The organism is Desemzia sp. C1, from assembly GCF_020882875.1.
Classification (GTDB): Bacteria; Bacillota; Bacilli; order Lactobacillales; family Carnobacteriaceae; genus Desemzia; species Desemzia incerta.
In genome coordinates this window covers 1,243,129-1,358,471 of sequence record NZ_JAJIZP010000003.1, presented here as the reverse complement: position 1 = coordinate 1,358,471, position 115,343 = coordinate 1,243,129, and the positions used below count along the sequence as shown (strand labels likewise).

The window sequence follows — 115,343 nt, the reverse complement described above, 5'->3', positions numbered from 1 at the left end:
ACTTCACATATCAACACCTTTTTCGCGACAACTTATCAAGTAGACGCCTTCTACTTCACATCTCTGCACTTTTTTTACGCCAACTTATCAAGTAGAGGCCTCCTACTTCACATCTCAGCACCTTTTTCGCGACAACTTATCAAGTAGACACCTCCTACTTCACATCTCAACACCTTTTTCGCACATACTTGTCGAATAGACATCCACATACCCACCTGCAGGTAAGACATTTGCAGCTCAAAAGCTCGAGAAACAACAAAAAAAGCGCCGGTCCTCCACAACGGAAGACCCGGCACTTTTAAAAATGAACTAATTATTTTTTCATGTCGAACAGACGAGCATTTTTCACGTCTTCAATCGTTTGTGTACCAGCTAATTGCATAACACGTTTCAAGTCTTTTTCGAAGTAGTCTAAAACTGATTTAACACCTTTCCAACCACCTAAAGCCAATCCGTACAACACCGGACGACCCACAGCAACAATGTCCGCACCGCTTGCTAGAGCTTTGAAGATGTGCTCTCCACGACGAACGCCGCTGTCGAATACGATCGGCACGCGACCAGCGACTGCTTTAGCAATCTCTTCCAGTGTATCAAATGAACCTGGTGCTTCATCTAATTGACGACCACCATGGTTAGAAACCCAGACACCTGATGCGCCGGCACCGATTGCCAAGACAGCATCTTCTGGAGTTTGGATCCCTTTGACAAAGACAGGCAATCCTGAGTATTCCGCAATAAACTTCACATCAGCTGGATTGATTTTTTGTTTCGATTGAGCATAAATATTGTTTAGTGACATGTTTTTGCCTGAACCAGTCAAGTAGCGAGACACGATTGGCATACCGAACGGGTACACGAATTTGTTCAGCAAATCTTTTTCACGGTTTCCACTCAATGTCGCGTCAGCCGTTAGAATGATCGCAGTCGCTCCATCAGCTTTCGCTTCATCCAAGATATTTTTGTTCATGTCATCGTCTTTACTCATGTAGATTTGGAACCAACGAGGATTGCCGTTCAAGCCTTTTTCGATTTCTTCAAATGTAGCTCCAGAATAAGCACTGATCGACATGATCGTTCCGCCGAATTCAGAAATCCCTCTAGCCGTTCCCGCTTCTTTTGTTTCATGAGCTAATCCATGAGCTGCGATCGGTGCCATGATGAATGGAACTTTGATGTCATGACCTAAAATAGATGTTGAAGTATCTGGATTTTCCACATCTGCTAATACGCGAGGCAAGATTCCTTTGTTTTTCCAAGACTCATTGTTTTGTTTCAACGTGTATTCTTCTCCAGAAGCTCCAGAGATATAATCGAACCCACCTTTAGGAACTACTGCACGCGCTTGGTCTTCAAGACGGTACGTGCTGACTACTTCGATTTCTTGCTCTACTGTTGGTGCATCATATTTGATTGTTTGTTCTGCCATAATTTTTCAACCATCCTTTTTTGGGTATTGTTGTTTTATAAAGTATAACTCAATTTAGCTTAAAATAGTAAATTTGTGATCGGTACAGTCAATGGTGCTAAAACTACCACAATCAGTCCTGTAACCACGATCGATAATCCTGACATGGCGCCTTGTACTTCGCCCATTTCAATAGCCTTTGTTGTTCCCATTGCATGAGATGAACTTCCAAGAGCGACCCCTTGAGCTACCGGATCATCAATTTTGAAAATCTTGAAAACGGTCTGCCCAACAACTGCCCCGATAACGCCGGTAAATACAACGACCGCAACGGTTAGAGAAACAATGCCGCCTAAGGAATCTGAAACCCCGACCGCAATAGCTGTAGTAATCGACTTAGGAATTAACGTCGCTCCCATATTGTGGTCAAATTGGAACAGTAAAGCAAAAGCGTAAATCATGATCGTATGGAAAAAAACTCCTGAAACGATTCCTGATAAAATAGCTGCATAGTATTTTTTCAAATACACAATATTCTTTTTCAATTTGATCGCTAAAGCTACCGTAGCCGGTGTAACGAACAAGCTGAAGAATCGTCCGCCTGTGTTATAAGTATCTATGGAGATGTCTGTTGCAAGCAACAGGATAATGATCATAATGATCGCAAATACTAATGGCGTGAATAAAGGGTTTTTAGGCCACTTTTCTTTCAACCTTCCTGCCAGCAAATACAACCCGACAGTCAATGAGATCCACAACATTGGGCTGTTTAATATACTATCAAGCACGCGACCCCTCTCCTTCCTTTACCACATTATTTTTCATGACTAATTCTTTGACGCTTTGAACTACTTTTCCGACAAATATCATCATCAGTATCGTTGTCACGACCATAATGATCAACAGTTGCCACCAAGTATCCGCCAAGACACCAAAGTTCGTCATCAATCCTACACCTGCTGGAACGAAAAAGATTCCCATATTGCTCGTCAGCCATGTGCCGACTTCATCTACTTGTTCCACTTTCAATACATTCAGCTGTAACGCTAGGAATAATAAGACCAGCCCGATAACGCTCCCAGGGATTGCAATAAATGAAGCAATCAAAATAGATAGGACTTCTCCAATAAGGGAGAATAAGAAAATCAATGATAGTTGTTTGATTATTTTCAAAAGACCACACCTTCCATAAATATTTTGTAAGCGCTTCAGTACATAAACTATATCATGGTACTCTTCGGTTATGAAATACTGTATTTTTATGGTACTATAAATAATATTTATATAAACTTCACTTGTTATACGTTTTGTTTATGTTATATCTTTCACAAGTGAGCAAAGGAGCCTTCCATGAATTTACAAGATTTAGTGTATTTTAATCACTTAGCTAAAACCCTTAGTTTTACCGCAACTGCGCAGAATTTCTATGTGTCGCAGCCGTCTATCTCGATGGCGCTTAAACGCTTGGAAAAAGAGTTGGATACCGTCCTGATTGATAGAAAACGAGTTCACAAGAACTTGCATTTAACTGAGACTGGTGAAATACTTCTCAAACATTCTACACAAATTTTAAGTACGATTGATACGATTGCTGAAGAGATCCATGATTTGAAAAACGAAGTCGTTTACTTTGGCTTCTTGCCAACTATAGGCGGGCGTTTCATGACGCAATTCATGCCTCGCTTAGGAAAATTTTCTTCTTCCATGAAATTGATTGAAGAAGAAAGTTCCGATGTGATGTACGATTTGGTCCAAAAAGGACAGGTTCCTCTCGCCATTATCGGAAGCGATGTAGCCAGTTTTGAAGACAGCAACATCTTGCAGATTCCTTTGAAGCAAGAAGAAATGGCGCTCTGTGTATCTCCTGACAACCCATTGGCGCAAAAAGCTGTCGTTACTGCTGCTGATATCCAAAATGAACTGTTCGTCTCTTTGACCCAAGGGTACACTCATGAACGCATTTTTGAAGAATGGACTAAAAGCAATCACATCGAGCAGCCGCAAACTCTTTATACAAAAGAGATTCAAACAGCTTTATCAATCGCTTCATCCACTAACATGCTGGCTTTCATGAGCGATATTCTAGTAAAAGACAGACCCGGTTTGGTTAGAGTACCAATCGAAAATGCGCCGAAGTTTTACATCAGTCTGATCGTCAATAACAATCTCAACAATGCTACTTATTTCCAAAAAAAGTTTAACCAAAAAATGATTGAATTGGTGGAAGCTTATAACCACTAACTTAAAAAAAAATGAGAATAAAAAAAGATGCTTAATTACGATTTACCAGAGTAAATATTTCTTGAAACTGACTTACTGAGCATGTTTAAGAAGAAAATAATCAAAAAATAGAGTGGCTGGAAATCACTGACTCTGAATAAAAAAGCAATGAAATAATCATGAAGCTGATTATTTCATTGCTTTTTTGACTGCTTTTTATTTAAAGTCTCCCAATTTTATATTTTAGGAAAAGTAATATTTCTCCAAATTAAAAAATAAAATCAAAAAAACTACCAAACTCTTGTATTACCTTTAAAGGTTCAATTTTCCATCTTCATTAAATCTATGGATAGCTGAGACAGCTAGCTCTTTATTAATCATTAGTTCAAGAATATCAGCAGGAATGGTTACTGTGTGCGCTCCTGCATCAAAAGCCTTAATAACTTGGTTGGTATTTTTAAAACTCGCTCCCATAATGCGTGTATTCAAATTTCTTTCATCAATAAACTTCCTTGTTTGTGCGATTGCTTCATAAGGATTTAAATTATTGTTCTCCATTCGATTCACATATATTGCGAGATAGTCACAACTAGCTAGCGCTCCAATAATAGCTTGATCCGCAGAGTAAATAGCAGTCCCAAGGATTTTCTTATTCGGATGCCTTTCTTTGATGAAACGAATCATTTCTAACCCGCTAAAGTTCAAGGGGATCTTTATTTCTATCTGTCTTTTCAGGTCTCCTCCAGCAAACAGGTTATCGAAATCTTCTCTTAATTCACTAAAAGACTCTCCTACTAGTTGTACAAAAAGCATCGGTAATTCTTCGTGTAAGAGCGGATCAATTTGCTTTTCTCGTGACATTTTTTCTCTGGCTAGGATTGTCGGATTGGTCGTAATTCCTTTAATTAGGCCTGTATTTTTGTACTTTTGTATTTCTTGAATATTTGCCGTATCTAAAAACATTTGATGATTCTCCTTTACTATTAAGTATATAAAAAAGCTTTATTCTCTATTTAAAGAATAAAGCTTTTCCGTGATGACTAGAGGGCATAAGATTTCTTAGCTACTAATTCTTTCGTTCTTTCTACAATCTGTTCTGCTGACATCTCATAATCTTTTTTAAGCCATTCGGTTGTTCCTACTTGCCCAAACTTTTCATTTACCCCTAAGCGAGTTTGCAAAGTCGGTTTGTTCTCTGAAAGTACTTCAGCTACAGCACTTCCTAATCCGCCTATGATGTTGTGGTTTTCAACCGTTACGACTGCACCCGTTTCTGCAGCTGCGATAATCGCTTCTTGATTGATTGGTTTAAGGCGATAGACATCAAGGACTTTTGCATCAATCCCTTCTTTTGCCAATGCTTCTGCCGCAATCAAGGCTTCCGATACCATTATTCCTGATGCAAGGATTGAAGCATCTTTACCTTCTTTAACAACCTTAACCCCTTCATCAAATGTTTCATCTGTTTCATATAGTTTGTCTGCAGCTTTACGAATTGTCCGAATATAGGTTAACCCATCGCTTTCATAAGCCTTATACAATAATGCTCTTAACATTGAAGAATCACTGGCTTCATAGACCGTAGTGCCTGGTATGGTTCTCATTAGAGTCAAGTCTTCAAACGGCATATGAGTTCCACCATTAGCTTCAGCAGTTACACCAGCGTCAGACCCAATGATAACAGCATTTAATTGCGCATACGCAAGCGAAACAAACACCTGGTCGTATACTCTACGTGAAGCAAAGTTGGCAAATGTATGAACAAATGGTTTAAATCCAGCAACAGATAACCCTGCAGCCGCCCCTATCATTTCGGCTTCCATAACGCCTACATTGACCAGACGATCTTTAAGTTCATCTTTGATAGTATCTGTTTTCATCGAACTTGATAGATCTGCTTCCAAAGCAACTAGTTTTCCTTCTTTGTTGGCCAATTCAACTAAAGTATTTGCGTAAACAGCTCTCATTTCGATAGATTCTTTTGTAGGAGTGTACGTCATAATGCCACCTCTATTTCTTTTTCTAATTCTTCAATAGCTAGACGGACAGCTTCTTTTGTCTCTTCATCTGGGCGCAAATGATGGTTATTGTCCATCTGCTCGATAAACGGAATACCTTGTCCTTTGATCGTATCTAAGACAATAGCAACTGGTTTTTCAGTGGATTTTTTCGCCCGTTCCACCGCTGCTGAAATCTCTTCAATCGAAGCTCCGTCCACTCTTTCAGACTCAAATCCAAAAGCTTTGAACTTTTCTACAAAATCAAATGTTCGACTAATATCTGATGTAGGACCATCCAGTTGCATCTTATTGTCATCTACGAATACGATTAATTTGTTTAACTGATGGTGAGCAGCCATTTGGATAGCTTCCCAACATTGTCCTTCATTAAGTTCGCCATCTCCAACAATGCAATAAGTATAATTGTCTCGTTCTGCGAATCGATTCCCTAGTGCAATTCCGGTAGCTGCAGAGATTCCTTGTCCTAAGGATCCAGTAGTCATGTCAACCCCAGGAATCTTATTACGGTCTGGATGTGATGGCAAATTAGTACCATTTTTATTTAACGTATACAACCAATCTTCTTCGAAATAACCTTTCAAAAATAGTGTGGCATACAAACTAGGCCCAGCATGTCCCTTGGATAAGACAAAGTAATCTCTATTTGGGTCATTTTTTGTTGCTGCAGATACATTCATCTTGTCACCATAAAGTACGGCTAATGTCTCAACAATTGAAAGACTACCGCCATAGTGTCCAAATCCCATACAATACAATTCTTTCAATGTATAATAACGAATCTTTTTGGAAAACAGTTGCAAGTTATCCATTTATGAACCTCCTGATTTTATTTATTAAACAGCTTCTTTATTTTGGTTTTTGTTCTTAAACATTATTGTTAAACCAATCATAGCTCCTAGAGCAAGGATAATTCCTAAAACAACAGCTACTTGTCCACCATATTGTCCAACTAATCCTAGTATCAAACCGCTGACTGCAAAATCTCCATCAGAGAAAGTGGATCCGGCAAAACCAAGATCTCCTAATACCGGTAATAAGAATGCTGGTAAGAAACTGATCACAATCCCGTTGACAAATGAACCTAGAACCGCTCCTCTAAATCCACCTGAAGCGTTTCCAATAACTCCGGCAGTAGCTCCTACGAAGAAGTGAGGCACGACCCCCGGTAAAATGACAACTGATCCAAGTATTACCATCAAAAACATGCTGACTAATCCACCGACAAAACTTGCAAAGAATCCTATTAATACTGCATTTGGTGCATAAGGGAAGATAACCGGACAGTCTAAAGCCGGTTTTGCATTCGGAACCATTTTTTCAGAAATCCCTCTAAATGCAGGGACAATCTCTGCTAAAATCAAGCGAACACCTGCAAGAATTACAAACACTCCAGCGGCAAAAGTACCCGCTTGCTGGATAGCATACATAATGTGGTTTGTTCCATTACTAATGTTTGTTGTGATATATTCTCCTCCAGCAAAAATAGCTACAGTAACATAAATAATCCCCATTGTTAACGCAATACTTACCGTAGAGTCACGTAGGAACCCAAGTCCTTTGGGAAATTTGATGTCTTCTGTAGAACGTTCCTTGTTTCCAAACCATTTACCCACCAATCCACTCAAAGCATAAGTGACTGCGCTAAAATGCCCCAATGCCACTTCGTCTCTTCCCGTTAGTTCTCTCATAAACGGTTGTACCAAAGCCGGTGAAACCGTCATGATAATGCCTAAGGCCAGTCCACCTAATAGAACAAGAGGTACTGTCGTAAATCCAACAACTGATAAAATAACAGCAACCATACATGCCATGTATAAGGTATGGTGACCTGTTAAAAAGATGTATTTAAAGCGAGTGATACGGGCTATCAGTATATTGAACACCATCCCCAGCAACATGATCAAAGCAGTTGTTGTTCCAAATTGATTTAATGCTACAGCAACAATCGCTTCATTATTTGGAACGACTCCTGTCATACTAAATGCTTCTTGAAACATTTCCCCAAATGGTACAAGAGAATTTTCAACAGCTCCGGCACCCGTCGTTAAGACAATGAACCCGACAAATGTTTTCACTCCGCCTTTTACGATGTCCGATACAGGTTTCTTTTGCAATATCAAACCTAATACCGCAATAAGTGCCACAAGCAAAGCTGGAGTACTGGCAATATCAATAATAAGTTGTAATATATTATTCATCAAAAACTCCCCCTATGAATTAGATAAGATTATTTTCTTGTGCTACTTGAGCCACTCTTTCTTTTAGCTCATGCATATCAATAATGCTGTTTAGGATACGCACATCCCCTAAATCTCTCGCTGCATCTTCCAAATCTTTCCCTACAAACCAAACATCTGCTGCATCTTTTGTGGCAGATCCCATATCATAGTGGTTAACGTCTACTTTTGACATATCGACCCCTAAATCTTTTAACACCTTTTCGATATTCATTTCCAACATAAAACTCGATCCTAATCCACTTCCACAAGCTGTCCCAATTCTAAGCATATTTAACATCCTCCTCTTTATTTTTTATTATTTCAAATATTTCTGCTTTTGCTGATGCTGATTTCAATCGTTCTAATTTTTCTGAATCACTTAATATTTGTGTTAATTGAGATAGTGCTTTTAAATGCGTTTCATTATCGATTGCGGCTAAGGTAATAAATAAATCAATCTTATGCGCCTCATCTCCTAACAAACTGACTGGTTTAGATAACTTCAATAGACTTATCCCTAACTCCAATACTCCCTCATCCGGTCTAGCATGTGGTATAGCTACTCCTTGACCTAAATCAATGAATACTCCAAACTCAGCCAGTTTATCAAAAATAGCTTGAATATATCTTTCTTCTATAATTCCATTTTCAATCAATGGTTTACAGCTTAATTGAATACTTTCTTTCCAAGAGAGTTCATTCTCTTGATTATCATAAATTTGAATGTATTCTTCTGTTAACAATTCTTCTAACATAGGTAAATCCTTCCTTTCTTCATCGTATGCGTGTAAAGTTTTTTTAGATAATGCTTCTACCAATTTCTTCTCATTTTTCACGTCTGCATATTTATGGATAATTTTTAAAAGTTCATCTACATCTACTGTTGCATTTCTCTCTAATAGAAAGTCTTTCGATACCCTATGGATCAAATTGCTTTTTGTCTGATGGTTCATGACCGGTTTTACGATATAGAGCGGTTTGTCCGTGTGAATAAAAACAGTGGAAAACACTAAGTCGTAATCAATTTCAGACACACCGTCAAAATCATCCTTAGAATGTTTTTGTAACCAGTAAAATTCAGGAAATAATTGTTCTAATTCAGATTTTAGAATCAAGGATGAGCTGACTCCGCTTGGACAAACAATCATCGCTTTATGTTGCTCTTTTCTATTCAATTGTTTTTGTATCTGACCACCAAAATGAATCACGAAGTAAGCAACTTCATCATCCGAAATGTGAGTTCGGGTTAAATCTGATAGAGGCTGCAAAGCATTCTCAACAATTACAAACAATTCTTCATTCTCACGCTTAATTTGCTCAGCTATGGTATTACGCTCTTGCATATCAAATATTATTCGATAATATGCCGGGACTAAATGGGTATACAGAGTTTCAATCAACTTGTCTCTTCCATCAAAAACAACTAAAGCTAGCGCTTCCATTCTTTGGATCACTTGGTGAGTCACTTTCATTAAACGTTCATCTATTCTGGTGTGAATATTTCCTTCTACAAGCCCTAATAATAAAGTACTAAGGTATAACGCCTCCGAATTGATTCTGTCAGCGGATAAGAATTTTTCTACAGCTTCCAAACACATCAGATACACGTTTGACTCCTCGATTTGTTTCATCTCTTCTTCTCTTTTATAACCACACGGTGAAAAATGTTGCCTCACACGTATAAACTCAATTAAACAACTCATTTCACTTAATCGGCTATCCACAAACGACACTCCATAAATCAGAGCTAACTCTTTTATTATGCGCGTCAGTCTTTCCAAATCTATTTGTAGATTCCAGCTGGAAAATATATACGATAAAGCCCATTCACCAATTGGTTCTTGCAACAGAAGATTGATGCAGTGCAATGCAGCTTTTCTTTTATCTCCTTCTTCTCCAGCAATATAATAACCACCTAAACGACTATACTTGAATTCTAGGTTAAATTTTTCTAGGTCTACCCTTAACTTCTTGACATCTGTAAGTGCAGTGTTCTTGCTAACGTGCAGCAACTCTTGAAAGTGAAAGTTCGAAACAGATGTTTGCCGTATAAAAGTATAAAGATATAAGATATACCGCCTTTCTTCCTCGTCTAGATAAACTTGAACTTTTCGAAAGAAGTGAGCAAGCTCCTCCTTTTTTTTCAGCAGCTTTTCAGGAACACTATATCCCTCTTTTTCTAATGTCATAATGGGAAAACCAGCTTTTTCAATTGCTTCGTTGAGTTCATGCATCTCTTTTTCTGTTTCTTCTTTTGTTTTTCCAATGACCATGGCTAGCTCATAAAAAGTCATTTGTGGCATATCTACTATTTGACCTAGCAAAGCAAATAGTTGATTGTTAAACATATATGTTTTCCTCCTAACTAAAGTATATTTTGTTAGCGCTTACTATTCAACCTTTATTGGGCCCAAAGTACACAAGGTTGTTTGTTGGCTCATTGGGCTCAACTTTTATTCTTATTTTTGTGTTTAAACTTTTTGGAGCTGACAGACTTTCATTTTCTACATAAAGTTAAGGTAGTGGACTACATCTATTTTTGACATAGTTGTATGGTTGAACATCAGAAGAAAATTGAAGAAATATATTTTTTGATTCTTTTTCTTTATTCATGTTGTAGTAAAGTGTATTCCAGTTGTTTGGCTGAGGACTGAGAATATCATTTTCTAAATGCTCCCCAATGCATAAAATATCAGACCCCTTCATTCACACTTCATACTCTACATCAATATTTTTTATCTGGTTTTGCTGTTCCCAACTGCTCTGAAATAAAAAAATAATCAGAAGAAATTTTTTTGTCCAATCCAAGTGTATACAACTTACCTAATTGAGTCTTTTTTGTGCCGTTTATCAATATAAAAAATGCCATGCCAATAGAGCTAAAGTATTCGATTAATTGTTCCATCCCAAGTCTGACGTCTATCCGATCTCTGTAATAAAGATAAAGGCTATGGAAAATAACGCTGGGTCTTCTTTCATATCAAAACCTAATTGTTTATAGGTTAGTAACACCCCATCTATTTTCGACTTTAGATCACTTCTTTATTCACAGATTAAACTTTGAAATTCAATCTAGTCCAACTGCTTTTATCACATTAACCACCTATACGTATAGAAATGCAATAGGCAGAAATACAGTCTTATTGTACGACACATCGATAGTTATTCAATGGGTATGTAAAAAGAGCACCTCCATATCAAAATGTAATGTAATAATTAGTACATTTGATAGATATGCTCTTCTTTACTCTCAATTTTGTTTATTGATTTACTAATTTAAATTGGCTTCATATTGTTTCCAATCAGATAGGAATCCTTCAATACCTTTATCCGTCAATGGATGCGCCCATAATTTAGGGAATATCGAACCCGGCACTGTAGCAATATGTGCTCCAACAGCTGCAGCTGATTCTAAGTGGGTGATTCCTCGAATGCTGGCTGCAATAATCTCTGTAGGGTAACGGTACAGATCCAATAAATTTCTTAAATTAGCTACTAATTTAACTCCATCAACAGCGATGTCATCCAGACGACCTATAAAAGGGCTTATATACGTCGCGCCTGCTTTAGCCGCCATTAATCCTTGAGCGACTGAGAACACGAGAGTTACATTGGTCTTAATGCCTTCTTTAGACAATGAAGCAACCGCTTTCAACCCTTCTTCGGTCATTGGAATTTTCACTACCACATTCTCTGCCCATGAATGTAGCACATGTGCTTCCTCAATCATATCTTCAGCTTTCAAACCTATCACTTCTGCACTAACCGGACCATCGACTGTTCGACAAATCTCTTTGATCACTTCTTCAAAAGGACGACCTTCTTTAGCAATTAAAGTAGGGTTTGTCGTCACACCATCCAGTAGCCCTAATTCATTTACTCGCTTGATCTCTTCAATATTCGCAGTATCTAGAAAAAATTTCATTATCTTTTTCCTCCCTGATTTTGATCATTTGTTCTGAGAATTCTTTCACGCTTTTTAAGAACAACTTGCTCCTTCTCCACCTGGGATAACTGTATGCTCTTTTTCTTTTTCCATAATCTGTTGGACTTTACGACTAGAGTTTCCGCCTTGGAAAATGTGTTTCAAATATTCTTCAACCAACATCTTCATAATATCTATGCCAATGATTTTAGCACCGAAAGTAATGATTTGAGCATTGTTACTCAGTTCTGCTCTTTCTGCAGAGTAAGGATCATGGACTTGAGCTGCACGAATGCCTGGGATTTTATTAGCCGCAATCGCCATACCAATACCTGTTCCGCAAATGAGAATTCCGCGTTCAGCTTCACCATTATTGATGGCTTCTCCTACTTTAAAAGCAATGCCTGGATAATCTACATCATCTTCAGAATAGCATCCGTAGTCTTTCACCTCATGCCCTAGGGATTCAATGTGTTTTTTTACTACTTCTTTTGCTTGAAAAGCATTATGGTCCGCGCCAATTCCAATAATCATAATCATTCTCCTTTTTGTTTTCTATTTGTTTGTTATTATAATACATCTTCTTTCTTTTTTTGTCAATATTTATCATTTTTTTATCGAACACTTTCTTTTCAATCATTAACATGCATTTCTTTAAGTAAGAAGCGGTCTTTCTAACAGGATTCCCTCTTTTTTTACCTAAAATTTAAAAATTCAATTGTAGATTCTTTTACTAAATCTTTATTCCTATATTAATTAGCTCTATTCTATTGCTCTTGACTCTCTTCTTGTTTTGAATTGAACCTAAACGAAAAAAAAAGAAAGAAAATAACAATACAACAATTGTATATTCGCTCTTTTTCGCGTATAATATAAACTATATTCATCTTATGATGAGAAAAGAAAAACGTTATATAAACAAGCCAGAAAAGAGGTTAGAATATGTTTATTATGGAGAGACACGAAAAAATTCTTAAACTTTTAGAAGAGCACGAATCTCTTTCTGTTAAAGAACTAAGTGATGAACTGGGGTATTCCCCAGCGACTATCCGATCCGACTTAAACGACCTAAACAAACAAAATTTGCTCATTCGAACTCACGGAGGAGCAGTAGTCAAAGAGGCAGATTCTACAAATAAACAGTTAAAAGAAGATTTCGGTTACCGGACACAGCACAACCAAATTGAAAAAGTAGCGATTGCAAAGAAAGCTTTAACTTATATAGAAGACAGAATGTCTATCTTTCTTGATGCGAGTTCTTCTAGCTTCGAGTTAGCTAAATTATTGAGTCACTCTGAGATGCGGTTGACTATTTTAACTAACGGTCTCCATTCGGCTCAGTTATTGAAAGATAATTCAAATGTCACAACAATTCTTATCGGAGGGACGGTTAAAGGTAATTCCAACGCGACTGAAGGATTGATGGGAGCAGGTATCTTAAACAATCTCAATATTGATTGCGCATTCCTATCCGCACAGGCGTTTGATTTGCAAAACGGCATGACAGATTTCAGCCTTTACGAAGTAGAGCTGAAGAAAAAAGTCGTCGAAAAAGTCCACACTGTATACGGTCTTTTAGATCACAGCAAATTCGAACAGTCCTCTGTAGCGTCTTTTGCGTCAGCAGACCAAATAAGTGTACTGATTACAGATCATCGACTTGATCGCCAAACAATTGAACAATACGCTAAATACGGCTTAAATGTTGTTCAAACATCCGTTTCCTCAAAAAATAAGCAAAAAAGTTAACAGCAAAAAAGTTCTTCCGCATTTGGAAGAACTTTTTTGCTGTTAACTCAATAATCTAGTCTTTGCAATTGATACGTTAGTTCTTTAGTAGCATGATAAATCTTCCGATACAAAGTATAAACTTAATCATATTTCTTAACCGTTTCTGGATCTGGCAAGATCTTACTTTGGTAATTCACTAAGCTTTCAACACAGCTTTTCAGACTTGAAAAACATCTCGCTACCACAGCTGCAATCATTATTGCTCCCATTGCTGGGGCTTGCTCGGTTTTTAAAGTTAAGATCTCAGCGCAAATATGTCTGCTTGAATTCGCAACCAGTCTTTATTTTTGGCCCCTCAGTCTACAGAAACGATTTGTTCAAACTGCTTATTAGCATGTTTGTCCATTAAAACTTGGGAGTCTATCAAAGAGAAGCTGACGTCTTCGCCTTCCACAACTGCTTTAGCAAACTCTGTTCTAGTGTATCTACTGTCATTCCCTATGAAACTACCTCTTACTTGCCATAGCTGTCTCGACATCTAGAATATCGGTCCCTATCGCTGAAGCGGCATTATCCGGTGTATCCGAGTACTCCATCTGCTTTGTACCCTTTAAACATAAGCCTAAGTAATCTTTCGGTAATAGAAATTGATTTTACTCGCTTTTAAACATCTGGTTCATTTTCTTTAACCCATAACATTTTTTCTGGATATCGTTCCAAAGAATGCCATTTCGTAAAACCCGGTCTTTTTTATCTAATAAAACCAAGCTATGCATTTGACCTGAAAAACTGATTACCTAAATAGAATCATTCGCATCCGGAATGGCACGCACAATTTTTAAGACTCCTTTCATTCCCTCAAGCCAAAACTTTGGCTCCCGCTCACTAAATCCTGCTTTTACATTGGATAACTCTTAATTTACTTGTTATAAAGGACCTTTCTATAGGAAGTAAATCCACTACAAAAAAGACTTTTATACGCATTTAATAATCTCATAAGTACTTATTTAAATTACAAGAAAAAAGATAGAATTAATCCGCCCAGAACACCGCCTACTAACGCTGCTCCTAAGTTGATTACGGAACCACCTACTTTTCCGCCACGAGCAACAGAAGCAACATACACACCAGTACCTGCAGCAACTGCCATATCAATCCATACTCCTCCGCTTTGTGTAATCATAGGGTTTTGAACACCGTGATTAATGGTCCATACGGTACCAACTATAAAAGCCGCACACATCCAACCACCAATTGCTCCCCATTCATCTACCATTTTTCCCCACACCATTCGAATCATAAAAGGAAAAAGAAATCCACCAAATACAGTTGCTATTGCTTGTCCTATTGTCATTGTTTATTCCCTCCTATCTGTCTTTATAACCAGGTCCAGGTTCTTCATCAGCTGGTCCAAATTTGGTTGCTGCTTTTTTCTCCATATCTTTTTCAATAGCAGCAGCTACTAAACCAGCTATGGTGGCTCCTAACATAACTAAGAGCAATGTTGGAATAGTATCAATAAATTCACTCGCTCCTTTAAGGAAGATGTCTCTGAATATTCCAGTAATTCCGATACCTACCGCCATGTCAACAAATGCAAACTCGTCTGGATTGTCAATCAAACCAACATAGTGATTCAAGAACCACATTGGACCAATAATAATAAATGCTGCAAAATAGCCTCCTACTATACCGTAAGAACCGACAAATCCGTCCCAAACACTCATAACAATCATCCCAGCTATCATAAATCCTAACGTACTGCGCAGAAATTTCATTATAAATACCTCCTAATCTTTATTTTATGCTGTTAGCTGTTTTTGCATTTCTTCATAAAAAGCATTCATCAACATCCATGAAGATTCTGATCCAGGATCTCTATGCCCTATTGCTCTTTCACCTAGACGCAAAGCTCTCCCTTTTTTAGCTACTAAAGGAATAGTCTTGTCTGAACCTTCTTTCATCACATCAATAAACTGACCATATACTTCCAATTCATTCCCATCGATTGATTGCGCTTTCAAAAAATCAATTCCTGGACGTAAAGCATCTACCATCGTTTTTTCCCCAACAACTGCTTTCCCTCTTGTTTCAACAGCTACAACCCCGTTTTCGAGCATTCCTATGAATTCGTTAAATGTAACTTCTTTTTTCCCTGTTACATCAGCTCCCATCTTCATAAATAAGCTTCCATATAATGGTCCAGAAGCTCCTCCTACTTTTCCTAATAAAGACATACCGACTTTCTTCAAAAATGAATTGATGTCTTCAGCATTTTCATCAAATTCATCAAGTTTTTTGGTTACTTCTCTGAAACCTATCGTCATGTTTATTCCATGGTCGCCGTCTCCAATATCTGAATCTAATTTAGTCAGATGGTCACGTTCTTTCTCAATTAAATCAGCCATATTTACAATACTCTTTTTAAAAAAATCTCTGTCTAATGTTAGTGTCATAAGTCCATTTTCCTTTCTTTATTATCTGAATTAGTGAAACAGGAATAGGTCATTCAGCATTTCCTACCTATTCCTTTTATTCACTTTTAATGCATCTTGTTAACTGAGTTACTTGATTTTCCAATACGGTGTGTCACATGGTGCATCTAGTAATTCTTTTAATTCGTCATCTAATTTTACAACCGTAACAGACATACCAATCATATCCATTGAAGTCGCATAGTTTCCTACCATTGAACGGTGAATTTTCAACCCTTTTTCATTTAATACTTCATCCACTCTGCGGTAACAAATGTATTGGTCCATCAGCGGCAATCCACCTAGGCCATTTACAAGTATCTGCACCTCTGCTCCTTCTTCAAACTGTGCTTCATCTAAAATGTGTCCTAGCAATTCATCCACCACTTCATCAGCTGGTTTCAATTTAGTCCGCTCAATTCCGGGCTCACCGTGAATCCCCATCCCGATTTCCATTTCTCCTTCTTCCATATGGAAAATTTCTGTTCCGGTAACAGGAAGAGTTGCTGAAGATAAGGCAACGCCCATTGAATAAGTATTGCGGTTGGCTTTTTCAGCTGCTTCTTTTACAGCATCTAAATCTAGACCTTTTGCTGCCGCTGCTGCTGCTACTTTAAAGACGATAATGTCTCCAGCAACTCCACGTCTATCTTCAAAATTCTTAGATGAGTAAATATCATCTTTTACAGTTACTGTCTCTACTCGAATTCCATCTTCAGCAGCCATTTCAGCTCCCATGTCAAAGTTCATGACATCTCCAGCATAGTTTCCATATAAGTATAAGCAGCCTTTGCCGCTATCTACTGCTTTGACTGCATTGTAACAAGGTTCAGGAGAAGGAGAGGTATTCACGTTACCAGCAACAGCGGCATCGCCAAAATCTTTTCCAACGTAACCTAAGAATAAAGGTTCGTGACCCGTTCCTCCGCCTAAAATAATTCTAACGCGAGGTTCTTCACTCAGCATATTACTGACGATTACTCGACCGTCATTTGGGTCTAAATGAACGTACTCAGGATGAGCCTTTGTGTATCCTTCCAACATTTCTTCTACTGCATCATATCCATCGTTAATCAATCTTCTCATTTTAATTTCCTCCTATTAATCTTTTTTATATTTTTATAACCTTAGGAAATATTCGCCATTTCTTGTAGAATCTGCTCTTTGGTACAACTTGCAGAAGCTTGTACAGCGGCTGTAAAAGCCCCTTCTATTAATGGAGCTTCTATAAGAAATGTTTTAGATTGCAAAGCAGCGTCATCTATCAAATCCATGGCTGTCTCCGCACACAGAATAGCGCTTCCAATATCGCCGAAAATCAAAATATCAGAGGCTTCTTCCAACTGTTGAATCGCCTCAAGAATCATTAGGCTATTTGTTCCTAGCCTTCCATCACCAGTTCCGCCAGCAGAAAGCACATTCACATAAGGTGACTCTCCTACCATTTCATCAATCATTTCTTTCAAACCTTCAGTAATCTTATCGCTATGCGAAACTAAAATAATGCCAATCATACATTTCCCCTCCTTATTGATAGTTCTTTTCTTTTTTTATTGTTTCTACGATGGCTCGGTAGTTTTCAGGATTGTGACCAAATCGACCAATAAACACTCCATCTAAAGTATCGATTTTTGCCATTTCAACCACATTCTTCTTACTGACTGATCCACCATAAATTATACGTATTTTTTTAGCTACTTCTTCTCCAAAGAGACGACTCAAAATATCTCTAATTATTTCAAATGTTTGTTCTACATGTTTAGTTGTTGCAGCTTCAGCGGCTCCGATGGCCCAGACAGGTTCGTAAGCTAAAACGACTTCTTCCAGCTTTTTTAGAGGGATAGCTTTCAAATCACGTGCAATTTGCTGCTCTAAAAATTGCTCGATTTCTGAGTATGGAGAATTCTTTTTAGGTTCTCCTATGCATAAGACTGGTACTAAACCTTCTTTCAAGGTAAGTGCAACTTTCTGTTGAATCAGCTCATTTGATTCTTGGAAGATATATCTTCTTTCTGAATGACCGATTTCTACATAAGTCCCCCCCATATCTATCAGAGATTCGATAGAAAATTCTCCTGTATAAGCACCGTTTGCTTCAGGTGCGATGTTTTGAGCTCCAACCGCAATGGAACTGCCTGCTAACTTTTGCGCTACAGGAAAAAGAGTTCCTAAGCTAGGAAATAAAAATAAATCTACATCCTGCTCATCGTCCATAAAAGAACGAATACGTTCCGCAAAATCTGTTGCCTCTTGTATTGTATTTTGATAAATTTTCAAACTCATTCCGACGATAGGCTTCCGTTTTTTCATGTCAATTCCTCCAGCGATTTTTGCAATGCATGTTTTTTTCTATTAACGAGTACCTACTTAATGATGTTTGCACTACCAATGACAATATTCTCGCTCGTAATCAGGCTAGCTGCGTTACTAACTATGAAAAGAGCAATAACCGCAACTTCTTCAGGATAGCCAAAACAACCTAAAGAAATCTCTCGTTTTGCTTTTTCTCCTTTTTTCTGCACAAGCATTATTGCCCAGTTCTGTTATGATCACTGTTGGGGAAATTGCATTTGCAGTAATGTCGAATTCTGCCATTCCATCGCTAAAACTATTACCATTCCGACAATACCAGATTTAGAAGAAGCCACATAATTATCTAAAGCAATCATGGCTACTTGAGAATCCATATTGATTTTTTTCCCGCCTTTACCAGCCTTTGTCATGACTTTCCTAAATTTTTAAGCCATTTTAAAACTACCCATCAAATTGATATCGATGGTTTTTTGCCAGTAATCATGAATAAAATCCAATTCTCTTTCTCCTCAGTATTTTTTCGTCGTCGTTCGCAAGTTTACAACTAGGATAATCATTCATGATACACTCAAAATGCAACTCCACCCATAGAATCCTCAGGAGTTATCATGATAAACTGGTAAGGATAAAGTCTCATTAGCAACAATAGAGAAAAAGAAGGTTAGCCTTATTTCTTTAAGCACAGTCAGTCGACATCATATTTTTAAAAACGCTTACATAACGATCGCGAAAAAGAGCAGTAATTCTCTATCCAAGTCGATTTATATAGTTTCTGATTTCCAATAAAAACATTAATGCATAACAGGATTTCGTTTTTCTATACTTTGTTTAATCGTAGTAAAAAGGATATAAATAACTTGCTCATATAATAAACTATTGTAATTTCCATCTATATTATCTAGTTTTAAATCAAAACCAACCACTCTGTCACTTAGATCCGCCAAGTCAGACTTTCGATTAGCTGTTATAGTCAACACTTGATCGCCATCTTCTCTGTATTGTCTGGCTGCTTCAATCATTTCAACATCTTGACCATCTTTTGAAACACAAAGTAACACATTTTTGCGTCTGCTACTCCCTGTATTCTCTTGATTGTATGATTGGTGGGGAATGAAGTCTTGTAGTGTAAATGAGGAAGAATCATATAACACTGAGATTGTTTTCGCGAATAATAAATCATCTATCATGCAATCTACTTCGCGTCGAATGATACTACTAGTTGCCGATAGCAAATGTTTAATATTTAGCTGCAAGAAATCCATTATATCACTCCTTTTTGATTCTCACTACCCACTTTTTATGGGCTAGCTTCTAAATACAGTATATCGCTATTCATTTTTATTGTCCATTGTTTTTTGTTTTTTTTTATTATTTATTATCAAATGAAAATATGCGTTTCATGTAATAATGATTTTTAAGAATATTTACTATTTTTAAAGATTCGTTTCTTTTTGATTCTTCCTTATAAAAATCCTTTACTTCTTATAAATTCTTCATTTCTATGTCTAATACTCTTCAATTCTTTAAATTTAAAGGTTTGCATGAGCAATAATTTTTATAGTAAATTTCTGTACTTTGGTAATTGCTACTCTATTTTCCTTTTTATATATTCTATTTTAAAGCCTTCGTAAATTCAGCTTCAAATGGTGCTAATTTTGAAATTCTTCTGGCTGCTTCTACAAGACGTTCATCAGGTTGGGATAATCCGATTCGGACATATCCTTCTCCCAATTCGCCAAATCCATCTCCCGGCGCTACAAAAACATGTGCTTCATGAGCTAAATAGTCCCAAAAACTTTCTGATGTAAAACCAGCAGGAACTTTCATCCAAATATAAAATGATCCTTTTGGCTTGCACATTTCCAACCCTGTCCCTGCCATTTCGGCTAGGAACAAATCGCGGCGTCTTTCATAAATCGCAGTCAACTCTCTGACCGAGGCTTGATCCCCGTTCAATGCTTTCGCTGCCGCTCTTTGAATCCCGCCATAGAATCCGCATTCTGTATGGTCTTGAAGCAAATTGATTGCTCCGATCACCGACGCATTTCCAACTGCAAATCCCATTCTCCAGCCTGCCATGTTGTGGGATTTAGACAATGTAAAGAATTCTACGCCCACTTCTTTAGCGCCTGGTGTTTGTAAAAAGCTCAACGGTTTTTCCCCATCAAAACCAATCGTTCCATAAGCAAAATCATGCGCCACACAAATGTGGTTCTTTTGCGCAAATTCTACAGTATCTCTAAAGAAATCTGGCGTCGCTACAGCTGATGTAGGATTATTAGGATAGTTTAGAAACATCAACTTTGCTTGATCCAATACTTCTTTACTGAGCAAATCGTACTTTGGTAAGAAATGATTTTCCGCCAATAACGGTAATGGCTCAATCACTGCATCGGCTAAGGCAATTCCAGAAAAATAATCCGGATAACATGGATTCGGCAGCAACACTGTATCGCCAGCATTCAACAAGCATTGACTGATCTCAACGATACCTGCTTTTGACCCGTGGAGGATCGCTACTTCCGTTTGCGGATTCAATTCAACTCCATATTCACGCCAATAATAATTTACTACAGCTTCCCTCAAATAATCATACCCTCTGTCCGGTCCATATTGATCGTTCAGACTATCGTCGGCAGCTTCTTTCAATTCTTCTACAATAAATTGAGGTGTCGGCAAATCTGGGTTCCCTATCCCAAGATCGATCATATCCCATTCTTCATTTGCTAACCGTGATTTCTTTTCAGCTAAGTACGTAAAATATTGTCTAGGCAGTCTTTTTAATGTTTCAGATGGTTCAAAGTGGACCATAATATTTCCTCCAGTTCGTTCTATTTAATGGTGTGTCTGACATATGTTTCTAGTGCTGAAATCGCTTCTTGAATCGCTTGGTTGGATACTACATATGCGGATTCCAGCAAGTTTTTATCTGCAGCTACTTCAGTTGAAAAAGCGGCTATTTGCTCTATGGTCAAGTAGTTCAATCCAAGATCCATCAGTGATTTCGGCAAATGTAATTCGTCATAAAATGCTATCAACTCATCTATTTCGGTCCACTTTTCTTCAACAGCCAATTGAACTAAAATACCATAAGCTACTTTTTCACCGTGTAAAAACGAATGTGTCTCAGGAAAAACGGTAATCTTGTCATGAACAGCGTGGGCGATGGTTGTCCGAGCGTAAGAGTCTCCAAAACCGCCGACCAATCCACTGATAGAGATAATCGTTTCACAAACTTGGACGAATGCAGTGGTTAGGGTTTGGCTTTCAATAGCTTTTACAGCTTGTCTTCCGTATTGAGAAATGTTCACTTTGCAATTAAGAGCAGCTAACCTTGCCATCAATAAAAACGCATTTTCTTGATGCTCAGGCTGAGACAATATCTTGTCTGATTCGTACCATTTGGCTAACGTATCCGCTATCCCCGCAATAAAATAATTCACCGGTGAATCCAGCAGCAATGCCGGTTCAACTACCAGTAGACCTACTTGCTTCGTATGCATATCAAATCCAAGACAAACCCCATCCGCTGAATACATCACACTCAACGGAGTCCAAGGAGCACAATTACTGGCCAATGTCGGAACTAATATTGCTTCCGTCCCAGCAATTTTTGCGGCAGCATATTTCACTGCATCCATGATTTTCCCGCCACCAACACCAATGATCACATCCGCCTCGAACTGTTCAGCGATACTGGAAAGGCGTTCTACTTCTTCATATGTACATTCCCCTGCAAAATCAATCTGTTTCACTTCAATACCGCTTTCTAATAGCGGCGTTAAGTAAGGGAGGGCTTTTTGCCAAGAAACCGTTCCATGAACCAAGATGACCCGATGAATAGTTCTTGCTTTCAATCTTTCTGTTAAAGTCTTTAACACGCCTTCTCTGCACTCATACTCTTGCGGTCCAGTTCGTACAACTAATGCCATCTATTCGTCACTCCATTTCTTAAATTTGGATAAAAAAAACGCCCTGCACAATTAACAATTGTGCAAGGACGGGAAAGTTCATTTCTCTCGTGATACCACCTTGATTCGCAACAGCTTTACAGCGATTGCCTCATCCAGTGCGTTCAGACTACAAATAGCCTACTGATACTGTGACACGTTAACGGGTGTGACCGTAACCGTCTAAAGTCCTTCAACCCTCGACCGTTCCACTCCAAGACCATCTTCCACTTCAGTTCCACTGCCCTTTTCCACCAACCCAGGCTCTCTATAAGCTTCCCTTAAAATGTACTCTTCTTTTCTCAGTGTTTATTCATCTTTTTCTCATAAAAATTAATTTAATCTAATATAACAATCCGCGATTCTTTTGTCAATGAAATATTTTAGATTGCTTTCAAGGAGAAAACTAACGGCTACTGGCAGCTTTTCAATAGAAATCGTTTTGTATAAATGATTGACTATTTGGTATATTTTTATGAAGACAAAATGATTTCTTCCCATTACTTTCTACTGACAACCGCTTCAAATCAAACAGCCATGACGCATCTTTTGTAGATGCTCATGGCCGTTTCATTTATTCATTTCGTCCATGAGCTGCATTTCATGCTGACTCATGGCCAATTAAACCATTATTGTATTCCCATACAATCTATAAATCAAAATACAAAGAATGTTTCAAATACGTTTGGTCGTATTTATCGGTGAATCTTTTCAATTGTCGTTTCAGAGTAGCGAGTGTCGCCGTGTCTTCTTCGAATTTTTTCAAATTACGTTTAAAAGCTGTCACGTCTTTCAATTCTGCTTGGTCTCTAAAGTAACCCCACACATGTTGGGCAGCATTGATGGCATCACCTTTATCGATTTCTTCTTCCAAAGCTTCTTCGATCAACTGGTAGAATTTCTCTACCGGGTAACCCTCTTTGTCTTTCAAGAGACTTCTTATTTGCTGGTATATCGGCTGCGAACGTTCCAAAATCGAATATTTGTAACGCGCCCATTCTTTTTCAAGCGCACCGATTCCTCTTTCAGGCTGCGTCGCGTTAATGCATTTCACAGTAGATATATTTTTATCTTTCACTTCCAGCATAATATCGATCGTCGGGTCTTCTAATTTGCGGTAAAACTCCATAAACGTGTCTAAGTAAATCGTCTTCGTATGTGCTCCATCACGTTTTCCAGGATCTTGCTGCGAGTAGTGCATTTTTTGGCGACCATCTTCCGGCTTCCACGTTTTCGACGTTTCATGGATCCAGTAATAGTCGTCTCGAGCTTCTTCCGGCGGATTGATCGCATGGTGCAGATTATCATAGACAACCGGACTTCCAGTCTGCTGAGAAATTTTCAATACATCTTCCACCGTATACAACCGGTCATCGTTTTCGATGATCAAGCGTTTTTGAATCGGTTCATCCAACCGAGCAAAATTCTGCACAAACCGCTCCATAGCAGTCTCTTTATCACCATAAACTCCACCAACATGCAAGACCATTTTGTGGCTGTAATCCACCCCAAGGCATTCCATGATCAAATTGTGGTAACGCAGATCCTCGATCGCACGTTCCACCACCCCTTCATCCGGCGAATTCAATACCGTGTATTGACCTGGATGAAAAGACACCCGCATCCCGCTGTTGATGATTTTTTTGCCGATACGCTCAAAATCCTCTTTAAACAACTCCCACCACGGCAAGCTGTTCACCGGACTTGAACCAAACGGAATCAAGTCTGAACTGATTCGGTACAGCATAATACCTTCTTTGATATTGTAATCGACCATTTTTTCAAATGCCGCTAAATTGTGCTTGGTTACTTCCATCAATTTTTCTTCTGTCGCGTTTTTTTTAATCACGCTGCTCATGTTCGTGTCCGGAACTCCCACGACCAGACAAGCATACCCAATACTCACTGCCATCCATCCTTTTAATTACATATTTCGTTACTTTTCCATAGTCTCTCTCATTTTGCCACATTTTTCATGAGGAATACAGAAAAGTGGACCGCAATTTGGCGTTGCGTGCGGGCCTATTAGTCAAGTGACGGTTTAGGAAGAGCTCACTTGACTAATAGACAGCTTCTATTGATCAAATGAACCCCTTTTGAGTCACCACTTGATTAATAGAACATCTCAGTCTGCATATTTGCTCAAAACTACACAAAATAATCCTTGTATTTTGCCTCATTGCGTTTTATAGTGGAATTGACAAAACAAGGAAAGAGGTGATTCTTATGAAAAGTAAAGCCAAACAATTTCAAGGCGGCGAATACATTAAGAGTATGGTCTACGGCGGTTTGGACGGGATCATCACTACTTTCGCTGTCGTATCAGGAGTTGCAGGAGCTTCTTTACCCCTCAAAATCGTCATTATTTTAGGTTTTTCAAACCTATTAGCGGATGGTTTCTCAATGGCAGTTGGAGACTATTTGTCCAGCAAATCGGAAAAAGAATACCAAGAAGGCATCACCCACCAAACGAAATTAGCTATTAAAAGCAACTATCAAGAAGAAGTCCACAAAATGACACAAGCCTATGAAGTGGAAGGACTCTCAAAAGAAGACGCAGAAACTATTGCTGCGACTTTAGCTAAATACGAGACTCCATTTGTGAATCAGTTATCAAGTCAAGCATACGGAAATAACCACAAAGAAGAAGATCCGATAAAAAATGCTTTAGTAACATTCTTTTCTTTTTTTGTTTTCGGTTTGGTTCCTTTGCTGGCCTACATTCTTTCAACATTTATCCCCTTCTTGCTGGAGAATGCTTTTTTGCTGGCTTCTGTTTTGACCGGTACCACTTTATTTACTTTAGGTGCTGTGAAATCACGTATCACTCAATCCAACTGGATGCGATCCGGCATGGAAATGTTGACGGTCGGGGGTCTAGCAGCAGTTGTCGCTTATTTAGTCGGATTTGTGTTGGGCGGATAACCATAATCACCTTTAGCAACTTGAAGTATCTGCATGCAAAGAAGCTGCCAACATCTAAAAAGGTGCTGGCAGCTTCTTTACTTTTATGGATTAACCGTACTGCTTCATCATCAAACTAAACTTTTAACGTATTCATAAACTTGCTGATCACTGGAAAATTGAATAACGTCCTCGTCTTCCACCGATTCGTCATTAACGTTGTAAAATACAGCTGCCCAATCGTTCTTCATGCAACCTAGGATGTCATTTTCATAGTGGTCCCCGATGTACAAAATCTCGCTGCCTGCCAACCCAAGAGAGTCTTCTACCACATCAAAAATTTCTCTATTGGGTTTAGCCACGCCGATCTCATCTGAAATGAAATTCTTTTCAACCGGTATTTGCTTATCTACCCCTAAATACTGCAGCTTACTCGCTTGTGTTTCAGCAGCACCATTTGTTAACACAAACAACTCCATATCGATAGACTGAAGGTAATCGATCAGTTTCGCCATCCCGGGTCTCAATTCGATTTGTTTTTTATGGTAAAGATACAATTCGTTGAACTTGAGAGCTTGTTTGTATTTGAGAGGATGGCCTAATTTTTCGTAGGTAGACAATACGCGATCCACTTTGAACTCGACTTCCCCTTTTAGCCCTTTCGTAAAATTTTGAAACTCAACTTGCGATTCCTGTTGAAAGATCTCGTTGAATGCTTCAAATGAGACCCCTGTTTCAAGAACGGTCTGCTCCATAACTTCAACGGTTTTCTCATATACTTGATTCCTGTCATACAATGTATCATCTAAATCCAATCCAACTGCCTTAATCACTTTATCCCGCCTTATATCTTATTCCACTTCGTATTATAGGGAGCCTATCTACTATTGCAACCCCAGTTTTTGCTGCTAAAGGAACCGAAATCCCATTTGCGTGCTTTTTTACCAAATTTAACCCTTTAAAGGTAACGCAAATTGGATTTGCGTTACCTTTTTGAGAAAATCTCACCGATAACGGAACGCAACCGAACTTTACGTGCCCTTTCTTCAAAAAATCACCGCATAATGGAACGCAAAAAAGCGAGAACTGGTCTAGTGAACCATTTGCTCGCTTTTTCTACTCTTATACGTTCAAGATCCACATGAACCCAACGAACACAAAGAACAATGCGTACATGATTGGTGAAACTTCTTTTCCGCGTTTTGCGGCGATCATTGTGATCGGGTAGAAAATACAACCCATTGCGATACCGTCTGCGATACTATACGTCAACGGCATACCAATCAGAATCAAGAATGCTGGAATCGCGATTTCCAATTTGCTCCAATCGATTTGACTCAACGAATGTGTCATCAACACACCGACTAGAATCAAAGCGGGCGCTGTTACTTGCGGAGTCACTACAGACAACAATGGTGAAAAGAACAAGCCAAAGATAAAGAAGATACCCGTTGTCACAGCTGTCAGTCCTGAACGACCTCCAACAGCGATCCCTGCTGAAGACTCGACATACGCCCCAACAGGAGATGTCCCCAATAAAGAACCTGCCAGCATAGCTGTTGAGTCAGCCGCTAATGCTCTACCGACACGGGGCATCTTGTTGCCTTTCATAAAGCCAGCTTGATTTGCCAATCCGACCAATGTTCCAGCGGTATCAAAGAAAGTAACCAATAAAAACGTCAATACAACGACCCACAATTGGATCGAATTGATATCACCGACATGGTCCAACGCTACCAAGAACGTTGAAGAAATGCTTGGTGCTGCTGAAACCAATTGATCAGGGGCTTGAATCAAGTCTGTTGCCAATCCTAACAGAATCGTAGCGATCATCCCGATAAAAATACCACCTGGTGTCTTTCTGATCATCAAGATAGCCGTTACCACTAAACCAAAAATTGTTAGCCAAGTAGAGCCTACAGTCAATGAACCCATCCCAACAAGCGTAGATTCATTTGAAACGATCAGACCGCCTTCGCTTAATCCGATAAAGGCAATAAACAATCCGATACCGCCAGAAATCGCGTATTTCAAATCGGCCGGTATGGCTTCAATGATCCGCTCACGCAATTTGAAAAAAGTAATCAGCATAAAAATCAACGACGCCACAAATACTGCAGCTAAAGTCGTTTGCCATGGAATGCCCATTCCTACACTCACTGAATAAGAGAAGAATGCGTTGATCCCAAGCGCTGGTGCTGTGGCGATCGGGTAGCGTGCCAGAACCCCCATCAAAATACACCCTATAGCACTCGCTAAAGCTGTAGCTGTAAACACAGCCCCTTCGTCCATACCTGCTGCTCCCAACACACTCGGGTTTACAAACAAGATATACGCCATTGAAATAAAGGTCGTAAATCCGGCTAATATTTCTCGCCTAACGGTAGTATGTAACTGTTCCAATTCAAAATAAGAAGTGATTTTATTCTTCATGATGTTCCTCCAATAGTTAAGCTGTCATTAGTGCACAAAACAGCTCTTTCTCCTAAATCAACCTGAACCATCATATATCAAACCGCCCTTCAAGTAAATAAAATTGACGGATTTTATTTGATGAAAGCCCTATCTTACAGGCTTTTAATCACAGAGGACATATCATACTGGATACAGATAGGATAAGTGCTACAATAACAGCAGAAATACCCATATGAAAGGAGCTGCTCCCATGATTTATACTATTACGTTGAATCCCACCATCGATCGGTTGTTGTTTCTCGAAGGCACTCTCACCAAAGGAAAAAATAATCGTCTGCGCAAAGTGACTTACGATATTGGCGGCAAAGGACATCACGGTTCTAACGCCATGAACCAGCTGGGTGTCAAGAATCAAGCGCTCGGATTTTCAGGAACCACCAATGCCGGCAAATTGGAAAACATTCTATTGGACAAAGGCATAGACTACGATTTTGTGGAGGTATACGGCAAAGCTACTCGAGAAAGCTACGTCATTCTGGAAGAAGGAATCGGCGGCAGTATCTTGATCACTGAAAAAGGCTTCACCGTGACCGATTACGATATCGAATTGCTGTATGAAAAAGTCGAGCAGAAAGTTCAGAAAGAAGATATGGTATTAATTGCCGGCTCTACCCCTCCCGGATTTGATTTGCGTGATTTAGAAGTGTTGCTGGAGCGGTTAAAAAAAATCGGGTGTTTTATTGCGTGCGATCTTTCGGGGGAAGCTTTGAAAAAGGCTGTTGAAATAGGCGTTGATTTCATCAAACCGAATCGATTTGAAGTCCAAGAATTGGTTCCTACTGACGATAATTTTTTAGACCACATCAAAGAGCTGTCTGAAAAAATCGATTACTTGATCGTGTCTCTTGGAAAAGACGGCAGTATTTGCAGCCATGCAGGTGAAGTTTATGAGGTCAGCACTCCTCCGGTGGAACTGGTCAATGATACAGGTGCCGGCGATTGCTTTGTCGGAACATTTTTAGGCAGTCTCTCGCTCAACCAGCCGCTGACAGAATGCTTGTCTCTCGCCAGTGCGTGCGCAGCTGACCATGTACAATACAATGACAGCACAACTTTCGACATCAATAATGCTCGCGAATTACAGAAAGTCGTTACGGTCAAGAAAATCAACTAAAGGAACAAAAATTTGATCAGTAAAGCAATCAATATCCATAAAACAATGGAGATCAAAAGGCCGTTTGCAAATCCAATGAAGAATCTTCTCTTTTCCATAGCGCGCCTCCTTTACAGGTAAACCTTTGTTGCCTTAGAGAGTGTGGTTTTATTGCAGCAATGTTAAGGAATGGTTTAAACGGAGTATCCGATGGAGTAATAGAGTTGTTACTAATTGGAATCTTACTAGGTGAGTTTTACAAGTGAATGAAAGTGGATAATGCTTTTAGATGTGTTTTTAATATAGCACAAGTCTGTTTAAGAATAAAAAAGAAACTATTTTGTTCTTTATTTTTTGATTTGGTTCACGATAAAAATGGAAAAACACCAAGGTTAGTTTTCCCTTGGTGTTATTTCAGTAGTTCTGCTTATTTTGATGACACTCGCTATATTAGCCGCTGTTGCTTTCAAGTTTTCATACCCTTTTTCGAGAACCTCATCAAGAGAACTCAATTCCGTCAGAATACTAAATACCGCATCGATTCCTTCGTCATGAACACTTTCATATCCTTTTGATAACGTCCCTGCTACAGCAATCACAGGAACGCCGTGTTTCTTAGCGATTCTTGAAACAGCAACTGGCGTTTTCCCGAAAATCGTCTGGTGATTGATGCCGCCTTCTCCAGTAATCACCAAGTCAGCCTGCTTGATCTGCTCTTCCAATCCCAGCATCTCAACCAGCAAATCGCCGCCACGTTGCAATTCAGCATCCAGAAAAGCCAACAGACCTGCACCTAACCCCCCTGCTGCACCTGCTCCCGGGACTTGATCAATGTCTTTTCCAAGTGTCTTTTTGATCACTTGCGCGTAATGAGCTAAATGACTGTCTAACAATTCAATTTGCTCTGGTGTTCCACCTTTTTGCGGTCCATAAATATGAGAAGCGCCATTTTTCCCAGTCAGCGGGTTTTCGACGTCACAAGCCACTTTGATCACAACTTCTTTAAGGCGAGGATGCAATCTTGAGATATCGATGCTTTTCAATTTGCCAAGGCCCTGACCATCGGCTGAAATCGAGGCGCCAGTTTCGTCTAACAGCTTTCCGCCAAGACTCATCACCATTCCGGCACCGCCGTCATTGGTCGCACTTCCTCCGATACCCAATAAAATCTCTTCCACACCTTCTTCAAGCGCATCGCAAATGAGTTCCCCAAAACCATATGTCGTTGTCACTAAAGGATTGCGTTTTTCCATAGGTACTTTATCTAAACCAGAAGCCGCAGCCATTTCGATCACTGCTATTTTTTTATCTCCCGACAATCCATAAAAAGCTTCCACCGGCTCGTACAAAGGACCGATTACCGTTACAGTTTTGATCGAACCGCCAGTCGCATCTACAATAGACTGGACCGTCCCTTCCCCTCCGTCTGCCAGGGGGATTTTATAGTAATTTTCATGTGGCAAGACCGAAGCAAAACCTTCTTCAATAGCTCTGGCCGCTTCCATCGCCGTTAAACTTTCTTTGAATGAATCTGGTGCAATCACAATGTTCATATTAAAGCCCTCTCTATCTATTATTTATTTAAGCTATTTTCAGCAATCCAAATAAAATAACGGATACTGCTGTAATAACTAGTCCAATCAATGATTCATAAGGAACCAATTTTAAGCGTTCTTTAAAACTCAACGATACGCTTCCGGCTGTCGCATGGAAGAAACTTCCGTGCGGCAAATGATCTAAAACAGTTGCGCCGGCATGAATCATAGCCGCTCCACCTAGAGCGCTGAAACCTGACTCAATCAACACTTTACTGAATACCGAGCTGGCAACAATCGAACCAGACGTTGTTGAAGCCGTTGCAGCTGACATCACGATACCTGAAAGTGGTGCAAGCAAGTAAATCGGTAGTCCCAAGCTACTAATGCTGTCAATTAGAATATCTCCTAAGGTCGAATTTGTAATGATTCCAGCAATGGTTCCCGTCCCAATCAACAAGACAGCTACAGAAGACATTTTACTCAAGCCAAAATTCATTTGATCAACAAGGTGTTTGGCTTGCCCCATAATCAGAGAACCGATAATACCACCTAGAGGCAAAGCCACCATTGGATCGATTACGATGCCGGCTAATGGTCGAAGTGACAACAAGATAACGGCTGTAATAGGTCCTGCTATCGCTTTGATGAAGGGAGGAAGCTCTTTACTTGTATTAGCTGAATCATCTACTTCAACGGCTTCTACAAAAGACCCTTTTTTCGTCAAACGCTTAGCTAAAAAGTACGTCACAAATAAAGCCACAATACCTGGGATCACACCTGCTAGCATAACTGAAGTCAGCGAAGTCTGAAATGCCTCAGAAACCGCAATCGTGTTCGGATTGGGAGACATGATATTTCCTGCTTTTCCTCCACCAATCATAGCCAATAGAATAGCTGATTTGCTGATCCCTGTATCTTTTGCGATCACCAATGCTATTGGAGCTACCGTAATAACTGCAATATCAATAAAAACTCCTACTGTAGTGAGCAGCATGGTTGCTAGTGCCAGTGCAAATAATGCTTTCGTTTTCCCTATTTTATGTATGATCGTTTGAGCTATCGATTCTGCAGCTCCCGATTCAATCAGCACCCCAGCTAAAACTCCAGCTGCTAATATTCTTAAAATAGCAGTCATCATACCTTGTGCTCCACTCACCATCAATTCTACTGTTTCGACTAGACTAGCTCCGCCTATAAGTCCTCCAGATAAAGCCCCAACTAATAAACTATAGATTGGTGGTACTTTAATAAAAATCAATCCAATCGAGATCACTAATCCAATAATTGCTCCAAGTGCGGTAATTTGTACTTCCATTAACATTCCCTCCAAAAATAATGACGTTCATTTTCTACTTGAATATAGTATAATGCGTATTGAATCCGCTTTCTATGTTATGCAGAACTTATTACCTACGATTCAAGGCTGATTATTTGGTACATAGAACAACAAAGCAGTACTATTAAGTGTTAAGAGGTGAATCATATGATGGAATTAGCTGCTCCATTGGCTCAAGAAATCGTTACGCAAATGAAAGAAATAATCCATCAAGAAATTAATTTCATGAATAAACAAGCCATTATCATGGCTAGTACGGATCCTGATAGAATCGGAAAAATGCATGGCGGAGCTAAAGAAGTAATCAAAACGAAACGCCCACTCACTATTGCTACCGATTACTCTTACCCAGGGAGTAAAAAAGGCATCAATATCCCTATTTACTTTGAACAGGAAATCATTGGCGTTATTGGGATCACTGGTGAAAAAGAAAAAGTACAACAACATGGTGAACTCATCAAAAAAATGACAGAGATCTTGATCAAAGAAGATTACTTAAAAGACATTCTCAGCAAACAAAGAGACCGTTCCAGACACATTATCAGTGCACTTTTGCATCAGGAAATCTCTAGTAAAGCTGCTGACACGCCTGATCCTTTTAGTTACGATTATTCGATTCCTCATGTAGCCGTGATCGGAAAATGCACTTCAATTCCTTTAGATTTAAGGAATGATCTTCACAAAATTATTGAACAATCTGCTATTTTGGATCATAAGCATATTTTCACGATTTTAAGCGATCAACTGTACATCTTATTTAGAGAAGAGACTACTTCTAATGTCCAACACATCCTTCGCCAGTTAGTTGACGAAATTCACTCTAAAACAACATTACCATTTCGCTTTGGAATCGGATTACGTTCTGAATCTCAAAAAGAGGCACGACAATCTTTTATTCAAGCAGCTGACGCTTTGAAATGGACCATTCTTTCGAATCATACGGTGGAACTGTATCAAGAAATGGATAATGGAATTTTATATGCAGGGTTGTCAGAAGAAAAAGCGGCTCATTATTCTCATAAAATACTTTCTGGAATTCCTAGTGACGAAAGAGAAGAATTAAAGCTTCTCTTTTTCACTTATGGGGAAACAAATAAGAGCGTGGCAAAAAGTGCTGAAAAGTTATTTTTGCACAAGAACACCTTTCAGTACAAATTAAATAAAATTCAACACTACACGGGTTATGACCCTAAAGTGGTTAACGATTATGTTGTTCTTTATTCCGCGTTTGTTTTAGAAAGTCTTTCTAGTTCAACAATTGTTTAATCCATTAAAAAGAGTGCTCAAAACGTTGATCACCGTTTTGAGCACTCTTCATTTTATTAGTCTTTTACATACTCCTCAATCTCACTCAACCAAACCTCATAGCCTTCTTTGCTCAAATGCAATCCGTCAACGGAATACTCTTCAGCCAATTCGTTGCCAAACTGTTCTGCAACATTCAAGAAAGTCACACCTTCTAATTGAGCCAACTTTTTGTTCAATTTAGCTACAGTTTCATTGATTGGTTTGCTTTGTTTGTATTGATTGTTCTCATACAAATCTCCAGCTACAGGAAAGACACTTTGCACATAAATCTGTGTTTCCGGGTTAGCTTCCTTTATAGCAGTGATAATTTTTTTATAATTTTTCTCAATAGTCTCTACAGGAATATCTTGTTGGATATCATTGATGCCAATCAGTAAGAGCACTTTTTTAGGATTCAACTCGGTCACTTGATCGATTCGTTTCAATAAACCGCCCGATGTATCGCCGCTGATCCCTCTATTGGCGACCGTTATGCCTTCAAAATATTCGCCCCATTCGAAGTAATCCGTCTGACTGTCTCCAGCAAACACCACTTCTTTAGATTGCTTGTCCCCAAGCTCAAAATTATCTCGCTTGATTTCAACGATCGGGTCTACTTTAGGCTGATCCGCTGAGACTTTACTTGGTCCATTTGCCAAATACACCCAACCACCTTGATTTAAAAAAATAATAATTCCGGCTACAATAACCGCCACATTCAAAAATAGTGAAACTCTAAACACATTCTTCTTCGACAAACTAACTTCCTCCAATTCAAATCTTCCTTACTATAGTAACGCAGGAACGTTGATACTGCTAGGATTTAGCTTGATTAGACGTTATAGTCATCAAATTTAAGCTATCAATTTTTCTCATCGTCATACTTTAATTGTAGTAATTTTTTGCACCTTACTGCCACTAAAAACAAAAATTATTTACTAGCACGTGCCATACACGTATAATATACTAAAGATTAATGTGTTAATAGATCATTTTTATTAAGGAGATGTGATTCAAAATGATTCAGGATAAGGTATATGTCTATCCCGCTTATATAACCGTTGATGTAGAACAAGAATTCCCCTATTTTGTTGAAATACCTGATATGGAAGGCTATACGCAAGGCAAAGACTTAGCAGAAGCTATCACAATGGCTCGAGATTATATCGGCTTTGCAGGTGTTGACAAATTAGAAAATGGAGAACCACTTCCACTACCAGATCAAATTAAATACAATAAAAATGATGCTCAAATAACAACTCTAGTGGATATAAATTTCAAAAAATATAAAGCACAGTATGATAATAAAGTCGTCAAAAAAACTCTCACAATTCCTAACTACCTAAATGAACTCGGTAATGAACAAGGTATCAATTTTTCATTAACTCTTACAGAAGCGTTAAAAGAAAAATTAGGCGTTTAAGAGTAGTGATAGCTAACCTGTAAAAAAACTGTTTCCTGCATTAATGGAAACAGTTTTTTTACACCTTAATGTTAAACCATTCTGAACATTAATCTACTGTTCTCGATTTCTTCAAAATCCATATCACAGAACTCTTCATATTCCACTTTATTTATGAATTCCTCTGGATATGATTCTCCCGAATTTCTTCTGCCTAAACGCTCATTAATTTCCTCTTCGGAAAAACCAATATGTTTATGCAAATCTATTACATTACTATTTAAGTGCGCATCTTCATCATTCATAATGGTTTCAAATTTTTTAGCCATCAATCGATTTCGTTGTTCACTTAATACCTTTTCTTTTCTATACTCTTCAGTGGGAGCAGTATAGAAACAAATAACATTTGGTAGAAAGCTATAGATATTAATCATGAAACCTTTTAACTGTTTTATTACTTGCCTTTTGACACTCAAATCTACATTATCGCTCCATGATATATCTTCAATGTAAAAAATATTATTAGTTTCCCCTCCGTTTTTTTCGAGGTCATATTCTTTTAGAATAGAATAAACAAATTCTAAATCTCCAGAATAATCATCACATACACTATACGGACTGTAACCTTCTTGAACCATATCTTTACCAAAGATAAGCATTCCTGAAATTTCACAAATCTCATCTACTTGACCCGCTTCTACAAGGTTTAAAGTCTCTTGAACTTCGTCATAAGATTCGTCATCTTCTAATATTGCTCCCTGAACTCTTATTTGAACTCCTTTTAAAAACTCTATACCTTCTTCTAATCTATCTTGTTCCTCATCTTCAAGATCAATGGATACCGCTGTATCTCGAGAAAGTAAATTTGTTGCTAATAATGTTGTATATCGCATTTTATCGCTCCTTTCATTATCTAAACATTCATCGAAAATAATTTTACCAAACGGTTTCTCTGTTATTAATGTACTGCATTGATTCTTTAAAAGCAATCATTTTACGAACGTTTGTTCCCGTAATTTTAGAATAACAAGCACTCAGGACTGTTAATAAAGTTCTGAGTGCTTGTTATTTACTTCTATTCTATTACGTACTCCTCAATCTACTTCAACCAAATTAATCTGGATTAATAAAATGGCTACCCTTTCCAATTGGGAAATCCTTCTATTTTAGCTTGGATATAGCTTGAAAAGAATACTTATTAGCTTCTACATTATTTTTACTATGATTAGCAATAGATTGAATCTACCAAATATTCGGGTCGTTGTTGTGTTTCAACCCAAACATTTGATATAATATAATCAAATATTTGGGTCTATTAATAATCATTACCCAATAATTTGTAAATGAGGAGTGGTTTCATGACTGATGCATTAAAAATAGACGAATTAAAAGTTTTTTTAAAGTCAAATCAACCCGTTAATACAAAAGAACTCTTGCATTTTTATCAGCAATTTGTTCCTACACTTAAAATCAATACTTTGCGCTGGAGAATCTATGAATTAAAAAAGCTGGATATTATTTATAGTCCGCAAAGAGGTTTTTATGCCTTACAAGAAAAGAAAAAATTTATCCCTTCAGCTACTGAGTTAATAGAAACTATTTCTAAATCGGTACAAGACAGATTCCCATATGCAAAATTTAGCATTTTTTCTACTCAATGGTTGACAAACTTTTCAAATCATATGTACCAATCAAAAAACATAATCTTAGAAGTAGAAATTGATGTTATAGACGCTGTATTTCATTTTTTGAATGAAGAATTTCCTAACGTTTTTTTATTGCCTGATCAGAAAATGTATGATTACTACATTTCCCCGCAGCAAGAAAATATCATTATCACAAGATTATACGTTGATGCACCTCTATCCCAAATTGAAGGTAGTTATTATATTCCAAGACTCGAAAAATTACTTGTTGATTTAGTTATTAATACCCCTGTCATATTACCAATAAGTCAATCAGAAATTAAAACGATTATCACCAATGTACTTGAAGTATATAACATTAACTACTCTACACTGAGCCGTTACGCTAAAAAAAGAGGTATAGAAAAAAGACTAGTAGAATTTAATTTATCGAAAGGAGAAGAAAAAAATGATATCTGAAAATAGCTTAACAACTGAATGGTATGAAAATTTAACTCAAGAGTATACAAATTTAGATCGCAACCTTTTTGATAAAGTCACCCATGCTTTCTATCTACTAGAAAAACTATCCGATTCACAACTCGACTTTATCTTTAAAGGCGGCACTTGTTTACTTTTGCTTCTACAGGAAATGAGAAGATTTTCAATTGACATCGACATTATTCTCTCTGAAAGTACAGATAAGGAAAGTTTGATTAATATTTTAGATGGAATTATCCGTGATTCTATCTTTACCCATTATGAAGAACAAATTCGATATAAAACAGCAGTTCCCAAAGCACACTACAAGTTTTTTTATGAATCTCCATTTGATAAAACAGAAGTTTATGTCTTACTAGATGTACTTTTTGAAGATTCTCCTTACAATCAATTACTTGAACTACCTATAGAAAATCCATTTATTGAAACTGTTTTACCAAAGAAAACCGTAACAGTTCCTAACATAGAGAATATTCTTGGAGACAAATTAACAGCTTTTGCCCCAAATACAACAGGAATCCCTTATAATTTGGGAAAGGAAATGGAAATTATCAAACAACTTTTTGATATTGAGAGTCTTTTTGATCAAACAAATAACTTAGCAGAAGTTAAGAGTACTTTTCAAAAATGTGCTAAACAGGAATTGAGTTATCGTCAATTGTGGCACCTAGATGAGGAAGACGTTTTAGATGATATTTTAAAAACTGCTATGATTATTGGTGGAAGAGGAAGTAACGAGAAAGAAATTTTTTTAAACTTAGAAAATGGTATTCGCCGTATTAAATCACATATAATCCATCGAAATTATATAGTAGAAGAAGCAGTTGTCAGCGCTTCAAAAGCAGCCTATTTAGTAAGTCTCTTGAAAAATAATAAACAAATCATTGAAAGGTATAATCCTGGACAGCCATTACCTGAATTAATCGGAAAACCATTGTTTAATAAAATGGCTAAAATAAAAAAATTTAGTCCGGAAGCATATTATTACTTTGCTAAGACTCAGCAATTGATTCAATAAGTTTCTAACTCTTTTCTAAAGTTACTTTCAATACTCTTTATTTTTTATTGCAACTATCCATGTAAGTTCATATAGAATCCCAAACCGCTATTCTTATACCATTTAATATGACATAAGAATAGCGGCTTATTTTTTTGTGGTACACAATTCTTTTAAAAAACTTGTAATGAGTACATTAAGTTTTTAGTCAGCTTTATTGTCCATGATCAGCACTTTTTTAGCATACTCGTCCCAATAATCTTCATCACCCTCAATACTATGAAGCCAGTTGTACATTAACAAAATTTCAAGTTCTTGCTTTTTCCCTTTCATAAAAGGTTTATCAGCTATTTTTCTATATAATGAATTAATGTTAAATAAGTTGTACTGTTGTCGATAATTGTACTCATATCTTTGATAATTACTTGTGCTTTTAATTTTATGTTTCGCATCCCATGAATCTTTCGCATCTGAAAAATAATTCACATAATCTGAAGCAAACAGAGCTAAATTCACGTGATATTTATCCCATGTTTCTTTTAACCAACAACCTATTTCTTCTGAGATATAAGCCTCTAAATTATTAGTATCTGGAATACTGTTTATTCGATGGTAATCCTTAATAAACAAAAATAGGTCTTCAGTTTGCTCGGTCAAAAAAGGATACTTATTTTTTAAATCTGCGTAATATTCATAAGAAATATTAGGGAAATCTTGATCTGTATAACGCAAATAAAATAGAATGTCTTTGCTTAAATAACTCACTATCGAACGGTTTAGTTGTGCATCATAATCTTTATAAATATTCACTAGCCAACTTTGAACGCTTGGCTCAAATTTTCTAAGGCTTTTTTTATACTTTACTAGCCGTTCTTCATTCAATACCATCTTCTCATCTAACACTAGTTCATCCAAGTATTGATTAAAATATTCAAATACATAATTTATACTAGCTTGAGTATTTTGAATTTTCATTTCAAGATCAAACTCATTTAATTTGTCTTCTCTTTTTCTCTTAGAAATATATTCTTCTAACGTTAACATTCGCTCACATCCTCATTATACTGCATCAAACACTATTTCTTTTTCAACTTATATATTACCAGCTTACTCTCCTATAAACACTACTTTAAGTACGGATTATAAAGACTGTTACCTGCAAATTTGCGGTTTTCAAACTAAATTTCCGTATTTTGAACAAAGAAATACCAAAGTATTTCTATCATATCACCTTTCATGTTTTTGATTGGATGCATAAGCCATATAAATCTGGGATTTACGAACCTATATATTGAATTTCAATTTGAGTATAATAACACTGTTTCTAATTCTAGTTCTCGTATGGATATTTATAGCTTTAAATATACTATTAAAAAAGCACCATCCCATCAACATGTAATTCTCCTTCTGCATCAGAAAATTACACATCAATAAAATGATACAATCCCAATAAATAGCCCCAATATTTCCAAAATTCTTTCTTAGCGACTGCTTTTAATTCATCGCCTGCTTCATCCCACGGAACAAATTGACCATCCACAACTTGATAAGCCGCCACAAAAGTCAGCTCAAAGTCATAGTCACGATTGACGCGTTCATAAATCATTTTCGTGCGCAGCATGTGATAGTCAGAAGATGTAACAATGGCCGAATCAAATCCGTTTTCCTCCATGATTTCTAGCGTATGAACCGCATTTTCATACGTGCTGGTAGCTTCAGTCTCAGGAATGATTTGCTCAAATGCAACACCAAATTCTTCATAAATTTCTGCATTAGTGTCTACCATAGGCGAAATAATAATCTTATCAGAACGACTATAGCCTTCGTGCAGCAGCTCCGAAGCCTTATTCGCTCTGATATATTCTTGCCCCTCTGGCACAATGATCACATCTGATTGAACCGGCTTTTCATCCACAACGAGATGATTCATAATAATTGGATAACTTACACCAAGAACCAGGCAAATAAACAGAATAATACTTATAAAGATTCTCCTTTTTTTCATTCCGTTCTCCTCAAATAAGTATTTTAAGTTGAATCTTATATTAAACAAAAGGTTCACATCAAGCAACTGATAGAACAATCAAATAATAAAGGAGGAAAATCAGAGCGTATTGAAATAACTGAAATTATTGGATACATTGTAGATTGAATAACTTATAATAGAGTTATCAAATGAATTATTTGATTAATTATCTGCTGCTCATTCAAAAAAACAGCTCTATATTGATCTAGCAGGACAATCCCCTTATTCTTCTAGATAGTTGAATGATCACTAATCAATTATTTTTGATCACTGTTTAATGCTTATCAGATCCAATTATAGTTAAATTCACACAAAATTATACTTAATACACTATCTTAAGAAGGAGCACTATTTTATGAATACTTTTAAATCTTCAAAATTACTATTTTGGACACTGTGGATTTTAGCCGTTGTTCTAATTGTTTACTACGCAACTCAAATAAGCTTTGTTTTCCAACCCATATTTGTTTTGTTTTCGACATTGTTTATCCCAGTTTTAAGTGCAGGATTTTTATTTTACTTGTTGAATCCTTTAATCAATCTCATTGAAAAATTAAAAATCAAACGCAGTTACGCTATTCTCTTAGTTATGGTTTTATTTCTTAGTGGAGCTGCTATTTTTATCATCAGTATGGTTCCTCTTCTTATGAATCAGCTATCCGACCTAATTGATAATATCCCTACTATTATTTCGGATATTGAAGCTCAAACTAAAGACCTTGCCTTTTTATCTTCATTGGACAATGTTAATGTAGAAGAATCTTTGAATCAACTAAACATTTCTTTGAACGCTTTGTCCAAATCATTTTTATTTAATATCACATCCAGCATCAGTTCGATAATTGGAAAACTGGCCAACCTAACCATTGTCTTGATTACAATCCCGATTATTTTATTTTATATGTTCCATGACGGTAAAAAATTACAACTATCTATTACCCACCTATTTCCTGATAAGTATCAAAAACATGTTTTTGAATTGTTGCATCTGACAAATGATGTGATTACCGCTTATATCAGCGGAAAAGGATTAGCAAGTATTGTTGTTGCTGTATTACTCTATTTTGGCTTTTTATTCATTGGAGTTCCTTACACGTTATTATTAGCTATTATTAATGGGTTCACCAACCTTATTCCTTATGTTGGTCCTTTTATCGGTGGTGTGCCTGCAGTCATTGTGGCCTTAACGATTTCTCCGACAGCAGCTATCTTAACAACCTTACTCATACTCATTGTTCAACAATTAGACGCTAATTTACTGACACCAAAGTTTGTCGGAAAATCTTTAGCCATTCACCCCTTAACGATTATTATCATTTTATTAGTGGCAGGAAAGATGCTGGGATTTGTTGGAATCATCTTTGGAGTTCCAGCTTTTGCTGTCATTAAAACAGCCATCACTTACCTTAAAAACACTCGAAGCGCTGGAAAACAACAAACCATGTAACGTCACTAGTGTTGCATAAATATAGTCAGAATATTCTGAATTATTATTTTCTTGAAAAAAGTAAAAAAAATTGAATGCTTACGCAAAGGATGACTATTTCCAGAAAATTTTGCTTATTTAGCTGATTCCATTAGCATCCAACAACAACGTTTTATTGTAGTCAATTGGGCACTAAAAGTTCAATCCATTTTTCTGCAGGTTGAAATAGGAGGTAACGAAAAAGTCGTTTAATTTGGAAAATAGACTGTCCAGTCTTTGTTTCTAACTGAATCAAATAGGTTAGTAAACTGGCAATCAAGGCTAAAATCAATTGATTTACGACTCCCTGTTCGCTTCTTGAAAAAAACTTTTTGATTGTCATATGCTGTTTAATGTGTTTGAAGAACAGTTCTATTTGCCAACGAGCTTTATACATTTCTGCAATTTCAGCAGAGGAACAGTCAAAACGATTCGTGATGAACTGAAGAACTTTCCCTTTTTGATCTTGAATAGTCACTAAACGAAATCGGGAAGTTAGATAGTTTTGAGCACCTAATGCGACCAATTGGTCGCTGATAATAGAGTCTTCTTTGGAAGCTGCTAATGTTTCCAAAACATGAACTTTTGTATTCTTTTTGATTCTCGTCACAAAGAAATAACCATTCCAGTGCATTTTATCCATTCGTTCGAAATCTAGGTAACCACGATCGAATACATAAGTTGCCTCAGGTTGATTGACCAACACTTCCAACTGGTTTGTATCATGTTCAATCGCATTAGTTAGTGTAAAATCATCTGGATAAAGATGGTCATTATCCATAAAGCAGAGTTTTAAGTGAAGCTTAACTCCTGATTTCGTTTTACGAAAATCAGCCCATTGATAAAGATTTTGATTCAATGAAAAGGTCGAAGAGTCAATTAAATAGAGACTATTTCGCTTATCCACGGGCATTTTATTTTTAACCTGACTGAGAAGCTGGTAAAAAATAGCTAAAAGAATTTCTGAATCCATTTTGGGAAGAACTCTAGAAAGCTGAGAATAACTGATGCTTTCAATCCCAATCTCTTTTTGAAGTTCTTTGGAAACAAAAGCAGTATCCATATCTCTGAGACTTTCTTTCTCTTCATTGATCGCATGAAGAAAAAGCTGCAGAGCTCGAAAGAAACTAAGTTTCTTATGGTATTTATCAAAGGCAAAAACCTTTTCACGAATAGGAATCGGTAATTTTTCTAACTTAATTGCCGAAAACCATTTATTAAAAGCAGAATTTAGTTTATACTTATCCATAAGTTGGGTCCTTTTTATTGGTCTTGGATAAGTCATCCAAGTTCAGTATAAAGGACTTTTTTGCATATTGGAATAGGATACATAACATTGTGAAACATATTATGTTTCATGCAACACTAGTGATGTAACGTATAAGAATTTAAATTCGAAAGGAAGCCTAGTCACCACTAATAGGCTTTTTTTGATACAATATATTTGAGATTAAATACACCTTTGAATCCAATACCCCATTCACCGATTATGCTATACTAAGTAAATAAGTAAAACACCAAAGGAGTTCTAACATGAAAAGTTTAGTTTTAGCAGAGAAGCCGTCTGTGGGGCGCGATATCGCTCGTGTGCTTGGCAGTACCAAAAAAGGGAAAGGCTACTTTGAAGGAGATCAATACATTGTGACTTGGGCGCTGGGACATTTAGTGACCTTAGCTGACCCTGAGACTTATGACCAAAAGTACAAAACGTGGAATTTGAACGATTTGCCGATGTTGCCGAACGACATGAAGTTGACGGTCATCCGCAATTCCGGCAGTCAGTTCAATGCCGTCAAATCGCAATTGAAACGTAAAGACGTTTCGGAAGTCATTATTGCTACCGATGCTGGGCGTGAAGGAGAATTAGTAGCGCGCTGGATTATCGAGAAAGCCAATGTTAACAAGCCAATGAAGCGTTTATGGATCTCGTCTATCACCGACAAAGCAATCAAAGAAGGTTTCAAGAATTTGAAGCCGGCTAAAAATTACGAGAACCTTTTCCAAGCAGCTGTTGCTCGTTCCCAAGCTGACTGGTACATCGGATTGAATGCCAGCCGTGCGTTGACGACCAAATACAATGCGCAATTGAATTGCGGACGCGTACAAACGCCTGTCGTGCAAATCATTGCGCAGCGCGAGGAAGAGATCAACCAGTTCAAACCAAAGACGTTCTATGGAGCGGAAGCTACTACAGACCACTCATTGAAACTCATTTGGCAAGACGCTCAATCTAATGATACGAAAACATTTGATCAACAAAAGATCCAACAAGTCGTGAAGCATACAGAAGGCAAAAACGCTGTGGTGACCGATGTGGTGAAAAAATCGAAGAAGACTTTTTCACCTGCCTTATACGATTTGACGGAGCTGCAACGTGATGCGTATCAAGCGTTCGGGTATTCTGCGAAAGAAACCTTGAACATCATGCAGACCTTGTATGAACAATACAAAGTTTTAACGTATCCGCGGACCGATTCGCGTTATTTGACGAGCGACATCGTTCCTACGTTGAAAGACCGGATCAAAGTCAGCGCGCACGGAGAATACAAAGCGATCGCTAAAACGCTATTGAACCAGCCGATAAAAGCTCAAGGTTCATTCGTGAACGATCAAAAAGTTTCGGATCACCATGCGATCATTCCGACCGAGCAAGTCGTTCCATTGCAAAAACTATCCGCAAAAGAACGCCACATCTATAATTTGGTCGTGAAACGGTTCTTCGCTGTACTATTGCCTGCTCACGAATACGAGCAGTTTACGTTGACCGCAACGATTGGCTCCGAACGCTTTACTGCCAAAGGGAAAACAGTTACCAAAATGGGTTGGAAAGAAGCGACGATGAGAGGGGACGCTAAAGAAGACAGCTCAGGTGAATCCTTGTCTTCTATTAAAGTTGGCGACACATTGACCGTTTCTTACGTCAATGAAACCACTGGTCAGACAAAAGCACCCGCTTACTTCAACGAAGCTACTTTGCTGACCGCCATGGAAAACCCTGGTCAATACATGGATCATAAAGACAAAGCATTGACTCAAACATTGAAAGCCACAGGCGGACTTGGAACGGTTGCGACTCGAGCAGATATCATCGACAAATTGTTCAAATCGTTCTTGATCGAGAAAAAAGGCAACAACATCCACGTCACGTCAAAAGGTAAACAGCTATTAGAGTTGGTCCCAGCCGACTTAAGATCGCCAGAATTGACGGCCGAGTGGGAACAAAAACTGGAAGCTATTGCCAAAGGAAACTTGAAGAAAGAACAGTTCGTGGATGACATCAAAACATTCACCAAAGAACTGGTCACTGAGATCAAGCAAACTGACGGAAAATTCCGACACGAAAACTTGTCGACCAAGACTTGTCCTGACTGCGGCAAACCGATGCTGGAAGTCAACGGCAAAAAAGGCAAAATGCTGGTCTGCCAAGATCGCGAATGCGGCTACCGCAAAAACGTTTCTCGTCAATCCAATGCACGCTGCCCGAACTGTATGAAAAAAATGTCCCTCAGCGGCGAAGGAGATGGTCAAATCTTTACGTGTACATGCGGATACCGAGAAAAACTGTCCGCGTTCAAAAAACGCCGCGACCAATCCGGATCTGGAAAAGCCGATAAACGGACCGTTCAGAAATACTTGAAAAAACAAAAACAAGAAGAGCCTGAAGACAATGGATTGTTTGATGCATTGAAGGGTTTGAAGTTTGACTAGAATTAAAATCAATTAACAGTAAAAAGACTTCTCTAAGAAAGAGTAAATATTTTCTCTTTCCAGAGGAGTTTTTTTATCTCTATAGCATCCTTTTTTGTAGTTGAACTTAACTTTAGTCTTCTAAAATGGTACATTAACTTTGCTAAATACATAAAAGAAATCGAGGTGCTCCTATGTTAGATAAATCAATTCCTTATGCAGAAATCTGGATGTATCGTGAGCGAGAACTTCCAGTCGTTGAAAAAACTCTGCCTGAAGGGTTTCACTTTGAGCTTTACCAAGAAGGTGATGAACTGTATTGGGCAGCTATTGAAACAGCCGTGGCGGAGTTTGATAATGAGACAAAAGCGATCGCTTATTTTAATGAAAAGTTTGCGCCTTACCCAAAAGAGCTGAAACAGCGAATGTTGTTTGTCACTAATCCATCAGGAGAAAAAGTGGGGACTTGTTCCGCGTGGTGGAAAGAAACGCCTGATGGAAGCCGTTATCCGTTGGTCCATTGGGTCGCTGTAAAACCTGGTTATCAAGGAAAAGGTCTCGCAAAAGCGATGATGACTCGGACTCTTAAGCTGCTGCAAAATCTAGAAACTACTTCTCCTATTTATTTGCACACACAAACTTGGAGCCATCCAGCTATCCGTTTATACCAAACATTAGGTTTTGAAATAACGGATAAAAATATAGACGGCAGTCCAAATCCTGATTACGCCAAAGCGATGTCTATTCTGGCCACATTACGAAACTAAACAAAACCGGTCAGCTCCACTCATCACGAGTAGTCCTGACCGGTTTTATAGTCTATACTCCCATCTTTCTCTTCTGTCTTTTACTGTTGAAATAGCCCGTATACAGCCTTCTAAAACGGAGCTTCAGTTTTGATTTGTAGTAGAAAGTGTCGATGAGTTCTTTGGTGAGGTCTGCTTTTTGGATCTTGGCAAATTCTTTTTTGAAGCTTAAAAAAGTTTCGGTGCGTTCTAAGTAGTTTTGGATTTGCGGGACTTTGAGGAGCTGGTAGTAGTAATGTAAAAATTTGATGTTGCTGAAAAAAGGACGGTCATACTGTCCATTTTGCTGGTAAAACATTTCGGCATCTTCCAAACTTGTGATCACGTCCAGCATTTTTGACCCGTAAGAATGGCTGATGCTTCCGGAACGTACTCGATAGTAATAGACCGAATCTTTGATCACGATTGGATTTGCCGCAAAAAGCAGCGCTTTTAAGTAAAAATTCAAGTCCTGAGCCACTCTCACATCGGCAAATTGAATCCCGTTTTCCTTAATCATACTTGCTCGATACAGCTTATTCCCCGGAAAAGGCGGACACAACGAGAGCTGCTGCTTTGTGGCTTTCCCCTCCAAAGAAATGACCAATTCCTCAATAAAATTGCTCTCGCCTAGCCATTCTCCTGCTTCATTTATAAACTGGTACTGTCCGATCACTAAATCGCTGGCGTACTTCAAACCCTCCGACACCATTTTTTCGATAGCCGTTTCAGGCAAATAGTCATCTGAGTCCATAAAATACAGATACTCTCCAGCAGACGCTTTACAGCCAGCGTTTCGAGCTGTTGGTGCTCCTTGCTGCGTTTGGAAAATAGAGCTGATACGCGAATCTCTCTGCTTTGCTGCCTCTATGATCTCCCTTGTCCTATCCGTTGACCCATCATCGACTAAAATGATTTCCAGCTGTTTATACGTCTGCTTGAGAATCGACTGGATCCCTTGTTCCAAATATTTTTCTGCATTGTAAATAGGCATAATGATAGAAACAGTTTTATTTTCCATAAAGTTCGACTTCCTCTTATCCATAGAGTGAAAAGCTGGCGTAGCAAATGAACCGAAAAACCCTTTTACGATTTGACGTTCAGTTCATCGACGTCTTCCTCAAATACTGGCGGCACCAATAGTTGTTCTACTTCTTTCAGTTGCAATTCCAAATCAAATATCCGACTCCGTTCACGGGCTTTGCAGGCAAAGTATTCTCTGATGTGTGCTTCCACGATCATTTTTTTACTCCTCGATGCAGCTCCTCTTCATTGATATCGACCAGCATCCCGTATTCCCCATTCTTCAGCAATTCTACAGGTCCAGCGCACCGAGTACTCACTATCGCTTTTCCAAGAATCAACGCTTCTGCGACCGCTAGACTGTACCCTTCTGACAATGAAGAACAGACGAAGACTTCCGCTTTACTCACGAATTTGTAAGGATTACTTTGGAATCCCAGAAGCGCTACATCGTTGTTCAAATGATGATGTTTGATGTACTCTTCCAGACTCCTCCTTTCAATCCCCTCGCCAATGATCGACAAATGAACCTTCAGCCCATCATCTCGCAATCGCTTGAAAACTCGCAGCAACACGCCAAAACCTTTGCTTTCTTCCAATCTGCCAACAGTCACCAACTCCACTGTGTCGGTATCAGAAAGCACATCTACTGGTTCTAAGCCAGCTTGTCGTATCTTTGAGACATTCAGCAAATTATAAACGACTATCGGATCAAATTCGAGCGCGACTCCTTTTTTGAATCCTTCCACCGCATTTTCAGACACCGTCACAACATGATCGAACCGCTTATACGCCTCGATTTGTTCTTTGGCATCATTATAATCCTCCAGCGCATAAGTTAATTGGCTCATATCACAATGCACCCAAGCAATTTTTTTAGATTTCTGATTGCTGGAATTCGCGATGATTCGCGTTGCGATCCCCTCTACAAATGCCACCTCACAATCATAGTGCTCTCTTACTGCCAGGCGATAAATCAACTCTGGATGAATCAATTTGATCAACAGCTTGCTAGCGACTTTTCTGGAAAATGAGTGTTTGAACCGCAGCAGGGGTCGGTATTTCACACCTGTTGGAATAGCGTCCCTATAGACACCTTCGTCTTTAAAAGCTTGTATGGTGATGTCGTATTTGCTTTTATCCAAATTCTCCACCAAATCGATCAAAGCTTTTTCAGCTCCGCCGCCATCCAATGAATACACGAAAAACAACACTTTTATCATGTCATTCCCTCCTAAAAAATCCTAGGTAAATAAACTTTTTGCGTTAACTATCATACAGACCGATCTATGGGCGAGTTTCAAATAAGGTGTGGTACGAGTAGTGTGAAATATGCGGGTGTATCATATAAAGAAGGTAAGAATACAGTAGGAATTTCTAAAAAGTGGGGGTAATGCTAAGAGATGGAAAAATGAAGAATTTTCTTTTGTTAGAGATAAATATAGCATAGTCGAGACGAAAAAAGAAAAGAAAACTTCACGTGTATTGAATTTATTTTATGCTTTCTTTAATCGGTTTAAAAAAAGTCAGTTTGAGGATTAAATAACCGGTTGTGTTATGATAATAGTGTGATTTCCAATACAGTAAAATCCTGCTCACATCCAAAGGAGGACTTAAACCAATCATGAAAAAACTAATCATCAACGCCGACGATTTCGGATATTGTAAAGGTGTCAATTACGGGATTATCGAGGCTCATACAGATGGTGTACTGACTTCTACAACAATGATGGCTAATATGCCAGGGTTTGATCACGCAGTAGAGTTGCATCAACAGCACCCTGACCTTGGTATCGGCGTTCACTTAAACTTGACTACAGGCTCTCCTGTTTTGAACCACTTGAAAACTATCGTAGACACTGAAGGAAATTTCCGCAACCAATCTTACTACAAAGGCTCTTTCATCATCGATCAGCAAGAAGTCTATAACGAATGGAAAGCACAAATTGAAAAGATCTTAGCTGCTGGTATCCACCCTACTCATCTCGATGCGCATCATCATGCGAACCTTTTTGGCGACTTTAACGACATTTATTTCAAGCTGGCTGATGAATACAATTTGCCGGTTAGAAACAACTTTAACAATCAAGATCCAACCAGAAGAACTACAGATGGGTTCGTGTATACTATGGAAACTGCTCTCCAATCAGAAGAAAGTTTAACCCAGTTATTTGCAACACACACTACAGTCGAGATCATGTGCCACCCTGCTTTTTTAGATAAGTTTTTATTAGCCAGCTCATCTTATACTTACCCTAGAACAGAAGAACTGGATTTGCTGACTCATCCAACTACTAAAGAGCTGTTCAACCGCCAAAACAAGATTGAGTTAGCAACTTTTAAAATCATATGAAGGTGTATGACTTCAATGAATACATCTTTTCAAAAAACATCCATTTTAGGCAGCAGATTAGTAAAAATTCTCTACATAAACTACACCAAATATTAAAAAGCCTTAAATCACAGCAATTCTCTGCTATGATTTAAGGCTTTTATTCAACTTAATTCCTTAGTTAGGATACATTATTATTCTGTAGTTCATAATGATGATGATTGAAAGTTTTTATTGCATCTACAGCTAGCTCTTTATTGATCATTTGCTCAAGGATATCCGTTGGGATAGTTGCTGTATGAGCGCCAGCCATTAATGCCTTCAAAACCTGATTAGTATTTTTAAAACTTGCTCCCATAATTTTTGTTTCTAAATTCCTGTCATCAATAAACATTCTTATTTGGTGAATAGATTGAAAAGGGTCTATATTGTTATTTGACATACGATTTACATATGGGGCAACATAATCACATCCGGCTAAAGCTCCCAGAATACCTTGATCAGCGGAATAAACCGCGGTTCCTAATAGAATTTGCTCAGGATTTTCTTGCTTCACTTCTTTGATAAACATTAATCCTATAGAATTTAAAGACACTTTTATTCCGATTTTTTTGTCAGTAGAGATAGACATGATTTTTTGGTAATCTTTAGTCGCTTCTTCTACTGTCTCTCCTACAACTTGAACAAAAACTAATGGAGCTTGAGTGCTCAACATCTCTTTAATTTGCGTAAATCTTTCTCTTTTTTCTTTGAACAAAAGTGTAGGATTAGATGTCACTCCTTTAAGAATCCCTAATTTCATTTGTTTATTGATCTCATTAATATTTACTGTATCTAAAAACATTGAATTTCCTCCCAACCTAAAAGTAAAGCAGAGAAGGTTTCTTCTCTGCTCAAATCTTATTTTTCTACTATGCTGATTTTTGTTCCTTTTGACACTGGTTCAATCTCTTTGTTTTCCACATAGAGAGTGCCTGCCAGTTCTGGAACCGAACTCCCATTAAAGTTGACTGTAATATGTCCTAAGTCTTTTAAATTTTTTTCGACTTGTTCTCCAACAGCAGTAATTTCATAAGATTGATTCTCTATGGTAAGATAACTCCCTACTTTAATCGTTCCATTTAATTCGTTCATGTCGATCATGAAACAATAAGGTCTCAATTCAGGTGGAGCTTCATTTCCAAATAAAACCATCATATTTTCTTCTAAAAAATCAAGTGCATTAGGTCCAATTTCGTTTACTGTTGTTGAATAAATACTCATACATAACCACTCTTTCTAAAATTTTAATACATACCAAAACTTGCCAACCATGCTACAAATACACGAGGAACACCATTTAAGAATCTAGAATATAGAACAGATGGTACACCGACCTCAACAGTTTCTGCATCAGCTTCTTGCAATCCTAATCCAACTGGAATAAAATCAGCAGCATTTTGAGTGTTGATTGCAAATAGTGCTGGTAAAGCCAATTGAGGTGGAATATTTCCTTTTCCGATTTCCACACCAATCAAAGTACCAATTACTTGAGAAATGACAGCTCCTGGACCAAGTAAAGGAGACAAGAATGGTAAAGAACAAATGAAACCAATCAACATTAATCCCCAGATATTTCCTGCTAGAGGTCTCATTACTTCAGCAAATACGTTCCCAATACCGCTTCCTTGGATAATCCCAATCAGCATAGCTACAAATGCCATAAAAGGAATAATAGTGTTTAAGACTGTTTGTACAGCTTCACGAGCAGATTGTAGTAACACAGAGATTACTTTTCCTGCTCCCATACCAAACTTAGAAATGATGCTCCCTTTCTCAGCTCTCTGTTCAGTTAATTTTTTGTCTGTAGAGTAGCCGTTTCCAGAAGCAGCTTGTTTTTCTTCTGTGTTTTGTGAGGTTGTTGCTTTAGTTGGAGTAGAAGCTGCTTCAGTATCAGATACTAAAGAAATTTGCTTTGGTCCTACATTTGATACATAGATATCTTCTGTAATGAATTTTGCCAATGGGCCTGACTTACCAGTAGGGATAACATTTATCGTTGGAATTTCTTTTTGTGGATAGATTCCACAACGTAATGTACCACCGCAGTCAATGATAGCTAAAGCTGTTTCTTCATCCGGTATAGATGTTTTGAATCCATTTACAGCTTCCATACCTGTCATTTCAGCAATTTGATCCACGATTTCAGGCTTTTCTCCGCCGCCAACGACGTAAATAAACTTATGTTTTTTTTCAGTCGGTGTAATAGTTAGTGGTCCGCCCCATCCACCAGGACCTTTTTCTACTCTAATACTTCTGTATTCGCTCATTTTTTATATCCTCCTTATACACTTGGTACTTTGCTTAAAGTAACGCCGGTCTTTTTAGAAACATAGGCTGTAGTAAAGTCTGTTACATAAGCACCTACAGCATTCATCACTAGACCAACTAATAGATAACGGACAGCTAATGGTGTAGTACTTAATCCTAAAGCTTCTACCCCTTGAGCAATTCCTAAATAAACAAATAATTCTCCTGGGTTAATATGTGGGAAGATTCCGTTACTTGTGTGATTGTATTGGGCTAAAGCTGCATAAAAGCTTGGTTTGTAAAACTCTGGTAAAAATTTCCCTAAAGTAAAGGATGCTGGGTTACCAAGCATAAAGGCTGCAATAAAAGGTAAAACCATATTTCTCATTAAAGAGTATTTAGACGCCCAAGCGGCGAATCGGTCTACTTTATCTGCACCGATCAAATTGATCATAGCATTCATAAATACCAACAATACAAGTACCAGAGGAACAATACTTGTCATCCAACTCATAAATACGTTTGCCCCTTCTTGGAAAAGGCCGATAAATCCTTCTGCTAGTCTAATTAAAAAATCCATATTCTATGACACTCCTTTTATCATTTTGTTTTTAGCATTACTGAATAATCTATTCAACGGTGCTTGTTTTTGCGGTATTTCTTTACCATTCACAATTAATTGATAATTGTTTACAGCATCTATAATGGCTTTTCGTGTAATACTGATTTCTTTTTTTAATTTTGGATTATCAGTTGTTATTTCTTCAATATGGTCGTGATCAAAATTAGAATAATTTTTGAATCTTGCTAGAATCGTTGTTCCTTGAAGCAGACGACCATACTGGATGTTGCCTTCTTTATCTAGCGAAAACATGACTATTGTACCAGACATGATTTTTCCTGGCCGTCTTCCAATAGCTACTCTTCCATCTTTACGCATTTTTGTGTATTCATTTCCGAAATGCTTCATTTGCTGGAATCCTAAAAACGCTTGCAAAAAGAAAGCAAGAAGAGCAAATCCGCTCAGTAAAATTATAGGGCTCATAGCCATTCATCCTCCTCTAGTAGTAATGAGACATACTTATTAATAGATGTTACTTGTTGAAAATTTGAGATTTTCTTTTTGTTTGAGATTACAGTAAAGATTTTCTCGTATATTTTCGTCAAAATATTCTCTTGCCAATCATTCAGCTGTTCGGGTACCACTAAGAAGAAAACCAAATTTAATGTTTTGTTCATTGTACTAGCTTTCCCCATTGCTAAAGTAATTTTTTGCGTTCTTGTATCTACTATATGCGGAAAAGCAACTCCATTTTCATACAACATAGGACTAATTTCATTTTTCTTCAAAAATGTATTATTTATTTCCTCAGCTTCTTGAGTAGAACGATAGATTTTTCTAATCATTTTTTTTGTGTTCTCAATGTAGTTTATTGATTCATCTAAATCATAAACATAAAACTCAACTTCTTTTTCCATTTTTTCTTTATCAATAAACATATACGGTTCTATATCTCTCAGCTTTTTATCTAAATCATGTGAATTGACAAAAGGCTCAATTTCAATAATTGGGATATCAGCAGCAGTCGAAAAAGCTTCTGTGGTAAAAATAATATTAAAGTTCCTTAACGCATCAAATGAAATATCTTCCGTCGTGAAGTGTTCAATAATGACATCTGCTCCTACTGTTTCCCTAATCTGTTTTTTGATGAATTCTATTGCGCCTTGTCCTCTATTTGTCACTACAGCAATTTGCTTAACAAGGTTATCATCTATGTTTTTTTGATTGTTTTCAGATAAAACTAATGCATAGTAAATTGCTAGATAACTGATATCTGTATTGGTTGCTTTTAAATGGTAATGTTCTTCTAAATCATTCAAAGAGAGACGAGCCAGTTCATACGCTAAAGGAAAACGCGTTTTTACTTGATTAGAAGCGATTTCATTATTAGGCAAATGAAACGTAAGGCGATTGATTAAAAAGAGCAAATGATTCTTTACTTTATCAAAAAATATTTCTTCATCAATTTTGATCATCAGATTCTGTTTGACTGTCCCTAGCATTTGATGCACGATCTCTTTTACTTTTGATTCGTTATAATTGTTTTCACTCCCTATAACACGAGACGAATTCAATGTGTTGATAGGGAATGAAAGAAATTCAATATCTATCTTGCTAAACATCAACTGGTAATTTATTTCTAAAGATTCGATCAAGTTCAAAAAGCTTGTCGCATTCTCAGTATAGTTTTTATACATAGGAATGTCTTCTTGTAAATGAATCTCTTGTCTTACTCGCTCTATAGTGATAATAATCGTCTTATAGAGCAAATGCCTTGTAGCATGATCCAATTTGTAGCTTTTTCCTAATTGCTTAACAGCTGCTTGCACTTCTTTGTTTACTATATAAGTAGATCCCAATCTATCATAAAGAAAATGAATCAAAATTAGTCGTAAATTAAATTCGCTGCAACTGATACTGATTCCTCGATTAGGAACTCCTACGATTTGTGCGTTGTAAGGCTCCAATAAAATTTTTGCTCTCTTAATATCATTATTTACTGTACTGCGGCTTACAGACATCTCTTCCGACAAGTCGTTTATATTAATGTAGTCATTTCCATCAATCAGCCGATATAAAATATATGCTACACGATATTCTGGATCATTTAAATCTTGTTCTCCACTCATCCGTAAAATATTGTACAAGTATTTCTCGTTCAATACCTTAAGGGAAATACTATCTGTAGTTTGATCAATTTCTAAAACTCCTGAATAAATAGTAGCTATTTCTTTTAAGCTTTTTTCTAACTGTGCACTATTTATTCTAAATCTTTTTAGCACATCTTGTTTAGGCAATTCTTTTTCATTCAATAGTAAATTTAATAGAGAATCTAAATAAATACACTCAGACATTTAATATCATCTCGTTATTACCCCCTCGATTTTCCTCCAGAAATATTAATGGTAGTACCAGTAATATAGTTGGCTTTTTCTGATGCTAAGAATGTCACTAAATATGCAATTTCATCTAGCTTGCCAACTCTACCCAAAGGAATGCTTTTTTCATATCCTGTATCTAGCTGATCTTCAGAAATATTTCTTGTATATGCTAGTGCTTGATTATAAGCAGGTGTTGTTAATCCTGTTTTTTCATTGATTCCTGGAGCTACACCTACCACTCGAATGCCTATTTTGCCTAATTCTTTTCCCCAAGAGCGTGTATATGAGTTTGTCGCTCCTTTCGTTGCAGAATAGAGGCTTTGTCCAACTGATCCTTCCATTCCTGATTCAGAAGAAATATTCACTATAGTTCCTGCTACTTTATTTGCAATCATATTTTTCACAACAGCTTGTGTAGTGAATACCATTCCTTTTTGATTGACACTAATCATTTTTTCAAATGATGCTTCGTCAACTTCGTATTGATTTTCATCACTATAGATGTCCACTAACAAACGCGGCATATTGATTCCGGCATTGTTGACTAATATATCGATCGTTTTGTATTTTTCGACAACATAGTCCACCATGTTATAAATACTTTCTACAGAAGTCACATCTGTTTGAACATTCAGCTTCCCATCAGTTTCTCCTGTCTCAACATTTAAATCCGCAACAACGACATTGACTCCTTGTGCTTTTAACTCATTAGAGATATGCAATCCGATTCCAGATGCGCCTCCAGTAACAATAGCTGTTTTTCCTTCTAAATTTAACCAATTATTTTCCATTTTTTGTATCCCCTTTCAACAACTAGAGTATACAGTGGGTTGGAAGAAAAATTAATACAACTTTTTTTCGAGGTTCCTCAAAAAAAGTTGTATTAATTAATGCTGTCATTTTTCAGAATAATTTTTCTATTTCTTTTTTGTTCAATTGGTTGAGAGCGGTCACAATTTTTGTCGCTTTTGATAAGTCCTGCGGTGGGAATTCTTGGTTATAGAAACCAATTACTTTCATTCCTGCAGCTATTCCAGCCAACACACCATTTTTGGAATCTTCTATGACTAAACAGTTCTCCGGCTTGACTCCTAAGTTGGCAGCTGCGTCTAAAAAGATATCAGGCTCAGGTTTTGAATGAGCAACGCTCTCACCAGAAACTAAGTAATCAAAAACCCCTTCTAGATCGAAGTCCTTAACAGTGTTTTTGATGTCTTTAAACGGTGAAGAAGATGCAATAGCTAAAGGTACTCCTTCTTGATGCAAGTGATGAATTAACTCCAGTGCTCCTGGAATAGTTTCTAAGCCTTCTTCTTTTATTAACTGATGACGAAGCGCATTAGCTTTTTCGATTAAATTCGGAACAGTTTCTTCTAAGTGGTATTGGTCTTTCATCCTTTGCCACATATAATCATGTGTAGTTCCTTGAAATTGAAAATGATATTCTAACGGCACTTCATGACCATACATCTTCAACAATCTTTGTTCCGATCTTAAAAAGAATGGCTCTGTATCAATAATAACTCCATCCATATCAAATATAACAGCCTCTAACATAAAATCCTCCTAGTATAGTATTTTTTAAATTAAACCTATTATTTAGTATACAGATAACATAATAAAATAATAGGGCGTAAAAATCGATAGACTCATTAACACACGTAACAGGATAGGCAATTTAACTTTTCAGAGAAATGCTCTACTCCTTTGATGTATGAAATGAAAAACTACTTTCCCGTACCAAATTAGTCACCAAATTTCCTTATTTAACATTGGTATATCAAAGAAATAATTGTTTTAACGGGCTTTTTTTGATACGATTAAAACGTTATATACATAAAAAAGAGGAAGTGCACTTGAATGAAAATTACAGTAGTAGGATTGGGGTATGTTGGTTTATCTAATGCCGTTCTATTGGCTCAGCACAACCAAGTACGTGCATTAGAAATCGTTCCTGAAAAAGTGGACATGATCAACAGTAAAAAATCACCAATCGTAGATAAAGAGATCGAAGAGTACTTAGCAACAAAAGAACTGGATTTAACGGCTACAACCGATAAAGCATTCGCATACGAAGGTACAGAATTAGTCGTCATCGCTGCACCAACAAATTACGATGACAAAAAGAATTACTTTGACACTTCTGCAGTAGAAGTTGTTATTGAAGATGTTCTAAAATATGCACCAGATGCTACGATGATTATCAAATCAACGATTCCAGTTGGGTATACAAAAGAAACCAATGAAAAATACCAAACAGAAAACATCATCTTCTCTCCAGAATTTTTACGAGAAGGAAATGCATTGTATGATAACTTGTACCCGTCAAGAATCATTGTTGGTGCTCAAACGGATAAAGCTAAAGCGTTTGCGAACTTGATGGTTCAAGGAGCACTCAAAGAAGATATTGATGTATTGTTTATGGAGTCAACAGAAGCTGAAGCTGTCAAACTGTTCTCTAATACTTATTTAGCTTTACGCGTAGCTTATATCAATGAATTAGACACCTATGCTGAAGTTAGAGGGTTGGACACGAAATCAATCATTGATGGCGTTGGATTGGATCCGCGTATCGGTACTCATTACAATAACCCATCATTCGGATACGGCGGCTACTGCTTGCCAAAAGATACAAAACAATTGTTGGCTAATTACGAGGATGTGCCAAATAACATCATCGGTGCTATCGTAGACGCCAACAGAACGAGAAAAGACTTCTTAGCTGCACAAGTTGTGGCTAAAGATCCAGAAGTAGTCGGAATCTATCGTTTAACCATGAAGACTAACTCAGACAACTTTAGAGCTTCCTCTATTCAAGGGATCATGAAACGCATTAAAGCTAAAGGTATTGAAGTTGTTGTTTATGAACCTGTTTTAAAAGAAGACGAGTTCTATCGTTCAAAAGTCATCCGCGACTTGGAAGAATTTAAGAAAATCTCTGATGTCATCGTGACGAACCGTTTCACTGAAGAATTAGCGGACGTTGAAGACAAAGTGTACACGAGAGACTTATATCACGATAATTAAGCTCTTATTAGGGATTTTGATCCTTTCAAATGAGAGTTAATGCTGCTATTTAGAGTATTGGCGAAGATTATACGTCAATACTCTTTTTATTCGTTAAATAAATAAAAAACTAGTGCATTTTTATTTGATAACGCTTACAATAGAGGTGTATAAAATGTTGCTAATCCCTAATGGAACGAGGACGAAAGGATGAAATCAGACTTTGAACACGAACAACATCAAGAATACTTTGCGAATTGGAAAAAGAGTTACGATGCCCCAAAAGAATTGCCAAACAGTTTTCTCAATGAATTACTTGGTTTAAGATATGCTTATGAGGCCCATCTTCAACCAAATACAAGAAAACCGTTGCTGATTGAAGAAGATAACCTGCCTTTCCTCTTGTCTATCAGTCAAGAAAAAAGCCATATTCTAATTGATCCATCTACATATTACGTTAAAGATATCCGTGACCGAAAAGATACTCCTTTTAATACCATTGTCTTTAGTTTAACCGAACCACCTTTAGTGACTAGAGAAGTTTCAAAAGTGGTTATGGAACGTTATTTTGATCAAAAGCCTTTATGTTATGCATTTATTCAATCTATTGGAAAGAGTTTTGGTTTCCATCAGCGCTGTCCTTTTGTATCTGGACATGAAATTTTTATTCCTGAAAAAGGCTCCACGAAAAACTCAACTAGTTGGTATGCGGCTCATCATATTTTATATGTGGTTGAATTAAAAAAGACTAACCAGATGAGGGTTTTTATCCGCCAACATCATGATTTACTCTTAGACATTTCGCCTCATAGTTTTAAAGAGCAAATTGATCGTGCTACGACTCTTTCGCACGTGCAGTATAAGTTAGCAACTGAAACATTCAGTCTCTTCAACAATACTCAAACCTCTCATCGAGCTGATGAGTTGAATATCATAGAAAAGCGCTTGATGGACCCTGAATTTGTTTCCACATGCTTCACGCTAAAAGAGTTCACCCATTTTATGTCGCACTATCGCCTCAGTGAATGGATGGAAAAAACATTTGGTGAAAAAAATCCTTACATTGACGAATTTAGAGCAGATTTATTCAATGATGACAAAGAAGATAAACCTTCCAAATAATAGCCAAAAAAAGCTTATACCACTTTCATGGCATAAGCTTATTTCTATTCCTGCTATTCTTTCAATACAGATAAAAAATGTCCTAACTTTTCTGCCACTTTTTTCTTCCATGCGTAAACCGTCTTTCGACTAACTCTCTGCTTTTGTGCAATCTCCGTCACAGATAACCGATTGACCACGACATCGACTAAATAAGACTGCTCCTTCAAGGTCAATAAAGGCAGCATTTGTGCTAACAGATCCATTTCTTGATATCCTTGCTCGATAGAAGCATGCTGATCTGGCTGTTGTCCTTCTAATTCTTCCGGCCAAGCCATCTCGCTTTCCCATTTCCGTCTCTGCTTACGCAGCAAGTCAATCATATGCCAGTACACTCTTTGATACGCGTATCCGCCAAACTGCTTCAAATACTCCTCTTGTTCCAAGTCTTTTGGGTAGGTTTCGTAAGCTTCTACTAATTTTATGAGGCCTTGCTGCACAAAATCTTCATAATCAGGATGCATGCGCCACATCCCCAATCGTTTCAAAGCTCCATGAACCATTCCTGAATATTGATTAAAAAAATCTCGTTCCTTCGCTTCCGTCAATTTTCTTATCATCATTGTCATATCCTTCAAGTGGTGTTACAAGGCCTTGTACACTTGTAGAATACCGCTCTGATGACAATCCGACAAAGAAGCAAAGACACCAAAAAAGCCGCCAAAGATCTCTGTTACAGAAAGTTTAGCGGCAAAACAGCTTAGATGATTGATTTACACGAACCTATTCAAACCAGCACTTCTTCTCTTCAAATGGACAAATGAAATCCAAGATCCCTTATCTAGAAATCAGGAACAGCACAATAGTGCCATTTTGTCCGTCAATGGATTAAACTCCATCGTTTTCAGACCAAACTTGAAATAAGCTATAACTTCAGCTGTTTTCGATACATCTTTGGATAACCAAAAAACTACCGATTTATTCCTGCAGCTAGTAAATCCTTCCTGATACAGAAAGAATCCATTTAACTTTACAACCATAAAATGGTACATTAGATTAAATCACTACAAAAGAAAGAGGTGCTTTTTTTGTTGGATAAATCAATTCCTTATGCAGAAATTTGGATGTCTCGAGAGCGCGAACTTCCAGTGAAGGAACAAGCTTTACCTAAAGGCTTTCAATTTACATTTTACCAGGAAGGCGATGAACGTGAATGGGCCGCTATTGAAACGGCTGTCGCAGAATTTGAGGATGAAACACAAGCATTGGATTATTTTGAAAGGTCGTTTGCTCCTTACACAGAAGAGTTGAAACAGCACATGCTATTTATCACAGATCCGTCAGGAGAAAAAGTCGGAACGGCTTCAGCTTGGTGGAAAAAAGCTCCTAATGGTGATCGCTACCCGCTTGTCCATTGGGTTGCAGTAAAACCAGGCTATCAAGAAAAAGGACTAGCTAAGGCTATGGTGACTCGCACACTTAAGACACTGCAAACTCTGGAGGACACCTCTCCTATTTATCTCCATACTCAAACTTGGAGCCACGCAGCCATTCGCTTGTACCAAAAGTTAGGGTTTGAGATCACAGATAAGAAATTAGATGGAAGTCCTAATCTAGACTACCAAAAAGCAATGGGTATTCTAGCTGGTCTAAAGATTTAAAAACGGTTAAATGTGCAATGAATAATAAATAAAGGCACTTCATTCTCCTGACAGTTTATCAAAGGAAGAAATAAGAGGACCGATTTGTGCAACAATCCCTAATTCAGCAGACGCAGCCTTTTCAATAAAAGTTACGGCTCTTTCTTTTGGCATAAAATCAATCCCTTTCATTTACATGTTCCTTCCGCCGCTAGAGTCAAAATGTATCTAAACGCTATCCTCTTATTTCCTCGTCTTCATTCTGTTCATCTCCTTTTTTTCTTCACCTTATTTTACCAAACCCCCAATAGAAATTTATAACTTTCCCTTCCTGCTTTCAGTTTGATCCTAAACATCGTATAATAATCTAAAAAGATGCTCTATTCCGGTTGATTGCTTTTTCAATGGGATGATTCAAAAGGAAGGACTACATAAACATATGGCACAAGCGATTTTTTTAGAAAAAGGCTTTTATATTGAAAACCCAACAACAGAATTTGAACGTGCATTACAAAAAGCTCCATTTCGCACTCTTTATGAACAAGTTTTTTCTTCAGAGACAGTAGAAACGGATGACTCGATTGCCTATCTATTCAATGTAGCGCAAGAGTTTGTCTCCGCATTAAAAAATGACGGAGAAATTGAAGTCACTCGTACCTTCCAAGCCCCTTCAGAAACGGTTTATCAAAGTCTTGTGATTAAGGCACCTTTTGCCATCGGCCATGAGTTTATCACTGTTCAATGGCTGCAAAACATTCATCAAGAATTGGCAACGATTTTTAATGAGGAAATCAGCCATTTTCAAGGCAGTGTCTCTGAGTATATTCATTCAAAAAATAAAGCTTTAATTGTTGCGGGCAGAGTTTACTTTCATTTGGTGGAAAGCAAACAAGACGGCTTTCCTTTCGCTTTTTTGGCTACCTATGCGACAAAAGATCAAGGCAGAGTCAGCCATATGCCTCTAAAAAATGCACTCAAAGAATTCAATGACACTTCTGAGATGCTTTCTTTACTGTCCGCTGTTGGACGAGTTGCCGATAAATCTGCTTTCATCTCTCAATTGGTTGAATCTGGGGAATTATTTTCACCTTTGCGCTTCAACGAAGAGGAGGCTTATCGGTTTTTGACAGAAACAGCTCTTTATGAAGAACAAGGAGTCATTTGCCGTATTCCTGATTTTTGGAAAAAAGAGCGCAAGACAACCATTAAAGTAACCATTGGCGATACAAAACCAAGCAGAGTCGGAATGGAGGCTCTCTTAGCTAGTAAACCAGAAATCTATCTCGGTGAAGACCTCTATTCAAAAGCAGAAATAGAAGCTTTATTGCAGCAAAATGAAGGATTGGCTTTCTTGAAAGGCAAATGGGTGGAAATCAACCACCAAAAACTGCAGCAATTATTGACGACTTACGATACGAAAGAAAGCAGCCAATGGACTCTTTTTGATGCTTTGCGGCAGCAGCAAGTTTCTGATGCTGAAGACAATCTGTCTTTGATCGAAACAACGAATGGCCAATGGCTGCAAACTATGTTCCAACAGATGACCACTCCCACACAGATCAAACAAGAACCACCTGCAACATCTTTTCAAGCAGACTTGCGCCCTTATCAGCTCGTAGGATACAACTGGTTGAAATTTATGCAAGCTCAGTCTTTTGGTGCCTTGCTGGCGGATGACATGGGATTAGGGAAAACCATCCAAGTCTTGGCTTTACTCGATTCTCTGCGTTATGAAAATAGACGGACTCTTTTAGTTATCCCAGCTTCTTTACTCGAAAATTGGAAAAAAGAGACTGCTCGCTTTGCACCCGATTTGCGGATCCAGGTTTTACATGGAAAAAATACCTTGATCCAAGATGCAGAAGCTGATCTGCTGATTACGACGTATGGTATGGTGGCTAGAATTGAGGCACTTAAAGAAGAACAGTTTGATCTTTTGATCTTGGATGAAGCCCAAGCCATTAAAAATCCAGGTACCAAACAGACTAAAAGCATCAAAACCTTAAAAGCCCGCGCAAAAATTGCGCTGACCGGTACCCCAATTGAAAACAGGCTAACGGATTTGTGGAGTGTCTTTGACTTTTTAAACAGCGGATTGTTAGGTTCAAAAACGGAATTCAAAAAACAAATCACAAAAGGCACCGACTATGGAGCGTTACGTCAAATGATCTCGCCTTTTATCTTACGGCGTCTGAAAACCGATCAACGCATTATTTCCGATCTGCCGGAAAAAAATGAACAGAAAGAATACGTTTCACTTTCCAAAAAACAAATTGCGTTGTATAAAGGTCTGCAACGAGATATTGAAAAATCAATGGAAGCCACTGATGGCATTCAACGAAAAGGGCTAGTCTTAGCCGCGATTTCTAAATTCAAACAAATCTGCAACCATCCTGACCAGTATTTAGGCAATCAAGAATTCAAACCTAAACTCAGCGGAAAATTTGAAGCGTTGCGAGACATTTGTGAAACGATTCGTGACAAACACGAACGCGTTTTGATCTTCACACAATTTAAAGAAATGTGCGAGCCTCTCAATGATTTTTTAGCAGAAGTTTTCGGACAGTCTGGATTGGTCTTACACGGAGGAGTTCCTGTAAAAAAACGCGGAGATCTGGTTGAACAATTTAACGCGGCTGATACCTACACACCGTATATGATTCTCTCTATAAAAGCCGGTGGCGTGGGCCTGAACTTGACGGCTGCGAACCATGTGATCCATTTTGACCGTTGGTGGAATCCAGCCATTGAAAACCAGGCTACCGATCGAGCCTTTCGAATTGGGCAAGAAAAAAACGTCTTCGTGCATAAATTTGTTACCAGTGGAACGATTGAAGAAAAGATCGATGAATTGTTGGCAGAAAAAACACAGCTTTCCGATAATTTAATCACTGAAACAAGCGGTGAGAATTGGCTGACAGAAATGAGCAACGATGAATTAAGGAATCTCTTTACCTTGGAGGTGAGCGACAAATGACCCCTTATGATTTTTATACCTATGAAAGTATGGCCGAAAAAAAGCAAAAGGCTGCTCGTAAATTGACCACTTATCAAAAGAAACATCCTGATGCTCAACCCATTTTGATTACAGGCACCAAAATCGCTACTTCATTTTGGGGAAAAGCTTGGTGCGATCATTTAAAACACTATGCCGATTATGACAACCGCATCGACCGTGGACGGTCTTATATCAAAAATGGCTTTGTCTTTGACTTAACGATTGAAAAAGGAAACGTACAAGGTGTTGTTTGCGGAAGCAGTTCAAAATTATACCAAGTAGCTATTGCGATTGATCCCATTACCGATCAACGGTTGGTCCAACAAATTGGCGGGCATATTGATAGTTTAGAGGTTCTAGCGAATGGCCAATTTCCCAAAACACTCGCTGAAACTTTCTTGACTAACGAGAACGGTTTGTTTCCTAATCTAAATGAAATCAATCTCTCTTGTAATTGTCCGGATTGGGCACATATGTGCAAGCATGTTTCTGCAGTCCTTTACGCTGTAGGCGCTAAATTGGATTTGGACCCGCTGCTTTTATTCGAATTACGGGGAATCGATACGACCGCTTTAATCAAAAAATCCGTTGAAGAAAAAATGATGACATTATTAGAAAACGCGCATACTGCAACATCCAGTCGAATTATTGAAGACGATTCAATTATTGATCTTTTTGATTTGTAAGAGTTTGTTTTAGTAAAGATACGCCCTATCAAAAGAAAATAGATACTGCTTTTGATAGGGTTGTTGTCATGCAAGTTTGAACACGTCCTGCGAAAAAAAGCGATGCCGAATTTTCTTCATTAGTTCACCGCTATATGGTCTTTTGATTAATCTGACAGCAGCCAATCTGCAATGTAGATAATCGGAATGCCGTCTACTTGTTCCACATCATGATACCTGCCTGTGACAACTATTTTTTTATAATTATCTTTTATATTCAATAAGTTGTCTGTTTCATGTGTGTTATTGGGTAGTTCATATGCTACTTGAACATAAAGAATTTCGTCTAACTTTCGTGCCACAAAGTCTATTTCTTTCCTATCCAGTCTGCCAACATCAACTGTATACCCTCTTCGCAGTAATTCTATATAGACTATATTTTCTAATCGATTACTATAATTACCATCTTTTCTGCCAATTGCATTTCTTCGTAACCCAGCGTCTACAATAAAATACTTGCCATTGGTTCTAAGGTATTCTCGTCTTCGTATGTCATATTGCTTCGCGCGATAAAATAGATAGCCGTTCTCAAGTAAGTCTAAATAACGATTTACAGTATGAGTCGTTGTTTCAACACCCTCATTTTTTAAAGTGTTGACAATTTTTGATGCATTTACTAATTGACCAACGTTATCTGCCAAAAAGCTGATAATTGATTTCAAGGCTGTAAGATCTTTTACACCCGATCTCAGTGCCACATCATTTAAAACAATGGTATCAAAAATTCCTGACAAAATGGTATCTTTAATAGATTCTTCTGCAATAACAACACTTGGAAATCCCCCGTATTTTTCGTATTCATTATAAGCGCTATCTACCTTCCGTGAATCCCTTTCAATTCCTTTTACGCTTAAAAATTCACGAAATGAAAATGGATAGATTGGAATTTCGATATAACGCCCACTCAAAAGCGTAGCTAACTCACCAGATAACATATTTGCATTTGACCCTGTAATGATAATATCACTATCAAAACTTACTCGAACTCCGTTTACGACACGTTGCCATCCTTTTACGACTTGAATCTCATCAAATAATAAATAGATTTTTTTATTGTCTTTAGGAAGCAGCTTATTTAACTGGTCACGAAACTTTTCTTCCGTTGTAATTGTCTGATATTCAAAGCTTTCAAAATTTATATAGATAATATGATCTTCGGATACTCCCTCCTGCTTTAACTGCTCTTTAAAAAGCATTAAGAGAACTGATTTTCCAGAACGTCGTACTCCTGTAATAACTTTTATAAAATCAGAGTCTTTAAATTGAATCAATTGATTAAGATAATCTGGTCTTTGAAACATTACAACCCCTCCAATAACTAATCTTCTATTTCCATTAAATGTTAACATTATTTGAAGTTAACTTCAAATTTTATGTAATTATTGCTAAATGTGAAGTGTGGCTCCAGTGTAAAGGGATATAAGTGTCTATCAGAAATAGAAACCCCAGTTTTTGCAAAAATAAAAAAACTTCTATTTATTCTCACTAGTGTTTCATGAAACATAATATGCTTCACGAAGTTCTTCTCCTCATATTGAACAAGTGTTCGCATTTATGTATAATAGAAACGTCACAATGGTTAATAGAAGGAGGAAAAAATATGTTAAGTCAAAAATTTTATGCAGTCACTCAACATGAGGGCGTTGTTTCTATAACTTCATGGGGAAACGATGATAAGCCCAACGTGCGGTGTACTTGGAATTCCTATTTACGTATTACAGAGGATGAACGCATTTTAGCTCCTATTGCAGGATTTACAAGTGTCCAAGGTGATGTTGCTAAGAATGACCGCATTATTTTAACATTAGGCAGTCGTGAAGTAGAAGGATTCAATAATTACCAAGGTACCGGCTTCTTAGTAGAAGGTCGAGCACGTTTTACAGATTCTGGCGCTGAATTTGAACAAATGAAAGCAGAATTTCCTTTTATGAATAAATTACTTGAAGTAACTGTGGAGTCAGCTAAACAGCTCCTTTAACCTAAATGATTAAGTTATTTAGGCTATACATTTCACAAACTAAAAGATTGGACTATTCCAGCCTATAAAAGACTCATTCCCGACGTTGATGATCCTATTCATCAATGTCAGGAATGAGTCTTATATTTTGTCCTTATTTCAATACACTTTATGCCGCTTTTACTGTTTCTGTTCGTGCCACAGTTTCTACTTGCTTCCTTCTGCCTTTCAATTTGAACTTCATCAATCTCATCGCGTTGAATATAACTAATAAAATACTGCCTTCATGAACTAGCATTCCAATCGACATGTTCATCCATTCACTGAAGAAAACGCTCATCAGCAAGACCAACACAACTCCTATGGCAATCACAATATTCTGTTTCATGTTGTTTGCGGTGGCTTTTACTAATCCTAATGCATGAGGCAAGTGGTTGAAATCTGAGTTCATTAAGACGACGTCGGATGTCTCAATGGCTACATCTGTTCCACTTCCCATTGCGATACCGATATCGGCTAATGCTAAAGACGGACTATCGTTGACGCCATCACCAACAAAGGCCACAATTTGTCCTTGTTGTTGCAGTTTTTCGATGTAAGCTGATTTATCTTCCGGCAACATGTGCCCGTATGCTTCGCTCAATCCGAGTTCACTGGCTACAACATTCACAGTTCCTTGGTTGTCTCCCGAAAGGACGACTAGATTTTTCACGCCTAAGTTTTTCAACTCTTGCAGATTGGCCTTGACGCCCGGACGGACTTGGTCACGAATACCCATCAACACTTTTAATTCACCATCGACCGCTGTCAATACTAGAGAGTTTCCTTGTTGTTCAAACCGTTGGACATCTTTTTGAGCTTTTTTGTTGAGGGTGACGTTTTCTTTTTCCATCAGTGCCACATTCCCAACAGCCACTCTATGTCCATCTACACTTGCAACGATTCCGCCACCTTTCACTACTTCTGTTTTTTCAACAGCAGAGATGTTCGTTTCCCCAATTTGTTCTAAGACCGCTTTTGCCAATGGATGATCCGATTCCCGTTCCACACTGGCTAGGTAGCCTAGCATTTCAGCAGAATCTGTTTCATACAGTTCCGTCTCAGCAACAGTTGGGTTTCCAACAGTCAAGGTACCTGTCTTATCAAATACAATCGTGTCCACTTTGCTGAAGTCTTGGATGACTTCACTGCCTTTTAAAAGTACGCCGTTGCGAGCGCCATTTCCGATACCAGCCACATTTGAAACCGGAACCCCGATAACTAATGCACCTGGGCAGCCTAATACCAATATAGTAATTGCTAACTCAATGTCTTGACTAACCAGCCAAACAACAAATGCCAGCACCAAGACCGCAGGTGTATAGTATTTAGAAAAGCGGTCAATGAAGCGTTCGGCTTCCGATTTAGAATCTTGAGCTTCTTCTATCAACTCAATAATTTTTCCAAATGTGGTGTCTTCACCGACACGGTCTGCTTGAATTTGGATCGTGCCGTTTTCTAAAATGGTACCCGCAAAAACTTCGGAACCAGCAGCTTTATTGACGGGTACTGATTCGCCGGTAATGCTGGCTTCATTGATATGCCCTGCGCCTGAAATTACGGTACCGTCTACAGGTACTTTTGCGCCGGTTTTAACTAGCAAGGTGTCTCCTTCGTCGACATCCTCCACTTCCACTTCTTCAAAATCCCCATTGTCCATTTGCTTCAAGGCGCTTTCGGGTGCTATTTCCATCAACTCTTTGATAGCGGAGCGCGTTTGCTTCAATGTCCGTTGTTCCAAATAGTGTCCGAATAAGAATAAGAACGTGACAATAGCTGATTCTTCATAGTTTTGAATGAAGAGTGCGCCAATTGCTGCAATACTGACCAGAATATCAATGCTGACGACTTTGACTTTCATAGCTTGTAACGCTTGAATGGCTATCGGTGCGATCCCAAAGATAGATGCGATGATCAAAGACCATTCAAAAAGTGCGGTATTTTCTAATACAAAGTGACTGAAGAATCCTAATGCGATCAACAATCCACTGATAACGGTAATGACATTTTTCTTGCTTAATATATAATGTTGCATGTTTTTCCCCTCCAAATTCAGTAATGATGCTCTTGATACATGTAGTATAAGATAACCGCTTCAGTAACAACTTGACTGCCGTCAAGTTGTGAAAAAAGAATTCATTTTTTATTTTGAATGCAGCTCCCTCTTTACATTGATTACTATAAAGTCTTTCGATTGGATAAAAATTGACTACTGTCAAGTTTGGAAGTTTAACTTTATTTGATCCATCTTTGTTGAGATAAACCGCTTCTAAATGAAGGCAACAAAAAAGCAACCCTTAAAAAGATTTCTCTTCTTACAGGATTGCTTGTTTATGAAAGACATTTATTGATGGGTTAAGCTGCTTTTACTTTTGTATTCAACACCGGGTAGCCTACCTCTTCGATCGCTTTTTGAATATCTTCAACCGAAGTGACGGCTGAATCAAAATTGGTTTTGACTTTACTGGAGTTGAACAATACTTTGATACTATCTTTATCCACTCCATTAACCAATTTTAGTGCCCCCTCAATTTTTTGCATACAACTTGGACAAGACAATGTTTCTAATTGCAATGTAGCTTTTTCCATGACTCATTTCTCCTTCGTCTGTTCTTTATTTTATCGGCAACAATAGGCCTTTTTCTCTTTACAACTATAGTATAGCCCACTTTCGGCAAATGAAACTTGTCGCAGATCAAGTTTTGCGCTTCTTTTTCTGCTCAATTCATCATCTGAACAGTCTTTCTCCGCTCCTTATTGCCATCAGAATAATAAGGAATCGGCGGATAGTCTTGTCTGCGCAGAACCCACACTACGATCGCACCAATAAACAAGACCAGAGACAACGCTTGCGAAACCCGTATCCAATCGCCAATCCATAAACTGTCCGTTCTCATGCCTTCAATGAAGAACCGGCCCGCTGAGTACCACAAAACGTAACTCAAGGCAGCTTCCCCTCGGCGTAACAACTGTTTGCGGTTTCGCAGAGTCACGATTAAAACAAATCCCAACAAACTCCATAAGGACTCATACAAAAAGGTCGGGTGGTAGTAAGTACCGTTGATATTCATTTGTTCAATGATAAATTCAGGTAAATAAAGTTTTTCCAAGAATTGACGGGTAACTGGTCCACCATGCGCCTCTTGATTCATAAAGTTCCCCCAGCGGCCAATAGATTGTGCTAACAACACATTAGGCGCTAAAATATCTAACACGAGTGCCAAAGAAAGGTCTCTTTTCTTTGCATACCTATATAGCGTAATCCCTCCTGCAATCAATCCCCCATAAATTGCAATGCCCCCATTCCAAATCGCAAAGATTTCACTCGGGTTTTGCAGGTAATAATCAAGTTCAAATAACACATAGTAAAACCGAGCACCGATGAGACCAATCGGAATCGCCCATAAGGCCATATCGATGACGGTATCCTCTTCCAGTCCTCTTTTCGTTGCTTCCTTAGTGCTCAACTGGAGAGCCACATATATGGCTGCCGCAATAATCACTCCATACCAGTGGATCACAAATGAACCAATCTCCACTGCGTGGGGGTTCAAAATACCTAATACGTATTCCATTTTATTTGCTCCGTTTCCTCATTTTTTCGCGTAATCCTGACCATGATAGTGATAAACAAAATACCTGCTGAATTCCAGGGCAGCCAGCTTAAGAATGAATTTTCCTCTACCTTTTCATTCAGTTGGTAATACGTCACTTTTTCGTTTCCGATGACACCATCTCCTGTCAAAAGTTCCTCTGGTTTAACCAAATGAGTGTTGTTTATGTAATACATGACTTGCTCTCTTTCCACAGCTGTACCTGTCTCAACAACGTTAAATCTCCTTATTTCACCAGTTGCGTTCCCGGCTAAAGGACTGAACAAGAGAATCCCTGCTGTTAATAACGTAGTAGCAACCGTGATCCAAAAATAATGCACTCTAATTCACTCCTTATTTTCCCGATTTGCTTGATAACCTCGCTGGAAAGAAAAGCCACGGCACTGAGCTTTGTCTCGTGGTTAATGAAGAGGGACGACAGAACTCAGACATGTAGAAGAACGTGTACCCGTTTATTCACTAAATCGGACATACTTTTTCTCAAAAGCCTTCCTTTTAGAGATCATTTCTTGGCTACTCACTGTAAAGCAATAAATCATCTACATCATGAATCTTAATTTTTTTCTCAGGCAGCTGTTGGATCAGTCCCTCATTCTCCAATTCTGCAAATTTACGGCTGATGGTCTCAGGCGTTGTGCCTAAATAGGAAGCGATGTCCTTTTTCGCCATCGGCAGAGTGATGATAGGAGAATTGCCCATTTCAGGCTCTATATTTTCGACCAAAAATAAAATCAACCGAGTGACCACATGTTCTACTGCCACTTGAGCGGTTTGCCGTTCTGAATTTTCTAATCGTTGCGACATTTCTGCGAGCAGTTTTAACGAAATTGCCGGGTGCTCTTCTAAAAACCCCTGTATATCTTTTTGTTGGATCATGCAAACAGAGGTATCTCGAGTAGCCTCTGCGTATTCCTCATGCAAAGCATAAGGATTGAATAAAGTCCATTCTCCAGTAAAGTCACCCGGATTCAGAATGCGAATCAGCTGTTCTTTGCCAGAGTCGGACAAGCGATAGATACGGACTTTTCCCCGATTCACAATATACAAAGCACCCTCTCTTTCTTGTGAGCGAAATAGAAATTCGCCTTTTAGATAATGATTCGTGCGGGCTTTTTCAGCAATACGATCCATCGAGCTGTCTTCCAAATGGTTGAATATCGGAACCAAGCGGATGCAAGCTGAGTGGTCTCCTGGTGCATGTGGTTGGTTGTGTTGAGTCAACTCATTTTCCCCCTTTATCTGTTTTATTTTCGTTTTTTATCATTCCTGTATGTAGTATATAAGGTCTGCACCACAAAAAAATTGACGCCCATCAAGAAAACTATTTTAACGGCAAAAAATTGGAGTCGGAAAGAATCCCAACCCCAAATCTTTCATTTTTTAATGTGTGTTTATAAAAGACCTACTCTTCGTCTTCATCAAAAGCATCATCGTCTTCCAAAGCTTCTTTGCCAATAAACGCTTGCAGCATCCAAATATTTTTATCTACATCATTTTTAAAAGCAATCAAGGTGTCTTCTAAAGCATCATCGCCCTCATCTTGTGCTAAACGGATAGCGCGAACGGTTAGTTCACGGGTGCTTCTGAAATCGTCGACAATGTTTTCAACCATTTCTTCTGCTTTAGCGTATTTATTGACCGCATTTTCTGAAAGCATGGAGTATTTTTCAAATTCAGCCGTTGTGGAAGCAGGTTTGTGACCGGAAGTAATCAGACGCTCCGCCAGTTTATCGAACCATTCTTCGTTTTGATTATACAGTTCTTCAAATTTTTCATGTAACGTAAAGAAGTTTGGACCTTTTACGTACCAGTGATATTGATGCAATTTCACATGTAACGAATGCATATTTCCTAAAAGGTGATCCGCGATGGCCGCTGCGTTGATTTTTGTATGATGGACATGTTCTTTGTGTTCTTGTTCGGCTTGCAACCTTTCTTGGGCTGTTTTTTCTTGAGTCGGTTTATTTTCAGTCATGATTCATTCCTCCTATTTTTTGTTTAAAATGAATTTTTTGTTCCCTACAGCTTCGATCGATGCCTCCTTTTTCTTTGTTGAACTTAGTATAGGACAGAATTTCAGCAAAAAAATTGACGCCCATCAAGAAAAAAATCTTTTCTTTTGATGTAGCATTTGAGATCACAGATAAGAATTTAGAGGGAAGCCCAAATCTAGAATACCAAAAAGTCATGGATATTTTAGCTGAGTTAGAGAATCCAAAAAAAGCTTAAGCTAAACAGTTTCAAGAAGCTATTTGAATGCAAATTAACTAAGCACAAAACAAAACTCAGAACCGAGATGTTTCATCTCTCAGTCCTGAGCTTTGTTCTGTATATACTATTTATTATTCTTCTGCCGCAAATTGAGCCTTGTAAAGCTTCTTGTAATAGCCATCTTGCGCAAGCAACTCATCATGGCTCCCGATTTCTAAAATATTCCCTTGATCCAACACGAGAATTTTATCAGCATCCCGAATCGTTGACAGACGATGGGCAATCACAAAACTGGTTCGCCCTTCCATCATGTGCAAGAACGCCGATTGGATTTTTTGCTCTGTCAACGTATCTACCGAACTGGTCGCCTCATCTAAAATCAGCATATCCGGTTCAGAAATCATGGTCCGAGCAATGGTCAGCAATTGGCGTTGTCCATCAGAGATTTTGATCCCATTGTCGCCAATACGCGTATCCAAGCCTTCCGGAAGACGCGCTACGTAATCATACATATAGGTCATTTTCAACGCTTCGAAGATTTCCTCATCCGTCGCGCTTTTGCGACCATACCGCAAGTTTGCTCGCAAAGAACCTTCAAACAGCCACGTTTCCTGCAGCACCATTCCGAAACTTTTCCGCAAACTATCCCGAGTGATGTGTCGAATATCGGTTCCATCAATTAATATGCTCCCCTTATCGACATCATAAAACCGCATCAATAAGTTGATCAATGTTGATTTCCCAGCTCCCGTTTTCCCGACAATAGCAATCGTTTCTCCTGGCTCCACTTCCAAATTAAAATCCGTGATCAACGTTTGCCCTTCTTCATACGCAAATTCTACATCCCGAAAAGAGACCGCTCCTTTGGCTTGTGTCAGTACACGAGCCGTTTCTTCATCTGGTTCTTCGATCGGCTGCTGAATGATGTCATAAGCCCGGTCCAAACCAGCCAAAGCCAATTGAATCTGCGTAGTGATTCCTGAAATCTCAATAAAAGGTTTCGTAAATTGACTAGAGTAAATTGTGAAACTGGAAATGACTCCAATCGTTACCCCGTAATTCCCGCTCAATGCCAATAATCCCCCGACTAATCCCACCGAAATGTAGGCTAAGTGATCCACCACACGTGACAGAGGGTTCGTCAATGAAGAAGAAAATTGAGCTTTTTGTCCATCTACATACAAGCGCTGATTGATTTCTTCAAACAGTTCTTGAGAATCCTGTTCTTGTTGGAAGGCTTTGACAATTTTCTGATTCCGAATGCGCTCATTGATAAAACCGGACAGTTCTCCCGTAATTTTCTGCTGGCTTCTGAAATTGTGTTGGGAAGCCCGGGCTACTAACCACATCACGGTAAAAATAATCGGCGTAGCAATCAGTACAACCAACGTCAACAACGGACTCAAATACAACATAAACGCTAAAGCCAGTACCAAAGTCGATACGCCTGAAAACAATTGAATAAAGACCGCTGAAATCGCAGCCGAGACATTGTCCATATCGTTGGTAAAACGACTGACAATATTCCCATGCGCCGTTTGGTCATAGTACCTTAACGGCAGGCGATTCAACTGTTCAAAGGTCTCCTTCCTGAGTTCAGCAACCGATTTATAAGCAATCCGGTTCCCTAAAATCTGGATGACCCATTGGCTGAGTACCGTTAAAACTAAAAACCCGCCGAACAGCATCAATATCCGAAACAACCCGGAAAAATCTACCTTACCAGCACCAATTAGCAAATCAACAGAAACCCCAATGTAATACGTCATCAAGACGACCGTTGCTCCATTGACGATGCCAAACAAACTAGCACCGATCAACTCTTTGGGATAAGCCAGCAAATAAGGCCAAAAGTAACGCAATCCTTGGGAAGATAATTTTTTCATCTTAATTCTCCTCCTGTGATGCAACTAATGCTTGATAATCCGGCGAGGTTTCTAGTAATTCTTCATGAGTTCCTTTAGCCAGTAATCGACCGCTATCCATCAATAAGATTTCCTCCGCTTTTTGTAAAGAGCGGATTCTTTGCGAAATAATCATGACGGTACAATCCATGTCCCGCTTCAATGCTTCCCGCAAATTCAAATCGGTTTGGTAATCTAAAGCAGACAACGAATCATCCAGTATCAGCAGCATGGGTTTAGCGATCAAGGCTCTGGCGATGGTCAAACGTTGGCGTTGTCCACCTGAAAAGTTTTTTCCGTTTTCCATTACTAGCGAATCCAGCTGGTCTGGAAGATGCTTCACGAAATCGCTAGCTTGAGCCGTCTCTAAAGCTTGCCAGCATTCTTCATCGCTGGCGTCATTTTTCCCCCATTGCAAGTTCTCTCGTATCGTTCCACTAAACAGAACAGCCGTTTGTGGGACCATCGCGATTTTTTCACGCAATTCCGCCATATCCCATTTCCGGACATCCAGCCCTAGAAAACTGACGCTCCCAGCACTGGCATCGTAAAAGCGCGGAATCAATTGGGTCAAAGTGGACTTCCCACTCCCGGTCGGACCGGTTATCCCGATCATCGCCTTATCAGAAACGGAAAAGGTGATGTTTTTTAAAGACAAGCCGGCTTCTTTGCTGTAGCGGAAATCGACATCCTTAAATTCCACTAATGGCGCAGAAGTATCCTCACTCGTCTTCCCTTCTTTAGGAGAAGTTAAACTGGGTGTCGTGTCCAACACTTCATTCACCCGTTGTGCCGAAGCAGCAGCACGGGTAAAAATGATCACTAAATTGGAAACCACAATCAAGGCTAACAACATCTGGTTCATGTAATTGATCAGGGCTAGAACTTGTCCTGGTTGTAAAGACCCGTTGTTTACAGAGAAACCGCCTAAGTATAATAGAATAATGACTCCTATGTTCATGATCAGGTTCGTACTGGGTGAGAGGAACGCAGAGACATTCGCCACTTTTTCATTGACTTGTGCCAATTCATCCGTACTGCTGGCAAACTGTTTCGTGTCACTCTTTTTTCTGGCAAAAGCACGAATCACCCGAACGCCGCTTAAGTTTTGAGTCACCAGCTCATTTAACGTGTCCAGACGTTGTTGCACCTTTTTGTATAAAGGCACTGTATAGCGAATGATCAACACCAAAACAACGCAGAAGATAGGCAATAACAACAAATAAAGAAAACCCATCCTGACATCGATGATAAAAGCCATCAAGACAGCACCAACACTTAGAAACGGCGCCCGAACCACTAAACGGATCAACATGGCTAAAGCCAGCTGCAATTGATTGATGTCATTTGTCATCCGTGTAATCAATGTATCTGTACCGAACTTGTTCAAATCATCGTGGGATAACGTATTGATTTTCTTCATCAACTGATTCCGCAGCTCCGTCCCAAATCCTTGCGAAGCAATCGAAGAAAAATACTGACAAATCAGTGCACATCCCCCGCCAACTGCCGACATCAAGACCATTAACCCAGCCATTTGCCAAATTTTCAGACTATTTCCTTGCGCCACTCCTTCATCAATCAGCTTTGCCATCAACAAAGGCAATATCAATTCAAACACAGCTTCCAAAAACTTAAAAAACGGCCCTAAAATAACTTGCCGTTTATAATCCTTCACGTAATGCAATAATTGCACCATTGACTCACTCCCTTTGTTGCAATTCCTGTTTATTATAACCTAAAAATTGTGGGAACAAATCTAAAAAATTGAGTCAACAGTGGATTCCACAAATAAATCACAAAAAAAAAACGAAGCCTTTATAAAAGCTTCGTTTTTTTTACGTCCCAACAGCACTAGTTTATCCGATTACAAAAAATAAAAGATGTACTCTTAATTTTCCAATTTCAACTTTAACTTTGCTTTAAATGTCGTTTCAATATCCTCAAACTCTAGTTTCTTCTCCAAGTATTCCATCAAATCCATACAAAACTCATAAACGTCTAGTGTTTCTTTTTCCGTGGCATATTTATACGAGACTCCATTTAAAGGTTCACTCTTATAACGAATAACCACTTCCCTAGGATACATAATAAACTTTGCTGCCTCGTAAGGCGCACTATAAATCATTTTTGATTGCATACTCATTTCTCCATATCATTATTTTTTTTGAATACGCTTTATTTTACCATTTGGAGTTTATTTTGTATTTATTTATTTTATAAATCAGGAAATAAAAAAGATTGAATTATCCAACTGATTCAATCTTTATTCCCAGATTATTTCACAAACCAAAAAGGATACCATCCAAGTAAATAGTGTCAATAATTCCAATATTGTCAATTAGAAGCTATTTTTTATATATTTTTTAACTACCACATAGTTTGGTTCAACGGCTAAACTTTTCAAAGTAATCTTTGTAAGTAATAGCCTAAGCCATGCCTGAACCAACGTAACTTTTTATTTGATAGATCAATAGTTAATATTACCTAGAGTATCTATGGAAGTTGCTTGACTCTCTTCATCAAATCCTATAGTGCCATTATCTGTTATTGAAGTAACTACTAAATTCGTTACTCTTGTTAGTTGCAATTTCTTATCAACAGAATCTGGTTTTATCGCAATATTTATTCCTTTTCCAATAGCTACTGAAGGATACATGTAACCATCACAGTGGGGGATATCATAAAAATTTTTTGCTAACATAATGGATATTCTATATAAATATTCAGTTCCAATACCAACATCTTTTGTGAACTCTGTATGCAAAAATTGTTCGATAATTCTATTATTTATATTCCCCTGTCCATTAAAATTTGCTTGTGAAAACACTTCATTCATTCCAACCGATGTCGCTTGAATATGCTGACCATTTTTGACAACATATTCGAAATGAGCAAATGAATCTCCAATTTTTGCTTTACTTTCATAAAAAGGAGTTGCTTTATCTAACGAAGTGTACAATATTGGTTCCCCAACATCATTTAATCTTTGTCGCTCTGTTACATATTTTGATTCAGGGTACCAAACATCAGTTTTTCTTTTGAATTGTGCACCTTTTTGCTTTCTACGAACCCTAAATAGCTTGGTATCTGCAGGGATGTCTCGAGCAGAAATAGACAAACAAGGCATCGTTTTTAAAGTTAAATCAAATAATTCGCTTTCACTAACTCTCTTAAGGTCTACTTTTCTATAATCCTCTATTCGGTTCAATAATTCCATGGTATTCATGCTGTTCAAAGGGTTTTCCCAAGCTGTATTAAAATTGTGATTATTGCATCTAATTTGTACCATCTGGAGGTGCGGACATAATCTTGGACAACTATAAGTCAGGAGAATGTCCATGTACTCTTACGAAGAAAGAATGAAAGCTGTAAAACTTTACATCAAATACGAACACTCTTTGGCGTCAGTCATTCATGAATTAGGCTATCCTTCTTCAAAAGCTTTATACAAATGGTTTAAGGAATATGAAGAGAATGGTGATCTTTCTAAGACTTCAAAAAGAAAACGTGAATTTACGCAAGAAGAAAAGCAGTTTGCTGTTAATCACTATATCGAATACGGTCGCAATTATTCTAGAACTGTTCGCATGTTGGGTTATCCAGATAGAAACATTCTTAGCGATTGGTGTAAAGAACTTGCACCTGAAGCTCGTAAAATCAGGCGAAGTAAGTTAAACTATTCTCAAGAGCAGAAAAAAGAGGCCGTTATCCATCTTGTGAGCCGAGAAACCTCTGTCCACAAAATTGCTGAGCGCCTGCAGGTCACCCGTAAAACGCTCTATGATTGGAAAGAGGAGCTCATCGGAGAGGAGCTTCCACCTAATATGACGAATATGCCTGATAGCCCTCAACTAGAAGGGTTGAAAAATGAAGTTGATGTTTTAAAACAAGAAGTTTATCGACTACGAATGGAAAAAGATATCTTGGAAAAGTCTGCCGAACTTGTAAAAAAGAATGGGGCATCAATCCAAAACATTTCTCCAACAAGGAAAAAACAAGAGTGATTGATGCATTAAAAACCTTTTATCCATTGGCACTTTTACTAGAGAATTTGGATTTAGTTAAGAGTAGTTATTATTACCACAGAAGTCAGGCTAAGCTTCCGGATAAATATGCTGATCTAAGGGTAATGCTTAAAGATATTTTTATTGAAAGTCGTCGTACGTATGGCTATCGTCGTATGCATGACGTTCTAAAAAAGCAAAATATTGTTGTTTCCGAGAAAGTTGTTAGACGGCTTATGAAGGAAGAAAAACTCATTGTTCATTCAGTAACTAAAAAGAAATATAGTTCATATGCAGGTGAAATTACTCCCGCGACACCTAACCTTATTCAACGAAATTTCAAAGCTGAAGCACCTGACAAAAAGTGGTTGACAGACATTACAGAATTTCGTATTCCCGCCGGAAAAGTCTATCTATCGCCCATTATCGATTGTTTTGACGGGGCCTTAGTTAGTTGGACTATCAGTACACAACCAAATGCGGAGCTCGTTAATAGTATGTTTGATCAGGCACTTGATACACTCGCTGATAATTCAAAGCCAATCATACACTCTGATCGCGGAGCTCACTACAGATGGCCAGGTTGGATTGAAAGGATTAAAACCAACGGTTTGACACAGTCCATGTCTAAAAAAGGATGTTCACCGGATAACTCGGCTTGCGAAGGGTTTTTCGGTAGACTTAAAAATGAGTTCTTCTATGGCTTTAAATGGGACAATATTTCAATTGACGCATTCATTGAACTACTTGATGATTACCTGCATTGGTACAATAACAAAAGAATAAAATTGTCTCTAGGCGGTCTCAGTCCGATTGATTACAGAAAGAAACTAGGTTTAATTGCTTGAAAAAGTCCAAAAAAACATCCGCACCTCCCTTATGCGGAGTTCAGAGCCACTTGTTGCATTGAATAGAGCCACTAAGTGCGAAAGAGAAAGCCAATGATTGAATCATTGGCTTTCTCTTTTATTATTTAATGCGAACTGTTTGTATACTCATTTAATGTGTTAGTCGCTTAGCCTAATGATCAATAATATTGAAAGGACAAGCATTCAGTTTAAAAAAAGTTAGATACTAGCTCTCAATCCATGTCTTTCACGCATAGAAACCTCACCGTCAATCAGAATACTATAAGAATCATGCACGATACGGTCAAGAATCGCGTCGGCTACGAGGGCTTCACCTAGTTTTTCATACCATCCTTCAGGAGCAGTTTGTGAACAGAAGATGGTAGAAGCGGTCTTCAAACGAGATTCGATGATTTCAAATAACGTTAAGGTATGTTCTTCAGGTAATACTGTTAATAACCATTCGTCAATGATGAGTAAGTCAACTTTCTTATACTTTTTAATTAAGCGACGGAAACTCCCATCTGCTTCATTTCTGGCTGAAATAAATTCATCTAATAATTCTGGCAGACGAACATATTTTACCTTATAATGTTGTCGGCAGGCTTGAATGCCGAAGGCATTTGATAACCATGTTTTTCCATTTCCAGAGGCTCCCATTAATATGATATTTAAATGCTTTTCTATATAGTTACCTGCAGCCAGTTCAAGAATAAGGTGTTTATCCAGATGACGGTCAGGGTGATATTCAATGTCTTCAATAGCTGCCGAGGGTTCATTGAATTGGGCTTGATGAATCAAACGTTGTAGTTTGTTTGATTGACGACGAGAATACTCATGATCTACAAGTAAATTAAAACGTTCTTCAAACGTCATATCCTGATAATCAAGATTATTCATTTGCTCTTTATATGAATCAGCCATTGCACTCATCTTCATTTCTGTTAATTTACGTAACGTTTCTTCATTTGTCATTTACGGTTCCCTCCAAAGTAGTTTGCGCCGCGCACAAACCCATAGTTTTCACTCGTCGTCAATTTGGTCAATGATCCATTATCTTTTGCTCGTTCACGCTTTTTATTTCTTGCAAGAATCGTTTTAAAGACACTAACCGTAGGGTTAGAAGAAGCGAGCAGTAAGTTTTGAGCAGCGAGATCCATCTCTTCTTTTGAGTATCTCTTTTCTAGACTACGTAAACTCATTAATTGATTCAGAGCCTTTTTTTCAGATCCATTCTTAAGCAAGATTTCCACAAACTCTTCCATATTTGATCCAATGCCTTGTGCCCATTCTCGACTGTTTTCAGGCGTATGTTCTAGGTAGAGACGGTGATTATCTGGCATGTGTTCGGAAAGGGTTGAAAACTGACCGATTTCTCCATATAATCGCTTGTGGGATGCAATTCGAACGTCTTTAAAGTATACTTCAATTAAATCCTTTGAGAGACGAATATCAACGTCACTTTGGATATACTCGTAGGGAACGGAGTAATACATGCGTTCGATTTGAATGTGGTAATTTGGTTGAACCTTTGCACTTCTCCATTCTGACAACTTAAATCGTGTTTGACGTAAGGGGTGAAGGTAGGATTTCTCCTCTTCGTCAAATGCTTTTTTTCTTGAACCGGGACGTTTTTGGAAGGCTTCTTGATTTAGTTCATTGAGTTTCTTCCAAATTTGCTGATTCAAATCACGAAGATCAAAACATTGATAGTGACGTAAAGCAGCTATAATTTGTCTAGAAATGAACCCAACGGTTCCTTCAACACTCGCTTTGTCTTTTGGACTCCGTACTCTTCCGGGAACGATAACGGTTTGATAGTAATCAGCTAGTTCACGGTAAGCTTCATTAAGAACGGGTTCTCCACGCAAAGGTTTAGACACACCTGTTTTTAAATTATCAGGGACTAGTGATTCTGGAATCCCACCAAAATATTCAAAAGCATGAATATGACCTGTTAACCAGTTGGCGGATTTCATATCTAAAAAGCCTTCTACATAACTGTATTGACTGTAGGGAAAGGTGGCTACGAAAATATATACCGTTAACGTCCCTCCATTTGAACGATCATTAATAGACAGTGTAGAACCAGCCCAATCAACCTCTAATACTTCACCCGGTTTCCTTCGTATAGGCATTGTTGCTTTATATTTCTTCGCATACTTTCCATAATTCTCGGCAAAAGTCCGATAAGCATAGGGAATTTTTTCACCGTCGCGTGCCTGTTGAACATACTCCATGTGGAGTAATTTTAAGGTCACGTTTTTCTTCTGTAATTCTTGATGAACCTTTTCCCAATCGGGTGGAAAGTAACCTTTCTCAATCGCTTGTTTCTCTGGAAAGAGAAATTCTTCCAGCCAGTGATTGTTCATATTATCTGCCAAACGTTCTAGCCCTAACTTTTCAGCACGTTTGATAACATCTGAAACTGTGTTTCGCGAACTTCCAACGCTGGTACTAATAGTGCGCTGAGAGACATCGTTGAAGTGCAACTCCAGAATCTTACGGTATTGAATCATGAAAAAACCTCCTGTATAAAGTGTCATGCCCGATGGCATGCAATATCATTATACAGAAGGTTTCTTTTATTAAGCTATATATTTAAGTGGCTCTCTTGCACGCAGTTGTTGGCTCTATTTCCCGCAATTACTGGCTCCTTATTCCGCACAGTGGAGGTGCGGATGTTTTTTTGGACTTTTTCAAGCAATTAAACCTAGTTTCTTTCTGTAATCAATCGGACTGAGACCGCCTAGAGACAATTTTATTCTTTTGTTATTGTACCAATGCAGGTAATCATCAAGTAGTTCAATGAATGCGTCAATTGAAATATTGTCCCATTTAAAGCCATAGAAGAACTCATTTTTAAGTCTACCGAAAAACCCTTCGCAAGCCGAGTTATCCGGTGAACATCCTTTTTTAGACATGGACTGTGTCAAACCGTTGGTTTTAATCCTTTCAATCCAACCTGGCCATCTGTAGTGAGCTCCGCGATCAGAGTGTATGATTGGCTTTGAATTATCAGCGAGTGTATCAAGTGCCTGATCAAACATACTATTAACGAGCTCCGCATTTGGTTGTGTACTGATAGTCCAACTAACTAAGGCCCCGTCAAAACAATCGATAATGGGCGATAGATAGACTTTTCCGGCGGGAATACGAAATTCTGTAATGTCTGTCAACCACTTTTTGTCAGGTGCTTCAGCTTTGAAATTTCGTTGAATAAGGTTAGGTGTCGCGGGAGTAATTTCACCTGCATATGAACTATATTTCTTTTTAGTTACTGAATGAACAATGAGTTTTTCTTCCTTCATAAGCCGTCTAACAACTTTCTCGGAAACAACAATATTTTGCTTTTTTAGAACGTCATGCATACGACGATAGCCATACGTACGACGACTTTCAATAAAAATATCTTTAAGCATTACCCTTAGATCAGCATATTTATCCGGAAGCTTAGCCTGACTTCTGTGGTAATAATAACTACTCTTAACTAAATCCAAATTCTCTAGTAAAAGTGCCAATGGATAAAAGGTTTTTAATGCATCAATCACTCTTGTTTTTTCCTTGTTGGAGAAATGTTTTGGATTGATGCCCCATTCTTTTTTACAAGTTCGGCAGACTTTTCCAAGATATCTTTTTCCATTCGTAGTCGATAAACTTCTTGTTTTAAAACATCAACTTCATTTTTCAACCCTTCTAGTTGAGGGCTATCAGGCATATTCGTCATATTAGGTGGAAGCTCCTCTCCGATGAGCTCCTCTTTCCAATCATAGAGCGTTTTACGGGTGACCTGCAGGCGCTCAGCAATTTTGTGGACAGAGGTTTCTCGGCTCACAAGATGGATAACGGCCTCTTTTTTCTGCTCTTGAGAATAGTTTAACTTACTTCGCCTGATTTTACGAGCTTCAGGTGCAAGTTCTTTACACCAATCGCTAAGAATGTTTCTATCTGGATAACCCAACATGCGAACAGTTCTAGAATAATTGCGACCGTATTCGATATAGTGATTAACAGCAAACTGCTTTTCTTCTTGCGTAAATTCACGTTTTCTTTTTGAAGTCTTAGAAAGATCACCATTCTCTTCATATTCCTTAAACCATTTGTATAAAGCTTTTGAAGAAGGATAGCCTAATTCATGAATGACTGACGCCAAAGAGTGTTCGTATTTGATGTAAAGTTTTACAGCTTTCATTCTTTCTTCGTAAGAGTACATGGACATTCTCCTGACTTATAGTTGTCCAAGATTATGTCCGCACCTCCAGTTGGCTCTATTCATATGCAATATTCATACATTTTTTATATACTCTTCTTATCCCCTATAGAATTGGAGTGGAATAGGAATGAGAAGAGATATCAGAGACGGAGTGAAAAAACATATGATTGATGGCATAAAGCCCAATTATACTGCGTTAGCGGAACAATACGGATGTGACTATCGTACGGTTAAAGCAGCGTATGAAGAAGCGTTACAAGGTAATAAACCTAAAACAAGGAGGACATATCCGAGTAAATTAGATTCATTCAAACAAATCATAGATATTAAGTTAGAAGATCAATGTACCGCTAAAAGTATCTTCAAATTCATACAAAAGAAAGGGTTCGATGGGAGTTACAGTCTTGTTAGAGACTATTGCCGTGGAGTGAAAAAAGAACGGATACAGAAAGCAACGGTACGCGTCGAATATACGCCTGGTCTTTCAGCACAAATCGATTGGAAAGAAGAAATGCGACTGATAAGCAGTCAGGGAGAAGTCTTCCGCTTTAATATTTTCCTTTATATATTGCCCTACTCAAAGAAGAAATTTATTACGCTTACCTTTGATCGTAAACAAGATACATTGTTTGAGTGCATGAATGATGCCTTTTATCACACCGGTGGTGTTCCAGAAGAAATATGGTTCGATAATATGAAAACTGTCGTCGACCGGTCACGAACTCAATTCTCTCAGGTTCATTTAAACGATCGCTTCTATTCTTTTAGTAAAGATGCAGGGTTCAGAACAATGGTCTGTCGTCCTTTTCGCCCCCAAACAAAAGGCAGCGTAGAAGCTCTCGCCAGAACAATGGACCGGTTACGGGTTTACAATCATGAATTTTATGATTCGACAGACCTCATTCGAATCGTTGACGAACTTTGTGATGAATTAAATTCGGAAGTGTCTCAAGCAACGGACGAGATTCCTGATATACTTTGGAAAATTAATGAAAAAGAGCACCTCCATAAGCTAAAAGATGACTTGTTAAATCCTTATTTTGAAGACTCTATTCGCCGTAAAGTCACAAAGGAAGCAATGGTCATTTTCCGCAAATGTAGGTACTCTGTAGAGCCTCGTTATATCGGAAAAGAAGTTGACTTGGATCTTTCCGAAAACGAAGAGTACGTGCACATTTATTATAACGGAGAACAGATTCGTTCACACCCACTTACCACAAAAAGATTGAACTATAACCAAGAAGATTTGGTTCAGATACTTAAATCAGATGTCATGAGCCACAAAGAAGAAGATGACATCCAAGAACATATTAAACGGAGTTTAAAGCAATATGATTTACTGGAGGTGCCTTCGAATGAGCAGTAACTATCAAAAGCTATTAAATAATCTAGAGGCCTTGAATTTAAAACATATGAGAGAATATGTGCCAAACTATATTGAAATTGCCAATCGGGATGAGCTTTCTTTAACAGAAGCTCTTCTAGAATTAACTAATCAAGAATTAGACTTTCAAACGAATCAGACTGTGGAACGTGTCATCCAGCGCGCACACTTTCCCAAACGGACATCACTTGAAGAATTTGATTTCAACTTTCAACCAAGCGTTAACAAAAAAGAGATTCTAGACTTGAAACATATGGCTTTTATGGAGAAAAAAGAAAACTTAGTTTTCATTGGAAACCCTGGTGTAGGGAAAACACACCTTGTCATTGCATTAGGCATTGAAGCATGTCATCAAGGCTACCGTACGCTGTTTATCAGTTGTCATGAATTACTTTTACGTCTTCGTTCTGCCTTTGAAAAAGGGACCGTCGATCGTGTTCTGAAACGATATGCCAAATATGATCTTTTGATCATTGATGAAATAGGTTATTTACCAATTCAAAAAGTTGAAGCTAACCTCTTCTTTCAACTATTAACGATGCGTTACGAAAAAAAATCAACAATGATTACGACAAATATTATCTTATCTCGATGGGGGGAGCTATTTCAGAATTCTGAAATAGCCGCCGCCATTCTTGATCGTCTGGTTCACCATGTTAAAGTCTTCAAGATTACTGGAAAATCATATCGTATGAAAGGGAAAATATAAATGGACTTCTAAATTAGACTGTCAAAAACCTACATTTTTATTCTGTCATAAACCTACAATTTTATACTGTCCTTGACAATTGGGTATCAAAACCAATCTTTTCTTAAATTTATTTTATTTTCTCTCCGATATTTTATTTAATCTTTATCTTATCTTTTATTTTACTTAAAATAAGCATCATTATGGGCTCTTTACAAAGAATAAGAACCACAAAGTAGAAAGCAGCACCTATAGCAACTCCTGTTATCAAAGATACAAAGGAGTTTTCAATGCTATTTCTAATAAATAAAACTAATACACCCATTAATAATCCAGAAATTAGATACAAAAATGTCGATTTATCAAAAAAATTAACATTTTTATGTTTTAATTTGTGTTTTACAATATAATATCTAGATGCAACTGCAACTAATTCTGCAATGACTACAGTAAACCCTGCTCCAAGATAACCAATTGTAGGAATCAATGTAAAGTTGAGTACTAAGCTAGCTATACTAGAAAATATAGCAGCATATAATCCCAACTTTTCATTACCTGTTGGGACTAAAATTTGATTTTGCAGATAGCCTGATAACGGCGAGAAAATAATAATTAAAGAAATAATTTGTAATAAGACAGCAGCCTCTACAAATTCCTCTCCACCTAATAATAGCATTATATTAGGCGCCAATACCGCTACTCCTACTGTCATTGGTATAGTAATCCACAAGATAAACTTAGGTATTATTTTCAACAAATCATCAAATTTTTCTTTATTAGTATTAATATAATAAGATGCACGAGGTAAAGTGACATTCGACATTGCAGTTGATACAGAGATAACTAAATTCGTAACTGCTTTACTTCTATTCATAAACGCCACAGATTTAGTATTTACAAAAAAACCTAAAAGTGTTTGATCTAAGTTTGTATAGACACTTATAATTAAAGTGTTTATAAAAAAAATATTTAAAGATTTAATATGTTTAAAAGGGTTAATTCCTTTCAAGTTAAATTGGACAAATTTTCTGCTATATACAAAATTTAAAACACCACTTAAACTAGTGGCTAGGACGCTTATTAAACCATATATAACATAGTGTTCTTCTCTACGAACAAACATTAGAATGGCTGCTAAGGAAATCACTTTAAATATAGCACTTCTTATTGTTATATACTTATATTCTTCTATTCCTTGATAAAACCAGTCAATAGCAAACATGTTTAAAATGATACTAAGTGACATAATTAAGTATAACGGCAACTCTTGAGAAAACTGGTCAATATTTACTACTAGAATAAAGTAGATTACTGTAACAATTAGTGAGAGCACTCCATTTATTACAACAATTTCAGAAAATAATTTATTCAATTTTTCTTTATTATCTCGCTGTTTTGCAACCTCTCTAACGCCATATGTAGCCGTTCCAAATGTTGCAAATAATATAAACCAACTGATTATTGAAGTTGCAAAATTGACTTCCCCTAAATTAGACGCACCTAACGTTCTTGAAATATAGGGTGATGTTATCAAGGGAAATAATAAATTCAATCCTGTATATAAAAAATTATACATCGCATTCTTAATTAAAGACTTTTGTTTCATTTTTACACACCTTTGCTATGTCTTATCCTGAAATAATTTAAACTTTTAAAGTTAACTTCTTACTTCTTTAATTCTATTCAATGCTTCTTTCCATGTAGGCAGTATAAATCCCGTGGCTTTAGCTTTAGATAAGTCCATTACTGAGTGTCTCGGACGATAAGCTTTTTGAGGGTATTCTTCAGAAGTGACTGGAGCGACTTCTACTGCTTCATCTTTCAAGATCTCTTGCGCGAATTCGTGCCAAGAACAGTGTCCAACATTTGATAAGTGATAGATGCCATATTCTTGATGCGTTGCAGTCAAATGAAATATGAATTCTGCCAGTGTTCTCGTCCAAGTTGGTCGTCCTACTTGATCGCTGACGACCGTTAAACGGTCATGAGTTTCAGCCAAGCTTTTCATCGTAAAGACAAAATTCTTGCCAAATTCACCAAACACCCATGAAGTCCGGACAATATAATACTGACTGCATATTTCTTGTACTGCTTGTTCACCAGCTAATTTTGCACGCCCATATTCATTTTTTGGATTCGTTGAAGCATCTTCACTATATTCGCCCTCATTCGTCCCGTCAAAAACGTAATCTGTGCTGATGTAAACTAATACCGCTCCTACTGCTTCTGTAGCTCGCGCCACATTCTTTGTGCCTTGGACATTCACTAACTGATTCAGTTCTTTTCCTTCATCCTCAGCGGCATCTACGGCTGTATACGCTGCACAATGATAGATAATAGTCGGTTTTAAGTCTAAAATCAATTGATCTACGGCTTTTGCATCGGTAATATCTAACTCTTTAGAACCCGTTGCTACATAATCAACTTGCTTTTCATCCAACAATTTTCGTAATTCGGAACCCAGTTGCCCTGTTCCTCCCGTAATTAAAATCATGTCTTGACCTCCTCTAACAAAAAAGATAGGACAAGTCCTACCTTTTTTGTTCCGCTAATTATTGTATTTTTTATTGATTATTTTTTGCATAATTCGCTTCGACAGCTTCTTTTTCTGCCAGCCACCAAGCTTTATTTTCAGTATACCATTGAATCGTATCCGCCAAACCGGCTTTAAAGTTGGTAAATTCAGGTGTCCAACCTAATTCTTCACGTAATTTAGTGGAATCAATGGCATAACGCAAGTCATGCCCCGCGCGATCTGCGACATGGTCATAGGCCTCTTTGGGTTGTCCCATTAATTCTAGGATTAATTCCAACACTTCTTTATTGTTTTCTTCCCCGTCTGCACCAATTAAATACGTTTCTCCGATTCGTCCTTTAGTCAAAATTGTCCAAACTGCTGAAGAGTGATCATTCGTATGAATCCAATCACGAACATTCTTCCCTTCGCCGTATAATTTTGGACGAATATTGGATAAAATATTGGTAATTTGACGCGGAATAAATTTTTCAATGTGTTGGTAAGATCCATAATTATTCGAACAATTCGAAATCGTAGCCTTTAAGCCAAATGAACGTACCCACGCTCGGACTAATAAATCTGAACCAGCTTTGGTAGCCGAATAAGGGCTAGAAGGATTATAAGGTGTCTCAGCAGTGAATTTTTCACCAGGTCCTTCTCCATGCCCCGGAAGGTCTTCTCGCAGCGGTAAATCACCGTATACTTCATCAGTGGAAACATGATGGTAACGCACATCGTGCTTACGGCAAGCTTCAATCAAGGTATATGTCCCAATAATATTCGTTTGCACGAATGGAAAGGGATCTTTAAGAGAATTATCATTATGCGACTCTGCGGCATAATGCACCACTGCATCGGTATCTTTTACCAAGCGCTCTACTAATTCAGCATCAGCAATATCACCAACCACTAATTGAACTCTATCTTCGGGTAATCCAGCTAAATTTCCTTTGTTTCCAGCATAGGTCAACTTGTCTAAAACAGTAACATGTACTTCAGGATGATACTTCACCACATAGTGAACAAAATTAGAGCCAATGAAGCCAGCTCCACCAGTAACCATTATTTTTTTCATTTTAGTAACTCCTAATATTAAATTTCACCATATACGAACGGATTATCTAACTCGGCAAGAGTCGGATGTTGCGTATCTTTTTCAGACAAGACTAATTCATTCATGGGCATTGGCCACTGAATATTTAGAGCTGGGTCATCAAATGCGATGCCGCCATCATTTTCTTTAGAGAAATACTCGTCCACTTTGTATTGCACATGGCAATTTGGTGTAAGAGTCACAAAAGCATGGGCAAAACCTTTTGGTACCAATAATTGACGATGGTTATGTTCACTTAAGATATAGCCTTCCCATTGCCCATAGGTTGGAGATCCTTTACGAATATCCACAATCACATCATAAATGACTCCCGTTGCCGCACGAATCATTTTGGTTTGTGATTTACCAGGTGTTTGGAAATGCAATCCTCTTAGAACTCCTGGTTCTACAGATAAAGAATGGTTGTCTTGAATAAAATCAATATCAATTCCAGCTTCTACGAATTTCTCTTTCGTATAACTTTCTGTAAAGAAACCACGATGATCTCCAAAGACGTCTGTTTCAATAATTTTAACGTCTTGCAAGTTTGTATTTAATACTTTCATTTACCCAACTCCTTATTAGTTTTCGTTAGCTAATCGTAACATGTATTGGCCATATTTATTTTTCTTTAATGGTTGAGCTAGTTCGATTAATTGTTCACGAGAAATGTAGCCCATACGGTAAGAAATTTCTTCTAAACAAGCTACTTTAAGATTTTGGCGCTTCTCAATCGTTTCAATAAAAGTACCCGCTTCTAATAACGACTCGTGTGTGCCTGTGTCTAACCAAGCATACCCACGTCCCATTACTTCAACTTCTAGTTTGCCAGCTTCTAAATAAGCTATATTCACGTCAGTAATTTCGAGTTCTCCTCGAGCAGAAGGTTGAATATTTTTTGCAATCTCCACAACGTCATTATCATAGAAATATAATCCTGTCACAGCATAATTACTTTTTGGGTTTATTGGCTTTTCTTCAATAGAAACAGCCCTCATATTATCATCAAATTCTACAACGCCAAATCGTTCCGGATCTTGAACATGGTAACCAAAAACTGTTGCTCCTGTTTCTTTCTCAGCTGCTCGCTGTAGTAATTTAGACAATCCACCACCATAGTAGATATTATCTCCGAGAATCAAACAAACTGAATCTTTACCGATAAAATCTTCGCCTACGATGAATGCCTCTGCTAACCCATTTGGCTGCTCTTGAACTTTATATTCCAAATTTAATCCCAACTCAGATCCATCTCCAAATAACTGTTCAAATCGAGGGGTATCATCGGGCGTTGAAATAATTAGAATATCTTTAATACCAGCTAGCATTAATGTAGACATGGGATAATAGATCATCGGTTTATCATAAATCGGCATTAATTGCTTTGATGTGGCCTTTGTTAGAGGATATAAGCGAGTCCCACTTCCTCCAGCTAAAATTATACCTTTCAATATATGCATTCCTTTCTAAACAATAAATTTAATTATAAATAATGTAATTTCCAACTATATAGAAAAATATTCAGTACAATTCTTAGTGACATAATTATATATAAGAGTAAATCATTGTAGAGTTTATCAATATTAAATACTAGAAAGTAATAAATAATAGTAAAAATAATTGACATTACTCTATTTATACATACTAATTCGAAAAAAATTTATTTAACTTATTTATATCATCGCGATTTCGGGAAACTTCTCCAACCCCATATGTAGCCGTTCAAAAGGTTACAAACAGTATGAACCAACTAACAATATTAGTTGCAAAATCGACCTCCCAAAGATTAGTAACCCCTAAAACTCTAAAAACATAGGGCGCAGTTATAAGTGGAAAAAGCAAGTTTAGGACATATACGAAAAATTAAAAAAATATTTTTTATTAAAGACTATTGTTTCATAAGCACAACTTTATTTTATTTATTCCATTTTCCAGCTATTACATAATACATTCATACGGTGGATTATATAATGAAGTTACCACTAACTCTCAATAGACAAGGATGAATTCACATGACGCAAACTAAGAATAACATAGATTCACGTAAGGGAAAACACCTTTCTTATGCGGAACGCTGCCAAATAGAGGTTCTAAAAAAAGAAGGCTATTCAAACCGACAGATTTCTGGAGTTATTGAGCGAGCTCCACAAACCATCCATAATGAAATCAAAAGAGGGACAGTTACACAATTAAAACGCCAAAATCAAAATGGCAAAGTGTATGACTATTATGATTCTGTTTATAGCGCTGACGCAGGACAATCTCACTACGATAAAGAGCGTCTGAACTCTGGTAGACGGCCCAAATGGGCCGATACAGATGCTTTTACTAACTGGGCTGATGACAAGATGATCCATGAAAAATGGTCCCCAGATGTTGTAATTGGTTTTGCCTTAAATCAGGGATTGTTCAATCCTTCAATCATTCCTTGCACCACCACTCTTTATCAGTGGATTGATCGAGGCATCATGAAAACAACGAACTTAGACTTGCTCGAAAAGCTGTCTCGCAAAATAAAAAAACAGAATCATAAATCGAATCTTAACAAGCGCATATTAGGAAAATCCATAGACGAGCGTCCCGAAATCATCGGAACTCGAGAAACATTCGGCCATTGGGAAATCGATACTGTTGTAGGAAACAAGGTGAAATCAGATGCCGTTTTACTGACGTTAGCCGAAAGGCAAACACGTTTTGAAGTCATCTTAAAATTGAATGGAAAAGACGCTCATTCAGTTGACCAGGCAGTTCATGTATTGCGAGAGCGTGCTGATGAACACTTTAGCTGCCTGTTTAAAACGGTAACCTCCGACAATGGATCTGAATTCACAGGACTGCACGAAGCCTTGCAAGATGTAGTGGATGTCTATTTTAGTCATCCTTATACTTCATGGGAACGCGGGACAATCGAGAACCAGCATAAATTGATTCGCCGTTTCCTTCCCAAAGGGAAGCCGATGACTGATGTGAACGAAGCTCAATGCTTACGAATTCAACAATGGATGAATGACTATCCTAGAAGAATCTTAGATTATCAAATACCACATGACTGTTTCGTGAAAGCATTCCAACAAGAACGTATGGCCACTTGATTCGTGAATTTTTAACAAACAGGACTCATTACAGTTCGATAGCTAGATATTAAAATGTAAAACAGAGTAACTACAAGTGGCTAACTTAAACTTGAAATTTACGAATACATTCATACTAATAATGACTAGCATAAAAGCTTATTTATCTAAACCAGGTAAATGCCACAACTCACCTAACATTAAGTCATAATCTCTTGGTTGTATAATCTCAAATCCTGAACCATTGGTAAATGTCATTTCTCCAAAATAAATATCTCCATTAACATTATATAAATCTACACGAACATGCGAAAAACCTTTTGACAATTTTTGGGCAAGTTCAATCATTAATTCAAAATTCTCTGGTACAGGGATCTCATCCTCAGAGTTTCTATATGTGTATTGTTGCCATGGCTGTAATTTCCAATTCAAATCGTATACATTTCTTTTATGATCATCAAATCTGCTTACGTCAATCCAACAATAATAAACTTGTCCATCAAAGCATAAAAACTTATAGTCATTAAGTTCTCCATTTTTATCTTCAAGATATTCTTCAGCAATAATTCTTGGCTCTATATCTTTATAATGTAATTCTAGACCGGTAAAATAAGTAAAATCTAACTTCATCCATTTATCAAATTTCTGTTTAGCTTTATTCTTATTAAACGTTTCTTTATCTTTAACTACTATGTTCCATCCAGAGCCGTGATTAGTTTTTTATACAAATTTATCTGGTATATTACTAAAATCAATATCTGAGAAAGCATCCCATACACCTAATAGAGGTATTAAATACTCTTTCCCTATTCTATTTTCAACCCATTTTCTCACTAAATACTTATCTGTTAGTTCTTTTTTTAATTTACTATCTTCATAAAGCTTAGCCCACTGCATTTTTTCTGTATAGGTTTTAGGATTAGAAAGATTTAGTTTATTTCCTGTGGCTTCATTGTATAACTTTGATAGAACGTAGGGATATTCATCTGATTCCAAGGATTTCATGTATTCATATCGATTGGAAATTCGTTTCCTTAAATAACTACTATATAGTTTTGGAAATACAAGTTTTAATAACTCTTTATTTCTGCTCATAAAAGCCCTCCATAGTGTGACAAAAATGTATATTTAGCAACAAAAATTTGATATGAAGTTATAGATAAATTCACATTAGATACAGTTGTAGCGATACTACCCAAACTTTACTTCTATTAATAACACGACTGATTCGCTATTAACTAAAACTAGTAATATTTGGTTTAATTAACATAGGTGTTGACAATTATAGAATGTGTGTGCTCTGTAAAAATGTTTTAGTAAGCCACTAAATTTTACTTTCTTAAATAGCTGTTCTAAAAAGTCTGTTTTTTTCTTCTTTTCAATAATATATTTCTTGTAATAATCCTATTTTTCAGCAGTTTGTTCTCGCGAATCAAGTTTATAATTAGTTATTGTAGAAAAACTTAATATATAAATCCAGTATACTGAAAGAAAATTATAGCTAAGTAATTGTTTTTCAAAAAACTGATGGGCAATCAAAGCTATTAATATTGATACTATTATGGCATTATTTTTTAATTGGTCTCTATTTCTTGATTTCTTTATTTGAGAAAGACACATTTTTATTCCAAAAAACCAAATCATTAAAAAAATAATGAGACCAAATATTCCAACTTCCGCAACTAAACTTAAATATATATTATGTGCACTGGATGAAAAATTTTTGATAATAAGATCTTTAGAGTTTCCAAAGCCTACTCCTCCAAAAATATTTTGAGAAAAGGAAAACAACAATTTATCCCATATTACATTGCGACTGCTTAAGCCTTCAGAAAATCTACCAATAGAAGAAAAACCCATACCAAAAAAAACAATTAAAGCTACACAACTCAGTATGATAGCATAAATCACGAAATTCTTTTTTCTTTTCGATGTTATAAATTCAAAAAGGACTATAATTATTAGAATAGAAATCAATGAACTTCTAGATTGAGTTAAAATCAAAGCATATCCTTGTAGAATTACACTAACTAAAAAAGGTAGTAATTTTACCTTCTCAGCTTTTAGGAGATATATTGTTGAAGAAAGAGTTATTATTAAAAGCCATCCTAAAATGTTTGGATTAGTTGTTATAGATGATATTCTATAACCGAGAGAAGCATTTCCCACTGTAATTTGCCCAATTGTTAAAGGACCAAAATCTACTACTAATCCATACTTATTAAAAACCACTCCTAATTCGCCAAATAAATATAAAATAATTCCAAAAAGAGAAATTACTATTCCTATAATCATTAATATTTTTGACAACTTATTAAATGTTTCTATTGGATTTGAATCCGTAATGGTAAGCATAAAAACTATGCTACTAGGTATTATTAAAAGTAAACTCTCGGTTAAAGCGTCTAACGTGTAGTAATAAGTCACACTTGTCAATATTACTACAAAAAGAGCTAAAAATAACACTATCAAATACTTTTGATTTTTATTAAAGTTTACCGTTTTATTTGAAATTGTTATCAAAAATAGTATCAACAAAACAACCAAAACTAGAGTACCAAAGGTTGGGAAATTATAAACTATGAATGCACTCTCTTTAAAAAGCATAGCTAATAAGAAAAATATTATAACATTTCCTAAATAATTTTTTTTAGTCAATTTAACCTCTCAAACTAGGAATTAAACTACTACTCCATTAATTAATTTTATACAAACTACTACAGCTATTTAAACAAAAAATAATTCTATACTTTTATTAAACTTTTCTTTTTGAGAAACTACTTTTTGACGATAAAAATCAAAATCATCCACGTAATTATCATAATCTACTATAAATTTTTCAATTAATTCGATAATTGCATCTATGTTTTCGTCGTTTTTTTCAAATTTATATTTTCCAGGAATTGGTATATCAATATCATTAGCCGCACTCCCATCTCTGCCTGTAACTATATTACAATTAAACATTACAGCTTCGCGAGGAATTCTTTCTGGACCTGGAAAAAACCCAAAATCAATATATACTTTAGCTTTTGACATTAATTTACTTATTTCTAATGGTGTCATATTTTCAATGGGTACGTAATTTATGTTTTTCTTTTGCTGTTCCGATCTCTTAATAATTTTTTTTGTGAAATCTAAACCTTTTTTTGGATTGTACAATACTACATTAGTTTTATTAAAGGTTTTTTCTTGAAAATACTCATCTCTCAAAGGTCCACAAAGATAGCTCATTTTGTTTTCAGCCACACCATGGTTCTGTAAGTATAATCTTACATATTCACAATTATAAAAATGATATACCTCTCTTTCATTTTCCCTGAACTTATATATATCAAATTTAAATTTTCTAAATGTTAATAATCCTATCATAGAAAATAAATTCAAAAATCTAGGTATACCTCTTCTTTTAGAAAAGTCTTTAGTTCTATTAATTGGTAAATCTTTAAGGTAAAAATCAAGTGACAACCACCAGATCGCTTTTTTTATATTTTTATATTTTTTTAATACTTCTGTATACGTTTCTGGAACAATTAAAAGATTATCTTTACTATCAGGAATTTGCTTTACAACAGGTATATTATATTTTTCAAATTTTTCTGGTACTTCTGTAGAATTTGAATCTGCATACATAATGGAACAATCTAAACCCAATTCTCTTAACTTATATGCCAACTGATGTAAACTTTCAGGTCCCCCACTCGTAGAAGTGTTCATGCCTACAATAAATACTTTTTCAAATTTTTTTTTCACTTTATCACTCCAAAATAAAAATTCATAGACTCATAATCATACCTTTATAAAGACCATGGAAAATTTCTTTAATTTTATCTAACTTATTACTTTCATACAGCAGTACACTTAATAAAATTTTAGCTATTCTTATATAAGCTGTAAAAAGATAACTAATATTTCTACTTTTCCTAGCACAATATAGTAAATTCCTTGACATATAAAATTTTCTGAAAGCAGAATGGTTCATAACATTAACTTCCCAAAACAAAAACTTGTGCTGAGTTATATTTCCAATTTCATGTAATAAATCAACATTATAAACTTTAATAATTTTAAATGCGTTTTTTCCTAATCTATTACAATATTCAAAATCTACTAAATCAATAAATAACTTTTCGTCAAATTTGTCAACTGACTCCCAAATGTGTGTGTTAGTTAAAGATCCTGATGTAATACATTGATTTGTATATTCTATACCATTCGTCTTTTCTTGATTCCTAATATTATTTCTATCAATAATATTAGGGCATATTATACCAACATCTAGAATCTCTGTATATTTGCCAAGTTCAGAGATGAGGTTGCTCGGTGAAACAGAATCTTGATCCAAAGTAAGAACCCAAGAATAATTTTTCTTTTTAAAAAAGTCCATCCCCTGATTTAAGGCTGCAGCAACTCCTAAATTTTCTTTGTTATTGATGAAAAAGATTCTTTCATTATTTTCATACTCTTTTTTTACTAACTCAATATTCTTAGAGCCATTATCAACCAATACAATTTCTTTAACTTGGTTTATAATAGAATTAATATTTTCTTTTAATCTTACAATATTTGGATTAAATAAAACAATTACAGCTGATACATTACTCATTATTATTATCTCACTTCTCTATAAGTTATAGTGTCCTTAGCAAAATATCTATTATTAACATAAAATCAAACAAAAGAACACCACTTCGTACATTCTTGTTTTTTAGTAAATTTAAGCTACTTTTAAAATTCTGATCATAATAAGCTAATTCATTTAAAATTTCCTTATTTCCATTTGGTATATAGTCATTATAATTTTTTAATATTAACTTAGCTGTTTCTCGACGATTATGCCTATCTGTAAGAAATTTGGGTTTAATTTCTTTTGAAATTCTTTTCAATATGCCTTGATTTAACCCAGTTACATTGTCGTCGTGTTGACGATACTTAATGTAGCTCTTATCATCAAAAATAATATTTCCACCTAAGCTAATGCACAGCTTATATATCCAAGAATCATGTTCTACTTTTTTATTACAATCTTCCAAATTAACTATATTAGAAAAAAATAGCAATTTCCTATTAAAAACCATTGTGCATCCAGCAACTCTATGTCTAACAAAAGAACTTCCTAGTGATATTTTCATTTCACTATAATCTTTTTGTTTTAGAAATTCGCCTTCGTCGTTTACATAATTTAGATTTGAAAAATATAAGTTAGGTTTATCTTCGGGGAACACTTCTAATTTTTCTATGGCCTTATATGTTTTTTCTTCTTCCCAAATATCATCTTGATCACAAAAAGCATAATAATCAGAATTCATATTAAATTCTTTAACTTTTAAAGTTAAGTTTAAAAAACTTTTTCCATAGCCTACATTTTCACCTGCATAGTATTCAACTCTACCACTATTTTTGTATTCTTTTAAAATTTCTACAGTTCTATCGGTAGAGCCATCATCTCTAATTAGTATAAAAATATCTACATTTTTTTGAGTGAGTAAACTATCAATTTGTTTTCTCAAGTATTTTTCTCCGTTGTATGTAGATAGCAATACTGTAACTTTTCTCATCTTAATTTCCTCTCACCTTGTTGTAGACCCCAACATATTAGAATATATAAGTCTCATCTCTTTATTGATTGTGTCTAAAGAATAATTTTTAGCTTTAATTAAATTTTCATTTGAAAATTCATTTTTAATTTGAGGATTATTATAAATTTGCAGTATTTTATCAGCATACTTCTCAGCTTTATTATCATCAACTACGAAACCGTTTATGCCATCTTCCACCAAATCAATATTCCCTCTACAATTACTTACTACTAAAGGTAATCCTGTAGCCATAACTTCCATTATATTTACGGGCAATCCTTCTTGTTTAGAAGCAGATACAGCCATATCTGAAACCATGATTAAATTATTTATATCTTCTCTGTACCCCAAAAGTCTTACTTTCTTTTCTAAACCCAATTTCATAATTTTGTCTTTATATTCTTTTTCTTTCTCTCCTTTACCAACTAGTAATAAAATCGCATTTTTGATTTTAAAGTTTTCTACAGCCATCATATCAATTAATACATCTTGATTTTTTCTGTCGCTAAGTTCTGCAGTATAGATTATTAGAAAATCTTCTCGTTCAAACCCATATTCTTTACGCAGCTTCATTTTATTTTCATCTGTTTGCTTTTCAAACTTATTTAAATTCACGCCAACTCCATTAACTAATTTAATTTCATTGCACTTTAATTTTTTTTGAGCTATGGTGTAATCTTCTTTATTCATAGTTATTAGACAGTCTGTAAATCTTGATAATATAAATTCCACAGGATAATATATAAGCCAATTTTTTATTGTTGCCCCTTTAAAAAAATGAAACCCATGTGCTGTATATACAATTTTAGTTCCTTTCTTCCTAGATGAACTCGCTGCTATTCTAGCTAAAAAACCTCCAATTGGAGATTGACAGTGTATTAAGTCATATCGCTCATTTGAGACTATTTTCTTTATTTTTTTATACGCTTTAATATTCATAGTACTAAATGGATTCCTGCTAATTCCTACATCAAAAGTCTTAATTCCCAGCTCTTCTAACCTTTTCTTTAAATTGTCTGCTTTTTCTTTCGGTATAGTTCCTGCATTTTTAAAATTTGTTAAGACATGTACTTCAGCGTCTAGTCCTTGTAATAAAGCTATATTCGGCATATTAAATTGTTCTATCATTGAAGCTACCGAAGTTAGTATAAGTACTTTTTTCATTATTCTTTCTGTCCTCCCTCCGATAAAGATACGTTTTTTTCCGTTAATATAATGGATTCGGACATATTTCTAATTTGATAATTATCCTGGTAAAATGTCAAATTAAAATCATAAACTAATGTTCCAAAAATCTTGTCGAAAATTTTTATTTTTTTTCTAAAAATCATTATTAGAGGATTAAATACTTTTGTAATTTTAATATTTTCTCCATTAACATTAGCAATCAATTTCACCATTTCAGAAGTGTTAACATACTCTCTGTTTTGAGGGAAAAACAAACCTTTTTCTTTGTTTTCAATCATCAACCGAATAAATTCTGTTAAGTTATCGATATGTAACATACTTCTTTGATTCTCAATGTTTGGAAAAACAGGCGATAGTTTTGCAAATTTTGATAATATAGGATAATTCCCTTTAGAGCCTCTTCCATAAATCATTGGCGGCCGGATAACTACAACATTAAAATCATCAGATTGTAATGACTGAATTCCCTTTTCTGCCAGAAGTTTGCTATTTCCATAAAAATTAATAGGGTCAGGCTTAGTTTCTCTTGTGATAACCTTTGTCTCACCAATTTTGCTGCTTGCTCCATATACAATCATACTACTCATAAATATAAACTGCTTAACACCTTCTAGTTTTGCTTTCTTTGCAATATCAATAGTTAAATTGGTGTTTACTTCATAATACAGATCTTCTTGATTTGCTTTTGTATCTTGATGAGCAATTCCAGCCACATGAACAACTACATCAAAAATTGAAAAATCAATATCTTTCCATCTACCATCACGCACTGACTCTTTTACAACTTCATATTGTTTAGGTTCTTTAGCCAACCAGTCTGCTAATTGGTTTCCAACGTAGCTATTTTTACCGGTTATTAAAATTTTTTTAGTCATTCTTTATAACCTCACGATTCTTCAGCGAGCCAGTTCCACCTTCTACAACACCCTCAGAATGAACAATACTTATAAAGGTTCCAATGAAACATTTTACATCAAACAGAAAATTCATTTTTTCAACATACTCTCCATCCAATATGGCTTTTTTTTCAATAGGTAGTTCATCACGACCGTTAATTTGTGCCCAACCAGTCAGTCCTGCTGGTACATCGTTGGCACCATATATATCTCTTTCAGCAATCAAATCATATTGATTCCATAAAGCAGGGCGAGGACCAATAATACTCATGTCACCTTTAATAATATTGAGGATTTGAGGGAGTTCGTCCAATGACGTTTTCCGAAGAAATTTCCCTACTCGAGTAATCCACTGATCAGGATTTACCAATAGATGAGTTGGAGTATCTTTCGGAGTGTCTATCCGCATTGTACGGAATTTCAAGATGTAAAAGTGTTTTTTATGTAAACCAACTCTTTTTTGTTTGAACAATATAGGTCCTTTAGAATCCAGTTTTATAGCTATAATCAATAACAAAAAAACAGGAGATAATGCAATAAGCCCTAAAATAGATAACAGAATGTCCAATACTCTTTTTACTTTTCTATACTTCACTCTATTGTCTCCTCCTTATTCCTCTAAAAAAAACAAAAAGCTTCAATCCTTTACTTTGCTTTGCTGAATTAAAGTTTTTTATTGAATTGTTAAACAAATACTAAACCTTCGCTCGTTTCGCTTGAGTCTTTTAGTGCTTCTTCTTTCACCATTGAATATCGTCCATTGGCAAAATCTACTAATTTTGCTTTAAGTTGTTCCTCATTATACTGTTCTAGGCTGTGAACAAAATGCATTACTTCAGGTAAAGGTAAGTTGTTTACTTTACCAACAAAGATTTTTTCGAACACCTTCTGATCCGTGTGTTCACTACCAGCGAGAAGTTCCTCATACAATTTCTCACCAGGTCTGATACCAGCTTCTACAATAGGAATTTCCTTTTCTGTATAGCCGCTAAGCTTGATCATTTTTTTAGCTAGATTAATAATTTTAACCGGTTCCCCCATGTCTAAGACAAAAATCTCTCCGCCTTTTGCTAATGCTCCTGCTTGAAGCACTAAACGACTAGCTTCTGGAATCGTCATGAAGTAACGTGTCATTCTAGAGTCCGTCACGGTAATTGGTCCGCCGTTTTCGATTTGTTCTTTAAATAACGGAATGACACTTCCACGACTGCCCAGCACGTTTCCAAAGCGAACTGCTACGAAATTCGTTTTTCCCTTTTCGTTCAATCCTGTGACAATCATCTCAGCAATTCGTTTAGTAGACCCCATCACGTTCGGTGGGTTTACTGCTTTATCAGTAGAAACCATTACAAAACTTTGTACATTTGCTGCTTTAGCAGCTTCTGCCATATTTTTAGTTCCATAGACATTGTTTTTTACAGCTTCTGTCGGATTGTACTCCATTAATGGCACATGTTTGTGAGCAGCTGCATGATAAACACGGTCTGGTTTATATTCTTCCATAACTGTAAAAATACGTTCTCTGTCTTGGATATCAGCTATAATCGGAACGATTTCTGTACTAGTATGTAGATTGTTTAATTCCTTATTGATTAAATAAATGGAGTTTTCTCCATGTCCTAATAGTAAAATCCGTTTTGGTGAGAAGCGTATAATTTGTCGGCATATTTCTGACCCAATTGAACCTCCAGCTCCGCTTACGAGAACAGTTTGACCAGATAGGTTTTCAGCTATGGTTTCCATATCCAATTTTACTTCTTCACGACCCAATAAATCGACAACGTCAATTTCTTTAAACTTGTTGACTTCATACTTGCCTAAAACTACTTCTTCTACTGAAGGCATTTGATTCACTTTCGCATTTGTTTTAGCACAAACTTCAACAATGTCATTCAAGTCTTGAGGCGAAAGTGAAGGAATAGCTACCGTAATTTGTTCGATTTCATGAAGTTTGACCAATTCTGGAATATCTTCTACTTTTCCAATAACCGGCACACCGTATAACGTCATGCGCTCTTTAGCTGAATCATCATCTATTATTCCAATCAGTTCCACTTCAAAGTCATGTCGTTGAAGACTTTTGATAAACAAACTGCCACCTTGTCCTGCTCCTACAATCAAAGTTCGTACTTTTTGAGTAACTTCGCCATGAACCGACAGTTCTTTCAATTTTTGTTGATGTTCGTTATAAATCCGCCAAATAATCCGACTTCCTGGAATAAGTGCTACAGAAAATAGGTATGTCAATAACATGAAGCGAAGACTAATGGATTCTACGAACGGTACGGATATCAATGAAGCTGCAAAAAAAGCTAACGTGACTGCTGCCATATGATTAAACGTTTCTCGAATACTCGTGTAGCGATTGATTTTGAAAAAAAGGTGGAAACGCAAGGCAAAGAACAAGTAAAACACCCAGCTTAGACCGAGGGCAATCCAAAAATCTCTTGTTAATAATGAAATGTAAGGTTCTAAAAATATGTAAGAAAGAATACTAGAAGCCAGAATAGCAAATATATCAAACGCTAACAGTACCCTCCGCTTCATTTTGCGATTTATCACTTAATCTCTCCTCCTCCGCATTTTATACTGAATTTACAGCAAAAAATGAATCTGCAATTTTTAATCACCTGCTAAAATGGTGATGTGGATTCACTTTTTGCCTCCTGTATGATAGTTGCTATCTATTCTTCTCCGTAATAGTAATAATAGCTATCACTTGCTTTTTCTACTCTGTTGAAAATAGCTCCTAAAACATTGGCATTCACCATTTCTAATAACTCTTTTGATTTAAGGACTTCTTCTTTGGTGGCTTGCCCTTTTGGTAATACAAAAATGGTACCGTCTGCTTTACTCGCCATCACTTGTGCATCTGTTACTGCAAGAACCGGAGGCATATCATAAACAATAAAGTCAAATTCTTCTTCCAATTCCTTCATTAACTCGTCCATTCGTTTAGAGCCTAAGAGTTCAGCCGGATTTGGCGGTATAGCTCCACTTGTTAAGGTATATAAACCTTCAATGTTAGTGCGATAAACCATATCTTCAATTCTTGTCCCACGGTCTGTTAATAAGGTAGTTAATCCATCATTATTGCGGACACGGAATGTTTTATGCACAGTTGGTTTACGCAGATCAGCATCTACTAAGAGCACTCGCTTGTCTTCAGAAGCAAATGTTGCAGCTAAGTTAGCTGAGATAATGGATTTACCAGATCCTGGTCCTGAAGAAGTAACGACTAAGCTTTTCAAGTTTTCATCTACCATTGAAAACTGGATATTCGTCCGTATAGTACGGAATTGTTCAGAGACAACTGAGTTAGGTTTACTTGAAACTACCAATCCAGGGCGTTCTTTAGTTCCTTGTGGTTTCTTTTTCATTCCAAACATTTCATTTCCTCCTTCTATACACGGCTTCTTGCACTGCGTGTTTCTGTATTACGCTGTGGAATTTGTTGTTCTGATTTCAACTCGTCTTCAGACATTTCAGAAACTTTCCCAAGATTTGTCCATCCAAGTTGTTCTGTAATAAACTTTTCATCTTTAACTGTTTTATCTAAGAATTCAGACACAAATGCTAAGCCGACTCCAATCATTAATCCCAATAATAGTCCAATGATCAAGTTTAAAGGAGTATTTGGTGAAACAGGACTTGTATTAGCAATTGCTTCAGAAATAATCGTTACATTATCTACGTTCATAATATTACCAATTTCGCTTTGGAAAGTACTCGCCACAGAATTGGCAATTTCAGCTGCATCATAAGGATTTTCATCCGTCACTGTTAATGAAAAGACTTGTGAATTATCTTGAGTTATAATTTGGATTTTCTCTGCTAATTCAACTGTAGTTAAGTTAGTCTTTAAATTTTGACTAACTTCATCTAAGATAACAGGACCTTTGATGATGTCTTTATATGTATTGATCATTTGTACATTAGTATTAATATCGTTTAACTGAATGCCTTCTGCCGATTCAGTGGTACGATTAACCAACACTTGTGTAGTCGCACTGTATTGTGGTGTGACAATAAAAAAAGTGAAGACTGAAGCAATGATCAATCCGATTAGACCTAAGCTCACAATCATGCTCATTCGTTTTTTTATAACATCAAACAGCTCAACTAAACTAATTTCTTCTTCCATGATTTCCTCCTGAACGGCGTTTTGCCAAAATATAATGAAACATTACCATTTGGATAGACCAATTTTGACAATGTTCTTTACTACTATAACACATTATTTCCTTGATACTATGGACAAAATGTTAAGAAAACACATTTTGTATAGACAAATTATGCCAAACATTTCTTTCCATCACAACTAGAATATGTGTTATTTAAAATAGCGTTCTTAGTATATCTAATTTTCAGATATAAATCTACATAAATAAGCAAAATAATACATAAAAACCTCACGCTGCACACTTGTAAGTGTAAGCATGAGGTTCTTAGATTATTTGTTATTTTAATTGGTTTCTGTTATAGAATAACCATATACAACAATGCCGCAAGTACTGCACCTAAGATTGGTCCTACTACAGGAATCCAAGAGTAATCCCATTCAGAGTTCCCTTTGTTTGCAATTGGCAATACTTGATGAGCAATACGCGGACCTAGGTCACGTGCAGGGTTGATCGCGTATCCAGTTGATCCACCTAAAGATAAACCGATTGAAAGAATCAATACCCCTACTACCAACGGGTTTAATCCATCTGTAAAAGTGTTTTGTCCAAACATCATAAGAGCAAATACCAATACGAAAGTACCGATAGTTTCTGTCATAACGTTGCTGACGTTGTTGCGGATAGCTGGTCCTGTTGCAAAAGTACCTAAGATAAATCCTTGGTCTTCAGTTTCTTTGAAGTGTGGTAAGTAAGTCAACCATACTAACGCTGCTCCCACAAAACCTCCGGCTACTTGAGCCAAGATAAATGGAAGTACTAAGCTCCATTCAAAATCTCCAATCATCGCCATACCAACTGTTACAGCCGGGTTTAAGTGAGCTGGTCCCATAAATCCTGAAACATAAACAGCAATCGTTACTGCTGCTCCCCATCCAAGAGCAATCGCAACCCAACCAGCTGCTTCTGCTTTACTTTTCTTCAAGTTAACGGCAGCACATACGCCGTCTCCCAATAACACCAAAATCATTGTTCCTAAGAACTCACTAAAAATTGTTAGTGTATCTCCACTCATTTGTCTACTCCCCTTTTAATTCTTTTAGATCAGATTCCGCAATCGCAGTTTCTAACTCTTTAGTATAGTTTGCTTTTACTTCATCTGTCCAGTTATAGTAGCGAGCCATTTCTGCGATTACTGGTTCGATGATATCGTCCAGTGTGTCACGCATGAATAACATATGGTTCGTACGACGAATTAAAAAGTCGTTTGGCGTCAGTGCCATTTCTTCGTCCATCGCATAACGTAAGCTTAATGAGTCAGCTAGCGTTAATCCTTCAATTTGTTCTACTTCATCTAGTAAAGCGAACACTTTAGGAGCATTTGAACCGTAAAGGTGTGCCAAGTATAGAGCTTCTGATTGGCTCAATCCTTTTTCAATACCCATTTGGGCTAGTTTTTCAGTTTCTTCTTCTACTTCTTGCGCATTGATGTCTCCACCTGATACAGGGTATGCAGAAGAGTCGATCAATTCGTAAGATTCGTTGAAGTCATTTTTCAAGATTTCGATAACTTTTCTCATTGCACCCACAGCCATTTTACGGTAATCCGTAATTTTACCACCGGCAATAGTGATCAATCCATCTTCATCAATGTCTAATGCACTTCCACGAGAAATCGCTGAAGGGTTAGCTTCTGATTCAGAGTTGCTTGTTTGAATATCTTTCAATGCATCTTCTACAGTAATGCGATCTACTTCACCTTGTTGGTATTTTTCGATCGTAGAGATTACATTGTCAAAACTTTCGTCTGTAATTGGTTGGCTGTTTCCACCATTGTAGTCAGATCCGCCATTTGTAGAGATCAATGGGCGCAATCCTGCCCAGCTGGATTCGATATCGTCTAATTTGATATCAGCTGACGGGTAACGGTTGTTCACAACTTCCAATAAGTAATCCACATCATCTTGAGTTACTGTTGGGTGTGCGAAGTCGCCTGTATAATCTGTATCGGTTGTTCCAAAGTACGTTTTTTCTTCACGAGGAATCACGAATACCATACGACCATCATTTTTACCTGTATCGAAGTAAGTTGGTTGTGGAACTTGTAATTTATCACGGTCTACTACTAAGTGAACCCCTTTTGTTGGGCGCATTTGAGGAGCAGCGTCTGATTTAGCATCCATTTGACGGATCGTGTCAGACCAAGGACCTGTTGTGTTTAATACAATACGAGCTTTGATATCATATGTTTCGCCTGTTAATAAGTCTTCAACAGTTGCTCCACATACTTTATCATTTTCGTCATGTAAGATACCGACAACTTTTGTACGACTGACCATATGTCCGCCATCTTCAGCAGCGCGTTTGATATTTTCGATTACTAAACGAGCATCGTTGTTACGGTAGTCCAAGTATACTCCAGCACCTTGTAAGCCTTCGCTTTTCAGTTGCGGTTCGCGTTCTAGCACTTCGTCTTTTGACAATGTATAGTTTTCGTATTTTGTTCCTGTAACATTAGCTAATCGGTCATACAAGTCCATAGCTACTTTTAATGAGAACATTGAGAAAGTAGAACCTGGTTCGTCATAAACTGGCAAGATCATTGGATCTGCTTTAGGGATGTGAGGTGCAATACCTTGAACAACAGCACGTTCTTGTACTGTGTCAGCAACTACTTCTACGTCAAAGTTCTTCAAGTAGCGTAAGCCACCGTGAACTAATTTTGTTGAACGAGAAGATGTTCCTTCTGCAAAGTCCTGCATTTCCACAAGACCAGTCTTCAAACCTGAAGCAGCGGCTTGTAATGCTGTACCGGCTCCTGTGATTCCACCACCGATAATTAAGACGTCTAGCGTTTCTTCTTTTAGTGCTTTGATGTCTTGTTGTCTTCTTTTAATTGAAAAAACCATGACTCTTTTCCCCCTTTAAGGATTTAGTTTCTGTTGGTTGGTTAAAAATGTTTTAGGGTTTGTGTTTTTAAACGAGCTGCACGAACCAGCCTGTTGATATGTGTTTGTAGCCGTGAGGCTACGGTCATTAATTTGTTTTCTGCTTTTTAAAACGAGTTGCGCGTAGCAGCCTACTCTAAAACGAGTTGCGCGTAGCAGCCTACTCTAAAACGAGCTGCGCGAACCAGACTCCCTATGATTTCGTTTTGGCTTTTTGGTGGTAAAGAGCACCACCTAAAAGCCAAAATCGAACTCTACGGGAGTCTAAACGGTTCGCTCCGCTCTCTAAGGTTTGAATACTTGTGTTGCTTTTACGGCTAGTTTCCAGTTTTGGTAAAGTTTTTCGCGTTCTTCGTCGGACATTTGTGGTTCGAATGTGCCGCCTTCTTCGTACATGTCTTTGATTTCTTCGATGCTTTCCCAGAATCCAACTGCTAGTCCTGCCATGTAAGCTACTCCTAGTGCTGTTGTTTCTAAGTTGTGAGCGCGTTGTACTTTTGTTCCAATGATGTCTGCTTGGAATTGCAACAACCAGTCGTTGTTCGCTGCTCCTCCGTCTACTTTTAATAGAGGGATTTCGATTTCTGCGTCTGTCTTCATTGTATCAATAACGTCGCGTGCTTGGTAAGCAATTGCTTGTAAAGTTGCTTTTACGAAATCTTCTCTGCTTGTTCCGCGAGTCAATCCGAATACTGCTCCGCGTGCGTCTGAATCCCAGTAAGGTGCGCCTAGTCCTGTAAAGGCTGGTACAACAAATACTTCGTTTTCGTTCGTTGATGCTTTAGCCATTTCTTCTGAATCAGAAGAACTTTCTAACATTTTTAATCCATCACGCAACCATTGAACAGCTGAACCTGCAACGAAAATGCTTCCTTCTAATGCATAGTAAACTTTTCCGTTGATTCCGTAACCGATAGTGGTTAATAAGTTGTTGTCTGACAATTGCGGTGTTTCACCAGTGTTCATGACGATAAATGAACCTGTACCGTAAGTATTTTTCACCATTCCTGGTTCGAAGGCCATTTGACCGAATAAAGCAGCTTGTTGGTCTCCAGCCATACCTGCGATTGGAGTTGAAGCTCCGTAGAAGTGGTAGTTCGTTGTGTGACCGTAAACTTCAGAGTTCGATTTTACTTCAGGCATCATTGAACGAGGGATGTTCAATAGGTCTAGGATTTCTTGATCCCATTCTAATTCGTGGATGTTGAACAACATTGTACGACTTGCGTTAGAGTAGTCCGTTACAAATGAGTCTCCGTCAGTTAATTTCCAAGTCAACCAAGTGTCAACCGTACCGAATAACAATTCGCCTTTTTCAGCACGTTCTTGAGCGCCTTCAACGTGGTCTAAGATCCAGCGGATTTTCGTTGCTGAGAAATATGAGTCAATGATCAGTCCTGTTTTCTTGTGGATCATGTCTGCATGTCCGTCTTCTGCTAATTTAGCAGCAATCGGTGCAGATTGGCGTGATTGCCATACGACTGCGTTATAGATTGGACGTCCTGTTTTTTTGTCCCAAATAATAGTTGTTTCACGTTGGTTAGTAATCCCGATAGCTGCTATTTCAGCTGGTTTGATACCGGATTCAATAAATGCCCCTGCAATGACAGACTGCACTGAATTCCAGATTTCGTTTGGATTGTGTTCTACCCAACCGCTTTCAGGAAAAATCTGAGTAAACTCTTTTTGTGAACTTCCAACGTTATTAGCGTTTTTGTCAAAAATAATAGCTCTTGAACTCGTTGTTCCTTGGTCAATGGACATGATGTATTTTTTTTCAGTCATTTTAATAGTTCCTCCTTGTGTATGCAAGCGATTTCTAATTGATGTGTTTATTGTAATACGTTTTCACACCAAAAAAATGTCATGTTTTTGGCAGATAAGCAAAATAAATGGCATTTTTGTATACCCTTACAAACAAAACCCCAGTTGGTATAGATGAATCTTATTTTATTAACCCTAATATAACAAGAATTATGGTTATAAATCTAATGATTGGTATTGAATAATACTGGCAGTTTGTGCCTGTTTGGTTCATGAGAAGTCTTTTATAGACCTTTAGCTATTTTCAAAGAAATTAAAGGAAACATTTAGAGAAAGCCAGTTTATTGCTTATCTTATTATAGAAGAAACTAATTTAATTTTATTTATTATAGGATTCATCACTAATAAGAAATGAAAGAATACACCTAATTTGTGAGTGATTACTTTTTTCGCTTGTAAAACATCTAAAGTTGGTCAGTCTACTCATTTACTTACTAGTATTCCATAGAAATTTGTAGAGGTATTGGGTTGCTTATAGCCATGCAAAGGATGCAATGTGAATTACTGCAAGTTGACGCTTTAGCGTTTACTTGCAGTTTGAAGCTTGCAAGACTTGAGACGTTTTTTGGCTCAAGTCGCTCCCATGGCTATTCAACAGCAATCCAAAATACCGGAATAAATTTCTCTATCCAGCTTATTAACAGCGCAAAAAAAAAAGACGCCATCCCTTTTTGGAAAAGCGTCTGTTACAGTGTCAGATTTTGAATGATATTTTGGATATTTTTCATGTCGAAAGGGGATAAAATTTCAGAAAGGACATAGATCTCGGCTTTTCCATAAGGCGAACTGTCTCTGACAGGCGCGTTGGTCAAGACCAAGTCGTAGGCTTTTTTCGGCTGATATTTTTCTACTTGGATACCGTTGATGTGCCGCATGTTTAAAATCAGCAGATGATTCAATGCTTCTGTATAGATGGTTTCCATTTTCAAATCGATACCGACTTTTTTGATTTTTGTCATGTTGAACGTCACGATAGCTAACAAGCTGATGTACTTCAACAGCTCCATTTTCAATAAGCTGTCTTCCGACGACTCTTCGATCTCGAATTTGCCCATACTGATCATCCGTAATTGTTCAGCGAATGAGATCAAGTCTTTTCCGGTGAACTGCTTTTCTTTCGATAGAATCGTATCGTATTCATACACTTCGATTGCGCCTTTTAAGAAATACATCTTCGCGTGGATCTGAGACAAGTAGTAAAACATTTCTCTTTCCAGCATATACGGCAGTCTGCGGTAATTATAGTGGATGATGATCGTCTCAACGACATACGTATCGATCGTAGCAATCGGTGCTCGTCTAGCCCGCAGCAACGTATATTCATGAAAATCGTGTTCGGTCAATACGGGGAAAGCCAGCATAAAGACGAAATGCAGCATCGCTTCTTCTTCATCTACTTCAATCGAATAGCGGCTGAAGTAGCGCAACACCATCGAGCGCATTTTTTGGTAAAAGTGGTCTTCCATATAGGGCTCCATCAATCGGCGCAACTCTTTGTAGACTTTTTTTTTGCTGTTGACGCGGTTTTTGCTGATGTAAAGCCACACTTTCAACCGCTCTTTGCCTTCCGGTTCCAAATCGATGCCCATGAAGTTGATCGTTGCTTGCAGCAATTTGGCAACTTGATCGTCATTTTTCTTCGCCGCACTGGTTTGTTTGTCCGAGACATACCAGTAAAACTGATAATAAAAGTAGCGGATCTGCAGCTCTTCCCCTTGCAGTCGACCATTTCGAATCTTGATGTGGAACTCTTTCAAGTAATCGTTCAATTCTTTGATTTTTCGAAACAATGAAGATTCGCTGATCATCAGTTTTTGCGTCAGCTGTACGATTGAAAACTCTTGATGGCGATACAAGTAGCTGATGATTTTCACTTTGACCGACTCTTTTAGGTACACTTGATAGATGTGAGCCAGGGAAAATTCGTTGCTCATGAACAAGGTGATCATCGGTCCATCAAACTTTACTCGAACACTTTTTTTAAAAGGCTCCAATCGGTAAGCCAGCGACGCCAAGTCTTTGTCTAATGAAGCTCGAGAGACATCTAGATAGTCGACCATGTCGTTGTGGCTGACTTCTCCTCCGCTCAACACGAGTTTTTTCACCAAGTTCACTTCTCTGATTTCATGCTTCTCAAGAAAATTTTCAACTTTCATCCGTATCCCGCCTTATGTGTGGCCAAGCAACTAAGTTTGTCGTTTCAATAGTATTGGTAAAGGTTGGATGGAAAAAGAATTCCTTTTGACTCAGATCCTCCAACGTTTGATTTGTCTGGATAGCAAGAGCAAGTGTGTTGATTTTCTCCAGCACATCAGCTTTTGAGACCAGCTGAGCGCCTAACAGCTCGCGCGTTTCTTCATTATATACGTATTTGATTAGGACTTCTTCTGCAAATGGCAGACTGTTGGCTGGAACGATTTGCCGTTTGACACCTATAGGGTAGTCTGAAAACAAACCGTCCGATTCGGTCATTCCAGTACTTGCGATATGGTAGCCGAATGCTGACGTACCGATTGTCCGCAGCGATCCGTTGAATGTCTGTGCTGGTTTAACTAGGTTAGCTGCTGCGACGATACCGGTCCGTATGGCATTGTTCACTAGCGGGATATACATTGCTTCTTCTCCCATACAAGAAGGCAATTGGATGCAGTCTCCTACCGCCAATACATCAGGATGTGAGGTCCGCAAATATTCGTCCACCACAATCGTGTGGTCCATGTGCAAGTCGATTTGTCCGTCTAAAAAGCTCAAGTCCGGTCTAACGTTGACCGCTAAAATAGCTGTATCGCTTTCAATGTTTTTGTTTCCAAGCTTGATTTCCAACTTGTCTCCGACTTCATTAATAGCAGAAACGGTTTGGTTCATGTACAGCGCCACACCGGCTTCGTGCATTTCTTCTTGGATCGGCTGGATCATGTCTTTGTCGAAGTATTTGAACAAGACATAGTCCATATTTTCGACTAATGCCACTTGCTTCCCGTTTTTTGTCAGCAAGTCAGCTGCTTCTACCCCGATTTGCCCGCCGCCGATGATGGTGACGTGTTGGCTGGCTTGTAATTTCTCCAGAGCATCTTCCGCTTCTTTTAGACGTTTGTATTTCAGTACGCGGTCTGAGCCGCTTCCTTCGATTTTGTGCGACAACTGGCTCGAACCGGTCGCGATGATCAATTTGTCATATTCTAAAGTGATGGCTTCGTTGTCATGTCGGTATGTCAGTTGATGGTTCGCGGTATCGACTTTCTCGACAGTTGATTCCAGCAAAATCTTGATGCGTCGTTGTTCCAGGTCCGCTTCTTTAATGAAGTAAGCTTGTGACAGCGAGTCGATTTTTTTATCCAAATACAAATGCAGTCCATTAGGGATGTAGCCTAATTGAGGCTGCTTCTCCAATAAGCTGATTTCAGCGTTCGGGTGGTGTTTGCGCACTTCTAAAGCTGCCGTTACGCCAGCAAATGAAGCACCAATAATGGCTACTTTCATATAGATACTCCTTTGAATTCGTTTGACTTCAGTATACCATGTTCTTTTATTTAAAAAAGGGCTGGCCATTGCAACTTTATGGCAGTACGCAAAAAAGACTCCCATTTATTAGAGGAAGCCTTCTTGGTTATTGTATAAAGTCTGCTCTCGCAGTGCTTCAGCGCTTATTTTTTCATCCATAAGCTATTCATTTCCGACCGGTTTCGTGCTACAATAACTTGACCTTAATTAGAGATTCATATCTAATGATATGGACTGTAAAATTTCCTCTTTGTCCCCAGCCACTTCGATAAACTGGATTTCTCTAGCTAAGAAAGTATTCAAGTCTTCAAAAGTATACTGATTCTTTCGCAAGACCGTATCAAATGGGCAGTCCAGTATACCATCCGCGTTTAAAATGACATCTTTGTTGTCTACGTTTAAGCGAACGGTTTCATGTTGACCGATAATGACGTAAAAATAATGCTTCTGCTGCGAGTTATCTGAAGTATATTGCTGCTCTTCACTGATCACCACTGTTCGCCTGCCTTTTTATGGGCCTCATATACACAAAGCCTTTTTATTTTTAGAGTCTATAAACGAGCATTTCAACAATAGTATACCTATTAAAAACAGTATTAGAGCAAAAAGTGACAATAGTAACTAGACTATAGTAAGGAGTAATTCACATGGCTTATCAACCGATACCTATTGGTTCAACATTAAAAAAAATCCGCGAAAACAAAGGATATACACAAAAACAAATTTCAGATGAAAAAATGGCTCGATCGACTTACACCAAATTCGAAAATGATACGATCAGTCCTACTCTGCCTAAATACCTTGCTGTCATAGACCATATGGATATTTCGCACGAGGAATTCATGTATATTTTGCATGATTATCATTTAGGAGAAAAAGAATACTTCTTGCATTTATTTAAAAAATTGGAAAAACGCCCTACTCTTGCATTATTGGATGAAATTATTGAAAAAGGGGAAGCGTTAGTCCAAGACCGTTACGACCAATTAGTGTTGGATATCTTGAATGCTTGCCGAGGATATAAAGCGTTGTTGGAAGAACACGATTTAGAAAAAGCAAAAGGCTATGCTGAAAAAGTGTGGGAACGAATGGCAACGTTGGACAACTGGTACTTAGCAGAATTGCATGTCATCAATAGCATCTTATATTTGTTTAACAGTGAGACTGCAGTCGCATTCACTGATCGCGCCGTGAAAATCCTCTCAAAATACAAAGATTTTGACGAAGCCGTCACTTTACAGCACAGCTTTTTGCTGCACGTGACCAATTTGCTGATGATGGATAAAAAATATGAGCAGGCCTTAGTGTACTTGCGTTTATTGGATAACTCGAATGTTATGTTGGAGTGTCCTATCCTTTGGGGAGTCACACTGATTCGTAAAGAAGTGTGTATGACTAAAATTGGAGATCTTTCTGAACCGGGGCTGATCCATAAAGCGATTCAGCTGTTTGAATGTTTGAACCAACCGGATCTTGCAAGGTATGCAAAAGAAAATCCAGAGACTGTGTATAATCTCTATGCTCGTTTCCCAATTTCGCATATTAAAGCATTAGCGGTTTAAAAAAAGAGGTTGGAAAATTTTCCAGCCTCTTTTTGTTTATAGCTTTATTTATGAATGCATGACGCAATAATTAGTTACGACGTCCGCCGCGTCCGCCGCGTTTGCCTTCAGTGTTGCGTTTCAATGACGTCAAACGATCGTCACTGTCTTTTAAGAATGAACTCATCAATGTATCAAAGTCTTCTTTTTTATCTTTTTGTGCGTAAGAAGAATGATTTGTTTTTTGGTAACCTTGTCCTCTTGAAGAAGAACTTCCTCTATCGTTGCTTCGTTGATAATTACTGCTTGGTCTTGAACTTGAACTTGGTCTAGAGCTTGTAGCTGCGCTCGGTGCACTTGTTGGCGCTGCTGCTTCTGGTTGATCAACTGCTTTACGAATAGATAGACCGATTTTACCATCAGTACCGATTGTTAACACTTTAACCGTTACTTCATCTCCAACACTTAATACGTCGTGAATATCTTTTACAAAGCTGTCAGATATCTCACTAATATGAACCAATCCTGTTTTTCCATTACCCAAATCAATAAACGCACCAAAATTTGTGATTCCTGTTACTTTTCCAGGAACTTTACTACCGACTTCAATTGACATATAAAATTCATTTCCTCCTTGAATACTAGTACTGTCATTATAGCATGACTTCGTTTGCACATAAAGCTTTTTTATTCTCTCTCATTGCCGCAGTGGTGGATGTTGAACCCTTTTCCGGCACGTTAAACTCTTAGTTTTGATTAGCGTTTTTTGATTTTTCGTCGCTTTTAGCGGAGTCTGACTCTTCTAGTGTTTCCTCTTTTTGCGTTTTAGCCGCGTTATCTTCCGGGAAACTAAAAACAATCTCTCCTTCTTTCGATAAGTAATATTGGCTTCTAGCTAGCTTAGCTATGTATTCATCATCTTGAAGCTTTTTAACTTCATTGTGAAGATTTTCTTGAGTTGCCTCTACATGCTCCAACTCTTCAGCTGCTGCTGCTTTTTGCGCGTCCAAGTCAGAAATCAACTGAGTGTTTTTCACTAAGTTCATAGACAATCCCGCGATAAATAATCCACTGATAACAGCGATACTGGCTACTCGTCGTTTCCGCTGTTTTCTAAACTTGTTTTCGCGATGAGCTTGTACCGTTTTGGTTTGCGTATATTCGTTCCTTAATTGAGTTACCTTGCTTCTGTTTCTTTCTTTCATCCCTTACACCTCAATCCACAGTTATTTTTTCGGCTGACTGAACATTCTTTTTAAGTGTAACAATTTTTCAAATTTTTATCGCGTTAAACGATTTCTAAACAATATTGTATTTTTCTTAAGCAAATAAGCTCCCTTGCTCGCTTTTTTAGAAGCTGAAAAGAGATAAAAAACCCCTAAAACTCTAAACGCTTGATCTTGCAAACATTATACCAAGTATGCCTTTACATTTCTATCACGTTTTCAAAAAGTTTCAGCATTATTTTGTCTATAGATAGTCATTTTTTGTGTACTTATGATTAGGGGGGGGGCTTATTTCGGCCATGAGCTTGTTTTTTTCTTGCTCATGGCCGAGTTTCAGGCATGTTTAGTCCATGAGCTCGGTCGTTCCTCCGCTCATGGCTATTTACTTGATTCTGCTCGGCCATGAAGAGGTTTGAATTCCAGCTCATGGACTTTTTCAGCAGTTTTTCTGCTTCATAAGCAGATACCTAAACGCTTATTACTCAAGTGCATTCCCATTAAACCCCCTGAAGCTTTCTTTTCCATAATCAGGTTTCAGCTTTTCGGTCACGAAAAGTGTCCTTTTCTGCCTTGAGGTGTTGGTTTTAGCTGCTCATAGCCGAGTTGAGTGCTTATTTGGTCCATGAGCTCGGTCGTTTCTCCGCTCATGGCTGTTTTCTTGAAGCTGTTCGGCCATGAAGAGGTTTGAATTCCAGCTCATGGCATTTTTCCACAACTCTCCTTCTCACCAGCAGACACCGAAACACTCATTACCTAAGTGCATCCTCATTAAAACCTTCAAGCCTTCTTTTACCTAATAAGGTTTCAGCTTTTCGGACACGAAAAGTATCCTGATTGAATTTGCGTACCCTTTTGGAGAGTTTCTGCTGGAAAAAGAAACGCAAACAGAAAAAAGGAGCGCACTTTTTTTGTGCGCTCCTTTAAGTACCCAATTATTTTACAGTATTGCTCAAGATAGTGTACATATCTGCTGCTTCATCTTTTTTAGTCGTCTCGACCAGCTTGTCGATGCGGATGACAAGCGTGCGGTTACCGAATGCGATCGTTAACTCGTCGCCTTCTTTAACTGTAGAAGATGATTTTGCAACCGTTCCGTTGATTTGGATGCGGCCTTTGTCGGCAACCTCTTTAGCAATGGTACGGCGTTTGATGATGCGGGAAACTTTTAGGAATTTGTCTAATCTCATAAACCTAGCTCCTTTTCTTTTGCTTTGATTTTTTGCCAGATGGCATCTACTTCTTCAACTGTATTGGCTTCGACCCCGTCAAATACATGCGGGTGCCGACGTCTTAATTTGGTATTGATGGCTTCTAGAACGTCTTCCAACGTAAAAGCACCTGTTGATTCTGCGTAACTCGTTTGATACAAGATGTGGCACAACAAGTCGCCCAATTCTTCCGCCATATTGCGCGGATCCTTGTTGTAGATGGCTTCTACGAATTCGTCCACTTCTTCATGCAAGAACGGGATCAGCGTTTCATGCGTTTGCTGCTTGATCCAAATATCTCCGCCTTCTCCAGTGATCTCATCCA

109 protein-coding genes, 1 pseudogene and 1 other annotated feature (1 of these 111 running past the window's edge) are annotated in these 115,343 nt (G+C 37.5%); of the genes and pseudogenes, 23 read left to right on the top strand and 87 right to left on the bottom strand.

Features of this window, described 5'->3' with window-relative positions; translation table 11 throughout:
- Positions 1-313: 313 nt before the first annotated feature.
- From LMF32_RS06960 to LMF32_RS06950, 3 genes are read right to left on the bottom strand one after another with little or no spacing between them, the layout of a single operon-like run.
- Positions 314-1,429 carry a lactate oxidase gene (locus LMF32_RS06960; protein WP_230524320.1) on the bottom strand — a complete coding sequence of 372 codons (1,116 nt, stop codon included), beginning with the start codon at positions 1,427-1,429 and terminating at the stop codon, positions 314-316.
- A gap of 59 nt (positions 1,430-1,488) precedes the next feature.
- A complete protein-coding gene (locus LMF32_RS06955; RefSeq protein ID WP_230524319.1) occupies positions 1,489-2,196 on the bottom strand; it encodes an LrgB family protein in 708 nt (235 codons plus the stop codon).
- A complete protein-coding gene (locus LMF32_RS06950) occupies positions 2,189-2,581 on the bottom strand; it encodes a CidA/LrgA family protein (RefSeq protein WP_230524318.1) in 393 nt (130 codons plus the stop codon). The genes LMF32_RS06955 and LMF32_RS06950 overlap by 8 nt, the downstream gene beginning before the upstream one ends.
- A 177-nt stretch (positions 2,582-2,758) precedes the next feature.
- Here LMF32_RS06950 and LMF32_RS06945 point away from each other — a divergent pair, with 177 nt between their 5' ends.
- Positions 2,759-3,649, top strand: coding sequence for a LysR family transcriptional regulator (locus LMF32_RS06945; RefSeq protein ID WP_230524317.1), 891 nt, complete (start codon positions 2,759-2,761; stop codon positions 3,647-3,649).
- A 291-nt stretch (positions 3,650-3,940) separates the two neighbouring features.
- Here LMF32_RS06945 and LMF32_RS06940 read toward each other — a convergent pair whose 3' ends face one another.
- The 9 genes from LMF32_RS06940 to rpiB form a co-directional block, all read right to left on the bottom strand.
- On the bottom strand, positions 3,941-4,591 hold the full coding sequence (locus LMF32_RS06940) for a transaldolase family protein (protein WP_230524316.1): 651 nt from the start codon (positions 4,589-4,591) through the stop codon (positions 3,941-3,943).
- 77 nt (positions 4,592-4,668) lie between these two features.
- Positions 4,669-5,628, bottom strand: a complete 960-nt coding sequence (locus LMF32_RS06935; RefSeq protein ID WP_230524315.1) for a transketolase C-terminal domain-containing protein — start codon at positions 5,626-5,628, stop codon at positions 4,669-4,671.
- Positions 5,625-6,458: a transketolase gene (locus LMF32_RS06930; protein ID WP_230524314.1), complete on the bottom strand. Its 834-nt coding sequence runs from the start codon at positions 6,456-6,458 to the stop codon at positions 5,625-5,627. The genes LMF32_RS06935 and LMF32_RS06930 overlap by 4 nt, the downstream gene beginning before the upstream one ends.
- A gap of 24 nt (positions 6,459-6,482) precedes the next feature.
- Complete coding sequence (locus tag LMF32_RS06925; protein ID WP_230524313.1) at positions 6,483-7,847, bottom strand: PTS ascorbate transporter subunit IIC; 1,365 nt, start codon at positions 7,845-7,847, stop codon at positions 6,483-6,485.
- A gap of 19 nt (positions 7,848-7,866) precedes the next feature.
- Positions 7,867-8,157, bottom strand: coding sequence for a PTS sugar transporter subunit IIB (locus LMF32_RS06920; protein WP_230524312.1), 291 nt, complete (start codon positions 8,155-8,157; stop codon positions 7,867-7,869).
- A complete protein-coding gene (locus LMF32_RS06915) occupies positions 8,150-10,216 on the bottom strand; it encodes a BglG family transcription antiterminator (RefSeq protein WP_230524311.1) in 2,067 nt (688 codons plus the stop codon). The genes LMF32_RS06920 and LMF32_RS06915 overlap by 8 nt, the downstream gene beginning before the upstream one ends.
- A gap of 377 nt (positions 10,217-10,593) precedes the next feature.
- On the bottom strand, positions 10,594-10,773 hold the full coding sequence (locus LMF32_RS06910; RefSeq protein WP_230524310.1) for a hypothetical protein: 180 nt from the start codon (positions 10,771-10,773) through the stop codon (positions 10,594-10,596).
- 366 nt (positions 10,774-11,139) lie between these two features.
- A complete protein-coding gene (gene fsa, locus LMF32_RS06905) occupies positions 11,140-11,793 on the bottom strand; it encodes a fructose-6-phosphate aldolase (RefSeq protein ID WP_230524309.1) in 654 nt (217 codons plus the stop codon).
- 54 nt (positions 11,794-11,847) lie between these two features.
- A complete protein-coding gene (gene rpiB / locus LMF32_RS06900) occupies positions 11,848-12,327 on the bottom strand; it encodes a ribose 5-phosphate isomerase B (protein WP_230524308.1) in 480 nt (159 codons plus the stop codon).
- A gap of 408 nt (positions 12,328-12,735) precedes the next feature.
- On the opposite strand from rpiB, the gene LMF32_RS06895 reads away from it, so the two are divergent.
- Complete coding sequence (locus LMF32_RS06895) at positions 12,736-13,542, top strand: DeoR/GlpR family DNA-binding transcription regulator (protein WP_230524307.1); 807 nt, start codon at positions 12,736-12,738, stop codon at positions 13,540-13,542.
- Positions 13,543-13,664: 122 nt separating this feature from the next.
- On the opposite strand, the gene LMF32_RS13595 is transcribed toward LMF32_RS06895, so the two are convergent.
- The 13 genes from LMF32_RS13595 to uvsE all read right to left on the bottom strand — a co-directional run bounded on the left by LMF32_RS13595 (position 13,665) and on the right by uvsE (position 24,173).
- Entirely contained in the window at positions 13,665-13,793 is a 129-nt protein-coding gene (locus LMF32_RS13595) for a hypothetical protein (RefSeq protein ID WP_278046275.1), read from the bottom strand.
- 86 nt (positions 13,794-13,879) lie between these two features.
- The gene (locus LMF32_RS06890; RefSeq protein ID WP_230524306.1) at positions 13,880-14,062 is read right to left on the bottom strand and encodes a hypothetical protein; all 183 of its coding nucleotides are present in this window, start codon (positions 14,060-14,062) and stop codon (positions 13,880-13,882) included.
- 474 nt (positions 14,063-14,536) lie between these two features.
- Entirely contained in the window at positions 14,537-14,878 is a 342-nt protein-coding gene (locus LMF32_RS06885) for a hypothetical protein (protein ID WP_230524305.1), read from the bottom strand.
- 13 nt (positions 14,879-14,891) lie between these two features.
- On the bottom strand, positions 14,892-15,302 hold the full coding sequence (locus tag LMF32_RS06880; protein ID WP_230524304.1) for a hypothetical protein: 411 nt from the start codon (positions 15,300-15,302) through the stop codon (positions 14,892-14,894).
- Between the two features lie 24 nt (positions 15,303-15,326).
- A complete protein-coding gene (gene dhaL / locus LMF32_RS06875) occupies positions 15,327-15,980 on the bottom strand; it encodes a dihydroxyacetone kinase subunit DhaL (RefSeq protein ID WP_230524303.1) in 654 nt (217 codons plus the stop codon).
- Positions 15,981-16,088: 108 nt separating this feature from the next.
- Entirely contained in the window at positions 16,089-17,084 is a 996-nt protein-coding gene (locus LMF32_RS06870) for a dihydroxyacetone kinase subunit DhaK (RefSeq protein WP_230524302.1), read from the bottom strand.
- Between the two features lie 41 nt (positions 17,085-17,125).
- Complete coding sequence (gene dhaM / locus LMF32_RS06865; protein ID WP_230524301.1) at positions 17,126-17,512, bottom strand: dihydroxyacetone kinase phosphoryl donor subunit DhaM; 387 nt, start codon at positions 17,510-17,512, stop codon at positions 17,126-17,128.
- A 13-nt stretch (positions 17,513-17,525) separates the two neighbouring features.
- Positions 17,526-18,308, bottom strand: coding sequence for a triose-phosphate isomerase (tpiA, locus tag LMF32_RS06860; RefSeq protein WP_230524300.1), 783 nt, complete (start codon positions 18,306-18,308; stop codon positions 17,526-17,528).
- A 239-nt stretch (positions 18,309-18,547) separates the two neighbouring features.
- Positions 18,548-18,721 (bottom strand): hypothetical protein, encoded by a 174-nt coding sequence (locus tag LMF32_RS06855; protein WP_230524299.1) that lies wholly within the window; start codon positions 18,719-18,721, stop codon positions 18,548-18,550.
- 381 nt (positions 18,722-19,102) lie between these two features.
- Positions 19,103-19,573: a hypothetical protein gene (locus LMF32_RS06850; protein ID WP_230524298.1), complete on the bottom strand. Its 471-nt coding sequence runs from the start codon at positions 19,571-19,573 to the stop codon at positions 19,103-19,105.
- A 349-nt stretch (positions 19,574-19,922) separates the two neighbouring features.
- Positions 19,923-21,122, bottom strand: a complete 1,200-nt coding sequence (locus LMF32_RS06845) for an aminotransferase class I/II-fold pyridoxal phosphate-dependent enzyme (protein ID WP_230524297.1) — start codon at positions 21,120-21,122, stop codon at positions 19,923-19,925.
- A gap of 20 nt (positions 21,123-21,142) precedes the next feature.
- Positions 21,143-22,243, bottom strand: coding sequence for an iron-containing alcohol dehydrogenase family protein (locus LMF32_RS06840; protein WP_230524296.1), 1,101 nt, complete (start codon positions 22,241-22,243; stop codon positions 21,143-21,145).
- Between the two features lie 61 nt (positions 22,244-22,304).
- Positions 22,305-22,574: a binding site (T-box leader), on the bottom strand.
- Positions 22,575-22,910: 336 nt separating this feature from the next.
- Complete coding sequence (gene uvsE, locus LMF32_RS06835) at positions 22,911-24,173, bottom strand: UV DNA damage repair endonuclease UvsE (RefSeq protein ID WP_230524295.1); 1,263 nt, start codon at positions 24,171-24,173, stop codon at positions 22,911-22,913.
- Between the two features lie 314 nt (positions 24,174-24,487).
- Between uvsE and LMF32_RS06830 the strand changes: the two genes are divergently transcribed.
- A complete protein-coding gene (locus tag LMF32_RS06830; RefSeq protein ID WP_230524294.1) occupies positions 24,488-25,186 on the top strand; it encodes a VIT1/CCC1 transporter family protein in 699 nt (232 codons plus the stop codon).
- A gap of 110 nt (positions 25,187-25,296) precedes the next feature.
- On the opposite strand, the gene LMF32_RS06825 is transcribed toward LMF32_RS06830, so the two are convergent.
- Both LMF32_RS06825 and LMF32_RS06820 read right to left on the bottom strand, forming a co-directional pair.
- A complete protein-coding gene (locus LMF32_RS06825) occupies positions 25,297-25,998 on the bottom strand; it encodes an HAD family hydrolase (RefSeq protein ID WP_230524293.1) in 702 nt (233 codons plus the stop codon).
- A gap of 289 nt (positions 25,999-26,287) precedes the next feature.
- A complete protein-coding gene (locus tag LMF32_RS06820; protein WP_092480215.1) occupies positions 26,288-27,598 on the bottom strand; it encodes an NCS2 family permease in 1,311 nt (436 codons plus the stop codon).
- A gap of 232 nt (positions 27,599-27,830) precedes the next feature.
- Between LMF32_RS06820 and LMF32_RS06815 the strand changes: the two genes are divergently transcribed.
- Positions 27,831-28,754, top strand: coding sequence for a 1-phosphofructokinase family hexose kinase (locus LMF32_RS06815; protein ID WP_230524292.1), 924 nt, complete (start codon positions 27,831-27,833; stop codon positions 28,752-28,754).
- A 371-nt stretch (positions 28,755-29,125) separates the two neighbouring features.
- On the opposite strand, the gene LMF32_RS06810 is transcribed toward LMF32_RS06815, so the two are convergent.
- Entirely contained in the window at positions 29,126-30,286 is a 1,161-nt protein-coding gene (locus LMF32_RS06810) for a glycerate kinase (protein WP_230524291.1), read from the bottom strand.
- A gap of 28 nt (positions 30,287-30,314) precedes the next feature.
- Positions 30,315-31,586 carry an SLC13 family permease gene (locus tag LMF32_RS06805; protein ID WP_230524290.1) on the bottom strand — a complete coding sequence of 424 codons (1,272 nt, stop codon included), beginning with the start codon at positions 31,584-31,586 and terminating at the stop codon, positions 30,315-30,317.
- Between the two features lie 168 nt (positions 31,587-31,754).
- Between LMF32_RS06805 and LMF32_RS06800 the strand changes: the two genes are divergently transcribed.
- Complete coding sequence (locus tag LMF32_RS06800; protein WP_230524289.1) at positions 31,755-32,873, top strand: sugar diacid recognition domain-containing protein; 1,119 nt, start codon at positions 31,755-31,757, stop codon at positions 32,871-32,873.
- Positions 32,874-32,929: 56 nt separating this feature from the next.
- Here LMF32_RS06800 and LMF32_RS06795 read toward each other — a convergent pair whose 3' ends face one another.
- On the bottom strand, positions 32,930-33,652 hold the full coding sequence (locus tag LMF32_RS06795) for a GDSL-type esterase/lipase family protein (protein WP_230524288.1): 723 nt from the start codon (positions 33,650-33,652) through the stop codon (positions 32,930-32,932).
- Between the two features lie 260 nt (positions 33,653-33,912).
- On the opposite strand from LMF32_RS06795, the gene LMF32_RS06790 reads away from it, so the two are divergent.
- A complete protein-coding gene (locus LMF32_RS06790; protein ID WP_188204269.1) occupies positions 33,913-34,317 on the top strand; it encodes a type II toxin-antitoxin system HicB family antitoxin in 405 nt (134 codons plus the stop codon).
- Between the two features lie 71 nt (positions 34,318-34,388).
- Here the strand turns inward: LMF32_RS06790 and LMF32_RS06785 are convergent, their stop codons facing one another.
- Positions 34,389-35,189: a hypothetical protein gene (locus LMF32_RS06785; RefSeq protein ID WP_230524287.1), complete on the bottom strand. Its 801-nt coding sequence runs from the start codon at positions 35,187-35,189 to the stop codon at positions 34,389-34,391.
- A 465-nt stretch (positions 35,190-35,654) separates the two neighbouring features.
- Between LMF32_RS06785 and LMF32_RS06780 the strand changes: the two genes are divergently transcribed.
- Together LMF32_RS06780 and LMF32_RS06775 are read left to right on the top strand one after the other, a co-directional pair.
- Positions 35,655-36,401, top strand: a complete 747-nt coding sequence (locus tag LMF32_RS06780; RefSeq protein WP_230524286.1) for a DUF6577 family protein — start codon at positions 35,655-35,657, stop codon at positions 36,399-36,401.
- Positions 36,391-37,440 (top strand): nucleotidyl transferase AbiEii/AbiGii toxin family protein, encoded by a 1,050-nt coding sequence (locus LMF32_RS06775; protein ID WP_230524285.1) that lies wholly within the window; start codon positions 36,391-36,393, stop codon positions 37,438-37,440. Before LMF32_RS06780 ends, LMF32_RS06775 begins: the two co-directional genes overlap by 11 nt.
- 183 nt (positions 37,441-37,623) lie before the next feature.
- On the opposite strand, the gene LMF32_RS06770 is transcribed toward LMF32_RS06775, so the two are convergent.
- The gene (locus LMF32_RS06770; protein WP_230524284.1) at positions 37,624-38,463 is read right to left on the bottom strand and encodes a hypothetical protein; all 840 of its coding nucleotides are present in this window, start codon (positions 38,461-38,463) and stop codon (positions 37,624-37,626) included.
- 376 nt (positions 38,464-38,839) lie between these two features.
- Positions 38,840-39,424 (bottom strand): YdcF family protein, encoded by a 585-nt coding sequence (locus LMF32_RS06765; protein ID WP_230524283.1) that lies wholly within the window; start codon positions 39,422-39,424, stop codon positions 38,840-38,842.
- A gap of 376 nt (positions 39,425-39,800) precedes the next feature.
- Here LMF32_RS06765 and LMF32_RS06760 point away from each other — a divergent pair, with 376 nt between their 5' ends.
- Complete coding sequence (locus LMF32_RS06760) at positions 39,801-40,892, top strand: AI-2E family transporter (RefSeq protein ID WP_230524282.1); 1,092 nt, start codon at positions 39,801-39,803, stop codon at positions 40,890-40,892.
- Between the two features lie 160 nt (positions 40,893-41,052).
- Here LMF32_RS06760 and LMF32_RS06755 read toward each other — a convergent pair whose 3' ends face one another.
- Positions 41,053-42,159, bottom strand: coding sequence for an IS4 family transposase (locus tag LMF32_RS06755; RefSeq protein ID WP_230523649.1), 1,107 nt, complete (start codon positions 42,157-42,159; stop codon positions 41,053-41,055).
- Positions 42,160-42,443: 284 nt separating this feature from the next.
- On the opposite strand from LMF32_RS06755, the gene LMF32_RS06750 reads away from it, so the two are divergent.
- Positions 42,444-44,618 carry a DNA topoisomerase III gene (locus LMF32_RS06750; protein ID WP_230524281.1) on the top strand — a complete coding sequence of 725 codons (2,175 nt, stop codon included), beginning with the start codon at positions 42,444-42,446 and terminating at the stop codon, positions 44,616-44,618.
- A gap of 173 nt (positions 44,619-44,791) precedes the next feature.
- A complete protein-coding gene (locus LMF32_RS06745; RefSeq protein WP_230524280.1) occupies positions 44,792-45,364 on the top strand; it encodes a GNAT family N-acetyltransferase in 573 nt (190 codons plus the stop codon).
- 52 nt (positions 45,365-45,416) lie between these two features.
- Here LMF32_RS06745 and LMF32_RS06740 read toward each other — a convergent pair whose 3' ends face one another.
- The 3 genes from LMF32_RS06740 to LMF32_RS06730 form a co-directional block, all read right to left on the bottom strand.
- Positions 45,417-46,403 (bottom strand): glycosyltransferase family 2 protein, encoded by a 987-nt coding sequence (locus LMF32_RS06740; protein ID WP_230524279.1) that lies wholly within the window; start codon positions 46,401-46,403, stop codon positions 45,417-45,419.
- Positions 46,404-46,468: 65 nt separating this feature from the next.
- On the bottom strand, positions 46,469-46,624 hold the full coding sequence (locus LMF32_RS06735; protein WP_230524278.1) for a hypothetical protein: 156 nt from the start codon (positions 46,622-46,624) through the stop codon (positions 46,469-46,471).
- Positions 46,621-47,628, bottom strand: coding sequence for a glycosyltransferase (locus LMF32_RS06730; protein WP_230524277.1), 1,008 nt, complete (start codon positions 47,626-47,628; stop codon positions 46,621-46,623). Before LMF32_RS06730 ends, LMF32_RS06735 begins: the two co-directional genes overlap by 4 nt.
- A 401-nt stretch (positions 47,629-48,029) precedes the next feature.
- On the opposite strand from LMF32_RS06730, the gene chbG reads away from it, so the two are divergent.
- Positions 48,030-48,758, top strand: a complete 729-nt coding sequence (gene chbG, locus LMF32_RS06725) for a chitin disaccharide deacetylase (RefSeq protein ID WP_230524276.1) — start codon at positions 48,030-48,032, stop codon at positions 48,756-48,758.
- A 160-nt stretch (positions 48,759-48,918) separates the two neighbouring features.
- On the opposite strand, the gene LMF32_RS06720 is transcribed toward chbG, so the two are convergent.
- The 8 genes from LMF32_RS06720 to LMF32_RS06685 all read right to left on the bottom strand — a co-directional run bounded on the left by LMF32_RS06720 (position 48,919) and on the right by LMF32_RS06685 (position 55,526).
- Positions 48,919-49,581, bottom strand: coding sequence for a transaldolase family protein (locus LMF32_RS06720; protein WP_230524275.1), 663 nt, complete (start codon positions 49,579-49,581; stop codon positions 48,919-48,921).
- 56 nt (positions 49,582-49,637) lie between these two features.
- The gene (locus tag LMF32_RS06715) at positions 49,638-50,000 is read right to left on the bottom strand and encodes a PTS glucitol/sorbitol transporter subunit IIA (protein WP_230524274.1); all 363 of its coding nucleotides are present in this window, start codon (positions 49,998-50,000) and stop codon (positions 49,638-49,640) included.
- A gap of 23 nt (positions 50,001-50,023) precedes the next feature.
- On the bottom strand, positions 50,024-51,046 hold the full coding sequence (locus LMF32_RS06710) for a PTS glucitol/sorbitol transporter subunit IIB (RefSeq protein WP_230524273.1): 1,023 nt from the start codon (positions 51,044-51,046) through the stop codon (positions 50,024-50,026).
- 14 nt (positions 51,047-51,060) lie between these two features.
- Entirely contained in the window at positions 51,061-51,606 is a 546-nt protein-coding gene (locus LMF32_RS06705) for a PTS glucitol/sorbitol transporter subunit IIC (RefSeq protein ID WP_230524272.1), read from the bottom strand.
- Between the two features lie 3 nt (positions 51,607-51,609).
- Positions 51,610-52,071, bottom strand: coding sequence for a transcriptional regulator GutM (locus LMF32_RS06700; RefSeq protein WP_230524271.1), 462 nt, complete (start codon positions 52,069-52,071; stop codon positions 51,610-51,612).
- Positions 52,068-53,942 (bottom strand): PRD domain-containing protein, encoded by a 1,875-nt coding sequence (locus tag LMF32_RS06695; protein WP_230524270.1) that lies wholly within the window; start codon positions 53,940-53,942, stop codon positions 52,068-52,070. Before LMF32_RS06695 ends, LMF32_RS06700 begins: the two co-directional genes overlap by 4 nt.
- Before the next feature lie 17 nt (positions 53,943-53,959).
- Positions 53,960-54,760 (bottom strand): sorbitol-6-phosphate dehydrogenase subunit, encoded by an 801-nt coding sequence (locus tag LMF32_RS06690; protein ID WP_230524269.1) that lies wholly within the window; start codon positions 54,758-54,760, stop codon positions 53,960-53,962.
- Between the two features lie 112 nt (positions 54,761-54,872).
- Positions 54,873-55,526 carry an HAD family phosphatase gene (locus LMF32_RS06685; protein WP_230524268.1) on the bottom strand — a complete coding sequence of 218 codons (654 nt, stop codon included), beginning with the start codon at positions 55,524-55,526 and terminating at the stop codon, positions 54,873-54,875.
- 303 nt (positions 55,527-55,829) lie between these two features.
- On the opposite strand from LMF32_RS06685, the gene LMF32_RS06680 reads away from it, so the two are divergent.
- Together LMF32_RS06680 and LMF32_RS06675 are read left to right on the top strand one after the other, a co-directional pair.
- Positions 55,830-56,996: a nucleotide sugar dehydrogenase gene (locus LMF32_RS06680; RefSeq protein ID WP_230524267.1), complete on the top strand. Its 1,167-nt coding sequence runs from the start codon at positions 55,830-55,832 to the stop codon at positions 56,994-56,996.
- A 189-nt stretch (positions 56,997-57,185) separates the two neighbouring features.
- Entirely contained in the window at positions 57,186-58,097 is a 912-nt protein-coding gene (locus LMF32_RS06675) for a competence protein ComK (RefSeq protein WP_230524266.1), read from the top strand.
- A 53-nt stretch (positions 58,098-58,150) separates the two neighbouring features.
- Here LMF32_RS06675 and LMF32_RS06670 read toward each other — a convergent pair whose 3' ends face one another.
- The gene (locus tag LMF32_RS06670; RefSeq protein WP_230524265.1) at positions 58,151-58,699 is read right to left on the bottom strand and encodes a sigma-70 family RNA polymerase sigma factor; all 549 of its coding nucleotides are present in this window, start codon (positions 58,697-58,699) and stop codon (positions 58,151-58,153) included.
- Between the two features lie 465 nt (positions 58,700-59,164).
- Here LMF32_RS06670 and LMF32_RS06665 point away from each other — a divergent pair, with 465 nt between their 5' ends.
- Positions 59,165-59,737 carry a GNAT family N-acetyltransferase gene (locus LMF32_RS06665; RefSeq protein ID WP_230524264.1) on the top strand — a complete coding sequence of 191 codons (573 nt, stop codon included), beginning with the start codon at positions 59,165-59,167 and terminating at the stop codon, positions 59,735-59,737.
- A gap of 39 nt (positions 59,738-59,776) precedes the next feature.
- Here LMF32_RS06665 and LMF32_RS13590 read toward each other — a convergent pair whose 3' ends face one another.
- Positions 59,777-59,908 carry a hypothetical protein gene (locus tag LMF32_RS13590; protein WP_262926743.1) on the bottom strand — a complete coding sequence of 44 codons (132 nt, stop codon included), beginning with the start codon at positions 59,906-59,908 and terminating at the stop codon, positions 59,777-59,779.
- A 247-nt stretch (positions 59,909-60,155) separates the two neighbouring features.
- On the opposite strand from LMF32_RS13590, the gene LMF32_RS06660 reads away from it, so the two are divergent.
- Together LMF32_RS06660 and LMF32_RS06655 are read left to right on the top strand one after the other, a co-directional pair.
- Positions 60,156-62,693: a DEAD/DEAH box helicase gene (locus tag LMF32_RS06660; RefSeq protein ID WP_230524263.1), complete on the top strand. Its 2,538-nt coding sequence runs from the start codon at positions 60,156-60,158 to the stop codon at positions 62,691-62,693.
- Positions 62,690-63,400, top strand: coding sequence for an SWIM zinc finger family protein (locus tag LMF32_RS06655; protein WP_230524262.1), 711 nt, complete (start codon positions 62,690-62,692; stop codon positions 63,398-63,400). The genes LMF32_RS06660 and LMF32_RS06655 overlap by 4 nt, the downstream gene beginning before the upstream one ends.
- Positions 63,401-63,546: 146 nt before the next feature.
- Here the strand turns inward: LMF32_RS06655 and LMF32_RS06650 are convergent, their stop codons facing one another.
- Positions 63,547-64,740 (bottom strand): ATP-binding protein, encoded by a 1,194-nt coding sequence (locus LMF32_RS06650; protein ID WP_230524261.1) that lies wholly within the window; start codon positions 64,738-64,740, stop codon positions 63,547-63,549.
- A 299-nt stretch (positions 64,741-65,039) separates the two neighbouring features.
- Here LMF32_RS06650 and LMF32_RS06645 point away from each other — a divergent pair, with 299 nt between their 5' ends.
- Positions 65,040-65,417 carry a pyridoxamine 5'-phosphate oxidase family protein gene (locus tag LMF32_RS06645; RefSeq protein WP_230524260.1) on the top strand — a complete coding sequence of 126 codons (378 nt, stop codon included), beginning with the start codon at positions 65,040-65,042 and terminating at the stop codon, positions 65,415-65,417.
- A 148-nt stretch (positions 65,418-65,565) separates the two neighbouring features.
- On the opposite strand, the gene LMF32_RS06640 is transcribed toward LMF32_RS06645, so the two are convergent.
- The 10 genes from LMF32_RS06640 to LMF32_RS06595 form a co-directional block, all read right to left on the bottom strand.
- A complete protein-coding gene (locus LMF32_RS06640; protein ID WP_230524259.1) occupies positions 65,566-67,470 on the bottom strand; it encodes a heavy metal translocating P-type ATPase in 1,905 nt (634 codons plus the stop codon).
- A gap of 320 nt (positions 67,471-67,790) precedes the next feature.
- The gene (locus tag LMF32_RS06635; RefSeq protein WP_230524258.1) at positions 67,791-68,024 is read right to left on the bottom strand and encodes a heavy-metal-associated domain-containing protein; all 234 of its coding nucleotides are present in this window, start codon (positions 68,022-68,024) and stop codon (positions 67,791-67,793) included.
- Positions 68,025-68,155: 131 nt separating this feature from the next.
- Positions 68,156-69,010, bottom strand: a complete 855-nt coding sequence (gene lgt / locus LMF32_RS06630) for a prolipoprotein diacylglyceryl transferase (RefSeq protein ID WP_230524257.1) — start codon at positions 69,008-69,010, stop codon at positions 68,156-68,158.
- The gene (locus LMF32_RS06625) at positions 68,995-69,369 is read right to left on the bottom strand and encodes a hypothetical protein (RefSeq protein WP_230524256.1); all 375 of its coding nucleotides are present in this window, start codon (positions 69,367-69,369) and stop codon (positions 68,995-68,997) included. Before LMF32_RS06625 ends, lgt begins: the two co-directional genes overlap by 16 nt.
- 193 nt (positions 69,370-69,562) lie before the next feature.
- On the bottom strand, positions 69,563-70,270 hold the full coding sequence (locus LMF32_RS06620; protein WP_230524255.1) for a Crp/Fnr family transcriptional regulator: 708 nt from the start codon (positions 70,268-70,270) through the stop codon (positions 69,563-69,565).
- A 181-nt stretch (positions 70,271-70,451) separates the two neighbouring features.
- Positions 70,452-71,024, bottom strand: a complete 573-nt coding sequence (locus tag LMF32_RS06615) for a DNA starvation/stationary phase protection protein (RefSeq protein ID WP_230524254.1) — start codon at positions 71,022-71,024, stop codon at positions 70,452-70,454.
- Positions 71,025-71,391: 367 nt separating this feature from the next.
- Positions 71,392-73,146, bottom strand: a complete 1,755-nt coding sequence (locus LMF32_RS06610; RefSeq protein WP_230524253.1) for an ABC transporter ATP-binding protein — start codon at positions 73,144-73,146, stop codon at positions 71,392-71,394.
- A gap of 1 nt (position 73,147) precedes the next feature.
- On the bottom strand, positions 73,148-74,863 hold the full coding sequence (locus LMF32_RS06605; RefSeq protein WP_230524252.1) for an ABC transporter ATP-binding protein: 1,716 nt from the start codon (positions 74,861-74,863) through the stop codon (positions 73,148-73,150).
- Positions 74,864-75,055: 192 nt separating this feature from the next.
- Entirely contained in the window at positions 75,056-75,304 is a 249-nt protein-coding gene (locus tag LMF32_RS06600) for a hypothetical protein (protein WP_230524251.1), read from the bottom strand.
- A gap of 330 nt (positions 75,305-75,634) precedes the next feature.
- Complete coding sequence (locus LMF32_RS06595) at positions 75,635-76,384, bottom strand: hypothetical protein (protein WP_230524250.1); 750 nt, start codon at positions 76,382-76,384, stop codon at positions 75,635-75,637.
- A gap of 121 nt (positions 76,385-76,505) precedes the next feature.
- On the opposite strand from LMF32_RS06595, the gene LMF32_RS06590 reads away from it, so the two are divergent.
- Positions 76,506-78,019 (top strand): IS3 family transposase gene (locus LMF32_RS06590; RefSeq protein ID WP_230523472.1). Its coding sequence is split into 2 segments (ribosomal slippage): positions 76,506-77,124 and positions 77,124-78,019, totalling 1,515 coding nucleotides; the frame shifts between segments, so codons are not numbered across the junction.
- 219 nt (positions 78,020-78,238) lie between these two features.
- On the opposite strand, the gene istB (LMF32_RS06585) is transcribed toward LMF32_RS06590, so the two are convergent.
- The 3 genes from istB (LMF32_RS06585) to LMF32_RS06575 form a co-directional block, all read right to left on the bottom strand.
- Positions 78,239-78,994, bottom strand: coding sequence for an IS21-like element helper ATPase IstB (istB, locus tag LMF32_RS06585; protein WP_230524249.1), 756 nt, complete (start codon positions 78,992-78,994; stop codon positions 78,239-78,241).
- Positions 78,991-80,538: an IS21 family transposase gene (gene istA / locus LMF32_RS06580; protein ID WP_230524248.1), complete on the bottom strand. Its 1,548-nt coding sequence runs from the start codon at positions 80,536-80,538 to the stop codon at positions 78,991-78,993. The genes istB (LMF32_RS06585) and istA (LMF32_RS06580) overlap by 4 nt, the downstream gene beginning before the upstream one ends.
- Before the next feature lie 180 nt (positions 80,539-80,718).
- Positions 80,719-82,232, bottom strand: a protein-coding gene (locus tag LMF32_RS06575) for an IS3 family transposase (protein WP_230523472.1) whose coding sequence is annotated in 2 segments (ribosomal slippage) — positions 80,719-81,614 and positions 81,614-82,232 — 1,515 coding nt in all. Because the reading frame shifts where the segments join, the coding sequence is not laid out codon by codon here.
- Positions 82,233-82,359: 127 nt separating this feature from the next.
- On the opposite strand from LMF32_RS06575, the gene istA (LMF32_RS06570) reads away from it, so the two are divergent.
- Together istA (LMF32_RS06570) and istB (LMF32_RS06565) are read left to right on the top strand one after the other, a co-directional pair.
- The gene (gene istA / locus LMF32_RS06570; RefSeq protein ID WP_230524247.1) at positions 82,360-83,598 is read left to right on the top strand and encodes an IS21 family transposase; all 1,239 of its coding nucleotides are present in this window, start codon (positions 82,360-82,362) and stop codon (positions 83,596-83,598) included.
- Entirely contained in the window at positions 83,588-84,325 is a 738-nt protein-coding gene (gene istB / locus LMF32_RS06565) for an IS21-like element helper ATPase IstB (protein ID WP_047927680.1), read from the top strand. Before istA (LMF32_RS06570) ends, istB (LMF32_RS06565) begins: the two co-directional genes overlap by 11 nt.
- 133 nt (positions 84,326-84,458) lie before the next feature.
- Here the strand turns inward: istB (LMF32_RS06565) and LMF32_RS06560 are convergent, their stop codons facing one another.
- The 5 genes from LMF32_RS06560 to rfbA form a co-directional block, all read right to left on the bottom strand.
- Complete coding sequence (locus tag LMF32_RS06560; protein ID WP_230524246.1) at positions 84,459-85,910, bottom strand: oligosaccharide flippase family protein; 1,452 nt, start codon at positions 85,908-85,910, stop codon at positions 84,459-84,461.
- A gap of 51 nt (positions 85,911-85,961) precedes the next feature.
- A complete protein-coding gene (gene rfbD, locus LMF32_RS06555; RefSeq protein ID WP_230524245.1) occupies positions 85,962-86,798 on the bottom strand; it encodes a dTDP-4-dehydrorhamnose reductase in 837 nt (278 codons plus the stop codon).
- 70 nt (positions 86,799-86,868) lie between these two features.
- Positions 86,869-87,897 (bottom strand): dTDP-glucose 4,6-dehydratase, encoded by a 1,029-nt coding sequence (rfbB, locus tag LMF32_RS06550; RefSeq protein ID WP_230524244.1) that lies wholly within the window; start codon positions 87,895-87,897, stop codon positions 86,869-86,871.
- 17 nt (positions 87,898-87,914) lie between these two features.
- Positions 87,915-88,481 carry a dTDP-4-dehydrorhamnose 3,5-epimerase gene (gene rfbC, locus LMF32_RS06545; RefSeq protein WP_230524243.1) on the bottom strand — a complete coding sequence of 189 codons (567 nt, stop codon included), beginning with the start codon at positions 88,479-88,481 and terminating at the stop codon, positions 87,915-87,917.
- A gap of 15 nt (positions 88,482-88,496) precedes the next feature.
- Entirely contained in the window at positions 88,497-89,366 is an 870-nt protein-coding gene (rfbA, locus tag LMF32_RS06540) for a glucose-1-phosphate thymidylyltransferase RfbA (RefSeq protein ID WP_230524242.1), read from the bottom strand.
- 561 nt (positions 89,367-89,927) lie between these two features.
- Here rfbA and LMF32_RS06535 point away from each other — a divergent pair.
- Positions 89,928-91,007 (top strand): IS30 family transposase, encoded by a 1,080-nt coding sequence (locus tag LMF32_RS06535; RefSeq protein WP_230524241.1) that lies wholly within the window; start codon positions 89,928-89,930, stop codon positions 91,005-91,007.
- 138 nt (positions 91,008-91,145) lie between these two features.
- Here LMF32_RS06535 and LMF32_RS06530 read toward each other — a convergent pair.
- The 17 genes and pseudogenes from LMF32_RS06530 to LMF32_RS06450 all read right to left on the bottom strand — a co-directional run bounded on the left by LMF32_RS06530 (position 91,146) and on the right by LMF32_RS06450 (position 111,538).
- Positions 91,146-91,883: pseudogene (locus LMF32_RS06530) on the bottom strand (ATP-grasp fold amidoligase family protein).
- 507 nt (positions 91,884-92,390) lie between these two features.
- Entirely contained in the window at positions 92,391-93,644 is a 1,254-nt protein-coding gene (locus tag LMF32_RS06525; protein WP_230524240.1) for an O-antigen ligase family protein, read from the bottom strand.
- 69 nt (positions 93,645-93,713) lie between these two features.
- The gene (locus tag LMF32_RS06520; RefSeq protein ID WP_230524239.1) at positions 93,714-94,739 is read right to left on the bottom strand and encodes a hypothetical protein; all 1,026 of its coding nucleotides are present in this window, start codon (positions 94,737-94,739) and stop codon (positions 93,714-93,716) included.
- A 22-nt stretch (positions 94,740-94,761) separates the two neighbouring features.
- Complete coding sequence (locus LMF32_RS06515) at positions 94,762-95,592, bottom strand: glycosyltransferase family 2 protein (protein ID WP_230524238.1); 831 nt, start codon at positions 95,590-95,592, stop codon at positions 94,762-94,764.
- Between the two features lie 25 nt (positions 95,593-95,617).
- On the bottom strand, positions 95,618-96,544 hold the full coding sequence (locus LMF32_RS06510) for a glycosyltransferase family 2 protein (protein ID WP_230524237.1): 927 nt from the start codon (positions 96,542-96,544) through the stop codon (positions 95,618-95,620).
- A 12-nt stretch (positions 96,545-96,556) separates the two neighbouring features.
- On the bottom strand, positions 96,557-97,729 hold the full coding sequence (locus LMF32_RS06505; protein ID WP_230524236.1) for a glycosyltransferase family 4 protein: 1,173 nt from the start codon (positions 97,727-97,729) through the stop codon (positions 96,557-96,559).
- Positions 97,729-98,628, bottom strand: coding sequence for an NAD-dependent epimerase/dehydratase family protein (locus LMF32_RS06500; RefSeq protein WP_230524235.1), 900 nt, complete (start codon positions 98,626-98,628; stop codon positions 97,729-97,731). The genes LMF32_RS06505 and LMF32_RS06500 overlap by 1 nt, the downstream gene beginning before the upstream one ends.
- Positions 98,621-99,244, bottom strand: coding sequence for a sugar transferase (locus tag LMF32_RS06495; RefSeq protein WP_230524234.1), 624 nt, complete (start codon positions 99,242-99,244; stop codon positions 98,621-98,623). The genes LMF32_RS06500 and LMF32_RS06495 overlap by 8 nt, the downstream gene beginning before the upstream one ends.
- An 89-nt stretch (positions 99,245-99,333) precedes the next feature.
- Positions 99,334-101,196, bottom strand: a complete 1,863-nt coding sequence (locus tag LMF32_RS06490; protein ID WP_230525090.1) for a nucleoside-diphosphate sugar epimerase/dehydratase — start codon at positions 101,194-101,196, stop codon at positions 99,334-99,336.
- A 137-nt stretch (positions 101,197-101,333) separates the two neighbouring features.
- Entirely contained in the window at positions 101,334-102,038 is a 705-nt protein-coding gene (locus LMF32_RS06485) for a CpsD/CapB family tyrosine-protein kinase (RefSeq protein WP_230524233.1), read from the bottom strand.
- A gap of 14 nt (positions 102,039-102,052) precedes the next feature.
- Entirely contained in the window at positions 102,053-102,793 is a 741-nt protein-coding gene (locus tag LMF32_RS06480) for a Wzz/FepE/Etk N-terminal domain-containing protein (protein WP_230524232.1), read from the bottom strand.
- Positions 102,794-103,128: 335 nt separating this feature from the next.
- Entirely contained in the window at positions 103,129-103,845 is a 717-nt protein-coding gene (locus tag LMF32_RS06475; protein WP_230524231.1) for an MIP/aquaporin family protein, read from the bottom strand.
- Positions 103,846-103,849: 4 nt separating this feature from the next.
- Positions 103,850-105,679, bottom strand: coding sequence for a type 1 glycerol-3-phosphate oxidase (gene glpO, locus LMF32_RS06470; RefSeq protein ID WP_230524230.1), 1,830 nt, complete (start codon positions 105,677-105,679; stop codon positions 103,850-103,852).
- A gap of 324 nt (positions 105,680-106,003) precedes the next feature.
- On the bottom strand, positions 106,004-107,503 hold the full coding sequence (glpK, locus tag LMF32_RS06465) for a glycerol kinase GlpK (protein ID WP_230524229.1): 1,500 nt from the start codon (positions 107,501-107,503) through the stop codon (positions 106,004-106,006).
- A 725-nt stretch (positions 107,504-108,228) separates the two neighbouring features.
- Entirely contained in the window at positions 108,229-109,698 is a 1,470-nt protein-coding gene (locus tag LMF32_RS06460; RefSeq protein ID WP_230524228.1) for a helix-turn-helix domain-containing protein, read from the bottom strand.
- On the bottom strand, positions 109,688-111,022 hold the full coding sequence (locus LMF32_RS06455) for an FAD-dependent oxidoreductase (protein ID WP_230524227.1): 1,335 nt from the start codon (positions 111,020-111,022) through the stop codon (positions 109,688-109,690). The genes LMF32_RS06460 and LMF32_RS06455 overlap by 11 nt, the downstream gene beginning before the upstream one ends.
- Positions 111,023-111,250: 228 nt before the next feature.
- Entirely contained in the window at positions 111,251-111,538 is a 288-nt protein-coding gene (locus LMF32_RS06450) for a hypothetical protein (RefSeq protein WP_188205326.1), read from the bottom strand.
- A gap of 152 nt (positions 111,539-111,690) precedes the next feature.
- On the opposite strand from LMF32_RS06450, the gene LMF32_RS06445 reads away from it, so the two are divergent.
- Entirely contained in the window at positions 111,691-112,605 is a 915-nt protein-coding gene (locus LMF32_RS06445; RefSeq protein WP_230524226.1) for a helix-turn-helix transcriptional regulator, read from the top strand.
- 70 nt (positions 112,606-112,675) lie between these two features.
- Here LMF32_RS06445 and LMF32_RS06440 read toward each other — a convergent pair whose 3' ends face one another.
- The 4 genes from LMF32_RS06440 to LMF32_RS06425 all read right to left on the bottom strand — a co-directional run.
- Entirely contained in the window at positions 112,676-113,200 is a 525-nt protein-coding gene (locus tag LMF32_RS06440) for a S1 domain-containing RNA-binding protein (RefSeq protein WP_230524225.1), read from the bottom strand.
- Between the two features lie 130 nt (positions 113,201-113,330).
- A complete protein-coding gene (locus tag LMF32_RS06435; RefSeq protein WP_230524224.1) occupies positions 113,331-113,789 on the bottom strand; it encodes a septum formation initiator family protein in 459 nt (152 codons plus the stop codon).
- A gap of 953 nt (positions 113,790-114,742) precedes the next feature.
- Positions 114,743-114,997, bottom strand: a complete 255-nt coding sequence (locus tag LMF32_RS06430) for an RNA-binding S4 domain-containing protein (RefSeq protein ID WP_230524223.1) — start codon at positions 114,995-114,997, stop codon at positions 114,743-114,745.
- Positions 114,994-115,343, bottom strand: the final stretch of a protein-coding gene (locus LMF32_RS06425) for a MazG nucleotide pyrophosphohydrolase domain-containing protein (RefSeq protein ID WP_230524222.1). 364 nt of this gene lie beyond the right edge of the window; the window shows 350 of its 714 coding nt (coding positions 365-714); its start codon lies off the right edge, out of view — the gene reads right to left on this strand; its stop codon occupies positions 114,994-114,996. Before LMF32_RS06425 ends, LMF32_RS06430 begins: the two co-directional genes overlap by 4 nt.

Excerpts from the sequence above, each read along its gene's own strand:
- LMF32_RS06760 (WP_230524282.1), top strand. The coding sequence starts at position 39,801 with ATGAATACTTTTAAATCTTCAAAATTACTATTTTGGACACTGTGGATT.
- LMF32_RS06780 (WP_230524286.1), top strand. The coding sequence starts at position 35,655 with ATGACTGATGCATTAAAAATAGACGAATTAAAAGTTTTTTTAAAGTCA.
- LMF32_RS06850 (WP_230524298.1), bottom strand. The coding sequence starts at position 19,573 with ATGGATTTCTTGCAGCTAAATATTAAACATTTGCTATCGGCAACTAGT.
- LMF32_RS06440 (WP_230524225.1), bottom strand. The coding sequence starts at position 113,200 with ATGTCAATTGAAGTCGGTAGTAAAGTTCCTGGAAAAGTAACAGGAATC.
- LMF32_RS13595 (WP_278046275.1), bottom strand. The coding sequence starts at position 13,793 with ATGGGAGCAATAATGATTGCAGCTGTGGTAGCGAGATGTTTTTCAAGT.
- rpiB (WP_230524308.1), bottom strand. The coding sequence starts at position 12,327 with ATGATTATTGGAATTGGCGCGGACCATAATGCTTTTCAAGCAAAAGAA.
- LMF32_RS06885 (WP_230524305.1), bottom strand. The coding sequence starts at position 14,878 with ATGACAATAGGACAAGCAATAGCAACTGTATTTGGTGGATTTCTTTTT.
- LMF32_RS06810 (WP_230524291.1), bottom strand. The coding sequence starts at position 30,286 with ATGAACATTGTGATTGCACCAGATTCATTCAAAGAAAGTTTAACGGCG.
- LMF32_RS06720 (WP_230524275.1), bottom strand. The coding sequence starts at position 49,581 with ATGTTTTTAGATACAGTAAATATTAATGAGATCAATAAACAAATGAAA.
- LMF32_RS06650 (WP_230524261.1), bottom strand. The coding sequence starts at position 64,740 with ATGTTTCAAAGACCAGATTATCTTAATCAATTGATTCAATTTAAAGAC.
- LMF32_RS06605 (WP_230524252.1), bottom strand. The coding sequence starts at position 74,863 with ATGGTGCAATTATTGCATTACGTGAAGGATTATAAACGGCAAGTTATT.
- LMF32_RS06685 (WP_230524268.1), bottom strand. The coding sequence starts at position 55,526 with ATGTTAGAGGCTGTTATATTTGATATGGATGGAGTTATTATTGATACA.
- LMF32_RS06960 (WP_230524320.1), bottom strand. The coding sequence starts at position 1,429 with ATGGCAGAACAAACAATCAAATATGATGCACCAACAGTAGAGCAAGAA.
- LMF32_RS06680 (WP_230524267.1), top strand. The coding sequence starts at position 55,830 with ATGAAAATTACAGTAGTAGGATTGGGGTATGTTGGTTTATCTAATGCC.
- LMF32_RS06695 (WP_230524270.1), bottom strand. The coding sequence starts at position 53,942 with ATGTCTGAGTGTATTTATTTAGATTCTCTATTAAATTTACTATTGAAT.
- LMF32_RS06510 (WP_230524237.1), bottom strand. The coding sequence starts at position 96,544 with ATGAGAAAAGTTACAGTATTGCTATCTACATACAACGGAGAAAAATAC.
- LMF32_RS06635 (WP_230524258.1), bottom strand. The coding sequence starts at position 68,024 with ATGGAAAAAGCTACATTGCAATTAGAAACATTGTCTTGTCCAAGTTGT.
- LMF32_RS06505 (WP_230524236.1), bottom strand. The coding sequence starts at position 97,729 with ATGAAAAAAGTACTTATACTAACTTCGGTAGCTTCAATGATAGAACAA.
- LMF32_RS06815 (WP_230524292.1), top strand. The coding sequence starts at position 27,831 with ATGATTTATACTATTACGTTGAATCCCACCATCGATCGGTTGTTGTTT.
- tpiA (WP_230524300.1), bottom strand. The coding sequence starts at position 18,308 with ATGAAAAAACGGAAGCCTATCGTCGGAATGAGTTTGAAAATTTATCAA.
- LMF32_RS06445 (WP_230524226.1), top strand. The coding sequence starts at position 111,691 with ATGGCTTATCAACCGATACCTATTGGTTCAACATTAAAAAAAATCCGC.
- LMF32_RS06490 (WP_230525090.1), bottom strand. The coding sequence starts at position 101,196 with ATGAAGCGGAGGGTACTGTTAGCGTTTGATATATTTGCTATTCTGGCT.
- LMF32_RS06770 (WP_230524284.1), bottom strand. The coding sequence starts at position 38,463 with ATGTTAACGTTAGAAGAATATATTTCTAAGAGAAAAAGAGAAGACAAA.
- LMF32_RS06740 (WP_230524279.1), bottom strand. The coding sequence starts at position 46,403 with ATGGAAAATAAAACTGTTTCTATCATTATGCCTATTTACAATGCAGAA.
- glpK (WP_230524229.1), bottom strand. The coding sequence starts at position 107,503 with ATGACTGAAAAAAAATACATCATGTCCATTGACCAAGGAACAACGAGT.
- LMF32_RS06610 (WP_230524253.1), bottom strand. The coding sequence starts at position 73,146 with ATGAAAAAATTATCTTCCCAAGGATTGCGTTACTTTTGGCCTTATTTG.
- rfbC (WP_230524243.1), bottom strand. The coding sequence starts at position 88,481 with ATGAAAGTATTAAATACAAACTTGCAAGACGTTAAAATTATTGAAACA.
- dhaM (WP_230524301.1), bottom strand. The coding sequence starts at position 17,512 with ATGATTGGCATTATTTTAGTTTCGCATAGCGATAAGATTACTGAAGGT.
- istA (WP_230524248.1), bottom strand. The coding sequence starts at position 80,538 with ATGATTCAATACCGTAAGATTCTGGAGTTGCACTTCAACGATGTCTCT.
- LMF32_RS06945 (WP_230524317.1), top strand. The coding sequence starts at position 2,759 with ATGAATTTACAAGATTTAGTGTATTTTAATCACTTAGCTAAAACCCTT.
- LMF32_RS06430 (WP_230524223.1), bottom strand. The coding sequence starts at position 114,997 with ATGAGATTAGACAAATTCCTAAAAGTTTCCCGCATCATCAAACGCCGT.
- LMF32_RS06715 (WP_230524274.1), bottom strand. The coding sequence starts at position 50,000 with ATGAGTATTTATTCAACAACAGTAAACGAAATTGGACCTAATGCACTT.
- LMF32_RS06670 (WP_230524265.1), bottom strand. The coding sequence starts at position 58,699 with ATGATGATAAGAAAATTGACGGAAGCGAAGGAACGAGATTTTTTTAAT.
- dhaL (WP_230524303.1), bottom strand. The coding sequence starts at position 15,980 with ATGACACTAACATTAGACAGAGATTTTTTTAAAAAGAGTATTGTAAAT.
- LMF32_RS06700 (WP_230524271.1), bottom strand. The coding sequence starts at position 52,071 with ATGAGCCCTATAATTTTACTGAGCGGATTTGCTCTTCTTGCTTTCTTT.
- rfbB (WP_230524244.1), bottom strand. The coding sequence starts at position 87,897 with ATGAAAAAAATAATGGTTACTGGTGGAGCTGGCTTCATTGGCTCTAAT.
- LMF32_RS06485 (WP_230524233.1), bottom strand. The coding sequence starts at position 102,038 with ATGTTTGGAATGAAAAAGAAACCACAAGGAACTAAAGAACGCCCTGGA.
- istA (WP_230524247.1), top strand. The coding sequence starts at position 82,360 with ATGAGAAGAGATATCAGAGACGGAGTGAAAAAACATATGATTGATGGC.
- LMF32_RS06880 (WP_230524304.1), bottom strand. The coding sequence starts at position 15,302 with ATGAAATTTCTGCGCAGTACGTTAGGATTTATGATAGCTGGGATGATT.
- LMF32_RS06745 (WP_230524280.1), top strand. The coding sequence starts at position 44,792 with ATGTTAGATAAATCAATTCCTTATGCAGAAATCTGGATGTATCGTGAG.
- LMF32_RS06870 (WP_230524302.1), bottom strand. The coding sequence starts at position 17,084 with ATGAGAAGATTGATTAACGATGGATATGATGCAGTAGAAGAAATGTTG.
- istB (WP_230524249.1), bottom strand. The coding sequence starts at position 78,994 with ATGACAAATGAAGAAACGTTACGTAAATTAACAGAAATGAAGATGAGT.
- LMF32_RS06920 (WP_230524312.1), bottom strand. The coding sequence starts at position 8,157 with ATGCTTAGAATTGGGACAGCTTGTGGAAGTGGATTAGGATCGAGTTTT.
- uvsE (WP_230524295.1), bottom strand. The coding sequence starts at position 24,173 with ATGGCAGTGAGTATTGGGTATGCTTGTCTGGTCGTGGGAGTTCCGGAC.
- LMF32_RS06750 (WP_230524281.1), top strand. The coding sequence starts at position 42,444 with ATGAAAAGTTTAGTTTTAGCAGAGAAGCCGTCTGTGGGGCGCGATATC.
- LMF32_RS06690 (WP_230524269.1), bottom strand. The coding sequence starts at position 54,760 with ATGGAAAATAATTGGTTAAATTTAGAAGGAAAAACAGCTATTGTTACT.
- glpO (WP_230524230.1), bottom strand. The coding sequence starts at position 105,679 with ATGGTTTTTTCAATTAAAAGAAGACAACAAGACATCAAAGCACTAAAA.
- LMF32_RS06910 (WP_230524310.1), bottom strand. The coding sequence starts at position 10,773 with ATGGAACAATTAATCGAATACTTTAGCTCTATTGGCATGGCATTTTTT.
- LMF32_RS06845 (WP_230524297.1), bottom strand. The coding sequence starts at position 21,122 with ATGGTCCACTTTGAACCATCTGAAACATTAAAAAGACTGCCTAGACAA.
- LMF32_RS06475 (WP_230524231.1), bottom strand. The coding sequence starts at position 103,845 with ATGAGTGGAGATACACTAACAATTTTTAGTGAGTTCTTAGGAACAATG.
- LMF32_RS06455 (WP_230524227.1), bottom strand. The coding sequence starts at position 111,022 with ATGAAAGTAGCCATTATTGGTGCTTCATTTGCTGGCGTAACGGCAGCT.
- LMF32_RS06640 (WP_230524259.1), bottom strand. The coding sequence starts at position 67,470 with ATGCAACATTATATATTAAGCAAGAAAAATGTCATTACCGTTATCAGT.
- LMF32_RS06785 (WP_230524287.1), bottom strand. The coding sequence starts at position 35,189 with ATGCGATATACAACATTATTAGCAACAAATTTACTTTCTCGAGATACA.
- LMF32_RS06515 (WP_230524238.1), bottom strand. The coding sequence starts at position 95,592 with ATGAGTAATGTATCAGCTGTAATTGTTTTATTTAATCCAAATATTGTA.
- LMF32_RS06660 (WP_230524263.1), top strand. The coding sequence starts at position 60,156 with ATGGCACAAGCGATTTTTTTAGAAAAAGGCTTTTATATTGAAAACCCA.
- istB (WP_047927680.1), top strand. The coding sequence starts at position 83,588 with ATGAGCAGTAACTATCAAAAGCTATTAAATAATCTAGAGGCCTTGAAT.
- LMF32_RS06895 (WP_230524307.1), top strand. The coding sequence starts at position 12,736 with ATGTTTATTATGGAGAGACACGAAAAAATTCTTAAACTTTTAGAAGAG.
- LMF32_RS06775 (WP_230524285.1), top strand. The coding sequence starts at position 36,391 with ATGATATCTGAAAATAGCTTAACAACTGAATGGTATGAAAATTTAACT.
- LMF32_RS06805 (WP_230524290.1), bottom strand. The coding sequence starts at position 31,586 with ATGGAAGTACAAATTACCGCACTTGGAGCAATTATTGGATTAGTGATC.
- LMF32_RS06930 (WP_230524314.1), bottom strand. The coding sequence starts at position 6,458 with ATGGATAACTTGCAACTGTTTTCCAAAAAGATTCGTTATTATACATTG.
- LMF32_RS06755 (WP_230523649.1), bottom strand. The coding sequence starts at position 42,159 with ATGGATAAGTATAAACTAAATTCTGCTTTTAATAAATGGTTTTCGGCA.
- LMF32_RS06915 (WP_230524311.1), bottom strand. The coding sequence starts at position 10,216 with ATGTTTAACAATCAACTATTTGCTTTGCTAGGTCAAATAGTAGATATG.
- LMF32_RS06765 (WP_230524283.1), bottom strand. The coding sequence starts at position 39,424 with ATGAAAAAAAGGAGAATCTTTATAAGTATTATTCTGTTTATTTGCCTG.
- LMF32_RS06435 (WP_230524224.1), bottom strand. The coding sequence starts at position 113,789 with ATGAAAGAAAGAAACAGAAGCAAGGTAACTCAATTAAGGAACGAATAT.
- chbG (WP_230524276.1), top strand. The coding sequence starts at position 48,030 with ATGAAAAAACTAATCATCAACGCCGACGATTTCGGATATTGTAAAGGT.
- LMF32_RS06890 (WP_230524306.1), bottom strand. The coding sequence starts at position 14,062 with ATGTCGAGACAGCTATGGCAAGTAAGAGGTAGTTTCATAGGGAATGAC.
- LMF32_RS06645 (WP_230524260.1), top strand. The coding sequence starts at position 65,040 with ATGTTAAGTCAAAAATTTTATGCAGTCACTCAACATGAGGGCGTTGTT.
- fsa (WP_230524309.1), bottom strand. The coding sequence starts at position 11,793 with ATGAAATTTTTTCTAGATACTGCGAATATTGAAGAGATCAAGCGAGTA.
- LMF32_RS06820 (WP_092480215.1), bottom strand. The coding sequence starts at position 27,598 with ATGAAGAATAAAATCACTTCTTATTTTGAATTGGAACAGTTACATACT.
- LMF32_RS06925 (WP_230524313.1), bottom strand. The coding sequence starts at position 7,847 with ATGAATAATATATTACAACTTATTATTGATATTGCCAGTACTCCAGCT.
- LMF32_RS06675 (WP_230524266.1), top strand. The coding sequence starts at position 57,186 with ATGAAATCAGACTTTGAACACGAACAACATCAAGAATACTTTGCGAAT.
- LMF32_RS06600 (WP_230524251.1), bottom strand. The coding sequence starts at position 75,304 with ATGCAATCAAAAATGATTTATAGTGCGCCTTACGAGGCAGCAAAGTTT.
- lgt (WP_230524257.1), bottom strand. The coding sequence starts at position 69,010 with ATGGAATACGTATTAGGTATTTTGAACCCCCACGCAGTGGAGATTGGT.
- LMF32_RS06935 (WP_230524315.1), bottom strand. The coding sequence starts at position 5,628 with ATGACGTACACTCCTACAAAAGAATCTATCGAAATGAGAGCTGTTTAC.
- LMF32_RS06840 (WP_230524296.1), bottom strand. The coding sequence starts at position 22,243 with ATGGCATTAGTTGTACGAACTGGACCGCAAGAGTATGAGTGCAGAGAA.
- LMF32_RS06500 (WP_230524235.1), bottom strand. The coding sequence starts at position 98,628 with ATGACTAAAAAAATTTTAATAACCGGTAAAAATAGCTACGTTGGAAAC.
- LMF32_RS06615 (WP_230524254.1), bottom strand. The coding sequence starts at position 71,024 with ATGACTGAAAATAAACCGACTCAAGAAAAAACAGCCCAAGAAAGGTTG.
- LMF32_RS13590 (WP_262926743.1), bottom strand. The coding sequence starts at position 59,908 with ATGAAAGGGATTGATTTTATGCCAAAAGAAAGAGCCGTAACTTTTATT.
- LMF32_RS06940 (WP_230524316.1), bottom strand. The coding sequence starts at position 4,591 with ATGTTTTTAGATACGGCAAATATTCAAGAAATACAAAAGTACAAAAAT.
- rfbD (WP_230524245.1), bottom strand. The coding sequence starts at position 86,798 with ATGATTTTAATTACGGGAGGAACAGGGCAACTGGGTTCCGAATTACGA.
- LMF32_RS06480 (WP_230524232.1), bottom strand. The coding sequence starts at position 102,793 with ATGGAAGAAGAAATTAGTTTAGTTGAGCTGTTTGATGTTATAAAAAAA.
- LMF32_RS06655 (WP_230524262.1), top strand. The coding sequence starts at position 62,690 with ATGACCCCTTATGATTTTTATACCTATGAAAGTATGGCCGAAAAAAAG.
- LMF32_RS06735 (WP_230524278.1), bottom strand. The coding sequence starts at position 46,624 with ATGATCGTGGAAGCACACATCAGAGAATACTTTGCCTGCAAAGCCCGT.
- LMF32_RS06460 (WP_230524228.1), bottom strand. The coding sequence starts at position 109,698 with ATGAAAGTTGAAAATTTTCTTGAGAAGCATGAAATCAGAGAAGTGAAC.
- LMF32_RS06830 (WP_230524294.1), top strand. The coding sequence starts at position 24,488 with ATGAAAAGTAAAGCCAAACAATTTCAAGGCGGCGAATACATTAAGAGT.
- LMF32_RS06855 (WP_230524299.1), bottom strand. The coding sequence starts at position 18,721 with ATGACAAAGGCTGGTAAAGGCGGGAAAAAAATCAATATGGATTCTCAA.
- LMF32_RS06705 (WP_230524272.1), bottom strand. The coding sequence starts at position 51,606 with ATGGATTTTTTAATTAGACTAGCAGAAGGATTTATCGGCCTTTTCCAA.
- LMF32_RS06560 (WP_230524246.1), bottom strand. The coding sequence starts at position 85,910 with ATGAAACAAAAGTCTTTAATTAAGAATGCGATGTATAATTTTTTATAT.
- LMF32_RS06710 (WP_230524273.1), bottom strand. The coding sequence starts at position 51,046 with ATGAGCGAATACAGAAGTATTAGAGTAGAAAAAGGTCCTGGTGGATGG.
- LMF32_RS06535 (WP_230524241.1), top strand. The coding sequence starts at position 89,928 with ATGACGCAAACTAAGAATAACATAGATTCACGTAAGGGAAAACACCTT.
- LMF32_RS06595 (WP_230524250.1), bottom strand. The coding sequence starts at position 76,384 with ATGGAATTATTGAACCGAATAGAGGATTATAGAAAAGTAGACCTTAAG.
- LMF32_RS06800 (WP_230524289.1), top strand. The coding sequence starts at position 31,755 with ATGATGGAATTAGCTGCTCCATTGGCTCAAGAAATCGTTACGCAAATG.
- LMF32_RS06730 (WP_230524277.1), bottom strand. The coding sequence starts at position 47,628 with ATGATAAAAGTGTTGTTTTTCGTGTATTCATTGGATGGCGGCGGAGCT.
- LMF32_RS06790 (WP_188204269.1), top strand. The coding sequence starts at position 33,913 with ATGATTCAGGATAAGGTATATGTCTATCCCGCTTATATAACCGTTGAT.